Genomic DNA, 115,343 nt, shown 5'->3' on the forward strand with positions numbered 1-115,343 from the left:
ATTGTCTTTCTTCATCTTGGTATTCCAATGCTTTATTACGCTCAACAATAGGCTCGTAGGCTTCAATAAAACCATTACCCACAGCTTGCATAAACGCAAAACTTTGTTCAAATCCTGGCTCATTTAGATCATCAAAAAACAATCCACCGACACCACGAGTCTCATTACGATGGGGTAAGAAGAAATACTCATCACACCATTTTTTATATTTAGGATAAACGTCTTCACCAAATGGCAGACATAAATCATGTGCAGTTTGATGCCAACTAACAACATCTTGCTCAAACGGGTAATAAGGCGTTAAATCAAATCCACCACCAAACCACCAAACGGGATCAGCACCTTCTTTACTGGCAATAAAAAAGCGCACATTAGCATGGGTTGTTGGAATATAAGGATTATTTGGATGAATAACTAATGACACTCCCATAGCCTCAAAACTTCTACCCGCTAATTCAGGACGATGTGCTGTGGCTGACGCAGGCATTGCTGCACCCATAACATGAGAAAAGTTAACCCCTGCTTGTTCGAATACATTTCCTTGGGTTAATACCATACTGGTGCCACCACCACCCTCTTCACGCTTCCAAGACTCGGCATTGAAAGTCGACTTACCATCAAGCGCAGTTAAACGCTGACAAATTCGTTGCTGAAGTGACAATAAAAATGTTTTTACTTGTTCTACATTAGGTACAACTAAGGTATCTGAGCCTTTTTGCATAAAATTAGTTTCCATTTCTAATAACGTGTCCTGTGCGTGCATCAATAATCGTAGATGGTTGGCGTTGTTCACCTAATGATCCCAACACCAGCGCATCTATTTTGCCGTTAAAATCGGTTAAAATTTGCTTTGTTTGCATTACGGGCGCTTCTCCCGCTAGATTAGCACTGGTTGATACTAACGGTTTGTGCAGCGTGTCGCAAAGGGCGCGCACAGTAGGATGTGCTGACACCCTAACGGCAATAGAAGAGAATTCACCACACAATAATGATGAAACATTCGACTTAATGGGCATAACAAACGTAAATGGACCAGGCCATTTAGACAGCACAAACTCAAGCTGAACTGAGGTTAACTGAGACTCATCGACATAGTTAGCTAATTGCTCATAATGACTGGCAATCAAGATTAGTCCTTTTTGCCATGGCCGTTGCTTTACATCGAGTAGTTTTTGTATAGCAATCTCGTTATCGGGATCACAGCCTAATCCAAATACAGCCTCGGTTGGGTAAGCAATTACGCCACCTTTAGAAATAACGTCAACTACAGCATCGGGTTGCAATTGCAACATGATTAATCCTTAACACAAGTTAAATTATAGTGACCGTTTGTATTTACAGGCTTTTTGAGGACATTCTAAACGATAGCCTGCAGCCCCTTTGCGTTCGACTAAAATGCCAAAACCACAATCAGGACACGGCTCATTAACAGGCGGGTAATTAACAATATATTTGCATTTTGGGTACGCACTACAGGCAAAAAACGTTTTACCATAGCGGCTAGTACGCGACTCTAACTGTCCTTTTTGACAATGTGGACATGTTATCGCTTCCGCTTCATTACTGTGATCATGCTTTTCAATATGATGGCATTCCGGGTAATGAGTACAACCAATAAAAATACCAAATCGCCCTGATTTAACCGCCAATTCATGCCCACATTCAGGGCAACTTGAACCAGCAATCACTTGGGTCTCTATCGACTCGTGTTGTACTAAAGGCCGGGTATAATCACATGTAGGATAATTATTACAACCAACAAAACTGCCATGTTTGCTATGCTTTAGCGATAACTCGCAGCCACACTTTGGGCAGAGTTCATACTCTTTTTCTAAAGCATGCTCATGGGCAGTAAATAATTGTTGATCAATTTTTGACATGACTCATCTAATTGTTATGTTTGATTTGAATAGGCTTTATCTAAATTAAAACAATTTTACCCTATCGGGATCGAAAAAGGAGGCATAGCCTCCTTTTTATTTAATGCTTAGCAACACTACGAATGCAAATGGCCATCTGGCTGCTCGAAGATTAAATCTTCCATTTGTTCATAAGCGGATTCATTTCCAGGGACATTGAATAACACCATCAATACCACCCATTTTAAATCTTCCAATACCAATATAGACTCGTCTAAGTCCATCACCCTGTCGATAACCATTTCTCGGGTTTCAACACTTAAGACTTGGATTTGCTCTAGAAACAATAAGAAGCCGCGACATTGCACATCTAACTTGGCAGCCTCTTGTTTAGTATAAATACGGAAAGAATGCTGTGCATGGTTACATAAATACGGTTTATCACTTTCTTGTAAGTCCGCTAAACGTTCAAGCCATGCCAAGGCCTTAATAATATCGACCTGATGAAAACCGGCACGTGTCAGTTCCTTGGTTAATTCATCTTCATCAACCAATAACTCTATTTCGCTATGGACATAGTTCTCAAATAAATACATGAGGATATCAAACATGGCTAACTCCTCTTTAGTCTGACGTAACCACCGGGCACTACTGCAACCCACCCTTGTAACTCAAGTTCAAGCAATTCTACTAACACCAGATCTATCGGTTTTCCACTGTGCTCGACTACTGTATCAACTGTTGTAGTCTCATACCCTACACTTGTTAACAGACTAGCTAACTGCGAAGGAAATGGCAAATTACTCATTTCGCTAGCTTGTATATGGTGACGATGATGCAATTGTACAAGGTGATACTCAGATAAACACCCTAATTCTTCTATTATATCGGCAGCATCCTCCACAAGTTTTGCCCCATTTTTAATTAAATCATGGCAACCTTGATGATATCCCGCCACCGTCGACCCTGGAACAGCAAAAACTTCGCGGTTTTGCTCCATTGCTAATCGAGCCGTAATCAGTGAGCCACTTTTACGTGCCGCCTCAACAACAACAGTCCCTAAACTCAAACCACTGACTATGCGGTTACGTTTAGGGAAATGCCCCGCTACCGGACTCACTTTAGGCCAAAACTCACTAATGATGCAGCCATCTTGCTGAATATTGTCGTATAACGATTTGTGCCTTTTAGGATAGACAACATCTACCCCACAACCCAATACTGCTAATGTCACGCCATTATTAGCCACCACAGCTTTATGCGCTGCACCATCGATACCAGCTGCCATCCCACTGGTAATACTAAACCCAGAACAAGAAAGGCCACGAGCGAGACTGGCGGCCGTATCTGCGCCATGTAATGACATATTACGACTACCCACTATAGCGATTGAAGGCGGTAATAATCCGTTTACTTGCCCTTTGACAAAAAGAATTGAGGGAGGGTCATATATTTGCTGTAACATTGGAGGATATAAAGGGTCAGATAAACAGATAAGATGATGATTATCTGCTTGCTCAAGCCAGTCGAGGGCGCTATCGACTTTATCTAAATCGATTTTACACGCCCTCAAAGATTGAGAAGAAAGCGGTAAGGCATCAGGTTCAAATTGCAACCTTTGCCTTAACTCTTCAACATCCATGTGCACTAATAATTGTTTAATCCGAGCGGGTCCTAGCCCGGATACTGCAGAAACAACTAACCAGTCGACCAGATTATCAGAAATTATTCACCTTTAAAGGTCAAATTGGCTGGCGTAACCAATTTATCTTTTACTCTAACAGGACGATCACTCATCATAATCAAACCTAAACTGGTTTTATCAAAAACTTTAAAAACCATTAGATTACCGTGATAAACGTCAGGTACCTTAAATACTTTATCATCTGAAAAATGAGCGACTACTTTGTCATACGATGTACGTTCAATTGCCCGTACAGGCTGACCATCACTGCCTATTACCACTTCCTCGCCATCACGATAAATAGCAAAAACATGCCCAGGCTTAACGCCCGCATCTAATCCTTTATCAAGATAAACCACTTCCAGCTTACCTGCTTCACGGTTAGTGCTTACGGTAGCAATAACACTGGCTGGCACACCTAGCTCTGCAGCTGTAGGGGTGAAGTAGGCAGACATTAACGCGTCATCTTCAACAGGAATAACAGAATATCCCACTTCAGTTTCACGTAAATTACTCAGTATCTTCACCTTTGAAATATCGCCATCAGCCGTTACACGACCACTGGCACTCAGAATAATTTCTCGGCCAAGCAGCTCACCGGTTTGGGTGTCTAAAAATTCACGTCCATGTTCATAAATAGCGACCTTTTGACCTACTGGCATATTCGCATTGACATAAATAACATCATTAAGAATATGATGCTTAGAAGGGCTTTCACCGCTTAATACCATTGGCTGAGAATCTAACCAGCTTTGTTCAACTACACGATTTTGCACTAAATAAGGTTCAATGAGCGCTAAGTCGATTGCTGGAATTGCGCCACCTTTGGGCAGAATATGCCCTTCCACGCCCTTCTTGATATGTTGTTTTTTAACTAAACGTGGCTGACCATCTATAAAAACCAGTGTAAGACGATCGCCAGGATAAATTAAATGAGGATTAGCAATTTGTGGATTAACCCCCCACAATGTAGGCCATCGCCATGGATCTTGGAGAAAATACCCTGATATATCCCAAAGCGTGTCGCCTTTTTTAACGACATATGTGTCGGGATGTCCCGCTTTTAAAGTCAGTGTATCTGCATTTAATCCAAAGATATTCAATGTTATAAAAGCAAGTAGTAATATCCGTTTCATGGTGTTGTCCATGTTATTAAGCCCTTTAATTGAGCTTTTTACTGTTATTGAAGGTCGGTAAGGATTAAAATTATCCTATTTTCTACCGTCAGTATAGCTAACTAGCTAAAATTTGTCAGACTTGTTAAGAGTTTATATATGTCATTACTTAATGTTTTACGTTTTCCGGATGAGCGTTTACGCACTGTAGCCAAGCCTGTGAGCGACTTTGGCCCAGAATTGCAAACACAAATCGATAACATGCTTGAAACAATGTACCACGAAAAAGGTATTGGTTTAGCAGCGACTCAAGTTGATTTTCATCAGCAGTTAATTGTTATGGACCTGCAGGACGAAGTTGAACGCCCAACAATCTTCATTAACCCACAAATAGTCGCCTCAAATGGCGACTTTGCTAACGAAGAGGGTTGCCTCTCTGTTCCGGGTGTTTACGCTAAAGTAGACCGTGCCGAGCATATCACCTTAAAGGCGCTTAATCGCCATGGTGAAGAGTTTACTGTGGAAGCAGACGAGCTATTTGCGATTTGTATCCAGCATGAAATGGATCACCTACAAGGTAAGCTATTTGTGGATTACTTATCGCCACTGAAGCGCCAACGCATCAAAACCAAGCTTGAAAAAGAAGCTCGTATCGCCGCTAAAGACGCATAGGACTGAATTTGAAACCGTTAAACATTATTTTTGCTGGTACGCCAGATTTTGCTGCGCGTCATTTACAAGCACTGATCTCATCAGAGCACAATGTTTGTGCCGTTTACACTCAACCAGATAGACCGGCTGGGCGTGGCAAAAAGCTGACCTCAAGTCCAGTGAAACAATTAGCGGTTGAAAATAACATTGCCGTTTTTCAGCCACCCTCATTGCGTACTGAAGACGCCCAAGCAGAACTTGCTACCCTAAACGCCGATATTATGGTGGTAGTAGCTTATGGTCTTATTTTACCTAAGGTGGTGTTAGACATGCCGCGCTTAGGTTGTATCAATGTTCACGGTTCTATTTTGCCACGCTGGCGAGGTGCTGCACCTATTCAACGCGCATTATGGGCTGGCGATACAGAAACCGGTGTGACTATTATGCAAATGGACATTGGCTTAGATACCGGTGACATGCTACTTAAAACATCACTGCCAATTGAAGATACTGATACCTCAGCAAGCCTATATGAAAAGCTGGCTATCCAAGGACCGGATGCATTAATTGATGCCTTAGCAAAATTAAGCCAAGATATGCTGCCTGCTGAAAAACAAGATGAGTCTTTGGTCAATTACGCCGAGAAACTGTCAAAGGAAGAAGCTAAACTAGATTGGCATAAATCCGCCAAACAGTTATGGCAAGAAGTACGTGCATTTAATCCTTGGCCAGTGAGTTATTTCGAGCACCAACAAAGTAGCATTAAAGTGTGGCAAGTACGGTATGACACGACACCAAACAATGCCATGCCCGGCACTATTACTCAAGCAGATAAGCACGGTATTGTCATTGCAACAGCCGACGGCAGCTTAATTGTTGAAACAATGCAACTCCCCAATAAAAAGCCCTTGTCGGTCGCTGACATTCTTAATTCACGTGCCGATTGGTTTAGTGTTGGCACCCAATTAAATTCAGAGGCTAACTAGCATGAATGTGCGTGCATTAGCCGCCAAAGCAATTTTTGACGTACTCGAAAAGGGTATATCATTATCGGTAGCCTTACCCGATAAACAGCAATATTTAGACAGTGGTAAAGACAAAGCCTTGATGGCGGAAATTTGCTATGGGGTAATGCGCCAGTTACCTCAACTAGACAAATGCGTCAGCGACTGCCTAGAAAAACCGTTTAAAGGTAAACAGCGCATTGTTTATCAGCTGTTACTTGTTGGCTGCTATCAACTTTACTTTACCCGTATACCCGCCCACGCAGCTATTTCAGAAACAGCTGAAGCTTGCAGACAACTGAAGTTTGACGGTTTGGTTAAAGTGGTCAATGGCGTACTGCGTAATATTCAACGTAATGAAATGCCGCTCAATACAGATATCGAGACCTTGCGCTATAACACGCCAGCCTGGTTTATTAAGCGATTACAACAAGCTTACCCTGAACAATGGCAAGATATAATTGAACAGAGCCACCAGCGCCCGCCTATGTGGTTGCGCAACAATCAGCAATTACACAGTCGAGAGGCGTATATAGCCACGTTAGCACAGCATAATATTGATGCCAGCGAAGGTCCAAGCCCAAATGCTATTTTGCTCGACAGCCCAAAAGACGTAAACGCCTTGCCAGGCTTTATGGATGGCGCAGCTTCAGTACAAGATGGTGCGGCGCAATGGGCGGCAACCTTGCTAGCACCACAAAATGGCGAGCTCATATTAGATGCTTGTGCTGCCCCCGGCGGTAAAACCTGTCACATAATTGAGCAAGCTCCCCAAGCAAACGTCATAGCGGTCGATTTTGACGAAAAACGTTTGGTGCGAGTACAACAAAACCTCGACAGATTGAATTTAAAAGCGCAAGTTATTCATGGTGATGCAGCTAATATTGATCTATGGTGGCAAGGTGAAAAGTTTGACCGCATCTTACTCGATGCACCATGCTCAGCAACCGGAGTGATTCGCCGTCATCCTGATATTAAATGGTTACGTAAGAATAAAGATATTGAAGAATTAGCCATATTACAGCAGCAAATATTTGATCATTGCTGGCAGTGGTTAAAACCGGGTGGCACATTACTTTATGCAACATGTTCTATTTTGCCCGAAGAAAATAGCCAGCAGGTGACACAATTTTTAGCGCGCACACCCGATGCGCAATTAGTGCCAATTAGTCAGCAATCAAATGCACAGGATATTGGCTGGCAGATCCTTCCTGGCCAAGACAATATGGATGGTTTCTACTACGCTCGCTTAGTTAAAGCACAGTAAGGATATTTGCAAGGTTATGAAAATTATTATCTTGGGCGCTGGGCAAGTTGGCGGCACATTGGCAGAAAACTTAGTCGGTGAGAATAACGACATAACCCTCGTTGACAATGACCGAGCTAGACTAAGAATACTTCAGGACAAGTTTGATTTACGCGTAGTGGTAGGCCATGGGGCGCATCCTAGCGTATTAAAAGAAGCCGGTGCAGAAGATGCCGATATGTTAATTGCAGTCACCAACAGTGATGAATGTAATATGGCAGCCTGTCAAATTGCTTATTCACTGTTTGGTACTCCCACTAAAATTGCCCGCATCCGCTCAGAACCTTATTTAGATCTGCGCGATAAACTATTTATTAACTCTGAAGTAAAATCCGGTGATACCAAACCCCGTGGCGGTTTTATCATTGATGAACTCATCGCACCAGAACAGTTAGTCACTGCTTACATACATCGTTTAGTCCAATACCCAGGCGCACTGCAAGTACTTGAATTTGCAGAAGGTAAGCTGAGTCTAGTGGCGGTACGAGCCTACTATGGCGGCCCCTTAGTCGGTAACGCGCTTGCTACCCTGCGTGAACATATGCCCAATATTGATACCCGGGTTGCAGCTATTTTCCGTCAAGGTAAAGCTATCATGCCCCGTGGTACCACCATTATTGAAGCCGATGATGAAGTGTTTTTTGTTGCCGACAGCCGCCATATTCGTGCGGTAATGAGTGAAATGCAAAAGCTGGATAACTCATATCGCAACATTATGATTGCTGGCGGTGGTAATATTGGTTTTGGTTTAGCTAAGCGGTTACAAAAAAATCATTCTGTTAAGTTGATTGAGCATCGCCAAGAGCGAGCTGAAATGTTGTCAGAAAAGCTTGAAAACACCACGGTTTTCTGTGGTGACGCATCGGATCAAGAGCTGCTAACTGAAGAACATATCGACCAAACAGATGTATTTATTGCGGTCACCAATGATGATGAAGCCAATATTATGTCAGCCCTGCTTGCTAAGCGATTAGGTGCGAAGAAAGTCATGGTGTTAATTCAGCGCGAAGCCTATGTCGATATAGTCCAAGAAGCTAATATCGACATTGCTATTTCTCCACAACAAGCGACTATTTCAGCATTACTGACACATATCCGCCAGGGCGATATTTGTAACGTTTATTCATTACGCCGTGGTGCAGCTGAAGCGATTGAAGCCATTGCTCACGGAGACTCCAGCACATCTAAAGTCGTGGGCAAAAAAATCAGTGATATCAAACTGCCACCAGGCACTACCATTGGCGCAATTGTGCGTAATGATGAAGTGCTGATGGGCCACGACAAAACAGTTATTGAACAAGGGGATCATGTGATTCTTTTCTTAGTAAATAAGAAATTTATTGGCGATGTTGAAAAACTGTTCCAACCGAGCGCGTTTTTCTTTTAATCCAACATGATAAATATCAAGCAATTGGTGTTTGTGATTGGCATATTTTTGTCAATCTTAACCGGATTCATGCTAATCCCCATGAGCTTTGCACTCATCTATGGTGAAGAAACCATAGGTGATTTCATGCTATCGGCTATATTTACCGGCAGTGTGGCTATTTTTTGTATTCAATCTGGTCGTCTACATTATATTCGGTTAAACATTCGCGATATGTTCGTTCTGACTTGCGCCACCTGGCTAGCGGTAAGCCTTTGTGCCGCAATGCCTTTTGCGCTATACCACGGTATCACTTATACCGACGCCTTCTTTGAAACTATGTCAGGGATCACCACTACTGGCTCAACAGTATTGTCTGGCTTGGATAATATGGATCACAGCATTCTAATATGGCGCTCTTTATTACAATGGCTGGGCGGCATTGGCTTTATTGTCATGGCCGTCGCGGTATTACCTTTTTTAAACGTCGGTGGCATGCGTTTATTTAGGACTGAATCATCCGACTGGAGCGACAAAGCCACTCCCAGAACGCAATATATGGCCAAAAATCTTTTCTGGGTTTACGGTAGCCTTACATTACTGTGTGCTTTTGCCTATCACCTCGCAGGTATGGACTGGTTTGAAGCAATTAATCATGCCATGACCACCCTCTCTACCGGTGGTTATTCCACATCAGATAACTCAATGGCTCACTTCTCTAATGCGGCACATTGGGTGGGTATTGTCTTTATGTTGGCAGGAGGTCTGCCCCTATTGATGTTTGTCCAGTCAATACAGCAACGCAATATTTCAATATGGAATGATCAGCAAGTAAAGGGCTTCTTATTGTTTGTGGCTACAGTATCTTTCAGTATTGCGTTGTGGCTGTCATTGCACAAAAACTTAAGCTTTATCGATGCACTGCGTTTATCCAGTTTTAATGTTATTTCAGTGGTAACCACTACAGGTTATGGCTTAACCGACTATCAAGCATGGGGTGCGTTTGCCAGTACCGCATTTTTGTTTTTAATGTTGATCGGCAGCTGTTCGGGATCAACCTCAGGTGGCATTAAAATATTTCGTTTTCAAATTTCAATGGTTATTATGCGCCAGCAAATTAAACAGCAATTCCACCCTAAAGGCTTGTTTAAAGATACCTTCAATGGCCATAAAGTCAGTGAAGATATTGTTCGCTCATTAGTCACCTTCATTATGCTTTTTTTCATCGTTATTTTGGGATTATCGATGATTTTAGTGCTAACAGGCTTAGATATTATAACCAGCTTTACCGGTGCTATTACTGCGGTTGCCAATGTAGGTCCTGGTTTGGGACCAATTATCGGTCCTGCTGGTAACTTCTCAAGCTTATCTGATGTGGCTAAGTGGGCGTTAGCTTTTGGTATGTTATTGGGGCGCCTTGAGATTCTCACTGTCGCGGTGCTTTGTCACCCACAATTTTGGCGTTATTAATATTATTGCAGCGTAAATCGCTAAGTAAATTGGCAGTAAGCACCTAGCGCCCACAATAGCAGCCAGTTAATGCCCAATTTAGTTAATTTTTCAACGCTATTAAGTCATAGCTAACACATGCTCAGCGTAACGCTTAACATCCTCCCAATCGGTATAATCTATAATCGCTTTAGGATCCGTTGGGCCGTCAGTCATTTTCATAATAAGACGGATCATTAAACTGTCGTACCAGGGCCAAGAAGGATAATCGACCTTACCTGCGATAATCTTGACATCCTGTGGTTGCCAAGGTGAAAGCTGTAAAAATTTTTGTAGGTACTTATTGTTTTCAGGAACACGTTTTTCTGGGTTTCGAGCAACAACGTTAACGCAAAAGAAACTGTTGGGCACTTTTGCCAATTCAGCCTGATAACGTTCGACAAACTCAAATACCGACTTATGGTATGAGCCATAAAGTACACAGGCACCTAATGCGATAGCATGGTATTGGGTCCAATCAATATTATGCTTAACTTCATTAATATTGAGCACATCACACTCTCCTCCTTTGGCCAATATTTGTTGAGCGATAGCACGGCTAATTTGTGCAGTATGGCCGCCTCGAGAATAATACAACACCAAAACTTTGGACATAGTGAACCTCTATTGATAAAGAAAGAATGAGTGTGGCAAAAAAAGACTTAAGATACCGATGAAGTGATCACAAATTAGAATTAGCTCATATTATTAGCACCGATAATTGAGATCTACACACAGCACGAGTATGATTCGGATATCACTCGTATCCAAGGATCCTCCCATGCAGCAAAATATCGATATTTCATCGATGCTAGAAAACGCAGAAACAGCTGCAAAATGGCTGAAAGCGATAGCAAACCCTTATCGCTTAATGATTTTGTGCTTGTTGTTGGATAAAGAGCTCAGCGTAACTGAGTTGAATGAGACCGTGCCACTCAGTCAGTCTGCTTTATCACAACACTTAGCCGTATTACGCGCAGAAGACTTAGTTAACACTCGTAAGAGTTCGCAAGTGGTGTTTTATACTTTAAAAAACGAGCAAGTGACTGAGGTGATTTCTATTTTACATCGCCGTTATTGCGCCTAAATAATTACCTCTGTTATCGACACTTCCACTTTATTATCGATATTGTACATATAGCTTAATGCAGCAAGCTTGTTGGATTAAGCTTGTTGCACCAACTGAGCCGCAAAATCATCTACTTTATTCCAATCAGTAAACTCAAACGTGGCAGATGTGTCCGTAGGGCCCTTGGTCATCCACATAATAAAGCGGATCATAAACTTATCGACAAAACCATACTTAGGGTAGTCGATCTTACCTGCGAACACAGAAGACAACTGTGGTTGCCATTGTGATAACAGTAAAAACTTTTGCATATAAGGATTAGTTGCAGGGGTGTTTTTTTCAGGTTTTCTTGCGACTACGTTGACCGTAAAAAAGCTATTAGCTTTGCTTTCAATTGCGGCCTTGTTACTGGCAATAAAATCATATAATGCGGGACGATGTTTACCATAGCGAATGCTAGCACCGATAATAATTTGCGAGGCACTTTCGATATCTACCTGAGAGACCTGGGCGACATCCTTTAACGTAACACCATGTCCAGATTGCTCAAGTTGTTGCTTGATACGTTGGCAAATGGCAAGCGTTTGACCATCCACAGTTGAGTAAACCAGTAAGCTTTGCATTAGTTTTTCCAAAATGTCGGTGTAAATAACACCAAAAGAGTAAATACTTCTAAACGACCAAATAGCATGGCAATAACCAACACCCACTTAGCGCCATCGGTAATACTAGCGTAGTTATTGGCAACATCGCCTAGCCCTGGTCCAAGGTTATTCAAACTAGCCGCTGTCGCACTGAATGCAGTAATAGCATCCATATCCATCGCCATTAAAATCACCATACAAATAACAAACACTAATGCATAAGCCGAGAAGAAGCCCCATACCGCATCAATGATACGGTCTGGCAATGCTGCACCGCCAATACGGATAGAATACATAGCTTTAGGATGAACCAAACGCTTAAGCTCACGCGAGCCCTGCAATACCAACAGAATGAGCCGAATAACCTTCATCCCCCCGCCAGTTGAACCTGCACAACCGCCAATAAAGCTTGAAAATATCAGTAATACGGGTAAAAACAGCGGCCAGGAGTGAAAGCTTTCGGTGCCAAAGCCAGCGGTAGTTGATATCGAAACCACCTGGAAAAAAGCATAATCTAATGTCTGCTCAGCGGTGTCGTAAACCCCCGAGTAATATAAAGTGGTAAAACAAATGGCAGTTAGCACCACTTGAACGCCGATCAATACCTTAAACTCAGCATCCTTAAAGTAAATTTTAAAGTTAATTCCACGACGGGTGAAAGCGGCAAAATGCACGCTAAAGTTAACGGCGGCAATGAGTAAGAATACCGCACAGATAATATTAATCGCCGAACTATCGTAATAACCAATACTGGCATCTTTAGTGGAAAAACCACCAATGGCGATAGTGGAAAACGCATGACAAATAGCATCAAAAGCATTCATACCGGCAAAATAAAATGCCGTGGCGCAGGCGATAGTTAACATCAAATAAATGTACCATAACGCTTTGGCGGTTTCGGCAATTCTTGGGGTCATTTTACTGTCTTTAACTGGCCCGGGGATCTCGGCTTTAAATAGCTGCATGCCCCCAATACCCAGTAACGGCAAAATAGCCACGGCGAGCACGATGATACCCATGCCGCCCATCCACTGTAATAAATGGCGATAGAACAATACCGCCTTAGGTAAGTCATCTAGGCCGACAATAACTGTCGCCCCAGTGGTTGTAAGCGCGGAAAAGGATTCAAAAAAGCTGTCGGTCCAACTTAAATCAGGCACTTTGGAGAAAATAAACGGCAGTGCCCCAATGGATCCCAATACCGTCCAAAACAACACCACAATAAGAAAGCCTTCACGGGTACGTAAATCACTTTTATGTTTACGGTTGGGATACCAAAGTAAAAAACCTAAAAATAAACTGACAAAAAACGCCTGAACAAACGCAGTACCGCCACCATCTTTATAAAACACCGCCACCAAAGCAGGCGGAAGCATAGTGATAGAGAACAAGGCCATCAGCAAACCTGTGATTCTTATAATTGTTTTATATTGCATTAAAGGCTTCTGTTAGTTCGATGTTATAAAAATATGAAAAATTAACTTTGTAAGGCATTTTGGCATAAGTTCAGCCTAGCTCATACAGTAAACTTCACTTGAAGCGTCCCTTGGGTCATTGTGGCTAACTGAGTATTAAAATCAGCTAAGGCATCTTTTGCTAACTCGAATGTCATATCGACTTTGTCACTGAACGCTTTCGCTAAAATAACCCCGTCATATTGAGCCACTAAATATTCAACATCCGCTAACTGTGCATAGTTGCAGTTTAGGGTGATCGGGTAACGAATATTCTTAGTCCGTAAACTTAACTGACTAATGCCCAGCTTTATGCCTGAACTATAAGCACGCATTAAGCCGCCAACGCCAAGCTTTGTGCCACCAAAGTAACGTACAACTATTGCACCAACCTCACCCACATTGGCGCCTTGCAAGCTTGCTAACATAGGGCGTCCAGCGCTACCACCAGGTTCGCCATCGTCACTGGAACCAATATTAACCATCTCATTAGGCGCTCCGGCTATAAAGGCATAACAATAGTGACTAGCCCCTGGGTAATCGCGCTTCATGTTAGTAAGTGTTAACTTCATAACATCTTGGTCTGGGCAATGAAATAGAAAAGAGATAAAGCGACTATGCTTTATCTCCTCTTCAATCAACAAGTTGGAATCAGGTATTGAATAACTCTCAGTCAAGACCTAACTCTCTTGTCATGTTTTCATTTCGATCACTGTGCACAATCACATTATCTTCAATGCGAATACCGCCAAAAGGTCGCATTACATCAACTGTTTGCCAATTAACTAACTGCTTAGCATGGTCACTTAAATCATTGAGCAAGGTGTCAATAATATAAATACCAGGTTCAATCGTTAGCACCTGGTTGGCCGCTAAAGTTCGAGTACAGCGTAAAAAAGGATGATTTTCGGGGGCTGGTATATGAGTGCCGCGCTCATCATGGGAGTATCCGCCCATATCATGTACCTGCAAACCAAGCATATGACCTAATCCGTGGGGGAAAAATGCCCGCGTGACACCAGAATCAACCAGCGCAGTCACATCAGAATGAGCCAGTTCAAAGTCTATCAATAACTGCGCAATTCGCTCATGGGTCATAATATGCAAATCTGTATATTTCACCCCGGGTTTCATTGCATCGACAATGGCCAGTTGCTGCTGATTTAACGCCGTAATAAGTTCAGAAAAACGATTTTTCTCGAACGCATAAGTACGGGTAATATCAGCGGCATACCCATGGTAACTTGCACCAGCATCAATAAGAAACGATAAACGCTGCTTTGGCTTTACGTGGGCTAATGTCATGTAATGCAAAATAGCCGCATTTTGATTCAAGGCGATGATATTGCCGTATGGCATTTCGTTTTCGCCTTGGCTGATTTCAGCTAAGTACTGTTGCTGGATCTCAAACTCACTGCCACCATTGAAAAATGCACTTTTGGCCGCTTTATGACCTTTAACTGCAATTTTGTTTGCTCGACGTAGACACTCAAGTTCATATTGCGTTTTATCAGCTCGGTGGTAATGCAAGTAATTCATTACCGCATCAGGGTTACGGGACTTAAACTCTAATACGTCAGCAACATCTAAATGCTCACCAATATAAGCCCAATTACTCAAATCTTTCGGTAAAAACTCAGCAATTTTATCAGCTTTGGTTAGTAGCTTAATGTCAAAATGTTCAGTCCAAAATGCCTCTGGCACATCGCTAACCTTATGCCAGAAATCCACTGGACGATAAAAGACCAATACTGGCTTATCAATCCCGTTGGCAATAACCCAACAGTTTGGATTATCAAGAATAGGCAGCCATGCTTTAAAATGAGGATTCACCTTGAATGGATAATTCATATCATCTAAAAACTGACGATGGGGTTGTCCTGAATGAATAACGACGCCAGCAAAATTCTCACGACGGGTGATCTCAGCAACCCGACGATTTAACTCGGCAATATGTGAATGATATAAGCTATCCAGCTGATCCATTTTTTGATTCCTATTCAGTAGTTGGCAAACACTCACAGTTTACCACAAAGGATAAAAATCACCTTAGTAGACAAAAATTAAACGGTCGTTTAAATTGGGTGTTGTAATTTCTGTCATTTAGTCGCACACTGTTGTGTAACTGGTCAAATGATGGCCTATACTGCTGTGAAACAAGCTTGATAACTACACGATTATAAAGATGTTGAAATCGCTTTAAGCAATAAGGAAGCAAGCAATGATCTACCAAAGCCCTACCATCCAGGTTGAGTTACTTGAAGACAATATTGCCAAGCTGTGCTTTAACGCACCGGGCTCGGTAAACAAATTTGACAGAGAGACTCTAGCCTCTTTAGATGCTGCACTAGATAGCATCAAACAAAAGACTGATATCAAAGCACTAATACTTACCTCAGCTAAAAGCACATTTATTGTGGGCGCTGATATCACAGAATTCTTAGAATTATTTAAGCAAGACGATGCCACACTGCTCGCTTGGGTTGAACAAGCTAATGCGGTATTCAATAAGCTTGAAGATTTACCTTTCCCTACCGTATCAGCGATTAACGGTTTTGCTTTAGGCGGTGGATGTGAAACGATTCTAGCAACCGACTTACGAGTTGCTGATACCAATGCACTTATCGGTTTACCTGAAACCAAATTAGGCTTAATTCCTGGCTTTGGTGGTACGGTTCGCCTACCTCGCGTAATCGGTGCTGACAATGCATTAGAATGGATCACATCAGGTAAAGAACAACGCCCTGACGATGCACTTAAAGTGGGTGCTATTGATGCGGTAGTCGCACCAGAAAACCTACACACAGCAGCTATTCAAATGTTGCATGATGCATTAGCGGGCAACCTAGATTGGCAAGCTCGTCGTAAGCAAAAGCAATCACCGCTGCTACTAGGTAAGCTTGAGGCTATGATGTCGTTCACCACAGCCAAAGGCATGGTGTTCTCTATTGCCGGTAAACATTATCCAGCGCCAATGGCAGCTGTGAATGTTATCGAAAAAGCGGCGACTTTAGATCGCGCTGGTGCATTACAAGTTGAAGCTCAGGCTTTTATTAAGCTGGCTAAAACTGACGTTGCGACGGCATTAATTGGTATTTTCTTAAATGACCAATTAGTTAAAGGCAAAGCGAAAAAAGCAGGTAAATTAGCGAAAGATGTTAACCAAGCTGCGGTATTAGGTGCAGGCATTATGGGCGGTGGTATTGCTTACCAAAGCGCCAGTAAAGGCACGCCAATTGTCATGAAAGACATCGCTCAGCCAGCATTAGAGTTAGGCTTGAACGAAGCGGCTAAAATTCTAACAACACAAGTTGCACGCGGTCGCTCTACGCCAGAAAAAATGGCTAAAGTATTAAACAACATTACGCCGTCACTAGATTATGCCTCTATCAAAAATAGCGACATCGTTGTAGAAGCGGTTGTTGAACATCCAAAAGTGAAGGCCACTGTACTGGCTGAAGTTGAAGGCTATGTATCTGAAGATGCGATTATTGCTTCAAACACCTCAACTATCTCTATCAACTTGCTAGCTAAAAGCCTGAAGAAACCTGAACGTTTCTGCGGTATGCACTTCTTTAACCCTGTGCACAAAATGCCACTTGTTGAAATTATTCGTGGTGAGCACAGCTCAGAAGAAACCATTGCAACAGTGGTCGCTTACGCCAGCAAAATGGGTAAAACCCCGATTGTTGTAAATGATTGCCCAGGCTTCTTCGTTAACCGCGTATTGTTCCCATACTTTGCAGGTTTTAGCGGACTACTTGCTGATGGTGCTGACTTTGCCGCTGTCGATAAGGTCATGGAAAAACAATTCGGTTGGCCAATGGGTCCAGCTTACTTACTTGACGTAGTCGGTTTAGATACCGGTCATCACGCACAAGCAGTAATGGCTGAAGGCTTCCCTGACCGTATGGGTAAAAATGGCAAAGACGCTATCGACATTATGTTTGAAAACAAACGTCTAGGTCAGAAAAACACTAAAGGTTTCTATGCTTACTCGGTTGACCGTCGTGGTAAGCCGAAAAAAGATGTTGACCAAACTAGCTATGAATTATTAAGCGCTGAGTTCGGTGAATTAAAGGCATTCGAGTCAGATGAAATCATAGCTCGCTGTATGATCCCGATGATCATCGAAACGGTTCGCTGTTTAGAAGAAGGCATTATTGCATCACCTGCTGAAGGCGATATGGGTCTAGTATACGGTATTGGTTTCCCACCATTCCGTGGCGGTGCATTCCGTTACTTAGACACCATGGGCGTAGCAAACTTTGTTGCCCTAGCAGACAAATACGCACATCTTGGTGGCTTATATCAAGTTACCGATGCAATGCGCGCACTTGCAGCCAACAACGGTAGTTACTACCAAGCCTAATAAGTGGGAAAGGAATTAAATCATGAAACAAGCTGTTATCGTAGACTGCATTCGTACCCCAATGGGCCGTTCTAAGGCTGGGGTATTTAGAAATGTACGTGCAGAAACTCTTTCTGCAGAACTAATGAAAGCATTAATGCTTCGTAACCCGCAACTGGATCCAAATACTATTGAAGATGTTATTTGGGGTTGTGTGCAACAAACTCTAGAGCAAGGTTTTAACATTGCCCGTAACGCATCATTATTAGCTGGTATTCCTAAAACGGCTGGTGCAGTGACAGTGAACCGTTTATGTGGTTCATCAATGGATGCACTTCATCAAGCGGCTCGTGCCATTATGACTGGCCAAGGTGATACCTTCATTATTGGTGGTGTTGAACACATGGGTCATGTACCAATGAACCACGGTGTAGATTTTCACCCAGGCCTGGCTAACCGCGTAGCTAAAGCCTCTGGCATGATGGGTTTAACTGCTGAAATGCTAGGTAAGTTACATGGCATTACCCGTGAACAACAGGATGCTTTTGCTGTACGCTCTCACCAGCGTGCACATGCTGCAACGATTGAAGGTCGCTTTGCCAAAGAAATTTGGGGCATTGAAGGCCACGATGTAAACGGCGCATTAATCAAGGTTATGACCGACGAAGTTATCCGTCCTGAAACTACCCTTGAGTCACTTGCTGGTTTACGTCCAGCGTTTGACCCAGCTAACGGCACTGTAACAGCGGGCACATCATCTGCACTATCAGATGGTGCATCTGCGATGTTAGTAATGGAAGAATCTAAGGCTCGCGCATTAGGTTTACCAATTAGAGCGCGCATTCGCTCTATGGCTGTTGCGGGTTGTGATGCAGCTATTATGGGTTACGGTCCAGTTCCTGCTACTCAAAAAGCATTAGCCCGTGCTGGTCTTTCAGTTGCTGATTTAGATGTGATTGAACTTAACGAAGCGTTTGCAGCCCAGTCTTTACCTTGTGTTAAAGATCTTGGTTTACAAGATGTAGTTGATGACAAGATTAACCTTAACGGCGGCGCTATCGCCCTCGGTCATCCACTAGGTTGTTCAGGTGCACGTATTTCTACCACCCTGATTAACTTGATGGAAGATAAAGATGCAACATTAGGTTTAGCCACTATGTGTATCGGATTAGGTCAAGGTATCGCGACTGTTTTCGAACGCGTTTAAGCTATCTTTAAAGTTAATCTGAGTTTATCAATCTAACGGGTTCACCCTATCGATTGTAAATTAACTCAAAAAACCGAATTATTGAAAAATAATTCGGTTTTTTATTTTTCATCAACAGGCTAATGTTCCACGTGAAACATGTTTGAGGAAAATTTAAAAACAAATTAAAACGTTAATTCATAGCTAAATCACATTAGTTACACCTAAACTTGGCAATCTAGATTTGGCGGAGTAAAATTATGAATATTAAAAAAGCTAAGTTGAAGTGGCAATGTCAGAAGAATTAACCTCCCTAGAAATATTCGCACAGGCACAACACCAGCTTGATGCGTTAGGCTTACGCTGCCCTGAACCAGTAATGATGATCCGTAAAGCGGTACGTAAGATGGCAGACGGTGAAACAATATTAATTACTGCCGATGACCCAGCAACAACCCGAGACATTCCAAGTTTTTGTGAGTTTATGGACCACACCCTAATTGCCAGCGAAACATCAAAAACGCCCTATCAATATCTGCTAAAAAAAGGACTATGAACATGGAAGCTAAGTTAGCAGCAATAGCTTATAAAACAGCTAAGCGTGGCAAAATGAGTCAAGTATTTTGCGCCAACGTCACCTTAGAGCGAGGTGTTGAAAATGATGTTTTTGGCCGTCCAGGAAAACGTCAAGTAACCGTACTATCTCAACAGCAATGGCAAATAGCCTGTAAGCAAATAAATGCCGATTTAGACTGGCTTACCCGTAGAGCAAATCTGTTAATAACAGGGTATGAGTTCAGTGCCGCTGATGTAGGCAAGACACTCAAAATTGGTGCGGACTTACAATTGCTGATCACAGGTGAAACAGATCCCTGTAAAAAAATGGAAGCCGCTTTTGCTGGATTAGAACAAGCATTAACACCAGACTGGCGAGGCGGTGTAACCTGTAAAGTCATACAAGCAGGACTGATACAACCAGATGATCCAGTAACGATGCGCTAAACATGACAACCAAATCACTTAATCGCTACTCTATAGATAAATGAATCTTGTCATATTAAAGGTTTATTTATCGAACATAACAATACTAAAAAAACCTCCAATCTAAGACCCGGTATATATCCATAAAGTTACCCATCATCTGCTTTATGCATGTCAACTTATCACACCATTTTTACAACCAAGTTACTTTTCTGTCATTATTTGAAACAGATTTTTTGTGTCGTTTTATAGCCATTTGTGCGATAAAGGTTACCAAGCCAGATTTGATGCTAACAAGCCTGACACAAACCACTTTAGATACTGTTGGTTGGCATTAATACTCTTATAATGATAAATAAATGGATCTTGCATGTTCACACAAAAACTTACCCCTATTTATACCGCGATAGCATTATCACTTGGTATTAGCTCAACTAGTTTTGCCACAGAAGATGAAGCAGCGAAATGGCAAGTCAACGCCCCAGAAAATGCCCCATTACAAAAAGTCGACATTAATGTCACTGATGGTACATGGATGAACGTCAATGTATCACCTGACGGCAAAACGATTGTATTTGACCTACTAGGCGATATCTATCAAATGCCTATATCTGGTGGCGAAGCAACCCAACTTGCTAGTGGCATTGCATGGCAAATGCAGCCAGTTTATAGCCCTGATGGAAAATATATTGCGTTCACATCAGATGAAGATGGCGGCGACAACATATGGATAATGAATGCCGATGGCACCAATCCACATCCAGTAACCAGCGAAACATTCCGCCTATTAAACAGCCCAGCCTGGAGTCCTGACTCACAGTATCTAGTTGCTCGTAAACACTTTACGGCAAGTCGAAGCTTAGGTGCTGGCGAAGTGTGGATGTATCATGTTGCTGGAGGTGAAGGCGTTAAGCTGACAGAACGTCCAAATGATCAAAAAGATTTAGGCGAGCCTGCTTACTCACCTGACGGCCGCTATATCTATTTCAGCCAAGATGCGACCCCGGGTAAAACCTTTCATTACTCAAAGGATTCTGTAAAAGGGATTTATAAAATTAAACGCTATGACACCCAAACCGGTGACATTGAAGTATTAATTGAAGGTACCGGCGGTGCTATTCGTCCAACACCAAGCTCTGATGGTAAATCTTTAGCATACATAAAACGCGATGGTTTCCAGTCGACCTTATATTCTCTGGACTTAAAGTCTGGTGAAGAAACAAAGCTGTATGACAAGCTAGATCGTGACATGCAAGAAACCTGGGCTATTCACGGCGTTTACCCAACAATGTCTTGGACCAATGATAATAAAGATATTGTGTTCTGGGCTAACGGTAAAATCAACAAGCTAAATGTGGCTAAAAAAACGCTTAGTGATATTCCCTTTTCTATTAAAACTCAGTTAGAAGTACAACCCTCTGTTAGATTTACTCAGAACCTTGATCAAGATAATTTTGATGTAAAAATGCTGCGCATGGCACAGGTCTCACCTGATGGTGAACAAGTGGTATTTGAAGCATTGGGCAAGTTATGGATCCGCGATATAAAAGATGGAAAACAAAAACGCTTAACTCGTTTAGATAATGATGTTAACGAGCTATTCCCTCAATGGTCACGTGATGGTAAAAACATTGTATTTACCACTTGGAATGACCAAGCCCAAGGTACCGTTAGCATCGTCAGTTCGCGTGGTGGAAAAGCCAAAGTGTTAACTAATGAACCTGGTAAATATGTTGAGCCAACATTCTCTCCTAATGGAGAATATGTGGTTTATCGTAAAGCTAAGGGCGGCTATATGACAGCTCGCACTTGGTCTCAAGAACCTGGTTTATATAAAGTTGATACTAAAGGTAAGAAAAACACCAAGCTATCTGCCAGTGGTTATCAACCACAATTTGGTGCAGATAACGACCGAGTGTACTTTATGGATTACGGCAGCTCGCCGCAACTTTCATCAATTGGCATGAACGGTTTTGAAAAACGTACTCATTACACTAGCGAACATGCGACAGAGTTTCGTATAGCCCCGAATGGTGAACATCTTGCATTTGCAGAACGTTTCCGTGTTTATGTCACGCCATTTGCTAAGCATGGTGAAACAATTAACATTGGCCCTAAAGCTAACAATCTACCCGTTACTCAACTCAGTGCCCGTGCCGGCGAAAGCATAAGTTGGAACAATGACAGCAACGAGCTTTATTGGACCCTTGGCCCAGACTTATATCAAGCCAAAGTTGATACTCAGTATGAAAAATCTGACGCCAAAATTGAGCCCCAAATAACCTCTATTGGCTTTAAACAGGATGCAGATGTTCCACGTGGAACAATCGCTTTTGTTGGCGGTAAAGTCATCACCCTTGAAAATGATCAAGTGATTGAAAATGGTGTGGTGATAGTTAAAGACAATAAAATTGTTGCTGTTGGCGATGCATCAACATCCATTCCATCTGGCGCGCAAGTTATCGATATTGCCGGTAAGTCTATTATGCCTGGCCTGTTTGACGCCCATGCACATGGTGGCCAAGCAGATGATGAGATCATTCCACAACAAAACTGGCCGCTCTATTCAGGCTTATCATTAGGAGTCACCTCTATCCATGATCCTTCAAATGATACCACTGAGATTTTTGCTGCTGCAGAGCAACAAAAAGCCGGTAACATTGTTGGCCCACGTATATTTTCAACCGGTACGATTCTATATGGCGCTAACGGCCCTGGTTATACCTCACACATTGATTCGTTAGATGATGCTAAATTCCATTTAGAACGCCTTAAAAAAGTCGGTGCTTTTAGCGTAAAAAGCTATAACCAACCAAGACGTAACCAACGTCAGCAAGTAATAACGGCAGCGCGTGAATTAGAAATGATGGTAGTCCCTGAAGGTGGATCGCTACTTCAACATAACCTCACTATGATTGCTGATGGCCACACAACGGTTGAACACTCATTACCAGTTGCTGCCATTTATAGCGACATCAAACAGTTTTGGAGCCAAACTAAAGTAGCTTACACCCCAACCTTGGTAGTAGCTTACGGTGGTATTTCTGGTGAACATTACTGGTATGATAAAACCGACGTTTGGGCACATCCACGCTTAAGTATGTATGTTCCGCATGATATTTTAGATGCGCGCTCAATGCGTAGAACCACTGCACCGGATGCACATTACAATCATTTTAATGTCGCACGCGTTGCCAACGAACTAAATGAAATTGGTGTTAAGCCAAACATTGGTGCACATGGACAACGTGAAGGTCTGGCTGCTCATTGGGAAATGTGGATGTTTGCCCAAGGCGGCATGAGTAATATGGATGTATTGAAAACAGCCACCATTAACCCAGCAACCACTTTTGGTATGGATCATCAGCTTGGTACAATCAAGCCAGGTAAACTAGCCGATTTGATTGTTATTGACGGTGACCCACTGACTGACATTCGCAGCACTGATAAAGTAACTTACACTATGGTTAACGGTAAGTTATTTAATTCGGAAACAATGAATGAGTTGAATGGCGATAAGATACAACGTAAGCCGTTTTTCTTTGAAACAAAATAGTGTAGATATAATTCACAGCATTATGTTGTAACAATAAAGGGTGTTCCACGTGGAACACCCTTTTTTATTAAGCGATACTCAAACCGCTCTACATTATTGACGCTTAGACGCGGCACAAAAGCAATCTGTGGTGTGGTCGTCGACCATGCCAACGGCTTGCATAAAAGCATAACAAATTGTTGGGCCAACAAAATTAAAGCCCATCTTCTTCAGCGCCTTTGACATAGCTTCAGATACTGGCGTTTGCACAGGCACATCTTTAAGCCTTGCAGGATAATTTACCTGTGGCTTACCGTTTACAAAGCCCCATAAGAATTCAGAGAAATCATTGCCCTGCTCAACAAAAGCTAAATACGCTTTGGCATTGCGAATAATGGAATTAACCTTTAATCGATTACGCACTATACCAGGATTAAGTAACAGCTCCTCGACTTTGTCTTGATCAAAGCTGGCGATAATACTCGGTTCAAAATGAGCAAAGCAGGCTTCATAGTTAGCCTGCTTTTTAAGAATGGTTATCCAGGATAATCCCGCTTGCTGACCGTCTAAACACAGTTTAGCAAAAAGCTCTATAGGGTCATAAACAGGCCGCCCCCATACCTCATCATGATATTGTTGATACATAGGGTCTTCACTTACCCAGCCACATCGGTTAACTTGCATGTTATGGTGTCCATTAACAATTTCAGTAATACGTTAAAAAATAACCTACATCTACCTTGTTCTACAAGGTATAATCAATTCCATTTTCTATTAATAGCCTGACAGTAGTAGACATGACGACGAAACATGACGTAAAGACATTCCAGGGTTTCATCCTAACCCTACAAGAATACTGGGCGCAGCAAGGTTGCGCAATTGTTCAACCGCTAGATATGGAAGTGGGCGCTGGAACTTTCCACCCACAAACATTCTTACGTTCCTTAGGGCCAGAGCCAATGAGCAGCGCTTATGTGCAGCCATCACGCCGCCCAACTGACGGACGCTACGGTGACAACCCTAACCGCTTGCAACATTATTACCAGTTCCAAGTGGTATTGAAACCTTCTCCAGATAATATTCAAGAGTTGTACCTTGGCTCACTTGAAGCTTTAGGTATTGATACTCAAGTCCATGACATTCGTTTTGTAGAAGATAACTGGGAATCACCGACTTTAGGTGCTTGGGGTTTAGGCTGGGAAGTCTGGCTAAATGGCATGGAAGTGACTCAGTTCACCTACTTCCAGCAAGTTGGCGGTATAGAGTGTAGCCCTGTTACGGGTGAAATCACCTATGGCTTAGAACGCTTAGCCATGTATATCCAAGAAGTCGATAGTGTCTATGACTTAGTATGGACAGACGGCCCAATGGGAAGAGTCACATACGGCGATATTTTCCATCAAAATGAAGTTGAACAGTCCACTTATAACTTTGAGCACGCGAATGTTGAAGTACTATTTAGACAGTTTGATGACTGTGAAAAGGCCTGCCAACTATTATTAGGCTTAGAAAAACCATTACCTCTTCCTGCATACGAACAAGTCATGAAAGCCTCCCATGCTTTTAACTTACTTGATGCACGCCATGCTATTTCAGTGACCGAGCGCCAGCGTTATATTTTACGCGTTCGTACCATGGCTAAAGGTGTAGCAGAATCTTATTATAAAGCACGTGAAGCGTTAGGCTTCCCTATGTGTAAGTAGAGGTTATTAGATGAAATTTGAAAACTTACTCATTGAAATTGGCACTGAAGAGTTACCGCCAAAAGCACTACGCACACTTGCGGAATCATTTTTAGCTAACTTTGAAGCAGAACTCACTAAAGCTGACTTACCTTTTACCACATCTACTTGGTATGCAGCACCTCGCCGATTAGCCATTAGCATTACTCAGTTAGCGTTAGCGCAAGCGGATAAAGTTGTTGAAAAACGTGGCCCTGCTGTTAGCTCAGCATTTGATGCTGACGGTAATCCAACCAAAGCAGCCCAAGGCTGGGCTCGTGGTAACGGTATTACGGTAGAGCAAGCTGAACGTTTAGTGACAGACAAAGGTGAATGGTTAGTTCATCAAGCCAAAATAGTGGGTGTAGCCACAAGCAGCCTTATTGCTGACATGACTCAACAAGCATTAGATAAGCTGCCTATTCCAAAGCCAATGCGCTGGGGTAATAACAAAACTCAGTTTATTCGCCCGGTTCATACTGTCACCATGTTATTAGGTGCCGAGTCTATTTCAGGTGAAGTGTTAGGGATTCAATCTGCACGAACCATTCGAGGTCACCGCTTTATGGGGCAAGCCTCATTTGAGTTAGATCATGCAGATAACTACATCACTATGCTCAAAGAACAAGGTAAAGTGATTGCAGATTATCATGCCCGTAAAACCTTGATAAAAGCTGATGCAGAAAAAGCTGCTGCGGTTATTGGTGGTATAGCAGAACTTGAAGATAACTTACTTGAAGAAGTCACCTCATTAGTTGAATGGCCAGTGGTATTAACCGCCAGCTTTGAAGAAAAGTTCTTAAACGTGCCAGCTGAAGCTTTGGTTTACACCATGAAAGGCGATCAGAAGTATTTTCCTGTGTTTGATAACGCAGGCAAGTTACTGCCTAACTTCATCTTTGTCACCAACATTGAATCGAAAGATCCGCAGCAAATTATTTCAGGTAATGAAAAAGTGGTTCGCCCACGTCTTGCTGATGCTGAGTTTTTCTTCAACACAGATAAAAAGCACACCCTAGAGTCTCGTTTAGCCAGCCTAGAGACCGTGGTATTCCAAAAGCAATTAGGCACGTTAAAGCAACGCGTTGAACGTATTTCTGCAATGGCAGGTTTTATCGCTGCACAATTAAATGCCAGCGAAGCTGATGCTAGTCGTGCAGGCTTACTATCAAAAGCAGACTTGATGACCAATATGGTGATGGAGTTTACCGATACCCAAGGCACTATGGGTATGCATTACGCCCGCTTAGATGGTGAGTCTGAAGCGGTTGCTGTTGCTATTGAACAACAATATAAGCCTAAGTTTTCAGGTGATACAGTGCCAACAGATGCGGTATCTTGTGCGGTTGCCTTAGCTGAAAAATTTGACACCCTTGTGGGTATTTTCGGTATTGGCCAAGCCCCTAAGGGAGCAGCAGATCCATTTGCTCTTCGCCGTGCCGCTATTGGTATTTTACGTATTATTGTAGAAAACAATCTACCGTTAGACTTAGTGGAATTAATCGCTCAAGCGCAAACACTTCACGGTGATAGTCTTAGCAATAAAACAACCGCTGATGATGTTCTTGAATTCTTTATGGCCCGCTTCCGTAGCTGGTATCAAGATAAAGGCATTCAAGTTGATGTGATTCTTGCAGTGTTAGCACGTCGCCCAACGCGCCCTGCTGATTTTGATAGTCGTGTTAAAGCGGTATCACACTTCCGCAGTTTAGAGGCATCCACAGCCCTTGCTGCAGCTAATAAGCGAGTGTCTAATATCTTGGCCAAGGTTGAAGGCACACTGCCTGAAACCATTAACCAGAGCTTATTAGTTGAACCGGCAGAAAAAGCTTTAGCGGATAAGTTAATCCAACTGCAACCAGAATTAGCACCCCTATTTGCTAATGCTGATTATCAGCAGGCATTAACCTTGCTAGCCGATTTACGTGAAAGTGTAGACACCTTCTTTGAAGATGTCATGGTGATGGCTGATGATGAAGCACTTAAGAATAACCGCTTAGCGTTACTTAATAGCTTACGTGAGCAATTCTTACATGTTGCAGACATTTCTGTACTGCAATAACGATTAGTTTAAATGTCATTACATAAAAAAAGCGCCCTAGGCGCTTTTTTTATGTGTATTCAAATTAGAGTGATTTAAAACTGTAATAATTTTTGATGTAGTTCATCAAAAGACTCGCGGGAAATGTCGACTTGAGCCAATAACTTAATCAGTACTTCTTCTGATATTTTATTCGCTTGTACTAACATAGAACATTCGCTTATCACATTCGCTCGCCAAACCGCTTTTGCTGCACCTGACTTAGGCGGTACATTAGCATTAGCAAGTAAGGATAAATTTTCAGCAAAGGTATTTGGCAATTGCCAATATTTAGCTAATAAAGCACTTAGTGTCAGTGATTTTGAGGTCATGAGCTGACTAAACAATAATGAATTGGGCTGTTCACCGGGTTCTGCTTGATGAAAAGCATCAATCAACATTTTGAATATAGCAATCTTACCCACATCATGTAATAGGCCTAATAAAAAAGCGCTATCACGCTCACCTTCAACAAGCTCGCTAGATAAAAAAGCCACCTGCATTGAATGACGCCATATTTCAGCGCCAAAACGACGGAAATAAATTGGCTTAATATCTATCATTTCGCGGGCCAAACAAGCCGTTACAAACTGCCTTAATTGTTCACGGCCCAATTGCACTAAAGCTTGTTGTAAATTAGTCACCTCTCTATCAGAGCGTTTGAAAGTTGTCGAGTTACATAACTTTAAGACTTCAACACTTAACAAAGGATCCTGTTCTATTAATTGCAATACGTCTTTAATATCGACGTCTTGATTAGCCAGCTTATTATCTAATTCAACTATTTTACTGGGAAGTTTTAACACATTTTCAGCTATGTCTTTGGGAGAGCTTAACGCAATCTCAATTTTGCCCATCACTTGGTGCTCAAGATTATTGGCTATACCCGTACCTTGCTGTTGCACAGGAAAAAGTAAACTATAAAATAACGCTGAAACATCAATTGATGACAACTGCTCAGCTTCATTAATCTGCGACTCTACCTGTGTTGTAGTGGCTCGTTCAGCGGCTTTAGCGCGTGATGCTGCTTTTAATTTTTCAGTATTGGACACACCGGTAAACTTAGCTTGTTCTTGATTATCACGAATATTAAACAACTTCTTAAAAAATGTTCTGACCACGGCATTGATCCAAATGATAATGAATAAAAGGCTCTGACTTAACCATAGCACTCTGCAATAAAAGTCGCAGCTAAATGGCGCTGTTTTATAATTTAGCTCAACAATAAAATCTAGATGAGTTATATTTAATTTGCTGATTTCAACAAGCTCACCATAGAACTTTATGTGAGATTCATCAACACAAGTCTGTCCTTGGCCAGTCCAATTACCAATTTTACTTGACCACTACAAATCACCCTCAATGGTTAATCGTTATAAGCCGATATACTCGAATAATGAAGTTTACCATAATTAATCTAGGTGAAATCTACCTAAACTATTTGATCTAAGTACAAGTCATATCAAGCCGACACAAAAACATTATGTACAACCATAGCCGCTAGATAGTAGGGTTTTAACTGTAACGCTTGCCAGTTTAATAAAATAGCAAAGTTAGTAGGTGTTCACTCACTAACAAAAATGGAACCATTAGGTTCCATTTCTTATAACACGCTAATAATTACCCACAACCACGATTAAGCTATTCTACGCTTACCTATTAAAGCCAATAATAATAGCGATATCCAACCTAAGCTGCCGCCACTGCTGCCACCGGATGGCTCAGTTATTGGTACAGGTAATGGCACAACAGCCGCCTTGACCGTAATAGTGACGCTTGTTGAAGCGCTAGCTTGCAAACTATCGGTTGCTGTCACACTAAACACTAAGCTTGTATCATACGTTGGTGAAACAAACTGCGCAGAGGCTGTATTCGCATTAGTTAGGCTCACTGCAGTACCACCTGTTTGTTGCCATAGGTAACTAATAGCATCATTTTCAGGATCGGAAGCCACTGCGGTTAATGTCACGGTTTCCCCTGCATTCACCTCACGACTGTCGCCCACAGTAACAATAGGTGCGCGATTAAGCCTGTCATTATCAACTAAAGTCACTGTCTGGATGTAATAACCAAGTACACTTGAGTCAACACTGGTCAGTTTTATCAAAAATAGCTCATTACCTTCAACGAGAGTATCTTCCTTGGGGGTAATAATAATTTCCTTAGCTTCTGAGTCGCCATCTAACCAGACGAGTTCACCACTTAGGTTACCTTGAAGATCCTCTGTTAACGATGCGGTGCCTTCTATAAACTCATAGTTAACACGCACCTCACCTACACTACCACCAACGCGTAATACCGATACACTTAGTGGATCTGCTCCTTCATTAATAGTGCTTAGTTCGCGCTCAAAACCAAGGGTGCCTGGCTGAGGTACATCTTCGCCAATAGATAACTCATGGTAGCTTGGGCTGGTAATGCCTAAACCGCCCTGGGGATCAAACAAACGGACAAATGCCTTAAGCTCACGGTTTTGACCACTGTCAAAGGTGGTGATAACAATTTGCTTGTGCGTAAGGTCATTGGCCTCCCAACTTAACCGCCCTGTTTGAGCCTCAAAATCACGCCCTTGCTTTGCACTTGCCTCTAGGGTTTCATAACCCACATCAACAACACCTTCGCCTTGCGGACGTTGCACATTAACAGTAATCACATCTCCCGCTAGTGCAGATGATGTTGTTGAACTAAAGCTCGCATTACCCTGAATCTGGCTTTGCGTCTTATCTCGCAGAATATACAAACCACTATTGATATCGCTAGCAATCACTAAACCAGATGGCAAGTAAGGGTAAACGCCCCAAACGCCGTTAAACGCATTACTGTCTGACGCTGGAAAGGTATCAAAGTAACCTACCTCTTTAGGGTCGTCTGGCTGACTAATGTCTAAAATAGTCACGCCACGTTGATAATTGGACATGTAATATCGATTTCCACGAACATAGCCATTATGATCTATCGCCTTAGTCGGTCCAGACCATACTTTAACTAAACTAGGAGCATCTAGATTATCAACATTAAAAACCCGTAATGTAGTATCAAGTCCGGCTCTTTGTTCATCTAATTCATCGTGGACAAACACATAACGTTTATCCTCGCTCCACCAGCCTGAATGAACATATTCAGCTTTAGCATAGCTAACTTCTGACAATGACTTACTCTCTGAGGGGTTGGTAATATTCCAAAGGCGCATGCTGTTTTCATTAAAATCTAATAAAACCGTGCATATGGCCGTTTGACAGCTGGCTTGTGCTCTAGCATCGTCAACTACCATAGAACTGGCATCATGAGTGTAATCATCACGCGTGGCACCGCTATGACTAAAACTAGCACTTAAGCGACCGGGGTTTGTTAGGGAATAACTCTTAAAGGCACCACCAGCACTACTTTGACCTACAATATGAAGGTTGGGTGTTAAACCACTTAACGCGGTATTGGTAGTATAATCAAGATTACTGATATACACATTATGCGCCGCTCCTTCAGCTGAATCAGTTGCTAGTCGAGTGATAGAGGTCGGCAACTGGCTTAAATCAATAATTTGAATCTTATCTGAGCCTTCTGATGTCACGTAGGCATTGGCTTTCCAGCGAGAAGTTAAGGTGTCAAACCATTGATAAACTTTAATATCGCGCCAACTGGTATTGCTACCAGAAACAGTACCGATTTCAACCGGATTAGCAGGATCGGCCAGACTCACTACGGCGGTACCATTGGTTAATCCAATAATGGCATATTCTGTACCGGTATTAAGATCTACATGGCCCCAAATATCATTGGCAGCCGAAGGTTTGGAAGAAAAGCTACCAAGGGAAACATGGGATACTAAGTCGATGGCATCACAGTTAAAGCCACCCGCCTTACCACCTGTACACTCCTGACTTGAATGGTCTTGCTGTAACGCTTGATGCTCTTTTAACATCTCATCAAGCTGACTGCCATACTGTCCTATACCATCACTTATCACCCTAAAACCACGATCGTGTAAGCTAGATGCAAACTCTAATGGTACACCAGCCAAAACAGTATTATTAAGCTGTGGCGCCTGGGAAAGATAATGATCAAAACGATTAAATCCCCCCATAACAGGCACGATTTCACTGGTCAGTAAGAAGAGTTCATCGATATCTTGAATTTGATAATAACCATCAGCAACCAATACACGATCGCCCTTATTAGCGTGAGTCACTGCATAAGCAATTGTTTTACACGGGCGCAATGCGTTATCACATAAGCCCTTATCTTGACCCGTCTCACTGACAAATCTTGCTTTATCATGCTCTGAATGCGCCTGTGCGGAAGTATTAACAAAACAACTAAAAGACAATAAACCTACAAGTTTAAGGCCACTCTTACATAAATAAGGGAACGTCATAATGAACTCCGTTTTTGTTCCAGTAGTTAAAATCAACGAGAAATCAGTGCTTTTTGAGGGTTTATTTTGTAGGATACAGAAAAGTAACACATAAACAACAATAAGATAACATGTCATCATTTATTTATATTACTTCCCTTAGCACCCATTTTAGACGGTTAAAAAAATCCTTAGCGTTAAGCCCTGCACATCTATGGATATGGCCTTTAGTATGCTTACTTGTCGCTTGCAGTGACGGTTCTGAAGCGCAATCAGCACAAAACAAGTCATTAAGAGTTGTATTGATGTGGCATGACAAAACAGTAACGTGCAACGAGCCTCTATTAGCACAGTGGCATTTAGCACAACTCCAATTTTACTTAAGTAACTTTACCCTTAACGGTCAACCCATCACGCTCAAGACAGATGCCGATTTGGAGACATTAAGCCATCAACAGAAAAACTTATTGTTATTGGGGGGAGATTGCCAAGGTAAGGAAAATTGGACAATTGATTTTGAAAAACCATTGATACCGGGCTTAATGGGTTTTGAATTGGGTGTGCCATTTAAGCTTAATCACAGTAATCCACTTAAAGCGCTACCGCCACTTAATCAAAGTGATATGTTTTGGACATGGCAACAAGGGTATAAATTTTTACGATTGGATTTGAATAAAACTAACCAGCCAAACTCAGCAGTTACCACTAATCAGACAACGGCAAACATACCTTTAGCTAGTCTGCAAACCGGCTGGCAATTTCATTTAGGCTCTATCGGTTGCCAATCAGCAAGTGTAATGCGTGCACCTTTAAAGGCTTGCCGCTACCCCAATAGAGCAAAAGTCGAATTAGCTTATCAAGGGGAGCAAAAGCTAATATTAGACTTAGCTCCTCTATTAACGACTGTACTTAATGATGACAAACTCTCGCAACAGGCTTGTATGTCTGATCCACAAAGCCTAAGTTGCCAGCCTCTGTTTAACGCTTTAGGGATAAACAGTGCGAGTGAAGCAGCTTTAAGACTCAAACCTCTGGATAGCGATATATCTGATACCCCTAAAATGTGGCGATTTAATTAATGCAGATTAACCGACCCAGCAAACCTCAATGGCTGGCCACCATGGCACTTGCGCTGTTAATGCTGCTCGCATTGGGCTGTGGGCAAGAAAGTCACCAACAAAATGATAATCAGGCAGAATCTGCTAGCAAAGTCAGCCAATATGAATGGCCAATACCAGAAGGCTTCCCAAAGCCTGAAGTGCCTGCCGACAACCCAATGACACAGGCCAAGGTCACGTTAGGCCGTTATTTATTTTATGACACTCGCCTGTCTGCCAATCAAACGCAAAGCTGCGCCAGTTGCCATTTACAATCCAAAGCCTTTGCCGAAACACTCAAGGTTTCTATAGGCAGTACAGGGCAAGCGCACACTCGTAATGCGCCAGCCTTAGTCAATATTGCCTACAACAAAACCCTCACCTGGGCCCACGACGGTCTAACTCATATAGAGGATCAGGTTTTACTGCCCCTGTTTAGTGAGCAGCCAGTAGAAATGGGGCTCGCGGGTAAAGAAGCATTAATACTCGCACGATTTACCCAAGCGCCCTACCCAGCACTATTTGAGCAAGCTTTCGGCCAACAAGCTAACGGTGTTGACTTTATACAGATAACTCAAGCTTTAGCGAGTTTTGTAAGAAGCTTAGTATCCTTAAACTCACCCTTTGATGCTTACGCCTACAATGAGCAAGACGATGCCCTGAATGAAGCCCAACTCGCGGGAATGGCGCTATTCTTCTCAGAAAAACTTGAGTGCCATCATTGCCATGGCGGCTTTAACTTTACCCAATCCACCAGCCACGAAAAGCAACCACTAGACAGACGCCCTTTCCACAATACCGGCTTATATTACACTGAACGTACTGGGTTACTTGGCGCATCATTAGCCAGTAATAGTTTGGCTGACACGGCATTGACACCAGTACAGCAAAATAGCCAGCTAGGTTACCCTCAAAAGGATACTGGTCTAGCTCAAGTCAGTGGTAAAGCTATCGATGACGGTCGTTTTAGGGCCCCAAGCTTAAGAAATATCAGCCTAACAGCGCCTTATATGCATGACGGTAGCGTGGCGAGTTTATCTGAAGTGATAGATATTTATGCAGCTGGTGGCCGTAATATTACAGCAGGGGAACACCAAGGAGATGGACGACAAAATCCATTAAAAAGTCCATTCATTAAGGGCTTTGAAATCAGTGAAGCGGAAAAACAACAGTTACTGGCTTTTCTCGCCAGCTTAACCGATGAAAAATTCATCACCAATATCGAATTTAGCGATCCCTGGGTTGAGATTAAACCGTAAAAAATGCAAACAAAAAAGGAAAGCCTAAGCTTTCCTTTTTTATCGCTACTGTTACGCTTAAAGCTAGACGTCTAAGTTAGCCACATTTAACGCATTAGTTTCAATAAACTCACGACGAGGCTCAACATGATCACCCATCAAACAACTGAACAGTTGATCGGCAGCGACCGCATCTTCAATCATGACTCGCAACATACGACGAGACTCTGGATCCATTGTAGTTTCCCACAATTGCTCAGGGTTCATTTCACCCAATCCTTTGTAACGTTGAATATATAAGCCACGCTTTGCTTCACTAATGGTCCAATCTAACGCTTCTAAGAAGCTATCCACTTCTTTTAGACGCTCACCACGTTGCACATAGCCGCCTTCTTCAATCATACCGTCTAAAGCAGCACCTAATTTAGCAATGCGCAAATAGTCATTCGAAGTGAAGAAGTCATAGCCAAATACGTAACTAGTATCAATACCGTGCTTACGAATAATGACTTTTGGGGTATACACTTTACGCTCAGGATCTAAAATAACTTCAGATGAATAAATCACCCCACTATTTTCTAAAGCAACTAAATCAGCAATAAAGGCATCACACCATGCATTCATCACACCTTGATCAGCAAGCATTGCAGTGGTGATTTCAGGATGATAAAGCATACGATTAGTAATGTTAGTTGGAAAACGTTTTTCTAAGCGTTTGATAATCTTTTCAACTTCACGATACTGGGTCACTAAACGCTCTAATGGTTCACCGCTCATACCTAATGAACCCTGGCTTGGATAGATGTGAGTACCATCTAAAGCCTGAGTTGTTAGATATTCAGTTAACGCTAACTCATCTTTTAAATACTGTTCTTGTTTGCCTTTTTTAACTTTGTACAAAGGTGGTTGTGCAATATATACATAGCCACGTTCAATAAGCTCAGGCATTTGACGGAAGAAGAAGGTCAACAGCAAGGTACGAATGTGCGAGCCGTCGACGTCAGCATCGGTCATGATAACGATATTGTGGTAACGGGTTTTGTCTGGATCGTATTCATCACGGCCAATACCACAACCTAGAGCAGTGATAAGCGTGGCTACTTCTTGTGAAGATAACATTTTGTCAAAACGGGCTTTTTCTACGTTTAAAATTTTACCTTTCAACGGCAGAATGGCCTGATTTTTACGATTACGCCCCTGCTTAGCACTACCGCCAGCAGAGTCTCCTTCCACAATGTATATTTCAGAAAGACCAGGGTCTTTCTCTTGGCAATCAGCTAGTTTACCTGGCAAACCACCTAAATCTAATGCGCCTTTACGACGTGTCATTTCACGCGCTTTACGCGCAGCTTCACGCGCACGAGCTGCATCAACAATTTTACCGACAATCAACTTAGCATTAACTGGGTTTTCCAATAGGTAGTCATTCAACTTCTCACCCATGGTTTGTTCTACCGCGCTTTTCACTTCACTTGACACTAATTTATCTTTGGTCTGTGAGCTGAACTTTGGATCAGGCACTTTAACTGAAATAACCGCAGTTAAGCCTTCACGGGCATCATCACCTGTGGCACTAGTTTTGCCTTTTTTATTGAAGCCTTCACGCTCCATATAAGTATTCAAGTTACGCGTTAACGCACCTCTAAAACCGGCTAAGTGAGTACCACCATCACGTTGGGGGATATTATTGGTAAAACAGAAAATATTTTCTTGATAACCATCATTCCATTGCATAGCCACTTCAACGGTAATGCCGTCTTCACGCTCTTGCACAAAATGGAATACTTCTTTGTTAATAGGTGTCTTATTACGGTTTAAGTAATCGACGAACGCGCTAATACCGCCTTCGTATTTAAAGAACTCTTCTCTATTTTCACGCTCATCTACAAGGCGAATACCAACGCCCGAGTTAAGGAAAGAGAGCTCGCGAACACGTTTAGCTAAAATATCGAAATGAAATTCTACATCGGTAAACGTTTCAGAGCTTGGCCAAAAACGAATTTCAGTACCGGTTTTAACTGCATCACCAATTTCGGTAATAGGTGAGTCAGGTACACCATGAGTGTAGAACTGTTCATAAATCTTACCCGCACGACGAATAGTCAGCTGCAGTTTTTTTGATAACGCATTAACTACCGATACGCCCACACCGTGAAGGCCGCCAGAGACTTTATATGAGTTATCATCAAACTTACCGCCAGCATGCAGTATGGTCATGATCACTTCAGCGGCAGAAACCCCTTCTTCTTCATGAATAGCAACCGGAATACCACGGCCATCATCTTTGACAGACACAGATCCATCGCTATGAATCATGATAGTAATGTCACTACAGTGACCGGCTAACGCTTCATCGATAGAGTTATCGACGACTTCGAATACCATATGGTGAAGGCCCGTACCATCATCAGTATCACCAATATACATACCAGGGCGCTTACGTACTGCATCAAGGCCTTTTAGAACCTTAATACTCGAAGAATCGTAACTATTCTCTGACATATTTCTCTCTCGTTGTTATTCAATAACCGTTACTTGTCCATCTTCAACATGAAATATCCTGTCGGGGGGACTTGTTAACGAATCGACTATTGCTGCAGGCTCGATTGCGGTGACAAATATTTGTGCGCCGGTTTCGGTTAACTGTTTCAACAATAGCTGCCTATGCTGTGCATCCAACTCTGACGGTAAATCGTCGACTAAATAAATGCTGTTTTTATTCAGTTGTTGTTTGAGCAACTTTCCCTGTGCAATACGCAGTGCACAGACTAATAATTTTAATTGACCACGGGATAACGCGTCCTGCGCAGGCAAGTTGCCTACCCGTAAACGTAAATCCGCTTTATGCGGGCCGCTTGCGGTATTTCCGGTGGCTAAATCTCTAGGATATTGGTTTTCTAATAATTGCGAAAAGTCCGTTTTGCTATCCCATCCTCGGGTAAAGGAAACATTAATATTAACCTGAGGTAAAAACTCATTGATTATACCCTTTAGTAGCTCATTTAACGAGTCTACATAGTGATTTCGTATATCAGTGACCTGTTCAGCATACCGTACCAATTCCTTATCCCAAAACTGTATTTGAGAATAGGCGGCTTGATTTCTAAGAAGTTGATTTCTTTGCTTTAAAATACGTCTAGTATTAACCCAGGCTTGATAGAATTGTGGATCAGAATGAAACGCGCCCCAATCGATAAACTGTCGTCTAGCCTTTGGTCCTTCAAACAGCAGTGAGAAACTTTCTGGGGTTATCACCTGAATAGGTAATGTTTCAGCCAATACAGACAGCTTTTTTACTTTATCACCATTAATTTTAACTTCTATTTCACCGCTGCGATGGCGGCGCAAACCAATTTTTGTATGCTCTTCACCATCGGTAAGTTGGGCAAATAACACTAAATTATCGGCGTCAGTATTAATCACCCGTTGCGATAAGTGGCTACGAAAAGAACGTCCCATGCCTAAAAAGAAAATCGCTTCAAGAATACTGGTTTTACCACTGCCATTTTGGCCATAAATCAAATTTAATCCATTGCCAGTACTAAGGTTAGCAGACAAAATATTGCGGAAAGAGTTAATGGTTAAGCGGCTAAGATTCATGCAAACCTATGGGTACTGTACGCGCTGAATTAAAGACAAAACAAGGTGCATATAAGCACCTTGTTAACTATGGTTAATAGACTACCACAACCCCCTTATAGGCGCATTGGCATAACCACATACATGGAGTCTTCTTCAAGGTGATTCTCAATTAAAGCACTTGAGTTACCATCTATTAAGGTGATGCGAACTTCATCACTGGCAAGGTTATTGAGTACATCCAATAAATAGCTAACATTAAAGCCAATTTCTAAATTATCTGAATTATAGTCAACATCAATAATCTCTTCGGCTTCTTCCTGCTCAGGGTTATTAGCGGTAATTTTTAATAAGCCAGGTTCAAGCTGAATACGCACACCACGGAACTTCTCGTTAGAAAGAATCGAGGCGCGGGTTAATGCTTGTTTAAGCTGATTACGGCTGGCAATAACTATTTTATTGCCCCCTTTTGGCAGCACTCTTCGATAGTCAGGGAAACGCCCATCAACGAGTTTACTGGTAAATACTGCATTTGCCGTTACGGCACGAATGGCATTATCACCAATACTGATAGTAATATCTTGATCTTCACTATCCAGTAAGCGCGACATTTCTACCACGCCTTTACGCGGGACAATAACTTGTTTTTCTGGCAGTGTTTGTTCAACTTGTCGGTGGCTTAGCGCTAAACGATGGCCATCTGTGGCAATAGAACGCAGCATGTTGCCTTCGGTTTCAAATAGTAAACCATTAAGATAATAGCGCACATCCTGGTTAGCCATTGAAAACTGAGTAGAATCAATAATCGATTTCAACACACCTTGTTTTATACTAAATTCAATATCTGCTTGGAATGCTTCAACGTTAGGGTAATCCTCGGCCGGTAATGTGGCCAATGAAAAACGGCTACGGCCAGAACGTAGCAACCATTTATTATCTTGTTGCTCAATATGCAGTTCTGATGAGTCAGGTAATGATTTAACAATATCTAACAGCTTTTTGGCTGGAACCGTTGTGCGTCCAGTAACAACATCACCTTGAATAGCGGCTTGACCAACCAGCTCAACCTCTAAATCTGTACCGGTTAACTTAAGTGAGTTGTCACTAACTTCAACAAGTAAATTGGCAAGAATGGGTAAGTTGTGTCTACGTTCAACGGCACCACAAACCAATTGCAATGGTTTTAACAGTGCATCCCTATCAATTGAAAATTTCATTGTGTCAGTATTCCCTGAATTAAGAAGAAAGCGTTCTTATTAAGTTGGCATAGTCTTCTTTAATGTCGTGACTTTCTTCGCGCAGCTGCGCAATCTTACGACAGGCATGCAGCACGGTTGTATGGTCTCGACCACCAAATGCATCACCTATTTCAGGTAAGCTATGGTTTGTGAGTTCTTTAGATAGCGCCATCGCCACTTGTCTTGGTCTTGCCACACTGCGCGAGCGACGTTTAGACAGCATATCAGCCATTTTTATTTTGTAGTATTCTGCCACTGTTTTCTGAATATTGTCTATCGTGACTAGCTTTTCTTGTAACGCTAAGAGATCACGTAATGCTTCACGAACAAAATCAATGGTAATTGGGCGGCCAGTGAAGTTAGCATTAGCAATAACACGGTTTAATGCCCCTTCTAGCTCACGTACGTTAGAACGTAAACGTTTGGCAATAAAAAACGCCACTTCATCAGGTAGGTTTATTCCACTCTCTTGTGCTTTACGCATTAAAATCGCTACGCGGGTTTCTAACTCTGGTGGCTCAATGGCCACAGTTAACCCCCAACCAAAACGCGACTTCAAGCGATCTTCAACACCGTCAATCTCTTTAGGATAACGATCTGACGTCAAGATGATCTGATGGTTGCCTTCCAATAACGCATTGAAGGTATGGAAAAATTCTTCTTGTGAACGATCTTTGTTAGCGAAAAATTGAATATCATCAATAAACAAAGCATCAACACTGCGATAGTAACGTTTGAATTCTTCTATAGCATTATTTTGTAATGCTTTAACCATGTCCTGAACAAAACGCTCAGAATGCATGTAAACCACTTTTGCATTTGGGTTATTTTTAATGATGCCATTGCCGACAGCATGCAATAAGTGAGTTTTACCTAGACCTGTGCCGCCATATAAAAATAACGGGTTATAAGCGCCACCCGGATTTTCAGCAACTTGTAATGCAGCAGCTTTACCTAATTGGTTTGATTTACCTTCAACGAAGTTATCAAACTGATAAGTAGGGTTAATGTTACTACGATGGTTAGCATTGGCTACAGGGTCAGCTTGAGTGTTAAAGGTTGTACCAACACGCGCCTTAGTCTGGTGACCACTTGGCTTTGCATAAACAGGGGCTGACACCACTGGAGTTTGGCGAGCTGAAGGACGACTGCCAATATCAAAACGCAATTTGGGTGCATTACTGCCCATTTGCTCGGTAAAAAATTGATTAATGATATTAATGTACTTATCACGCACCCAATCTAATACGAATCTATTTGGAGCATAAAGAACTAACGTATCACCATCCATTTCAGCTTGTAACGGACGGATCCACATACTGAACTGCTGAGCCGATAATTCGTCTTGCAGCCTACCGATACATTGTTGCCAAAGTGAAACCGCCACTTATTTCTTCCCCAAAAATAGGTTAACAAAAGGAGATCTATTCTATAGTGAGATCAGGATGATCGCTATCGTTAATCTAATATTTATCCCCAAGGCGATCATTGTATGTGGATATCTTCGATCATTAAAGATCAAAGTCGATCTATTTTCTATCAAAATGATGCAAATCCCGCTTTATTAACCGATCCAGAATGATCTATAATGCGCATTCTTCGATCTGGTAATATAGTTTTAAAACCACTATATATTGTGTTGGTACACAGAGTTATCCACACAATATTGTGGTATTTAACAAATCTTAACGAAGGTTAATTGGCAGAAATTTATCATATAACCATTTTGGCTGTTGACGCTGAGAGTTAAAGTGATTACAATTCGGCCTCTTTTTTACCCTTACCTCTAATGTTGGAGATAAGGCAAATTCACTAACAAAGACGGATTGCCATCATGAGTAAACGTACTTTTCAACCTAGCAACCTGAAGCGCAAGCGTTCTCACGGCTTTCGCGCTCGTATGGCCACTGTAGGCGGCCGTAAGGTGCTTGCACGTCGTCGTGCGAAAGGTCGCGCTCGTTTGTCTGCTTAATTAAGTAGATAACTAGGTGACTAGCTATACCTTTACGCGGGAGTTACGTTTGCTAACTCCCGCGCAATTTAAATCTGTATTCTCCAATCCAATCAAAGCATCCTCTGCTGAAATAACTCTGCTCGCTGTTCCAAACCAAGAGCAACATCCCCGTTTAGGATTAACTGTTGCAAAACGTTTTGTTAAACGTGCTAATCAGCGTAATCGTATTAAACGTGTGATCAGAGATAGTTTTCGTTTACATCAACACGACATCCCCAACATAGATATCGTAGTATTGGTCAGAAATGGCGTGATGGAAATGGAAAATGCAGAACTACATAAATTAATAGAAAAGCTATGGCGCAAACTCAGTCGCCGTTACAATGGCTAGCAACCACGTTTATTCGTGGCTATCAACTTCTTATCAGCCCTATGATTGGACCGCGTTGTCGATTCAATCCAACATGTTCACATTATGCTATTGAAGCAATAAAAACACATGGAACGGCAAAAGGTAGTTGGTTTGCAATCAAACGCATATTAAAATGTCACCCTTTACATGCCGGCGGTAATGATCCCGTCCCCCCTAAAAATGACAGGTGTAATAAATAGGCTATGGAATCTCAACGCAATATATTGCTAATAGGTCTGCTGTTTGTCAGCTTTTTAATGTGGCAACAATGGCAAACAGATAAAACACCACAACCCGTCGCAATTGAATCATCAGTTGTAGCATCGACGGCAAATAATTCTCAAACATCTGATGTTCCAGATGCTGATACTTCCCTACCGGAAGTGGTTAGCGCATCTAAAGAACTGATCACTATTACTACAGACCAATTAGTATTAAAAATTGATCCAGTAGGTGGCGATATTGTTTATTCAGCATTAGTTGGACACAGACTTGAAATAGATAAAGAAGAATCTTTTGTACTGCTTGAGCAAACAAAAGACATCTACTATATCGCCCAAAGCGGCTTAATTGGCCGTAATGGTATCGATAGCAGTGCAAAAGGTCGCGCGCACTATACTAGCCAGTCACAGCAATATACTTTAGCTGATGGCCAAGATAGTTTAGAAGTGCCACTCACTTTTGTTGCTGACAACGGCGTTACTTACACGAAAGTCTTTGTACTTCACCGTGGTAAATTTAGTATTGACGTTGATTACCGCGTAAACAACACTTCAGCAGAGCCACTGCAGGTTCAAATGTATGGCCAAATTAAGCACAGCATCAAAGAAAGCGAAAGCAGCATGATGATGCCAACTTATCGCGGTGCGGCTTTCTCAACTGCAGATACTCGTTATGAGAAATACAGCTTCGATGACATGGCTGACAAAAACCTAGACAAGAAAACATTAGGTGGTTGGGCTGCAATGCTTCAACACTACTTTGTGTCTGCTTGGGTGCCACCAGCTAATGATCAAAACACCATTTTTTCGAGCGTCAGTGCGGGTGGTTTGGCTAACATAGGCTTCCGTGGCGCGATATATGATATTGCACCAGGTGCTGAGCAAACGATTTCATCACAATTCTATGTGGGTCCTAAGGATCAAGAAGCATTATCTGCCATTTCTGAGTCACTGAACTTAGTGGTCGATTACGGTTTCCTTTGGTGGTTAGCCATTCCAATTCACTGGTTATTGATGTTCTATCAATCATTTGTGGGTAACTGGGGTATGGCGATTATTTTAATCACTCTTACAGTACGTGGTTTGTTATATCCACTCACCAAAGCACAGTACACCTCTATGGCTAGAATGCGTAACCTGCAGCCTAAACTAGCGGACATGAAAGAGCGCTTTGGTGATGACCGTCAGAAGATGGGTCAAGCTATGATGGAACTCTACAAGAAAGAAAAAGTAAATCCACTTGGTGGCTGTTTACCTATCCTTCTGCAAATGCCTATCTTCATTGCACTTTACTGGGTATTACTTGAAAGTTATGAATTGCGTCATGCGCCATTCATGCTATGGATTAACGATTTATCGGTACAAGATCCTTACTATGTACTTCCGTTATTAATGGGTGTGTCTATGTGGTTAATGCAAAAGATGCAACCAATGGCACCGACTATGGACCCTATGCAAGTTAAGATGATGCAGTGGATGCCAGTTATCTTTACCGTGTTCTTCCTATGGTTCCCAGCAGGTTTAGTTCTTTACTGGTTAGTGGGTAACTTAGTGGCCATTACCCAACAAAAAATTATTTATGCCGGACTTGATAAAAAAGGCTTAAAATAAGCCCAAGCTCTGCAGTAAACTAAATAGTTTGATAATAAAAAGGCGGCTTAATTGGCCGCCTTTTCCATTAATGATTTAGCAGGAAATAACCGTGACAACAGATACTATTGTGGCACAAGCTACCGCACCCGGTCGTGGTGGTGTAGGCATTATTCGCGTATCAGGTGACTTAGCTAGCACAGTGGCCACCACCATTATTGGCCATGTGCCAAAAACTCGTTATGCCGAATATTGTGACTTTAATAGTAGCGATGGTCTGGTTATCGACCAAGGTATCGCTTTGTTCTTTAAAGGGCCTAACTCATTTACCGGTGAAGATGTTTTAGAGCTACAAGGTCATGGCGGCCAAATAGTATTAGACATGCTAATAAAGCGTGTTATGGAAATTGACGGTATTCGTATTGCCAAACCGGGTGAGTTTAGTGAACAGGCCTTTTTAAATGACAAGCTTGATTTAACCCAGGCAGAAGCCATTGCTGACCTAATTGATGCAACCAGTGAACAGGCTGCTAAAAGTGCACTGCAATCACTTCAAGGTGAGTTTTCTAAGGAGGTTCATCAGTTAGTTGAACAAGTCACCAACCTGCGTTTATATGTCGAAGCGGCGATTGATTTTCCCGATGAGGAAGTCGACTTTTTATCCGATGGCAAAATTGCCAGTGCGTTATATAAAATCATCGATAAACTAGACACTGTTCAAGCCAGTGCTAAGCAAGGGTCCATTATTCGCGAAGGCATGAAAGTGGTTATTGCAGGTCGCCCTAATGCCGGTAAATCAAGTTTACTCAATGCACTAGCTGGAAAAGAGTCAGCCATTGTTACCGAAATTGCTGGCACTACCCGTGATGTATTACGTGAGCATATTCACCTTGATGGCATGCCACTGCATATCATCGATACTGCGGGTTTACGTGATACCACAGATACCGTTGAGCAAATAGGTATTGAACGTGCCTGGGCTGAAATAGCCACCGCTGACAGAGTGTTGTTTATGGTTGATGGCACCACAACCGATGCCATTAATCCACATGATATTTGGCCAGACTTTATTGACCGCTTGCCACCAAGATTAGGTATTACCGTTATTCGTAATAAAGCGGACTTAACTGGCGAACCGTTAACAATGTCGGAAGAACAGGGTTATGACGTCTACCGTATATCTGCTAAAACGGGTTTAGGAATTGAAGATCTTAAGCAGCATCTAAAATCGTTAATGGGTTATCAAAGTAATTTAGAAGGCGGATTTATTGCCCGTCGTCGTCATTTAGAAGCCTTAGATTTAGCTGCAAGCCATTTAATGCTGGGTAAAGAACAACTTGAAGTGTATTTAGCTGGTGAATTACTCGCAGAAGAGTTACGTATGTGCCAGATGGCATTATCAGAAATAACCGGTAAATTTACCTCCGATGACTTGCTAGGCAAAATATTCGGCTCATTCTGTATTGGTAAGTAGTGTATAGGTAATAAGTGAATATGCTGTTAGCTAATAATGTCATCGTACTCGATTTTGAAACCACCGGCTTATCACCTGATAACGGTGACAGGGCGATAGAAATAGGCGCGGTAAAGATTGTTGACGGTGTCATTATTGATACCTTCCAGTCTTTAATCAACCCAGGCAGAAGAGTGAATGCCTTTATTGAACAATATACTGGGATCACTAATGCTATGTTACGTGATGCACCAAGCTGTCAGGTAGTTATGGATAAATTTGCAGACTTTATTGGTGACTTTAATCTGGTTGCTCACAATGCCAGTTTTGATAAAAAGTTTCTAGATGCTGAATTTGCTTTATGCAAGCGACGCTATTCAGGACAATTTGCGTGCTCATTATTGTTATCACGTCGCATAAGCCAACAGGCACCGAACCATAAACTAGCTACTTTAGTGGAATATCATCAACTGCCAACCGATGGATTATTCCATCGCGCATTAGCAGATGCCACAATGACAGCACATTTATGGTTGCATCAATTAACATTACTTAGTGATAAATCGCCAGGTATTGATTTAGCTTTTGATACCGTCAATAACATTACTCGAATGCCCAGAGCTCAAATTAATCGATATTTAACCCATTTATAAACGATTAAAACCATTAATTAAGGTAATTTGTCAGCCAACATATCGACTAATAAACGCACTTTGGCAGATAAATGCCTATTTTGCGGATACAAGGCCCAAATACCTTCTTTTGCCTGTTGATACTGACCCAGTAACACCGTCAGTTGGCCCAGTGCTATTGCCTCATTGACGTAATAACCGGGTAATTGCACAACTCCCATGCCCCTTATAGCCGCATCTAATAACGTCATGCCACTGCTACATTGCAAACGTCCCTGCACTTTAATGACTTTCTCTTTACCCTGCTCATCAAAGTGCCAATGGCTATTAGTGCCAATTAAACAATCATGTTGATTTAAATCGGTTAAATTTTCAGGCACACCGTATTGCTTAAGATAAGCAGGCGAAGCGCAAACATATTGGCGACGGCTACTGAGCCGTTTAGCAATTAAGCTCGAATCAGCCAAACGCCCTAATCGAATAGCCAAATCATAACTGCCATCTACCAAATCCAGCTGTTTATTGGTTAATTCACAAATAACTTCAACTTGTGGATATTGCGCCATAAAATCTACCACAATAGGCATAACAAACCGTTCACCATAAGTGACTGGTGCTGTCATTCTAATAAGCCCTTGTGGAGAATGCTGCAAACTAGAAATAGCCCGTTCAGCCTCTTCTAGCCCATCCAACACTTGACGACAATGGCGAAAATATATCGCGCCTTCTTCAGTAAGAGATACTTTACGTGTAGTACGATAGAATAATTTTATTGCGAGCCTATTCTCAAGTTGGCTCACTTGGCGACTCACCTGTGCGGTGGAAATACCTAAACGGCTAGCGGCTTGAGTAAAGCTTTCTGTTTGAGCAACAGCGACAAACTCAACCACTCCATCCCATGGCATCATTATTACATCCTCGTAAAAGTAATTTGTAAAATAAGCTTATTATCATCTTACAGAAAACAATTACAATAGTTTAATCATCTACACTGTGTAGAGCGCTTTTTTGTTAACCTAGCTAAAGTAACCTTAAACAGGAATAACCACATGTCAGCACAATTTATAAAATCTAAAGCCGCCGTTGCTTGGGGACCAGGTCAGCCATTGAAAGTGGAAGAAGTAGACGTAATGTACCCAAAAGCGGGTGAAGTGATGGTCCGCATTGTGGCATCAGGTGTTTGTCATACAGATGCCTTCACATTATCAGGAGATGATCCTGAAGGTGTATTTCCGGCTATTTTAGGACATGAAGGTGGCGGCGTAGTCCACATGGTAGGTGAAGGCGTTACCAGTGTTAAAGTGGGTGATCACGTAATTCCACTGTATACCGCTGAGTGTGGCAAGTGTAAATTTTGTACTTCAGGTAAAACCAATTTATGTAGCGCCGTTCGTGCAACTCAAGGTAAAGGTCTAATGCCTGACGGCACTACACGTTTCTTTAAAGACGGTGAACCTATTTTTCATTATATGGGCTGTTCAACATTTTCTGAATACACAGTATTACCGGAAATATCTTTAGCCAAAGTAAACCCTATAGCACCACTTGAAGAAGTATGTTTACTCGGTTGTGGTGTCACTACAGGGATAGGTGCTGTACTTAAAACAGCGAAAGTACAAAAAGGTGATACGGTTGCTATTTTTGGTCTAGGTGGTATTGGTTTATCGGCAATTATTGGCGCAACCATGGCCGGTGCAAGCAGAATTATTGGCATAGACTTAAACGAATCTAAGTTCGAGTTAGCTAAAAAGCTGGGTGCAACTGACTGCATTAATCCTAAAAACTTTGATAAACCCATTCAAGATGTGATTGTTGAAATGACTGACGGCGGCGTTGATTTCTCATTCGAATGTATTGGTAACGTCAACGTAATGCGCAGCGCATTAGAATGTTGTCATAAAGGTTGGGGTGAGTCTGTCGTGATTGGGGTAGCAGGCGCAGGCCAAGAAATATCAACCCGTCCATTCCAATTAGTTACTGGCCGAGTATGGCGTGGTAGTGCATTTGGTGGTGTAAAAGGACGCAGTGAATTACCCGGAATTGTTGAGCAATATCTCGCAGGCGAATTTAAACTAGACCAGTTTATTACCCACACAATGGGACTTGAAGGAATTAATGATGCATTTGATCTTATGCACAAAGGAGAAAGTATTCGCAGTGTAATTCACTTTAATAAGTGATTTTAATCGGCACTATCTAGCTATAATAAACAGACTAATAACACTATCTACTTTAGTGTTATTAGGTTTTCTTGCAAGTAACAGCAAAAAGGAACCAAGATGCCTATTGAACAAGTGAGCTCTACTAAAGTATTTAATGGCTGGCATAAACAGTTTAGTCATCAATCAACCAGCACACATTGTAGTATGCGTTTTGCTATTTTTTTGCCGCCACAAGCACAAACAAAAAAAGTCCCCGTACTTTATTGGTTATCAGGATTAACCTGCACCGATGAAAACTTTATGCAAAAAGCAGGTGCACTTAAACTTGCTGCAGAACTGGGTTTTGCTATTGTTTGTCCTGATACCAGCCCCCGCGGTGATGAAGTACCTGACGATAGTAAAGGAGCATATGATTTTGGCTTAGGTGCAGGCTTTTATGTTAATGCAAGTCAAGCACCATTCAATCAACACTATCAGATGTATGATTATGTCGTTGATGAGTTACCTGCCATTATTGAAGCTAACTTTCCCGTCACAAAACAACGTGCAATTAGCGGCCATTCTATGGGAGGCCATGGTGCACTGCTTATCGCCTTTAGTAATCTTGCCAGATACAGTAGCGTGTCAGCATTAAGTCCAATCTGTCATCCCATAAGTAGTCCTTGGGGCCAAAAAGCTTTCAAAGGTTATTTGGGAGAAGATGAAAGTACCTGGCTTGAATATGACAGCTGTGAGCGACTAAAAACGTTAACAGATGTAAAAGCGTATATTCCTGCGCTGGTGGATCAGGGTAGTGATGATAACTTTTTAGCTGAACAACTTAACCCACAAGCCTTAAAAGATGCCGCTAAACATATTAATTACCCGTTAACCTTACGTATGCAAGAAGGTTATGATCACAGTTATTATTTCATTTCCAGTTTTATTGAAGAACACCTTCGATTTCACGCTAAATATTTTTAACCAGTAAACCCACTTATACAAATGAAAAAGGAATGCAGATGCATTCCTTTTTTAAGTTATAAAATAAATATACCCAATTAATTTAGCTGATTAACTTTTAACTTAGCAAAGTATTTAACCGAAGCAGCCTTAACTTTAGGTGCAAGTAAAATAGCTGATGTCATTGTTGGAATAGCCATTAATGCGTACGCAGCATCAATAATATTAACAATTTCTTGAAGACTAGCAGTTGCTGCAAACAAAATGGCCAATAAATAAAAGTATTGATAATAGCGTATTTTGCTACGACCAAATAGAAATGCAAAACATTGACCACCATAAAAAGCCTGAGTAAAAATGGTACTAATACTGAAAAACACCACACATAAAATCAATAAATAAGGTCCAACACCAGGCATAGTTATACTAAATGCCTGAGCAGATAAATTAACCCCTTCAGCTTCTGTTCCCTGCCAAACCCCAGATATTAATATAATCATCGCCGTAGCAGTACACACCATTAGGGTGTCAATAGCAGGACCAAGCATAGCCACTAAGCCTTCTTTTACTGGCTCGTTAGTTTTAGCACAACCATGGGCCATCACTTCAGTTCCAATACCGGCCTCGTTAGAAAAAGCCGCTCGGCGAATACCGATTAACATAGTGCCTAAAATCCCTCCTCCAACCGAATTTAATGAGAAAGCTTCGGTGAAAATTAATGCAAAATACCCAGGTATTTCATTTAGATTAGTGGCTATAACGTAGAAAGCACAACCCATATAGATCAAAATCATCAAAGGAACCACTTTAGATGCAACCGTTGCAATTCGCTTGATCCCACCCAAAATGACGCTAGCAACAATTAACATCACTACGATCCCAAGGCCAAGATCCAACATAAAAGTCGATTCATTTGCAGGAAAATAGCCCGGCTTAACGATCAACCATTCACGAATGATCTGCACTAATTGATTAGAATTAAATAATGGAAAATTACCGACTAATCCTACAACACAAAAAAATACCGCTAAAAAGTGCCATTTTTTAGAAAGTCCTTGGGTGATAATGTACATAGGTCCGCCCTGTACATCCCCATTTTCATCTTTTCCACGGTACATAATAGCTAAGGTACAAGTAAAAAATTTAGTTGCCATCCCCACTATGGCACTGATCCACATCCAAAAAATAGCACCAGGTCCCCCCACCATAATAGCCACAGCCACACTCCCTATGTTGCCCATACCTACAGTACCGGCCATCGCACTGGATAAGGCTCCCGCATGACTAATATGGCCCTCTGCACCATCATCAGGATGTTTACCACGCAAAATACTAATTGCATGACCTATATATCTAAATGGCACAAACCGAGAGTAAATCAGGAAGAATAATCCACCTCCCACGAGTAAAATGAGCATATGTGGGCCCCAGGCAATATCGGCAAATTGCTGAGTAAGTTCAACTAAAGTCATTATTTATGTTACACAATTGTAAGAAGATTAATCTAAAACTACTGAGTCTCCCTAAAAGGTGCAATGAATAAATTGCATAAATCAGGCAAAATGAATAAATATCTCGAACATTATTTGGAGTTAACATGGCAAAAATAGCACTATTAGTAGGCACAACGTTAGGCGGCAGTGAGTATATTGCCGATGATTTAGCCGCTCAGCTCGTTGAAATAGGCCATCAAACAAGCGTTATGCTGGAGCCAAATCTAGATAATTTGAGCGAATATCCACTATGGATTTTAGTTTGTTCTACTCATGGAGCAGGCGATCTACCCGATAATATCCAGCCATTTTATCAACAATTAATGCTAAAAATGCCGGATCTGAAACAATATAAGTTTGCTTTATGCGCTATTGGCGATTCAAGTTACGATACTTTTTGTCAGGGGCCAGAATTACTGATTAGCTTATTTGAAGCCGCCGGAGCAAAAGCCATTGTGGATAAGATCCAAATTGATGTACAACGCGATCCTATCCCAGAAGAGCCCGCCTTATCATGGTTATCTAACTGGCAAGGGCTGATCATTTAGAGCTATTAACACTTTTTATGGGTGTAATAGATCAATAACCCACAATTTAGTTCCAGTTTATCCACAAAAAAATAATTTTATTTATAAGTATGTGGATAAACTATTAATTTATACGATCATAACCCTGTACTGTTCACACCCCGATCTTGATCAAGATCCCCCTTGTGGATAACTATGCGATCTATCCCCAGCTTATCTTGGGTTTGATCGCTAAATGATCACAGGATTAGGATCTTGTAAGCCTATAATATTAATAAAAAATTAGCGTTACCCACAGATTTCATCGATCCTAATAATAAACATAATAAGAAGATCTATATAAAGATCTTAAGATCTATTAGTCAAACCACATTAGATCGAACAGGTAAAAATGATCTTTCACCAAGTGCCCTTCAAATGCTAAAATGATCCGCTCAATTTGAACTCGACTAAAACTCGACAATTTTTTTAACCCATTTTTTTAAATTAGTTAACGTAGGTTGCAAATGCATTTTCATGAACGGTTTGATGTAATTGTTGTTGGTGGTGGTCATGCCGGAACTGAAGCCGCACTCGCCGCTGCAAGAATAGGATCAAAAACCCTATTACTCACGCACAATATCGATACTCTAGGACAAATGTCCTGTAACCCAGCAATCGGTGGTATCGGAAAAGGTCATTTGGTCAAAGAAATTGACGCTTTGGGCGGTTCAATGGCAATAGCAACTGACTTTGCAGGAATTCAATTTAGAACATTAAATTCCAGCAAAGGACCAGCGGTTCGAGCTACTCGGGCACAAGCTGACAGAGCTTTGTATCGTCAAAAAATTCAACACATTCTTCAAAATCAAGCTAACTTGCGAATATTCCAACAAGCTGTAGATGACGTTGTTGTTGAAAATAATAGAATTATTGGTGTTGTTACTCAAATGGGATTAGCATTTGAAGCACCAAGCGTTGTGTTAACAACAGGCACTTTTTTAAGCGGTAAAATTCACATTGGCATGCAAAACTACAGCGGTGGTAGAGCAGGTGATCCACCAGCTATCGCACTAGCTAATCGTTTACGTGAATTACCAATCCGTGTTGGCCGATTAAAAACCGGTACACCGCCACGTATTGATGCAAATACCATTGATTTTAATCAAATGACTGAACAAAAAGGCGATACACCATTGCCAGTAATGTCATTTATTGGTGATGTTAGTCAGCATCCTAGACAAGTATCTTGTTATATCACACATACCAATGAAAAGACCCACGATATCATTCGTGGTGGTTTAGACAGAAGTCCAATGTATTCAGGGGTTATCGAAGGTATTGGTCCAAGATATTGTCCATCCATTGAAGATAAAATACATCGCTTTGCAGATAAATCATCACATCAGATATTTATCGAGCCAGAAGGCCTAAGCACGAATGAAATTTATCCAAATGGTATTTCAACCAGTTTGCCATTTGATGTACAGCTTAATTTAGTTCGTTCGATTAAAGGCATGGAAAATGCTGAAATTATGCGACCAGGTTATGCTATTGAATATGATTATTTTGATCCAAGGGATCTTAAAAATTCACTAGAAACAAAAGCGATCGCTGGATTATTCTTTGCAGGGCAAATTAACGGTACAACAGGATACGAAGAAGCTGCTGCACAGGGCTTACTTGCAGGAATGAATGCTAGTTTACAGGTGCAAGGTAAAGAAAGCTGGTGTCCACGCCGTGATGAAGCTTATCTTGGTGTTTTAGTTGATGATTTATCAACTTTAGGCACCAAAGAACCGTACCGTATGTTCACCAGTCGTGCAGAGTATCGATTATTACTGCGTGAAGATAATGCTGACTTACGTTTGACTGAAAAAGGCCGTGAATTAGGATTAGTCGATGATGATCGCTGGGCTAAATTCACTGAAAAACGTGAATCGATCGAATTGGAATTGCAGCGTCTTCGTGGCCAATGGGTTCACCCAAATTCACCTTTGCTAGATGTATTAAATCCAGAGTTAAATACACCTATATCACGTGAAGCTTCTTTTGAGGACTTATTACGTCGACCAGAAATGGACTACTCTAAGTTAATGTCTTTAGAAGGATTTGGCCCTGGACTTGAAGATCCACAAGCAGCAGAACAAGTACAAATTCAAGTTAAATATTCAGGTTATATACAACGTCAGCAAGGCGAAATAGATAAAGCTATTCGTCATGAAAGTTCATTGTTGCCGTTAGATTTGGATTATCAAGAAGTACCCGGTTTATCCAATGAGGTTATTGCAAAATTAAACAACCATAAACCTGATACAGTTGGTCAAGCATCGCGTATATCTGGAATAACCCCAGCAGCAATATCCATTTTATTGGTACATTTGAAAAAACGTGGCTTATTGAGAAAAACTGCATAAATTCAACTAAACCGATTAAACTCAATCATAAGGGGAGCCATAAGGCTTCCCTTAGTGCTTTTACGGCTTCATAATACCGAAGCTCATCGATAAAACATTAAAGAGGCGTTATTTGTGCTAGCAGCTCAACTTAGTGATTATTTAGCTGAAATAAACATATCAGCGACAGAATTACAACAAAAACAACTTGTTGGCTTTGTTGAAATGCTCAACAAATGGAATAAAGCCTATAATTTAACTTCGGTTAGATTACCTGAACAAATGTTAATCCGTCATGTGATGGACAGTTTAGTGGTATCCCCTTATCTTGAGGGCCAACGATTTATTGATGTTGGAACCGGCCCAGGTTTACCTGGGATCCCACTTGCGATCTTAAATCCGGATAAAGAATTTGTCTTACTAGACAGTTTAGGTAAACGTATCCGTTTTCAAAAACAGGTTCAATTCGAGTTAAAGATTAACAATTTCAGCTCTATTGAAAGCAGAGTAGAAGCTTATCATCCCAAAGATAAATTTGATGGTGTGTTGAGCAGAGCATTTGCTTCTATTACTGACATGTTGAACTGGTGTCATCATTTACCTAAAGAAGGTGGATTATTCTACGCATTAAAAGGTCAATTGACCGAAGCTGAAATAGCCGCAATACCTGCTGAGTTTAAGCTGATTGAAACCATCGTTTTACAAGTACCAAAGCTTGATGAACAGCGACATTTATTAAAATTGGTAAAAATGTAATACTCACTAGCAGATATACGTATACCGGACATCAATAATTACAACAGGATAATATTGTGGGTAAAATCATTGCCGTAGCCAACCAAAAAGGTGGCGTAGGAAAAACAACAACTTGCGTAAATTTAGCCGCATCACTTGCCGCCACAAAGCGTAAAGTGTTGTTGATTGATTTAGATCCACAAGGTAATGCCACTATGGGCAGTGGTGTTGACAAATATGAAGTCGAAAACACCGCCTATGAATTACTGGTAGAAGAAAAACCGTTCGATGAAATGGTGATAAGAAATACCGTAGGTAAATATGATCTCATTGCTGGCAATGGAGATGTTACCGCAGCAGAGATCAAATTAATGGAATTTTACGCTCGTGAAATTCGCTTACGTAATGCACTGGCCCCGATTAAAGATCAATACGATTTTATTTTTATTGATTGTCCGCCATCACTCAATATGTTGACCGTAAATGCCATGTCAGCAGCTGATTCAGTATTAGTACCTATGCAATGTGAATATTATGCCCTTGAAGGACTCACCGCATTAATTGATACCATCACAAAATTAGGCGCTATGGTTAATCCGGCCCTAAAAATAGAAGGGATCCTTCGTACTATGTACGACCCTCGTAATCGATTATCTAACGATGTATCTGATCAACTAAAACAACATTTTGGTGAAAAAGTTTATCGTACCGTGATCCCGAGAAATATTCGTTTAGCTGAAGCACCAAGTTTTGGCGCACCTGCCATGTATTATGATAAGAGCAGTGCCGGAGCTAAAGCATATTTAGCCTTAGCAGGCGAAATTATTCGCCGTGCAGAGCAGCAAACAACCATTAAACAAGCGTAGGATGAGATAATGACGGTAAAAAAACGCGGTTTAGGTAAAGGCTTGGATGCCCTACTAAGCCATAGCAATGCGGCAAGTCGACAATCAGATATTCAGCAAAATAGTGTCAATCAACAGGATAATGAGCTGATACATCTTGATCTGGATTTATTGCAACCGGGCAAATATCAACCTCGTAAAGATATGTCACCTGAAGCGCTAGAAGAATTAGCTGAATCTATTCGCTCACAAGGGATTATTCAGCCCATTGTTGTGCGTAAAGTATCAGAATTTAAATATGAAATTATTGCCGGTGAACGTCGTTGGCGTGCAGCTCAAATCGCAAAGCTGAATAAAGTGCCATGTTTAGTTAAACAAGTGGCTGATGAAGCTGCTGTGGCGATTGCCTTAATTGAGAATATTCAGCGTGAAGACCTCAATGCAATGGAAGAAGCCATAGCATTACAGCGCCTATTGACTGAATTTGAACTCACCCATCAACAAGTGGCCGATGCCGTAGGCAAGTCACGTGCATCAGTATCTAATTTGTTGCGTTTAAACAGTCTTAATGAGCCGGTAAAGCGTTTATTAGAAAATGGCGATATAGATATGGGCCATGCCCGTGCCTTACTTGCTATTGAAGGTGATGAGCAAACTAACCTTGCCAGATTAGTCGCATCGAAAGAAATGACTGTTCGTGAAACAGAACGGTTAGTAAATAAAGCGATAAATCCTGCTAAACCTCCTGAAACTATGCCTAAAGATCATGATGTAAGCCGTTTAGAGCAACAGTTAATTGAAAGATTAGGTGCTAAAGTTGCAATTAATCATGGCAGTAAAGGAAAGGGTAAAATTGTAATAAATTATCAAAATCTTGCTGAATTAGACGGTATTTTGAGTAAAATTCACTAATTTTTAACAATAAACCACATCATCAATAAGTTTGTGATGCAGCTATCTATTTTTGTTTTTGCAGTTCTTGATGCAAATCACCTTTAAAATAGCTGTTTTACGCTTATCAAAGTTGCAAACAAAATGCGAAAAGGTATACTTTGCAGGCTTTTTGTAAGTTAAGGCTGGGTTAATAAAGTTAATTTAGACTGCAACTCGCAAAAAGCACGAATGCGGAGAGAAAAATTTGACTAATGTTTTAGCGCGTCGTGGCCGGTCTTCAGCCTATAAAATGGTGATATTTCAGGCGGCGGTTGTTGGGGCAACATCAATTTTACTTTTCGCTCTGTGGGGTGTTCAGTATGGTCTTTCTGCTTTGGCGGGAGGTCTCATTGCTGTACTGCCCAATTTTGTATTCGCAACCCTAGCCTTTTCCCATGCGGGGGCAAGTGCGTCAGGAAAAGTCGTTCAATCGTTTTTTCTGGGGGAAGCGGTAAAGTTACTGCTAACCATAGTATTGTTTGCTATTGCGTTTGGTTTGTTAGATATGGTGTTCGCACCTTTATTTGCAACCTATGCTTTAGGTCTTATAGTGCCATGGACAGTCCCTTTATACTTCAAGCAAAATTAAGTGAGATTAATCATGGCGACAACTGGTGAAGCATTAAACGCTTCCGAGTATATCCAGCATCACCTGACTAATGCGAAAATGTGTTCTGCCGATGGCGGAGTTGCTTTTAACTATGCATGTCAAGATGCCGGGTTTTGGACTTGGCACATTGACTCACTTTTGTTTTCAGTTGGCCTTGGGATCTTGTTTTTGTGGTTATTCCGCAAAGCAGGAAAAAAAGCAACCACTGGTGTTCCAGGTAAATTTCAATGTTTCGTTGAAATGTGCGTGGAAGGTGTTGATAAAATAGCAAAAGATTCATTTAATGGTCGTAATGCTGTTATTGCACCGTTAGGTCTAACTATATTCGTCTGGATTTTCCTGATGAACTTAATGGACTTAATTCCGGTTGATTTTATACCTGAAGCCGCAAACAGATTATTAGGTGTTCCTTACCTTAAAATTGTACCTACCACCGATTTAAACGTCACTTTAGGTATGTCCTTAAGTGTGTTTGTGTTGATTGTGTTTTACAGTATTAAAGTTAAGGGTATTGGCGGTTTCACTAAGGAACTAACACTACAACCTTTCAATCATTGGTTATTGATTCCAGTAAACTTAGTTTTGGAAACTGTCACCTTGATTGCGAAGCCTATTTCATTAGCGCTTCGTCTGTTTGGTAACCTGTATGCAGGTGAGTTGATCTTTATTCTGATAGCACTTATGCCTTGGTGGGCTCAGTTCGCACTTTCAGTGCCTTGGGCTATATTCCATATTTTGGTTATTGTGCTGCAGGCCTTTATTTTCATGATGCTGACGATTGTTTATCTAAGCATGGCTCATGAAGAACATTAATTTAGAAATTGATAATTAGACATTTATCGGAGATAAAATGGAAACTGTAATTGGTTTTACGGCAATCGCTGTTGCTATCATGATTGGCCTAGCTGCATTAGGTACAGCAATCGGATTCGCAATCTTAGGTGGTAAGTTCTTAGAAGCTTCTGCACGTCAACCTGAGCTAGCGCCAGCGTTACAAACTAAGATGTTCATCGTAGCGGGTCTACTTGATGCGATCTCTATGATTGCGGTTGGTGTTGCATTATTCTTCGTATTCGCGAACCCATTCTTAGCTCAACTTGGCTAATTTAGCACCCTGTAAGGAGTTGACGTTATGAGTATTAACGCTACCCTGCTAGGCCAAGCAATATCTTTTGCGCTCTTTGTGTGGTTCTGCATGAAGTTTGTATGGCCGCCGTTGATGAATGCTATCGAAGAGCGCCAGAAGAAAATTGCTGATGGTCTGGCCGATGCCGGCCGTGCTGCAAAAGATCTAGAGTTAGCTCAAGCGAAAGCCACTGAGCAACTTAAAGATGCTAAGGCAACTGCCAACGAAATTATTGAGCAAGCTAACAAGCGAAAAGCTCAAATCGTTGAAGAAGCAAAGGCTGAAGCAGATGCTGAGCGAGCTAAAATTGTCGCTCAGGGTAAAGCAGAAATTGAGAACGAACGTAATCGCGTGAAAGATGACTTGCGTAAGCAAGTAGCGGCTCTAGCCATCATTGGTGCAGAGAAGATTCTTGAGCGTTCGATTGACCCAGCAGCCCACAGCGACATAGTTAATAAACTAGTTGCTGAAATTTGATTAAGGAGTTGAGTAATGGCTGAATTAAGCACCATCGCTCGTCCTTACGCAAAGGCAGCTTTTGATTTTGCAGTTGAACATAAAGCGGTAGATAGTTGGACAGAAATGTTAACTTTCGCGTCATTGGTAAGTGTAAACGAATCAATAAAGCCACTGCTTAATGGCACTCTAGCCAGTGCTGAACTTGCTTCACTATTTATTAAAGTATGTGGAGAACAAGTCAACGAGCAAGGTCAAAACCTGATAAAGGTAATGGCTGAAAACGGTCGTTTAGCGATACTGCCTTCTGTATCGCTGATTTTTGCTGAATACCGAAATGAGTGGGCGAAAGAAGTTGAGGCCGATGTGGTTTCTGCTTTCGAGTTAAACTCTGAGCAACAGCAGCAAATTAGTGTTTCTTTAGAGAAACGTCTCGCACGCAAAGTTAAGCTGAATTGCAGTATTGATACATCGCTAATCGGCGGTGTGATTATTAAATCAGGCGACCTAGTCATTGATGGCTCGGTAAGCGGTAAGTTATCGCGTCTGTCTGATAAGCTGCAGTCGTAATTGGGAGTTTTAGCATGCAACTGAATTCCACTGAAATCAGCGATCTGATTAAACAGCGGATCGAGCAGTTCAACGTCGTTAGTGAAGCTCGCAACGAAGGTACAATCGTTGCAGTAAGTGACGGCATCATTCGCATTAACGGCCTTGCCGATGTAATGCAAGGTGAAATGATCGAACTGCCTGGTGGCTGTTTTGCAATCGCGTTGAACTTAGAACGTGATTCTGTCGGCGCTGTAGTGATGGGGCCTTATGCTAGTTTAGCAGAAGGCGATAAAGTTAGAACCACTGGTCGTATTCTTGAAGTACCAGTTGGTCGTGGTCTACTTGGTCGCGTTGTTAACACACTGGGTGAGCCTATTGACGGAAAAGGACCTGTCGACAACGATGGTTTCTCTCCTGTTGAAGTAATTGCTCCTGGTGTTATTGAACGTAAGTCAGTATCGCAACCAGTTCAAACAGGTTATAAAGCCGTTGATTCTATGATCCCTATTGGTCGTGGACAACGTGAATTGATCATTGGTGACCGTCAGACTGGTAAAACAGCGATGGCAATCGATGCAATTATCAACCAGAAAGATTCAGGCATTAAGTGTGTCTATGTTGCTGTTGGTCAGAAAGCCTCTACCATAGCCAACGTAGTACGTAAACTTGAAGAACATGGCGCATTAGCAAACACTATCGTTGTAGTTGCATCTGCTTCAGAAACAGCTGCACTGCAATTTTTGGCGCCATATTCTGGTTGTTCTATGGGTGAATACTTCCGTGACCGCGGTGAAGATTCTTTAATCGTATATGATGATTTGTCTAAGCAAGCAGTTGCTTACCGTCAGATTTCATTACTATTGAAGCGTCCACCAGGACGTGAAGCATACCCAGGTGACGTTTTCTATCTACACTCTCGTTTATTAGAGCGTGCTTCACGCGTAAACGAAAATTATGTAGAGAAATTTACTAAAGGTGCAGTAACAGGTAAAACCGGTTCTTTAACTGCGTTACCTATTATTGAAACCCAAGCTGGTGACGTATCAGCGTTCGTACCGACTAACGTAATTTCGATTACCGATGGTCAGATCTTCCTTGAAACTGACTTGTTTAACTCAGGACTTCGTCCAGCAGTTAACCCAGGTATTTCTGTTTCTCGTGTTGGTGGTGCAGCGCAGACTAAGATCATCAAGAAACTGTCTGGTGGTATTCGTACCGCACTTGCACAGTATCGTGAGCTTGCAGCGTTCTCACAGTTCGCATCTGATTTAGATGAAGCAACTCGTGCTCAACTTGAGCATGGTGAGCGTGTAACCGAATTAATGAAGCAAAAGCAATATGCACCAATGAGTGTTGCCGCCCAGTCTGTGTCTATTTTTGCAGCTGAAAAAGGCTTCCTTAAAAGTGTTGCTTTAAATGAAATCGGTCGCTTTGAAGCCGCTCTGCTTTCATACATGAACAGTCAACATGCTGACCTTATGAACACCATCAATGCTACTGGCGATTATAACGCTGATATCGAAGGTGAGTTAAAGGCAGGCATGGACAAGTTCATTGAAACCCAAACCTGGTAACAATGAACGGGGTGTCCATGGGCACCTCAGGTCCCAGATTGGAGAGTAGAGATGGCTAACGCTAAAGAGATTAAAACCAAGATCGCGAGTATCAAAAATACTCAGAAGATCACTTCCGCTATGGAGATGGTAGCCGCCAGCAAAATGCGTAAAGCGCAGGAACGCATGGCAGCAAGCCGTCCATATGCTGAAAATATGCGTAAAGTGATCGGTCACGTAGCGCAAGGTACTCTCGAATTTAAACATCCAATGTTAGAAGTTCGAGATGCTAAGCGGGTTGGTTACATTGTTGTAGCAACCGACCGTGGTCTTTGTGGTGGTTTGAATACCAACTTATTTAAAAAGGTTGTGACAGACATTAAAAAATGGAAAGAACAAGGCGCAGAAGTTGAGTTTTGCCCAATTGGTGCCCGTTCTGTTCAGTTTTTTAAAAGCTTTGGTGGTCAAATTTCCGCCCATGCATCAGGTTTAGGCGACGCGCCCAAACTTGCTGATTTGATTGGCACTGTACGTGTCATGTTAAAAGCTTACAACGAAGGCAAACTGGACCGTCTGTACATTGTGTTTAACAAGTTTGTTAATACAATGACCCAGACTCCTGTGATCGAGCAACTGCTACCTTTACCTAAATCAGATGAAGAAGTAGCTAGTTATCCTTGGGATTATATTTACGAGCCAGATCCAAAAGAAATTTTGGAAACACTGCTAACTCGTTATATAGAATCACAAGTATATCAAGGTGTTGTTGAAAATATTGCCTCTGAACAGTCTGCCCGTATGGTAGCAATGAAAGCGGCAACAGATAACGCTGGCGACATGATCGATGGTTTACAACTCGTCTATAACAAGGCCCGTCAGGCTGCTATTACGCAAGAACTGTCGGAAATTGTATCAGGCGCTGCAGCGGTTTAGGTTTAGGTAACGAAATCAAGTTTAGAGGATTAATCATGAGCACAGGTACTGTTGTCCAAGTAATTGGCGCGGTTGTGGACGTAGAGTTTCCACAAGATTCTGTACCTCGAGTATATGACGCTCTGAAGATCACAGGCGAAAGCCCATGTAATGGTTTGGTGCTGGAAGTTCAGCAACAACTAGGTGGTGGTGTTGTTCGTACCATCGCTATGGGTTCTTCTGATGGTCTGCGTCGTGGTTTAGAGGTAGCAAACTCAGGTTCACCAATTTCTGTTCCGGTAGGGGTTAAGACCCTTGGCCGTATTATGAACGTATTGGGCGAGCCTATCGATGAAGCGGGTCCAATTGGTGAAGAAGAGCGTTATGAAATTCACCGTGCAGCACCTTCATACGAAGATCAGTCAAATTCAACTGAGCTATTAGAGACGGGTATCAAGGTTATCGACCTTGTTTGTCCTTTCGCTAAAGGTGGTAAAGTCGGTCTGTTCGGTGGTGCTGGTGTTGGTAAAACAGTTAACATGATGGAACTGATTAACAACATCGCTAAAGCTCACTCGGGTCTTTCTGTATTCGCTGGTGTTGGTGAGCGTACTCGTGAGGGTAACGACTTCTACTACGAGATGGAAGATTCAGGCGTATTAGACAAAGTAGCCATGGTTTACGGTCAAATGAACGAGCCTCCAGGTAACCGTTTACGCGTAGCGTTAACAGGCCTGAGTATCGCTGAAAAGTTCCGTGACGAAGGTCGTGACGTACTGTTGTTCGTTGACAACATTTACCGTTACACCTTAGCGGGTACTGAAGTATCTGCACTTTTAGGTCGTATGCCTTCTGCAGTAGGTTATCAGCCAACACTGGCTGAAGAGATGGGTGTTCTTCAAGAACGTATCGCTTCAACCAAAACTGGCTCTATTACTTCTGTACAAGCGGTATATGTACCAGCGGATGACTTAACGGATCCGTCACCTGCAACAACCTTCGCTCACTTAGATGCGACTGTTGTATTGTCTCGTAATATTGCATCGCTAGGTATTTACCCAGCGGTTGACCCATTGGATTCGACTTCACGTCAGTTAGATCCACAGGTTGTAGGTCAAGAGCATTATGATGTTGCAAGCGGTGTACAAACTGTATTACAGCGTTATAAAGAGCTGAAAGACATTATTGCTATTTTGGGTATGGATGAGTTGTCAGATAATGACAAAACCATGGTATTCAGAGCACGTAAGATTGAACGTTTCTTGTCTCAACCTTTCTTCGTAGCAGAAGTGTTTACCGGTTCTCCTGGTAAGTACGTTTCTCTTAAAGACACTATTCGTGGCTTTAAGGGTATCTTGGATGGTGAGTTCGATCACATCCCTGAGCAAGCGTTCTACATGGTTGGCTCAATCGATGAAGCTATCGAAAAAGCGAACAAGAAGAAATAACTAGGCCGTAAAGCTTAGTTCTTTAAGGAGAGCTCAATGGCAGGCATGACAGTCAAACTTGATATTGTTAGTGCAGAGAAAAGCTTATACCACGGCGAAGTTACTTTTTTTGAAGTATCTGGTGCTGAAGGTGAATTAGGTATTATGCCTAATCATGCTCCTTTGCTAACAAAGATCAAACCTGGCATGGCGCGCATAGTCAAGCAAGATGGCAGTGAAGAAGTGTTGTATCTTTCAGGTGGTATCCTGGAAATTCAACCAACATCTATTTCTGTTCTTGCTGATGTTGGATTGCGTGCCGATGATATTGATGAGCAAGCAGCTTTAGAAGCTAAACGTCGTGCAGAAGAGAAAATTGCTAATGCCGGCGTAGACTTCAATTATGAAGCCGCAACAATTGAATTAGCTAAATCGATAGCGCAATTGAAAGTTGTTGAAACCATCAAAAGAAATATCACCAGATAAGTTGATTATTTGCTGGATAAAAGGCGACTCATTTATGAGTCGCCTTTTTTATTACTGCTGTTTTATTACTGCTGTTTTATTACTGCTGTTTTATTACTGCTGTTTTATTGAGATTGTTTATTCATCGTCGATGGCTGTGGTGAGTATTTTCCATTTTAGGCTATATTCAGCTAAAATAGCGCCAATTATACTTTTTAGTCTTTTAAAGGAATTAATCATGTCGTTAAATGTTGTGATCTTAGCTGCAGGCAAAGGAACGCGTATGCGCTCAGATCTTCCTAAAGTGTTACACCCAATCGCCCATAAAAGCATGGTTCAACATGTTATTGATACGGCAAACGCTTTAGGCTCCAAGGCTATTCAACTTGTATATGGCTATGGCGCAGACAAACTAAAGCAAACATTGGGTGAGCAACCTTTAAATTGGGTGTTACAAGCTGAACAATTAGGTACAGGGCATGCTGTAGCACAAGCCAATTCAAACATTAGTGATGACGATACAGTATTAATTCTTTACGGCGATGTACCCTTGATTCAGCAATCAACCTTAGAAAAATTATTAGCTGCCCGGGCAGATAATGGCTTAGCTATTCTGACTGTTAACCTTGTTAATCCAACTGGATATGGCCGAATTGTTCGTCACAACGATAATGTCGTCGGTATTATTGAGCAAAAAGATGCTAACGCTGAGCAATTAAAAATTACCGAAGTGAATACCGGTATTATGGCTGTACCGGGTAAGCAATTAAAAACCTGGTTAAGTCGTTTATCTAATAGTAATGCCCAAGGTGAATATTACCTGACTGATATTATAGCGATGGCACATGCCGATGGTGTGGCTATTACGACTGCTCAACCTGAATCTGCTATCGAAGTCGAAGGGGCTAATAATCGAGTGCAACTGGCTCAATTAGAGCGTGCTTACCAAGCTCGTGCGGCTGAAAAGTTAATGCTTGAAGGTGCTAACTTGCGTGATCCAGCTCGTATTGATATCCGCGGAGAGGTAACCGTTGGGATGGATGTGATGATTGATGTCAATGTGATCATTCAAGGTAAAGTCACTTTAGGTAATAATGTGACTATCGGCGCCGGGGCTATTCTCATTGATTGTGATATTGCCGATAACGCTGAAATTAAGCCTTACTCAATTATAGAAGGCGCTAAATTAGGTAAATCAGCCAGTGCCGGACCATTTGCTCGTTTACGTACCGGTGCAGAATTAAAAGAAGATGCCCACGTGGGTAACTTTGTTGAAATGAAAAAAACAGTACTCGGTAAAGGGTCTAAAGCAGGGCATTTAAGTTACTTAGGTGATGCACAAATAGGTGCCGGGGTAAATATTGGTGCGGGTACTATTACCTGTAACTACGATGGTGTTAATAAGTTTGTTACCACTATAGAAGATGGTGTATTTGTTGGCAGTGATACTCAACTTATCGCTCCAGTTACCATAGGTAAAAATGCCACCTTAGGTGCAGGCTCTACTATAGCCAAAGATGTTGGCGAGGGTGAATTAGTGATAACCCGTGTGAAACAGCGTCATATTGCTGGATGGCAACGCCCGGTAAAATTGTCGAAGTAATACTCTACATTCACTACTTCTATTGGCGATAAGTGTGATGCACTTATCGCTTTTTTGTAAGTTCCAACAAACAAAGTAAATATTCTGTAAATTTTAGCTAATAACAATCATTCTCATTTAGTATGCCTGCATTAAATCGGTATAACATCTAAATAGAGGTATGAATGTTAACTAAACTATCAGCAGTAGCAATAGCCGTTACAACGGGATTGTTGTCATATTCAGTGCACTTTGATGCTCAAGCAGAACAAGCCACATCAGTTTCTTCAGTGCAAGTTTCTCCAGATCAAGCTGCCGCATCGCATAAAAACATTGAACGTATGGAAGTCACTGGACGGACATTTAACGACTACAAAGTGGGCTCTGCATCAGGTGCTATGCGTGGCAATATTGACTTAATGGACACCCCGCAATCTGTTAATGTTATCCCCGATTTTGTTACCGATGAACAGCTTGCTACTAACTTAGCTGAAGTTTTAGTAAATGACTCAAGTGTTACAGCAGGAACAACTCGCTGGAATCGCCAAGTGTTTAGTATCCGTGGCTTTGAATTAGATTCAGGTAACGGTTACCTTATTAATGGCCACCAGCAATGGTCGCACTATGTGCAGCCTATTGAAACGCTACAGCAGGTAGAAGTATTAAAAGGCCCTTCAAGCATGTTATATGGTCAATCAGGCCCAGGTGGCTTGGTTAACATGGTGACAAAAAAGCCAACTTACGACAGCATGCTAGATCTAGGTTTTGATACCGATGAAAACGGTTCAACTCGTTTTCAATTAGATGCAGGTGGCAGTTTTAATGAAGCGCAGACCATGCGCTACCGCGCAGTATTAGTGAAGCAAGATACTGAGTATTGGCGTGAGTATTCTACCAGTGATGAAGCTCAGGAGCGCGATCGCTGGTTAGGCTATATTAATACCGAATTTGACCTCAGCGACGATCTTATGTTGTCACTTAAATATGACCATACTCAAGATAAGGCGGGTATAGATGCTGGTGGCTGGTTAGACAAGCAAGATAATGTTATTGGTAACAACGAAACTATATGGGATGCCCCTTGGGCATTTACCGACAACACGGTATCAAATCTAGGTGCAGACTTAACTTGGCATATCAACGACACATGGAAATTGAAGACGGGATATAACGAGCAGCAGTTTAATCGTCAACGTTTTGATTCTGCTCCACAGTATGTTGAAGACCCATTTACCGCTAATGGTTACAACATCAAACCATTTGACCGCTACGATGATTGGCAACATAAAACCGCTTATGCTGACTTTACTGGCGAATTTGATCTAGCAGGTATACAACATCAGTTGCTGATTGGTGCTAACTACCTGGATTACTTTTATCAACAACGCCGTGATGGCGGTAAAAAATTAGTCAATGTTATTCCTGGTCAGCCAGTTGCTGTGCCTGATTATGACTATAACAATGTTGCAGCGCGAGCAGCGAGCACTTACAAATACTACGGCTTTTATCTACAAGACTTAATGACCTTGAATGAGCAATGGAAATTACTTGCAGGCGTGCGTTATGACGAGCAAAAGAAAGACGGTCTAGGTGAAAATAGCTATGCCGTATCACCTAAGTTTGGTGCAATTTACGCTCCTGCAGATAATGGCAGTATCTATGTTAACTATTCAAAAAGCTTCAGCCCACAGGGCGCGGTAAATAATGAATCTGACGTTAACAATGGGTTAGATCTAAAGCCTGAATATGGTATCCAATATGAAGTGGGCACTAAGTGGGAGTTATTTGATGATAGCTTGCTATTAACGGCAGCTGTTTTTGATATAACATTAGAAAACATCACCATTACCGAGACATTACCTACACCAACGGGTAAGTTTACTGACATTACCACTCAAGGTGGCGAGCAAAAACATCGTGGTTTTGAAATGGGTGCCCAAGGCCAATTAAGTGAAAGTTGGTTTATGACCTCCTCTATGATGTTTTTAGATGCTAAGTATCATACTGGCGATAATCGTGAAGGTAATACGCCTATCGATGCACCTGAATGGTCTGCCAACATTTGGACTCGTTATGAAATGACCGAGAGCTTTGCCATGAATTTTGGCGCAATCTATGTCGGTGAGCGTTTTGCTGATGTTAATAACACTATCACTAAAGATGATTATATCCGTTTTGATTTAGGTGCAGCATACACTCTGGATATGATGGGCAAAGATGTTAGCTTTCGTGCGAACATAAAAAACCTGTTCGATACCGATTACATCGAAGGTGGCCAATATAATATGGTTACCATAGGTCAAGGTCGTAACTTTAACCTAGCGGTAGAAGCTAAGTTTTAATATTAGTTAACGCCCAAAGCGTAAAAAAGCAGCGATTATCGCTGCTTTTTTGTTATTTATCTTTCAACAAGTCTAGATAAAGTTTCATTTGCTGCTAAAATATCTTTCGTTTCGTAACTTAAATGAAAGAAAACCCCATTATGAATAAGCGTAATACCCAACAACGTCGACACAGCATTATCAACCTGCTTAATCAGCAAGGAGAAGTCAGTGTTGAGGAGTTGTCTTTACGTTTTGAAACATCGGAAGTCACCATTCGCAAGGATTTAGCTACTTTAGAAAAAACAGGCTTATTACTACGCCGTTATGGTGGCGCTATTGCAGTGCCCGACGAAGTCACTCAGCAGTTTAGTGCCAAAATAGCACCCAATAAACTGGCCATAGCTAAAACCGCCGCCGCGCTGATTAAAGATCACAACCGAATTATTATTGATAGTGGTAGCACTACCACAGGTATTGTGCAGCAGCTAAATAACTTGCGTGGTTTAGTGGTAATGACTAACTCATTGCAGCTGGCCAATGCGATTCACGAACTTGAAAACGAACCGACATTATTGATGACCGGTGGTACCTGGGACCCGCATTCTGAGTCTTTTCAGGGCCAGGTAGCTGAACAGGTTTTACGCTCATATAACTTCGACCAACTATTTATCGGTGCCGACGGCTTAGATTTAGAGCGGGGTACCACCACGTTTAATGAGCTAACCGGGCTGAGTAAAGTGATGGCCGAAATGTCTCGTGAAGTTATCGTCTTGCTTGAATCATCAAAAATAGGTCGCCGAATTCCAAATTTAGAACTGCCTTGGAGCGAGATCAATGTATTGGTCACCGATGACCATATCTCAGCCGAGGCATTACAAACCATTACAGACCAGGGCGTAAAAGTGTTACTTGCGTCCTATGTCGAATCAAATTAATTTTTAAATTACTCAATAGGTAAATAATCATGTGTGGAATCGTTGGCGCAGTAGCGCAAAGAGATGTAGCAGAAATTTTAGTTGAAGGTCTACGCCGTTTAGAATATCGCGGTTATGACAGTGCAGGTGTTGCGGTTATCCATAATGACGAGTTAAGCCGCACCCGTCGCTTAGGTAAAGTGCAAGAGCTATCATCAGCATTAGATGAATCCCCATTAGCGGGAGGCACTGGTATTGCGCACACCCGTTGGGCAACCCACGGTGAACCCAGTGAACGTAATGCCCACCCACATTTATCTGAAGGTGATATTGCCGTTGTACACAACGGTATTATTGAAAACCACAACAAGCTACGTGTAAAACTGAAAGAGCTAGGATATGTGTTTTCATCAGACACAGACACAGAGGTTATCTGCCATTTAGTGCACCATGAACTTAAAACGGCTAATACGTTATTATCAGCGGTACAAGCAACCGTTAAGCAGCTAGAAGGTGCATACGGTACAGTGGTTATTGACCGTCGCGACAGCGAACGCATGGTTGTGGCTCGTAGTGGCAGTCCCCTTGTTATCGGTTATGGCATAGGTGAAAACTTTGTCGCATCAGACCAGCTTGCACTACTGCCGGTAACGCGTAATTTTGCTTTCTTAGAAGAAGGTGATGTTGCAGAGGTCACGCGTCGTGAAGTGAATATTTATGACTTAAATGGCGATGCCGTTAAGCGTGAAGTTAAAGAGTCAGAAGTGACCCATGATGCAGGTGATAAAGGTGAATACCGTCACTACATGCTAAAAGAAATTTACGAGCAACCAATGGCTTTAGCGCGCACTATAGAAGGTCGCATCGCCAACAAACAAGTACTAGACAGCGCCTTTGGTGACAACGCCGCAGAGTTCTTAAAAGACATTAAACACGTACAAATTATCGCCTGTGGTACTAGTTACCATGCAGGTATGGCAGCACGTTACTGGTTAGAAGATTGGGCCGGTGTGTCATGTAATGTTGAAATTGCTTCAGAGTTTCGTTACCGCAAATCACATTTATTTCCAAACAGCTTATTAGTGACTATTTCACAGTCGGGCGAAACCGCCGACACGTTAGCAGCAATGCGCCTTGCTAAAGAAATGGGCTACAAAGCAACCTTAACTATATGTAACTCAGGTGGTTCATCGTTAGTACGTGAATCTGACATGGCTTACATGATGAAAGCCGGTGCTGAAATTGGCGTAGCCTCAACCAAAGCATTTACCGTGCAATTAGCCGGTTTATTAATGCTTACCGCTGTGATTGGTCGTTACAACGGTATGTCAGATGAGATGCAAGCTAACATCACCCAAAGTCTGTTATCAATGCCAGCTAAAGTAGAGCAAGCATTAGGTTTGGACGATGCAATTGCTCAGCTTGCAGAAGATTTTGCCGACAAGCACCATGCACTATTTTTAGGCCGTGGCGATCAGTACCCAATCGCAATGGAAGGTGCGTTAAAACTAAAAGAAATATCATACATTCATGCAGAAGCTTATGCCTCAGGCGAATTAAAACACGGCCCATTAGCACTTATTGATGCTGATATGCCGGTTATCGTGGTTGCGCCAAACAACGAACTGCTTGAAAAGCTTAAATCAAATGTTGAAGAAGTACGTGCCCGTGGCGGTTTAATGTATGTGTTTGCTGACAAAGACGCTGAGTTTGAATCAGACGACACCATGAAGGTGATTCCAGTGCCTCATTGTGATGAGTTTATGGCGCCATTAATTTACACCATTCCTTTACAGCTATTGTCATATCACGTGGCATTGATTAAAGGTACTGACGTGGATCAACCTCGTAACTTAGCAAAATCGGTTACTGTTGAATAAGTAACATTATTGCTGGTGGTAGATGTTGCACATTGTGCTAACCACCAAATAAATAAAAGCGACTAACTCTTACTCTTAGAGTCGTCGCTTTTTTATTGATAATAATAAAGTCGTGGTGCTGCCAAAAATGGTTTAAAAGATGAAAGTAACATCGCATTGTTCCATTCTGGACCGGTTAAAAGGGACTCAACAGTAATAGCCTCTTTACGTTTAATTAAAGGATTAGGCCCTGCCGTCCCCTGATGAGTCTGCGAGTATCCAAAGTATGGATAATGGTTAAGCTCACAAGCTTTAGAATAAAGGTCGATCACATTTAGCGGAGTAATTATTGGTGATATTTATTTTAAGCTGCCAGTATCACTTATTCTAACAATGACTCTCACCCATCATAATGGCTTCTAATACTAGATTTCCTGTCGATGACAAAGCCGCACCAGCAACTATTTATGCTGGTTTATTCTAGAATAGGTCAATCATTATTTCCCAATGGAGCTATATACTTAATACTTAAACCGCGTACATTAAAGGTCATGTTTTGTTTCATAAATATATATTAGTGCGGGTTGTGGGGGATATATGCAAAGTATCAACATCAGTGTATTGATCATATTAGTGTTATCAGCCTGTTCACCGCCAGCACAGCAACAAGCTATTGGCACACTAGAGCGTGATAGGGTGACATTTACCGCCACCTCGAACGAGATTATCCGCGAGTTACCTGTTATTGAAGGCAGTATCGTTGAAGCTGGGCAAGTGTTGGTGCGATTAGATGCTAAAAACCAGCAAGCTATCCTGGCTAATGCGATAGCCAAAAAGGCCAAAGCGGCTGCTTTTTTTGCTAAAGCTGACTAATGGCGAGCGGGTTGAAGATATCGCCTCAGCACAAGCTAAGGTAGCTCAGGCTAATGCGCAGTTTGTTGAGGCACAGAAAAATTATCGCCGTCAGGTAGAGTTAATCGCCCGTAAATTAGTGAGTCAATCTGATTTAGACACCGCTTTAGCCAGTCGAGATAAAGCTCTGGCATCATTAAATTCGACTAAGGAAGAGTTTAGCAAGCTTACCGCGGGATCGCGTATTGAAGACATCGAGCAAGCCAAAGCTGAATTAGCGGCTAGCCAAGCAGAAGTTGTTTTACAAACCCAGAAGTTAGATGAGTTAACCATAGTGGCCACCCGCGATGGCATACTAGATAACTTGCCATATAACTTAGGTGAGCGAGTGGCGCTAAACAGTGTTGTGGCAGTGATGTTGGCTAATAGCGTGCCCTACGCTAGGGTATATGTCCCTGCACCGTATCGTATTCATTTTATTCCTGGCTTAAAAGTGACTGTACATGTTGACGGTGTTGAACAAGCATTAGTGGGCACTGTTCGTTGGGTGTCCCATGAGGCCTCATTTACCCCTTATTACGCTTTGACTGAGAATGAACGCGCTCGATTAATGTACCTTGCTGAAGTCGATTTAGAAGACTCTGCGGCAACATTTCCTTCGGGTATCCCCACCCAGGTTGACTTGATTATTAATAATTCAACGGGAGATTAGTCATGACTGAATTCGTTATTGAAGCAGTCAACGTGGTGAAAAAGTTTGGTGATTTCACTGCTATCGAAAACGTCACCTTACGGGTCCCTAAAGGTTGTATTTACGGCTTTTTAGGCCCAAATGGTTGCGGTAAATCCACCATGATAAGAGTGCTAACGGGTTTGCTAAGCCCTACATCGGGTGACATCACCGTATTGGGCTTATCCATGCCCAAGCAAGCAGAATCATTACGCTTAAAAATTGGCTACATGACCCAAAAATTCTCCCTGTATGATGATTTAAGTGTGCAAGAAAACATGCAGTTTATGGGGCAAATATTTGGTATGGGCAGTAAGGCGTTAAGCCTACGCATTAATGAGCAGCTAATGACTTATGGGTTAGATTCTATTCGTCAACAAAGGGTCGCGGGTATGAGTGGTGGTCAGCGTCAGCGTTTATCTTTAGCGTGTGCCACTATGCATAACCCAGAGTTACTTTTTTTGGATGAACCTACTTCCGCGGTTGACCCGCAAAATAGAAGAGAGTTTTGGGAGCAGTTGTTTGAGTTATCAGCACAAGGCACCACTATTTTAGTCACCACCCATTACATGGATGAAGCTGAACGTTGCCATCGTTTGGCGGTAATGGAATCTGGTATTATTCGTGCAGACGGAGAACCTGATGCTTTAATGCGTGATATGGGCGTTAATATTGTCGAGGTTAACAGTCCGCAGTTACGTGCCTTGAAAAAAAAGCTACTGGCAACCAAAGCCGTTCGATCAGCGGCGCAGCTAGGAGTACGTTTAAGGGTGTTGATTTATCAAGACATCGCCGATCCTATTCAATGGCTTAAAACAACTTTTCCTGAACTTGCCCAAGCTGAAATGAATCTTGCTCGTCCAAGTTTAGAAGATGTGTTTGTGTGTGTTACCGGTGAGGGGCGCCAATGATGTCTTTCTATCGAATAAAAGCGGTAATGGTGAAAGAGATCCGTCAATTATCAAGGGACCGGATTACCTTTGGCATGGTAGTGATGATCCCGCTTATTCAGCTATTGTTGTTTGGTTATGCCATTAATACCGACATTCGCCAAATACCGATAGCAGTTGTCGACCAAAGCCAGAGTACTGCGGGGCGGGTGATAACTGAGTCTGTTAAAGTTACTCAAGTGGTGAACGTTGTTAGGCATTTTGCTACCGCAGAAGAGGCTGATCAAGCCATTAAACAGGGAGTTGTGCGTGCAGCGCTAATACTGCCGCAGGATTTAACTCAGCGAATGGTGCAAAATAGAGTGTTAGGTCAATGGATAGTTGATGGCTCAGACACCATGATCAGTTCAGCTATTTTAGCGCTACAGTCTATGCCGTTAACCGATTTTGATTTCGACATACGCCCTAAGACCGTTAAAACCTTTGAAGTTGTGTTGTTTTATAATCCGAGCCGACGCTCTGCGGTGAATATTGTGCCGGGTTTGTTAGGGATTATATTGACCATGACGATGATCCTGTTTACCAGCACCGCCATAGTACGTGAACGGGAACGAGGTAACTTAGAGCTACTGATTACCACTCCAATTAACCCAATGGAGCTGATGATAGCCAAAATTGTTCCTTATATATTTGTTGGCTTAATACAGGTGTTTATCATTTTGGGGTTAGGCCATTGGATATTTGATGTGCCTATCAATGGGTCAGTTGCACAGATATTATTCGGTACCCTATTGTTTATTTCAGCCAGTTTATCATTGGGGTTAATGATTTCTACCTTGGCTAAAAATCAATTACAAGCCATGCAAATGACCATCTTTATCTTATTACCTTCAATATTATTGTCTGGTTTTATGTTTCCGTATGAAGGTATGCCAGAAACGGCACAATGGATATCAGAAGCGCTTCCGGCAACTCACTTTATGCGTTTAATTCGAGGTGTTGTATTACGAGAAGCTGATTTAATCGACCTATGGCGCGATACCCTGTGGCTTGCTTGTTTTACAGTGGTCGGTTTGTTCGTTGCAGCAGCTCGATTTAAGAAAACATTAGATTAAATAACCTCTGTTATGATTTAAAATTGCTATTATTCAGCCGCTTGAATTAGCCTTCTGGCTATGATTTTGTGTGCTTACTTTAGCCATTAGCTGACGCTACTTTAGTCGTTATGCATACGTATTCAATATTCCAAGGTGTTTATTTGTTCGATTATTAGGCGATACTGATTTGGGTTAACAAATTGTTAACTCCAATAAAAATCTAATAATAAAGGCCTTAAACATGAATCCTAATCGCGCGTTAACTAAGGTAGCCATAGCAACAGGTTTATCTTTGTGTATGTCATCATCAGTATTTGCCAACCCACAACCGACTACATTTGTTCATCTTTTCGAATGGAATTGGCAAGATATTGCTCAAGAATGTGAACAATTTTTGGGGCCAAATGGTTATGCCGCGGTGCAAGTATCACCACCGAACGAACATATTCAAGGTAGCCAGTGGTGGACTCGTTATCAGCCAGTAAGCTATGTACTACAAAGTCGTGGAGGTAACCGTGGTCAGTTTATTGATATGGTTAGCCGCTGTAAGGCGGTTAATGTAGATATCTATGTTGATGCGGTGATTAATCATATGGCTAGCGGCAGTGGAACAGGCACCGCAGGCAGTGCTTATGGTAATAAAAGCTACCCAGCATATAGCCCGCAGGACTTTCATAACACATGTGCGATTAAAGATTACAACAACCGTTGGGAGGTTCAAAACTGTGAGCTTGTTGGTTTAACTGATCTTAATACCAGTGTTAATTATGTTCAAACCACGATTGCGGGTTTTTTGAATGATTTGACTAATATAGGTGTCGCAGGCTTTCGCTTTGATGCCTCTAAACACATGGCCGTTGAAGATATTCAAGGTGTGATGTCAAAGGTAAATGGCACACCTTTGGTTTTTCAAGAAGTGATTGATCAAGGTGGTGAAGCCATTAGTGCCAGTGAATATACCAGTGTGGGCTTGGTGACTGAGTTTAAATACTCAACCCAGTTAGGCAATACATTCCGTAATGGCAATTTAGCATCTTTAAAGAACTTTGGTGAAGGCTGGGGTTTTATGGCCAGCAGTTCTGCAGTTGTTTTTGTCGATAATCACGACAATCAACGTGGTCACGGCGGCGCGGGTAATGTGATCACGTTTGAAGACGGGCGCTTATATGACTTAGCCAATGTGTTTATGCTGGCTTATCCCTACGGTTACCCAAAAGTGATGTCGAGTTATGCATTCAATGGCAATACCGATGTTGGCGCGCCTGGCGTTAGGGTTCATAACAATGGCAATTTAGAATGTTTTGGCAACAACTGGAAGTGTGAGCATCGTTGGGGCTATATTGCTGGTGGGGTGAGTTTTCGAAATAACACCGCTGATAATTGGACGGCCACAAACTGGTGGGACAACGGCAACAATAAAATTGCTTTTGGTCGTGGTAGTTCAGGTTTTGTGGCTATTAATAAAGAAAACTCAAATTTAACCGCAACGTTAGCGACATCTATGGCGCCAGGGACTTATTGTAACGTGCTAAAAGGCAAAATTGCTCAAGACAAGCGATCATGCAGCGGCGAAACGATTGTTGTTAATAATAATGGCTCCATCAATGCTAATGTTGGAGCTTGGGATGCGTTTGCCATTCATCAAGGTGCTAAGCTCATTACAGGTGATGCTGTGAATAATCCTGATTGGAAGCGGACGGTTATTTTTATTCAAGCTCAAACACAAAGCGGTCAGGATATGTTTGTGCGTGGTGGCATTGATCACGCCTATGCGGCAAGTAATCTATATAAAACCTGTACCAGCAGCAATTTTGAATGTGCCATTCCAATTAGACATAACAACTTGCGTAATACCACTACAGCACCTTGGAAAGCCAACGATACTTATCTAGATTGGTATGGCCCTGAGGCTGCTCAAAGCCCTGAATCATCGGGTTCTGCATTAGATTGGACAACCAATTTATGGCCAGTAGCTTGGGGAGCTAAACAAACGGTTGCTAATAATGGCTTCGGAGAAGAGCCTTTAAACATCTGGGGACAACATTATTGGATGTTAGATGTGGATATGGATTGCAGTAAAACGGTTAATGGATACTTTGAGGTTAAAGCGTTCGTCAAAAATGGCCAGGGATGGGAAAGCAATATCAGTCAGTCCAACACACCATTCCCTTCAAGTAATCATGTCGCTCAATGCGGTAAAGTGAATCAATTTAACTTTAATAGCAATGGCGTACAAATAGGTAACTTGTAAGATCTTTGGGTAATTAAAATGGCTAAAACACCCGTTTTAGCCATTTTTATGGGTAACAAATTTTCTGGACTGAATTTACACATACTAAGTAATAAGCAGAGGATCTTTATAGTATGATGTGACGTATTCGTGAAACATCAATAAGACATACCAGCATGGCAAGCATACCTAGGCAAAATCTGACCCATCAACTTACTCATGATCTTGGTATTGCTATCGTCAGTGGGGAATATCCTATTGGAGAAGGGTTGCCTTCAGAAGCTGATTTGTGTGTTAAGTACGATGTTAGCCGCAGTTCAACGCGTGAAGCGGTAAAGATGTTGTCGGCCAAAGGCTTGATTACCTCTCGCCCAAAGCAGGGCATAAGAGTGATGCCAGAAAGCCAATGGAATATGTTTGATATTGATGTCTTACATTGGATACTAAGCAGTAAACCCTCTTTATCATTATTAAAAGAGTTTACGCAAATGCGTTTAGCATTAGAGCCAGAAGCAGCAGCATTGGCTGCCAAGAACGCAACTGCTGAGCAGATAGAGCATTTAGGTATAGCGTTACAGCGAATGAAGGATGCCGAGTTGGGGCTTGAAGACCCACTTGAGGCCGATATTTTATTTCATGCAAATATTCTATGCTCTAGTAATAATCGCTTTTTTATTCAAATGACCGGTTTTACTAGTACTGCATTAAAGGTGAGCTTGCGTTATACCAACCAGATGAAAGGGGTTAATGGGGCTAATGTGGAAGATCACGCAGCTGTTTATAATGCGATAAGAATGCGCCAGCCTGAATTAGCCAAAACAGTTATGGTTAAGATCATTGATGAGTTATTAGTGTTAATTGATTCTAGATTATAACGGTTGAACTTCCTCTACGTTTGCCACTCTGGTGTAGAAGGGAGGCTAAAATAGCCTAAAACCAATTTGATCAGGCAAGCAGTTCAAATATTGAAGCCAACATCGTAAACCCGTCTTTATATGAGTGTTGTGCTGAAACATAGGTGCGCACTCTTATATTGCTATTACTAGAGTGTCTAGCTGGGTTGTCATAGATAGGTTGCCATACTAAGTGACTAATGTTGATTAATGGATAGGCGTTAGCTCAAGTTCTTGAGCTAACTTCTTTGCTTCAATACGGTTCCAAATTTTATCGTGAAAATAAAATACCACTGTGTTCACAGCTGGTTCGATTAATGCAACTGCGCCACCAATGACAATACTGCCAGTGAGTAGGTAGGTAACCGTAAATGCGACAGAGAAATGCAGTACAGCAAATGTCATTGTTTTTTTCATGATAAGACCCCCAATTGATTTGTTTAAATGATAGTGATTATCATTTATGATTGGAAGCTAAATTTATTAGTTGGGTTAATCGATTTTTTAAATCAATAAGCCTGCTGAGACAAAGCAGGCTTATAATTCTCTTTTTAAAGATTTATCGAATCGTCAAACAATTAATAATGCCAAGGAAATTTAGAAAAGTCTTTATCGCGCTTTTCTAAAAAAGCATCGCGCCCTTCTTGGGCCTCTTCAGTACCGTAAGCTAAACGAGTTGCTTCACCGGCAAACAGTTGTTGGCCAACTAAGCCATCATCTGCCATGTTAAAACCGTATTTAAGCATACGCATTGCAGTGGGGGATTTAGCGTTAATTTCCTTCGCCCATGCTAAGGCTTCTATTTCTAGCTCAGCATGTGGAATAGCACGGTTAACCATGCCCATATCAACCGCTTCTTCTGCCGAGTAATTAAACCCCAAGAAGAAAATTTCACGGGCGCGCTTCTGGCCAATCATCTTAGCTAAATAAGCGCTGCCATAACCTGAGTCAAAACTGCCTACATCAGGGTCGGTCTGCTTGAAAATAGCATGCTCTTTAGATGCTAATGTTAAATCGCAAACCACATGTAAACTATGACCGCCGCCAACAGCCCAACCGGGCACAACCGCAATAACCACTTTAGGCATAAATCGAATTAACCGCTGCACTTCTAAAATATGCAGACGGCCCATGCGGGCGACATCGGGCTTACCTTCTTCAGCGCCTTCATATTTATAACCGTCTTTACCGCGAATACGTTGATCTCCACCTGCGCAAAAAGAATATTGACCTTTTGCTGATGGTCCATTGCCAGTGATAAGCACACAGCCGACATCTGACCATTGTCTGGCGTGGTCTAAAGCGATAAAGAGTTCATCTACAGTTTTTGGGCGGAATGAGTTAAGGCAATCTGGGCGATTGATGGCAATGCGCACTGTGCCTTGATCTTTAGCGCGGTGATAAGTGATGTCTTCGAAGTGGAAGCCACATACAGAGTCCCAAAGTGTTGGGTCAAATATATCGGAAATCGGTTGTGTCATTATAAGTTAGCCTTTTTCAATCCATTATCCAAAGGCTATGCTGTATTAATATCTAGGTCAATCTAGCGAGCATAAAAGCGTTAACTATATCTGATCGCAAATGAACCGTAGGTTATCCCGACTAAACACCGGGTGGTTTCTCGTTGAGCTTGAGCAATACTCTTCTTTAAACTCTGTAATAGAGTCGCTATCAATGAACACACCATCAAGTTCACGAATTTCTATGGTCGACAAGCGTTCATAAATTTTCTCTTTAATAATAGGAATTTTATGATCGACCCGCTGAATTGTTGTGCCTGTCATCGAAGTCACTTTTTTATCAGCAGTAGTAAACATTGTTTGCACATATTCTATAGGCTCATCAAGCTTATTCGTTTCTGTTGCAAAGTAATAAATAATGCCACCTATGATGGCTAAACCTATCCAACCTCTCATTTTTTTGTCCGAGTTAATGTTAGAAAGGTATATACTATTCCAGTTTGTTTGTAATGTTAATGTAGTAAGGTCGTAAAATGACAATAGAATCGAAACCCAAAGATTATTCGAAACAAAATCGAATTAAGATTCATCAGCCTGATGCGAACAAAGCCGACCGTTTTAATCCCAGCAATAGTATATATGTACGCGCCGTTGATGGACTTTGGACAAGAGTTCGCCGTCGTATGGGCTGGGTTACTATGTTGTTCTTTCTTATTCTCCCATGGATCCAGTGGGGCGACCGACAAGCGGTATGGTTTCACCTTGCAGAGCAGAAGTTTCATGTGTTTGGTCTGACTATCTGGCCACAGGATCTAACACTACTCGCCGCCGTCTTTATGATTGCCGCCTTTGGATTATTCTTTGTCACCACTTATCTCGGTCGAGTATGGTGTGGTTATACCTGCCCGCAGACCGTATGGACGTTTATCTTTATCTGGTTTGAAGAGAAATTTGAAGGCGCACGTAATAAGCGTATCAAGTTAGATCAAATGCCATGGAGTGTCGATAAAGTCTGGCGTAAAACCGCAAAACATAGCGCATGGATATTCGTCTCCCTCTTAACCGCAATGACCTTTGTATCTTATTTTGTGCCGACACGAGAAGTGTATATAGATGTCCTTACGTTAAATGCCGATGGCAGCATCTACTTCTGGGTGATTTTCTTTACCATAGCCACATACGGTAATGCAGGATGGATGCGTGAAATTATGTGCATCCATATGTGTCCTTATGCGCGATTCCAAGCGGCAATGTTTGATAAGAATACCTATATTGTTGGCTATGACACTAAGCGCGGTGAAACTCGCGGGCCTCGTTCTCGTAAAGATGATCCTAAGGAAAAGGGATTAGGAGATTGTATTGACTGCGATCTTTGCGTTCAGGTTTGTCCAACGGGAATCGATATCCGTAACGGCTTGCAATATGAGTGTATTAACTGCGGTGCATGTATTGATGCATGTGACAACACCATGGAACGTATGGGATATGCTAAAGGCTTAATTAGTTACACCACAGAAAACAAGCTTGATAACGTAAAAGAGACAGTGTTGCGTCCTAAGTTAGTTGGTTACGGCGTTATATTAACTGTGATGATATTGTTGTTTGTTTACGCCAGTGCAACCATAGCGCCGGTTCGAATGGATGTTATCCGTGATCGCAATGCCCTTTACCGTGAAAACAATCGAGGTGAAATAGAAAACACCTTCACGATTAAAATACTGAATAAGACCGAGGCTAAGCACGATTACCAGCTAAGCGTAGAAGGACTTAATAACGCAAGATGGATCGGACTGGACAATGTCAGTATTGCGGCAGGTGAAATTCTAACATTACCTATTAGTGTAGCAATTGACCCGGTAGAGCTAAAACGTAGCGTTACCAACATCAATATCGTTGTACGAACTGAAATAGATGGTGAATCCGTCATTACAACCCAAGAAACACGATTCTTCGGTGAGTAAAAAACAGTAAAAATAGTTATAAAGCATATGAAAAAGGGACTAATAGTCCCTTTTTTGTGCGTTTCGTCCAAAAAATGCCCCATCAATGCTATTTTAATAAAAAACTTATTAAAAGCCCTTGCACTGCCTCAGAATCTCCCTATAATGCGCATCCACTGACACGGCACAGCGCGAAAGCAAAGTAGCGAGTTAGATTGATTTGAAAGGGTAAAAACTTCGGTTTCATCATCAAATCAACAGCGAAAAGAAAGTTTGAAAAAACACTTGACGCTGACAACAGGGTCTGTAGAATACGCAGCCCAAGCCAACGACCTAGCGTCCAACGGCGATGTTTGAAAAATCAACATCAACGCTCTTTAACAACTTAAACAAGAAATCTGTGTGGACATTCACAGGTATTGAGTTATTCGAAATTGCTTCTTCTTAGGAAGAGCAATCAAAAAATTTAAACTCAATGCAACGATGAATGTTCATGGCAATATGTACAAAAAGACTTTGTTAACTTCGGTTGATAAAGCAATCAGAATTCATTGAGCCGAAACCTTCGGGTTTCAAAAAACTTTAATTGAAGAGTTTGATCATGGCTCAGATTGAACGCTGGCGGCAGGCCTAACACATGCAAGTCGAGCGGCAGCGGGAAGATAGCTTGCTATCTTTGCCGGCGAGCGGCGGACGGGTGAGTAATGCCTAGGGATCTGCCCAGTCGAGGGGGATAACAGTTGGAAACGACTGCTAATACCGCATACGCCCTACGGGGGAAAGGAGGGGACCTTCGGGCCTTTCGCGATTGGATGAACCTAGGTGGGATTAGCTAGTTGGTGAGGTAATGGCTCACCAAGGCGACGATCCCTAGCTGTTCTGAGAGGATGATCAGCCACACTGGGACTGAGACACGGCCCAGACTCCTACGGGAGGCAGCAGTGGGGAATATTGCACAATGGGCGAAAGCCTGATGCAGCCATGCCGCGTGTGTGAAGAAGGCCTTCGGGTTGTAAAGCACTTTCAGTAGGGAGGAAAGGCAGTAGTTTAATAAACTATTGCTGTGACGTTACCTACAGAAGAAGGACCGGCTAACTCCGTGCCAGCAGCCGCGGTAATACGGAGGGTCCGAGCGTTAATCGGAATTACTGGGCGTAAAGCGTGCGCAGGCGGTTTTTTAAGCCAGATGTGAAAGCCCTGGGCTCAACCTAGGAATTGCATTTGGAACTGGGGAACTAGAGTCTTGTAGAGGGAGGTAGAATTTCAGGTGTAGCGGTGAAATGCGTAGATATCTGAAGGAATACCGGTGGCGAAGGCGGCCTCCTGGACAAAGACTGACGCTCATGCACGAAAGCGTGGGGAGCAAACAGGATTAGATACCCTGGTAGTCCACGCCGTAAACGATGTCTACTCGGAGTTTGGTGACTTAGTCACTGGGCTCCCAAGCTAACGCATTAAGTAGACCGCCTGGGGAGTACGGCCGCAAGGTTAAAACTCAAATGAATTGACGGGGGCCCGCACAAGCGGTGGAGCATGTGGTTTAATTCGATGCAACGCGAAGAACCTTACCTACTCTTGACATCCAGAGAATTCGCTAGAGATAGCTTAGTGCCTTCGGGAACTCTGAGACAGGTGCTGCATGGCTGTCGTCAGCTCGTGTTGTGAAATGTTGGGTTAAGTCCCGCAACGAGCGCAACCCCTATCCTTATTTGCCAGCGAGTTATGTCGGGAACTTTAGGGAGACTGCCGGTGATAAACCGGAGGAAGGTGGGGACGACGTCAAGTCATCATGGCCCTTACGAGTAGGGCTACACACGTGCTACAATGGCGTATACAGAGGGTTGCAAAGCCGCGAGGTGGAGCTAATCTCACAAAGTACGTCGTAGTCCGGATTGGAGTCTGCAACTCGACTCCATGAAGTCGGAATCGCTAGTAATCGTGAATCAGAATGTCACGGTGAATACGTTCCCGGGCCTTGTACACACCGCCCGTCACACCATGGGAGTGGGCTGCAAAAGAAGTGGGTAGTTTAACCTTCGGGAGAACGCTCACCACTTTGTGGTTCATGACTGGGGTGAAGTCGTAACAAGGTAGCCCTAGGGGAACCTGGGGCTGGATCACCTCCTTACCTATACGACTAACTCAATACCTAAAGTGCAGAGATGCATGTGAGTGTTCACACAGATTACTTGTTAACTTCTTCGGAAGTAGAGTGAAACACACCGCTTGCCGGTTAAGTGTTGTTCTTTAACAATTTGGAAAGCTGATAGTACTAACTAAAGGCGCATGAATGATGATTCGTTGTCGTTTGTGTGATTACGTTAGTGCGAAAATAATATTGATGCGAAAGCATCAGTATCTTGAGTTCTCAAAACACTGTTTAAGTGTCTTGAATATTCTAAAAACTAAGGCGAGTCACACTTCCTGGTCGGGAGTGAGACAAGTAAAAACCAGCTAGTTGCGATACAGTCTAATTAGTTCATTCTCTTGTTTACAAGGGTTGTGAAACTCATTTGGGTTGTATGGTTAAGTGACTAAGCGTATACGGTGGATGCCTTGGCAGTCAGAGGCGATGAAGGACGTAATAACTTGCGAAAAGCGTTGGCGAGCTAGTAATAAGCATTTGAGCTAACGATATCCGAATGGGGAAACCCGGCCACATAAGTGGTCATCATACAGTGAATACATAGCTGTATGAGGCGAACCTGGGGAACTGAAACATCTAAGTACCCAGAGGAAAAGAAATCAACCGAGATTCCCCTAGTAGCGGCGAGCGAACGGGGATTAGCCCTTAAGTCTATGGGGTGTTAGTGGAATGAGTTGGAAAGCTCAGCGGCACAGGGTGATAGCCCCGTACATGAAAACTAACCATAGATGAAAACGAGTAAGGCGGGACACGTGACATCCTGTTTGAATATGGGGGGACCATCCTCCAAGGCTAAATACTCCTGACTGACCGATAGTGAACCAGTACCGTGAGGGAAAGGCGAAAAGAACCCCTGTGAGGGGAGTGAAATAGAACCTGAAACCGTATACGTACAAGCAGTGGGAGCGGTTCTTGAGACCGTGACTGCGTACCTTTTGTATAATGGGTCAGCGACTTACGTTTTGTAGCGAGGTTAAGCGAATAGCGGAGCCGTAGGGAAACCGAGTGTTAACTGCGCGTTTAGTTGCAAGGCGTAGACCCGAAACCGAGTGATCTAGCCATGGGCAGGTTGAAGGTTGAGTAACATCAACTGGAGGACCGAACCGACTTATGTTGAAAAATGAGCGGATGACTTGTGGCTGGGGGTGAAAGGCCAATCAAACTCGGAGATATCTGGTTCTCCTCGAAAGCTATTTAGGTAGCGCCTCGAGCGAATACCATTGGGGGTAGAGCACTGTTAAGGCTAGGGGGTCATCCCGACTTACCAACCCTTTGCAAACTCCGAATACCAATGAGTACTACTCGGGAGACAGACAGCGGGTGCTAACGTCCGTTGTCAAAAGGGAAACAACCCAGACCGTCAGCTAAGGTCCCAAAGTGTATGTTAAGTGGGAAACGATGTGGGAAGGCTTAGACAGCTAGGATGTTGGCTTAGAAGCAGCCATCATTTAAAGAAAGCGTAATAGCTCACTAGTCGAGTCGGCCTGCGCGGAAGATTTAACGGGGCTAAACATACCACCGAAGCTACGGGTTTGCAGTTTACTGCAAGCGGTAGAGGAGCGTTCTGTAAGCGGTTGAAGGTGAAGGGGTAACCCACACTGGACGTATCAGAAGTGCGAATGCTGACATGAGTAACGATAAAGGGAGTGAAAAACTCCCTCGCCGAAAGACCAAGGGTTCCTGTCCAACGTTAATCGGGGCAGGGTGAGTCGACCCCTAAGGTGAGGCCGAAAGGCGTAATCGATGGAAAACAGATTAATATTTCTGTACCTCTGCTAACTGCGATGGAGAGACGGAGAAGGCTAGGCTAGCGCGGCGTTGGTAGTCCGCGTTTAAGGTAGTAGGCGGTGTTCTTAGGCAAATCCGGGAACACGTACTTAAATGTACACGTTGAGAGCTGATGACGAGTCACTAAGGTGATGAAGTAGTTGATGCCATGCTTCCAGGAAAATCTTCTAAGCTTCAGGTTAGTAGGGATCGTACCCCAAACCGACACAGGTGGTCGGGTAGAGAATACCAAGGCGCTTGAGAGAACTCGGCTGAAGGAACTAGGCAAAATGGTACCGTAACTTCGGGAGAAGGTACGCTGCTGTTGGTGATGGGACTTGCTCCCTAAGCTGACGGCAGTCGCAGATACCAGGTGGCTGCAACTGTTTATCAAAAACACAGCACTGTGCAAAATCGCAAGATGACGTATACGGTGTGACGCCTGCCCGGTGCCGGAAGGTTAATTGATTGGGTTATCGCAAGAGAAGCTCATGATCGAAGCCCCGGTAAACGGCGGCCGTAACTATAACGGTCCTAAGGTAGCGAAATTCCTTGTCGGGTAAGTTCCGACCTGCACGAATGGCGTAATGATGGCCACGCTGTCTCCAGCCGAGACTCAGTGAAGTTGAAATTGCGGTGAAGATGCCGTATACCCGCGGCTAGACGGAAAGACCCCGTGAACCTTTACTATAGCTTGGCACTGAACATTGAACCTACATGTGTAGGATAGGTGGGAGACTTTGAAGCTTCGTCGCTAGATGGAGTGGAGTCAATCTTGAAATACCACCCTTGTAGTTTTGATGTTCTAACTCTGGCCCCTTATCGGGGTTGAGGACAGTGCCTGGTGGGTAGTTTGACTGGGGCGGTCTCCTCCCAAAGAGTAACGGAGGAGCACGAAGGTTGGCTAAGTACGGTCGGACATCGTACGGTTAGTGCAATGGCATAAGCCAGCTTAACTGCGAGACATACACGTCGAGCAGGTACGAAAGTAGGTCATAGTGATCCGGTGGTTCTGAATGGAAGGGCCATCGCTCAACGGATAAAAGGTACTCCGGGGATAACAGGCTGATACCGCCCAAGAGTTCATATCGACGGCGGTGTTTGGCACCTCGATGTCGGCTCATCACATCCTGGGGCTGAAGTCGGTCCCAAGGGTATGGCTGTTCGCCATTTAAAGTGGTACGCGAGCTGGGTTCAGAACGTCGTGAGACAGTTCGGTCCCTATCTGCCGTGGGCGTTGGATGATTGAGGGGAGCTGCTCCTAGTACGAGAGGACCGGAGTGGACGAACCGCTGGTGTTCGGGTTGTCATGCCAATGGCATTGCCCGGTAGCTACGTTCGGAATCGATAACCGCTGAAAGCATCTAAGCGGGAAGCGAGCCCCAAGATGAGTCATCCCTAGAGCTTTAAGCTCTCTAAAGGGCCGTAGGAGACTACTACGTTGATAGGCAAGGTGTGTAAGCGTTGTGAGGCGTTGAGCTAACTTGTACTAATGACCCGTGAGGCTTAACCATACAACCCAGATGGGTTTTACTGATACGACTTAGTATTAGAATGGGACGCTTAAATAGTGTAACGAGACTCAAACTCAGATAAAGCAATCAGCTTTCCGAATTATTATTTAATGCTAGTTAAATAGCGTTAGATAACCAAATTTGTCTGGAAACCATAGAGCTGTGGCACCACCTGATCCCATTCCGAACTCAGAAGTGAAACACAGTATCGCCGATGGTAGTGTGGGGTCTCCCCATGTGAGAGTAGGTCATTTCCAGGCGCCTAATTTCTCTTTTAAGTAAGAGAAGTCTACTGATAGTGACATATCAGCGACTTAAAAAGAATTTAGCATCGTGCGTAAGCAATTTGCTAAAGGAGCGGTAGTTCAGTTGGTTAGAATACCGGCCTGTCACGCCGGGGGTCGCGGGTTCGAGTCCCGTCCGCTCCGCCAACTTAAGACGAAGGCCTTTGCAGCAATGCAAAGGCCTTTTTTCGTGTGTGTAATTCATAAGCTAGTGTGGTAATTTTGTTGGCTATAAAGGTATTCGGTATTTTTTGATAGTATTACTTTTGAGATGTTCATCGACTTTGTTATCAATCCATGTAGTTTATAACACCAGTCTTTTTTTAAATGTATTGATTGGTGATCTATAACTGTTAGTGTTTCTTTTAAAGAGATATCAGATATATAATTGGTTACTTTATTATACGAGATTAGAATGGATTGTCGGTTAGGTTGTGGGGCATGTTGTATTTCGCCGTCGATTACGAGCGCTATCCCAGGGATGCCTGAGGGGAAACCCGCAGGTGTCCGTTGTGTTCAATTAAGTGATAAAAACCTATGTATGATCTTTGGTCAACCACAGAGGCCTATTGTGTGTAGTGGTTTTTCTGCGAGTATAGATGTTTGTGGCTCTTCAAATGAGCAAGCTTTATGGTTGATCAATGATTTAGAGCGTTCAACATGTTAAAGTCGTTTTTTCTTTTATCGAGTATCGTTTATCAATGCAATTAACTCGCTATACAGATTATGGTATCCGCATTTTGATGTACCTTGCAGTACAACCAGAGCGAGAAGCTTTGTTCCGTATTGCAGAGGTAACTAACGTTTTTGATTTATCATCAAATCATGTTGCTAAAATTATCCATCAGCTTGGAAAGTTAGGTTACTTAAAAACTATTCGGGGTAAAAGTGGTGGGTTTAAATTAGCTATTGCTATTAATGAGATTCAAATAGGCTTGTTGGTTAGACAACTAGAGCCCTCATTAGTAGCTGTAAATTGTGAAAAACCATTTTGTCGTTTTACTCCCGTATGTAATTTAAAAGGGGTATTAGGAAAAGCGGTTGCTGCTTATTTGGCGGTATTGGATCAATATTCTTTAGCGGATATAGTAAATAATAAATCTGAGTTAATCGCTACCTTACCTGATTTATCTATCTCAGTGTTTGATATGAGCTAGTTGAATAAACTTTAGCGATATCGGTCGCAAGTAAATCTGAAGTGTGTACTAAGTCGATACCATTTTCTTTTAATCTAGGGAGGTTGGCCTTTAGGTAGGCAATAGTTTCAGGATACGGGTGTGCGATAGCAACCAGTGTACCTTGCTGTTTGGCTTGATAAATAATTTGTTTGAACTGCTTTTCAAGTGCGTGTTGGCGTAAGTCATTATCTAAAAATACTTGCCGTTGCAATAATGGCACTCCAACTGCTTTTGCCTTATCACTCGCCTTGCTGTATTTGGTTGTCATACTGTCAACAAAGTAAGCTTGCTTGCTTTTTAAACTTTCCATCACCCATAACATTGGTTTGTCTAATTGAGTCAGTAAGCTACCCATATGATTATTCGCCCCGCGGGCAAAAGGGATATTTCCAAAGGCAGATGTTATTTCGTGTTTAACTTGTTGCTCGTTCATGTCATTAGTTAATCCACCAGGGCCTAATGCATTGCCGCTCAAGGCCTGCATTGGTAAATGTAGCATTATCTCATGACCCTTATTATGGCCTTCTAATGCTAGTCTTTGTCCTAAAGGTGTATGGGGTAAGACTGATAAGGTAATATTTTGAGGTAGAGACAAAACAGCCTCATCTGTTTGACGATATCCAATATCGTCAATGATGATAGCTAGGTTTGCTGCATTTAATGATGAAAAACAGGCAAATTGTAATATTATTATTAATAAAAAGCGCACAGTTATTATTATTTTCTTTTTGATTTTATTTAGTTTTCTCTGCTATCTATCCAGGCGATAGCTGAGTCGATTTGCTTATCGTAATCATTATCTAACATTTTTTCTGTACCGATTATAGGCATATTCATCTCATCTGTAACAGCAGTAATTGATATTTCTATATCTGGGGTAATGCCTATGGTGTTTATATTATTTCCATCAGGGGTACTGTAATTAGCAATAGTCAGTTTGATGGCATTACTTTGGCCAAGTATGGGGATAAGGCTTTGGACTGTTCCTTTACCAAAACTGGTTTCTCCTAATAGGGTTGCGCGATGATTTTCTTGCAGCGCCGCTGCTAAAACCTCAGAAGCCGATGCTGAACCTTTATTAATCAACACGACCATGGGGATCTTAGCAAAAATAGTATCTGAAGAGGCATAGTAGTCTTCATTTGCATCAAAAATACGTCCTGTAGTGGTCACTATTCGACCATGATCAAGAAATAAATCTGCAATACTAATTGCCTGGTCTAGTAGCCCGCCTGGGTTATTGCGTAAATCTAAAATTATTCCTCTTAGAGGTATATGCTGCCATTTTATTGCTTGTTTACTTATCGCATCGGTTGCATCTTCCTGGAAGCTTGTCAGATGCAAATAACCAATGTCACCATCAATAATTTTACTGTTTATAGAATTGATGTGGATAAAGTCTGGTTGTAAGGTGATTTGAATCGGCGTTTTAGTCGCAATGGGTTGAAGGCTTAATGAGATAGGCTGGTTATTATTACTATATTGTCTGATTTCGGTTAGCACCATTTGCAGGTTTGTGGCATCAACAAGCGTATCATTAAGCTTGATAATCTTATCGCCCGCTTTAATACCCGCACGTTCAGCCGGTGAATTTTTAAAGGGAGTTATGATGGTAATTTTGTCCTGGTCAGTTGCGACTTCAAACCCAAAGCCAAAATACTCACCTTTGTTAGAGTCGTTTATCGCCTGAAAATCTTCATGAGTTAGGAATCCAGAGTAGGGGTCAAGTTCTGTAAATATCCCTTTTATTGCGGCATCAATAAGTTGCTGACGATCTATTTTATCTACGTAGTAAGTTTCAACAGTATCAATAACATCGATTAAAAGTGGGTAGTCAAAGTCATAATAGGCAGGCTTGGAGTTTGCGTGCTCTAAACTTGAAATGCTGATCGAAAGTGCCACGCACACGCCAAGTATAAAGCAACTAATATAACGGATGATTTGATGCATAACAGCCCCGATAACTATGGGCAGTTTGCGTTATCCTAGCGACAGTATCTTGCTGGATCGACCGCTTGCCCTTTATGTCTTATCTCAAAGTATAGGCTAGGTTCGGTCTGTCCACCTGAACGACCGACTAAAGCAATCGATTCGCCATCATTCACACTGTCTCCAGCCTCCTTAAATAGGGTTTGAGCATGGCCGTATAGACTCATATAGCCTTTACCGTGGTCAAGTACCATCACCATACCAAAACCTCGTAACCAATCGGCATATATCACTTTACCCGCGGCAACAGCTTTAATGTTTTGCCCTTCTGGTGCGGTTAATACAGCACCTTTCCATTTTATTTGACCAGAACGGTTGCTGCCAAAACGTTCACTCATGCGACCTTTTGTTGGCCAGCTTAGTTTACCTTTTCTATTCTCAAGCCCATCCATTAATGGGTTGGCTTTTGCCGTAACAACAGCTTGTTCGACAATACGCTTTAAGCTGGCTTCTTCAATTTGTAATTGTTCTAGCTGAGCACCTTTGTTGGATAGGGTGCGCTGAATTTGAGTTAGGGTTTGCTGGCGTTGATTTTGTTCATTACTTAATTGTTTAGCTTGTTGTTTCTGGTCAATCATCACTGTGTTCAGTTGCTGCTGCTTTTTGACTTGTTTGTTTTGAACTTCAACTAATTGCTCACTAGTGGTTTTTAGTTTGCTTATCGCTTTGATACGCGCATTGTTTAAATATTGATAGTAAGCCAGCATGCGTTCAATCGTTGCTGGGTTTTGCTGATTGAGCATCATCTTGCTGTAATCATGGTTTCCAGCTAAATAAGCGCTAGATAGCTGCTTTGATAACGTTTTTTGTTGGCCAACTTTTTGTGCCGTTAAGCTTTTTTGTTGTTTTTCTAGATCAATTAATTGGCTGCTGATGTTTTTTAATGAGGTTTGAGTTTCATTTACCCTGCTTGCCGCGCGTGCAATGGCTTGCTCATCTTTTTTAAGTAATGTGATGAGTTTTTCCCGTTGTTTTGATGTGTTTTTTAAATCATTTTGCTGCGCATTGATTTGTGTCTGAATAGACTTTAACTCAGACTGACGTTTGCTGAGGTCGGCGCCGGTAGCGGCATAGGATAGTATTATAAAGCCAGCGAAAATGCTGGCTTTAACAAAGAAACGAATTATCACAGGTAATTAATTACTCTTTTAAGTCAATGATACAGCGGCCGGTCATTTCGGTTGGCACACTTTGCCCCATTAACGTCAACATCGTTGGTGCGATGTCACATAAGCGGCCGTTAGGTTTGATAGTAGCATCACGACCGACATAGATGAAAGGAACTAATTCACTTGTGTGCGCAGTATGGGCTTGACCAGTAGCTGGATCGGTCATTTGCTCTGCGTTACCGTGATCAGCGGTGATAATACATTCACCCCCTACTTTGGCTAATGCTTCTACTACTCGACCAATACACGCGTCAACTGCTTCACACGCTTTTACTGCAGCATCAAACTTGCCAGTATGACCCACCATATCGCCATTAGGATAGTTACACATGATCACGTCGTATTTGTTTGATTCAATCGCGCCTACCAGCTTGTCGGTGAGCTCAGTTGAGTTCATTTCTGGTTGTAAATCATAGGTAGCCACTTTAGGTGACTCAATTAAAATACGGTCTTCTCCGTCAAATGGTGCTTCTTTACCACCATTGAAAAAGAAGGTTACATGGGCATACTTTTCTGTTTCAGAAATACGTAGCTGAGTTTTACCTTGTTTTTGCAGTGTTTCACCAAGTGTATTAACAAGGTTATCTGATTCAAACGCCACAGGTGCTTTAATATCATCTGCGTATTGGGTCAGCATGACGAAGTTAATTTTTGGGGTTTTATGACGAACAAAGCCATCAAAATCTGGATTAACAAAGCTGCGGCTAATTTGACGTGCACGATCTGCGCGGAAATTCATGAAAATTAATGCATCGTTGTCATTCAGCGTCGCAGCTTGGCCTGTTGCATCAACAATAGCCGATGCGGCAACAAATTCATCATTTTCATCACGATCGTAAGCGGCTTCAAGTGCATCGACTGAGTTCGTATAGTCAAACTTACCTTTGCCTTCGGTGATCAGTTCATAAGCTTGCGAGACTCGATCCCAACGATTATCACGATCTAATGCGAAGTAGCGTCCAATTAAAGATGCAATACGGCCAGAGCCTATTTCAGTAAAGAGTGCATTGAAGTGCTCAATACTGCTTTTGGCGCTTCTTGGTGGAGTATCTCGACCATCTAAGAAGGCATGCAAGTAAACGGCTTTAGCACCACGGGAAACCGCCATGCGGCACATTGCTTCTATGTGTTGCTCATGGCTATGAACGCCGCCGGGTGATAACAGCCCCATAATATGAACCGCACCGTCTGCTGCTATCGCTTTATCTACCGCATCAACCAGAGTTTGGTTCTGTTCAAACTCATTATCTTCAATGGCTTTACTGATCCGCGTTAGTTCTTGATAAACAATGCGACCAGAACCAATATTGATATGGCCAACTTCAGAGTTACCCATTTGGCCATCAGGTAAACCTACATCAAGACCTGAGCCTGAAATTAAGCTGTTAGCATAGGTGGCTGTTAACTTATCCAAGACCGGAGTGTTAGCGTGAAATATCGCATTATCTTGCGGATTTTCACGATAGCCCCAGCCATCAAGAATAAGCAGTGCCAGCGGACGTTTAGTTGTCGTCATGGAAGTACCCTTATTTAAAGTGTTAAAGATGAAGTTAAAAATGAAATTGGATAAATATTACTACTTATTAGCTGTTGGCAACAGGCTTAGGTTCTCGATTGCCCTAACAGGTGATTAAATTTCATTTATATGTGAGTGTTTACGCAATTAACACTTTTTGACCTTGTTTGAGGTACGTAATTCTGTGTGAAAAATTGTCTGAAAGGTAATTAACATATCCACCAAGATTGAATCTTACCTAACCACTTTGATGTCACTCTGAGCCCTGTATCTTAAGCTTGTTTGGGTATATACTCTTGGCCAAATTAATCTTAGCTCGATACGTTATAGGCAGTGACCATGCAAGAATATATTGAATTTTTAAGAGCAAACCCAATGTTGTCTTTGGCTTGGGCTGGCTTATTTTTTGCTTTAATTGTGACGACATTCAAATCAAGTACATCAAAAGTAAAGACCGTTAACAATCATGAACTCACGCTAATGATGAACAAGCAAGACGCTAAAGTTGTCGATGTGCGTGGCAAAGAAGAGTTTAAAAAAGGCCATATCGTTGATTCTATTAACGTGCCATTGTCTGAAATTAAAAATAATCAGGCCACAAGTCTTGAAAAGTTTAAAACCAGCCCCATTATATTAGTATGTAACGCTGGCATGACATCTTCTCAAGCGGCTCAACTTCTTGTTAAACAAGGCTTTGAAAACGTACATAACCTTAAAGGTGGTATGGGTGATTGGCAATCAGCAAATATGCCAGTTGTCAAAAGCAAGAGATAGTCACTAGGTTCATCATATTGCAGTAAAAACATAGTGTTGAGTAAAAATCGACACTATTGGTTTTTGATCTTACTGGCAACGATGCTTAATCGCATTTCGCTGTTTGGTCGACTTTAGGGGCAAGGCGAGGTTACCCTCATTTATTAGCCCAACACCATATTCGCTCCACAGAAAAGCGAAAAATAACATTATATAGGTAGGATATCATGGCTGAAGAAATAGCAAACAACGAAGCAATTGCACCACAGTTTAACATTCAGCGTGTTTATACAAAGGATTTGTCTTTTGAAACACCAAACAGCCCAGCTGTTTTCCAAAAAGAGTGGAACCCAGAAGTTAAGTTAGACTTAGACACGCGCAGTACTAAGTTATCTGACGATACTTATGAAGTGGTACTTTCTTTAACTGTTACCGCTAAAAATGGCGACGAAACAGCTTTCTTATGTGAAGTTCAGCAAGCGGGTATTTTCTCTATCGTTGGCTTAACAGAGCCACAATTAGCACATTCTTTAGGCGCTTATTGCCCTAACGTATTGTTCCCATATGCTCGTGAAACTGTTTCTGGTTTAGTTGCTCGTGGTACTTTCCCACAACTTAACTTAGCGCCTGTGAACTTTGATGCACTATTTGCTCAATATGTTCAACAGCGTCAAGCGGCTGCTGCAGAAGCGCCAGCTGAAGCTAACGCGTAAGTGATGAGCAGCACTGCCGAAATAACGGTATTAGGGGCGGGGTCTTATGGCACCGCCCTTGCTATTTCTTTAGCAAGCAATGGCCATAAAACCTTATTATGGGGACACGATCCCAAGCGCATGCAGGCATTGGCCGATTCGCGCAGCAATGAAGCTTACCTACCCGGAATAACATTCCCTGACTGTTTGCACATTGAACTTGATTTAGCTAAAGCCTTAGCTGCTAGTAAAAATGTGTTAGTGGTTGTGCCAAGTCATGTTTTTGGTGATGTATTAAAGCAAGCCAAACCCTTGTTGCGCAGTGATGCTCGTATTGTGTGGGCGACCAAAGGTTTAGAGCCTGAAACAGGCCGCTTATTACAAGATGTAGCACGTGAACAATTGGGTGAGCAATATCCCCTAGCGGTATTGTCTGGCCCTACATTTGCTAAAGAATTAGCCGCAGGTTTACCAACAGCAATATCGGTAGCGGGTACTTGTCCGCAGTTCACCCATGACTTAGTTGAGCTTTTACATAGCCCTAAACGTTTACGTGTATATGCCAATGATGATTTCACTGGTATTCAGCTTGGTGGAGCGGTAAAAAATGTTATCGCTATTGGTGCTGGTATGTCTGACGGTATTGGCTTTGGTGCAAATGCACGTACCGCACTCATCACTCGTGGTTTAGTTGAACTAAGCCGTTTAGGTGAAGCTATCGGCGCCGATGCATCAACCTTCATGGGGATGGCGGGTTTAGGTGATTTGGTATTAACCTGTACCGATAATCAGTCGCGTAATCGTCGTTTTGGTTTGGCTTTAGGTCAAGGCAAAGACGTGATCACCGCCCAAGAAGAAATCGGTCAAGTAGTCGAAGGTTACCGAAACACTAAAGAAGTGTTTACCTTAGCCAAACGCCTAGGGGTAGAAATGCCGATCACCGAGCAAATTTACCAAGTGTTATACCAAGGTAAAGCACCGGTTGAAGCAGCAAAAGAGTTACTCAGTCGAGACAAAAAATCTGAAACACTGAAAAAATAGTGCAACAGAGCGGCTAAGTTAACCGTGAGTAGATACCAAAAAGGATGCTAAAATAGCATCCTTTTTTGCATTTAATATTTATCAATTAAATACAAAACAACCCATTTAAAGTGTGGAGTAAAACGTGAAACATCATGACGTAATTATTATCGGCGCCGGCGCGGCAGGATTAATGTGTGCTGCAACTGCGGGTTATCGTGGTCGTGATGTCCTCGTGCTAGACAACGCCAAACAAGCTGGCCGTAAAATACTTATCAGTGGTGGTGGACGATGTAACTTCACTAATCAAAAGGTTGAACCAAATCAGTTTCTTTGTGGTAACCCTCACTTTGTCAAATCGGCATTAGCTCGCTATCGTTCAAGCGATTTTATTGAGCTGGTTGAACGTCATGGTATTGAATACCAAGAGCGTGATCACGGGCAGTTATTCTGTAATGACTCAGCCAAAGAAATAGTCACCATGCTGATGACCGAGTGCGAATGGGCAGGGGCAAAGGTTCAGCTGCGAACTGAAATGCTATCTGTTACTAAAACAGATACAGGATTTAATTTAACTACCTCAAATGGTGATTTTAGTTGCGAGTCGTTAGTTATCGCAACAGGCGGCTTATCAATGCCTAAACTTGGCGCGACACCATATGGCTATAAAATTGCAGAACAGTTTGGTTTAAAGGTACTGCCTACCAGTGCTGGCTTAGTTCCATTTACGTGGCATGCCGAACAAAAAGTGCGCTTTGAGCCGTTATCGGGTATTGCTGTGCCGACAACCATTACCGCTCAAGATGGCACTCAATTTAGTGAGGCCTTACTGTTTACTCATCGTGGTCTATCAGGCCCAGCAGTGCTACAAATTTCAAATTACTGGCAACCAGGTGAGGCAATTTCTATCAATTTATTACCGGGTGAGAATGCGCTAGATAAAATCGAATTCGCACTGAAACATCATCCGAAACAAAGCCTGCGAAATACCCTTAGCCAATGGCTACCGAAGCGATTAGTTGAAGCCTTATTTGAAGAAGCGCAATTGGATAAAGCATTAAATCAACTGGGCCATGGCGAGCGTGAAACGTTGGCTAGTGAGTTAAATGACTGGTCTATTGTCATGAATGGTACAGAAGGCTATCGCACTGCAGAGGTTACCTTGGGTGGTGTTGATACTAATGAGTTGTCATCAAAAACCATGCAAGCCAATAAGGTACCAGGTTTGTATTTCATTGGTGAGGTAATGGATGTAAGTGGTTGGTTAGGAGGGTTTAATTTTCAATGGGCATGGTCATCTGGCGTTGCGGCGGGGTTAGCTGTTTAAAGAGTTTTTTATGAGTTCTTTTGTCAAAATACAGAGGAACTCTGCTTTATAACTTTAGGTCGTTTTTCCTTTAATCAATCGTTTTTTTATTCATACTTTTTCTAATGCCTCTTCGTCATCTTGTTGTAACCACCTCGATTTTTCGTCGATATCCCCAATAATTTATTGGAATGCTCCTTTCCCCATAATTAATGTGAAACTCTTACCGAATTGTCGGTAATTATTGCCAATAACTGAGTTTGTTAATGATATTGAAATAAAGGATTTAAATTTATTTTCTTTACTTATTAGGCTCTTAGTTGGTTTTTTTAAGGTTGGCATGAAGTTGGCTTGGTATAAAGTAGTTAAATGATACACAAACAGTTGTTCATTAATACTAGTTTGTTTTTGTGCGTTATTGATCGTCCCATACTCAAGGAGGTTTCTTATGTTAGGTTGGACATTGATGTTTTTAGTTATTGCTATCATTGCAGGGGTGTTAGGTTTTGGTGGTATTGCTGGTACGGCAGCCGGTATTGCGAAAATAATCTTCTTTATTTTTATTGTGTTACTTGTTATCTCTTTAGTAGCAAGTGCAATACGAGGTAAAGCACCTAGGGCATAACATGATACAAGTGACGCCTTATATTTAATACATAAACTACAAATGGAATGGCCTCATGGTCAAGGAGATCAATATGAATTTACTAAAAAAATTAAGCATGATAATTTTATTAGGATTAACAACAGTAGGCATGATGGCGTGCTCTGATAACAAAGCTGAAAATGCGGGTGAAAAAGTTGATGAGATGATGACAGACGCCGGTAATGCAGTTGAAGACGCGTGTGAAGACGTAAAGGAAGGTCTTAAAGCAGAAGACCCTAACTGTTAAAGATACTAGGCAGCGCACAATAATGCGCTGATTTCTGTTGTTTTTAAAATAGGACGCTTATATGTTAACCAAGATAAATATTAAGTATTACTACACAGGCGGGGCTTTATTAGCTGCGCTTTTGTGTGTGTTATTTAATTCACCATGGGCTAAATTTTTTATTGGTTGGTTAGCACTCTCTTTGGGTTTAGTGAGTTTTGCTTATTGGTTTAATGCTGGTGGTGTTTTTCGTAAAAAACAAAATGGTTCAATTCCTTGGTATATCAGCTGGGGATTCGTCCCTTTTCTATTGGGGTGTCAGGTTTATAATGCCTGGGCAAGAAAACACGATAAAGTACCCGCAATTCAAAAAATTGAAGATCAACTCTATTTAGCATGCCGTCTATTTCCTTCTGATATTGAATACCTTAAAACCCAAGGGGTTGATGCCATTCTCGATGTGACGGCTGAATTTGATGCATTAGATGGCACATTATTGGCTGAAGATATTGATTATTTAAATGTGCCTGTTTTAGATCATAGTGTCCCCTCGGAAGCACAACTTAATCAGGCGATAAATTGGCTAAATAATCAGGTTCGTAACGGTAAAAAGGTTGTAGTACATTGTGCGCTAGGCCGTGGACGGTCAGTACTCGTGCTAGCTTCTTATCTTGCTTGTCGCGATAGCAAAAGTAATTTAGAGGATGTGTTGCATTCTATTAATGAAATTCGCCATACCGCTCGTTTGAATAAATGGCAATTTACAAAAGTATCCCAAATGTACCAACAAAATCGAATTAAAATTAATAAAACACTCTATTTAATTGCTAATCCTGTGTCGGGTGGTGGCAAGTGGCAAGATGATGCTGAATATATTCAACAAACCTTATCGAGCTATTATCGAGTAAAGCTGCTTGAGACGACAGAAGATAAAGATGCTGCAGTACAAGCCCGTGAAGCCGTTAAGTGCGGGGCAGATATAGTTGTAGCCTGTGGGGGGGACGGTACGGTTAATGAAGTTGCTTCGATATTGGTAAACACCACAATGACATTAGGTATTATTCCGATGGGGACGACAAATGCCTTGGCTCATACCTTATTTGGTGTCGGCAGTAAGGTGATCCCTGTTGCTCAAGCCGTGGATATTTTGATTCAAGGCCATTATCAACCTATTGATACCGCAATATGTAATGAACGGATAATGCTATTGCTAGTGGGTATTGGTTTTGAACATAAGATGATTGAAACTGCTAATCGAGATAAAAAAAATGAGTCGGGTCAGTTTGCTTATTTGAGTGGCCTATGGGATGCCATTGATGAAAATCAGCCATTATCTTTGTCTATGCAATTAGATGATGGTAAAACACATACCATTGATACTACCAGTATAGTGATTGCCAATTCAGCACCTTTCAGCAGTTTACTCGCACAGGGTAATGGCGAGCCTAATATCATTGATGGACTATTAGATATTACTTGGATTGAGCCGACAGAGTCATCACAAGAGCAGCTACTGAGTTTGGTCGATTTATTATTTACTGGGATTACGCGTCTGTGGAACCAAACTAATAACAAGCTTGAGTCTGATGCAATACATCATGCCCAAGCTAAAAAAATATACTTAACAGCTCAACAAAAAATACATTATGTGATTGATGGAGAGCTTTTTGAATCTAATGATGTCACGGTAGAGGTTGTGCCGAAATCATTGAAGGTTTTTGTGCCTAAAACCAGCCCGATTTTGAGGCGTTAATCGGCACTGCCTTTATCTTCATACTTACTGAGTTTGTTATACAAGGTTTTAACGCTTATACCCAGTTGTTCGGCGGTATCATTTTTGTTACCGTCAGCTTGCTCTAGCGCTTGATAAATAGCGACCTTTTCTATTTCATCTAAACGCATACCAGCGGGTACTATAATCTTATCTGTGGTATTTTCTGGCTTAGATTCGGTTTCAAGTATGTTGAAATGACTTCTGTCAATCGTATCGTCAGCGAGAATATAAGCTCTTTCAATGGCATGCTTTAACTCACGCACATTACCTGCCCAACGCTGTTGTTGAATAAAACTGACAGCTTCTGGCGTAAAGATTTTATTGAGTTTTTCAGCGACATTTCTATAGGCTAAAAAATGTTTTGCCAACCCGAAAATATCATCACCTCTATCACGAAGTGGTGGAACGCGAATAGGAAAATGAGCTAGTCTGAAGTATAAATCCTCACGAAAAAGACCATGCTCAATAGCGCTAGCAGGATCACGATTAGTTGCAGCGATAATGCGTACATTGGCCTTTTTTACACTGGCACTGCCAATGGGGCGATATTCGCTATTCTCTAATACCCTTAATAATTTCACTTGATGATCAATGGGCATTTCAGTAATTTCATCTAGAAATAACGTCCCGCCTTCAGCTTGATCAAATACCCCACGATGATCACGGTGTGCACCGGTAAAAGCCCCTTTAGTGTGACCAAATAGCTCGCTGTCGACTAATTCCGGACTGAGTGCACCACAGTTAATTGCAATAAAAGGTTCGTTTGATCTGTTACTTGCAAGATGAATAGTGTTAGCGACTAATTCTTTACCTGCACCACTCTCGCCAACAATTAATACATTGCTTTCTGTCACCGCGACTTTGCGAACAGTGCGATACAGCTTATGCATAGCACGGGATGAGCCAACGAGTAATCCATATTGATCTAACTCACTGGATAATACCTGCTGGCGTTTAGATGATTCTAGTAATAAGTCTTGAGCGAAATCACTTAGGGTGTCATCAATGAGTTCCATATCGTATGGCTGTCTAAAATGGTAGCCAGCACCTTCTGACATTAATTTATCAAGGTTAGGGTTGGGTTTCCCTTCACTTAAAAAGATAAATTCAATGTCAGACATTAAGGCGTTACCTGTAAGGCTGGCATAATCAGCTTGGCTTAATTGAGATACTTCAATAATTGCCACATCTGCGTTACTCGCCTCAAGTTGTGTTGGCCAAGGGAGCTCAGTAATACTCGCTATTTTATTGAAATGCCTACAACTAGCTACTTGTAAGAGCCGTGTAGCTGTTTGAGGATGAAGCAAGTGGTAAAACAAGATAGGACCGGCCATGCCAGTGTTACTCCTTTTTGGTGCTCATTTAACTAATGGCAACTTTGTAAATTTGACAATAACAATCGGTAACTTTTTCTTAACATGTTGTTTGTGTCGAGAAGGTTTTGCAAATAATAACTTATTAATCAATTTTTTAATGGTTTTTCAGTGTTGTGTACGAATTATGCATGACTCAATCATAAGGTGAGCCATATTAGTTTATCCATTATGACTACAAATATTACAGGATAGCTATTAGTTATTTAATGGTAGGAGAAATGACATTGCAATATTCACAGATTAACTATTTATCAAGCAAGCAAATCGATTTAGGGGTTATTCGCGATGCAATTGATTTGTGTCAAGCGGGGCAGTTGTTTTACTCGCAAACGATTGCCGATATGGATGACTATAATTTCAAGCGTATTTTTATGGATATGGCTGCAACTAGAAGATCTATGTTGCAACATTTGGTGCCCTTATTTCAGCGAATAAAGCAAGGTGAAGTGGCATCTTATGATGTTCAACCAATTAGCTCATCGTCTTTTATTACAGGATATGCACATGCAAGTGATGCAATAAAGCAAGATAAACTATGGACAGCAGTAGGGTGGCTTTTAGATGTAGAACAACAGGCTTTAAATCAACTTAAGTCGGCTGCTCGGCAGGTAACAAATAAAGAGGTTGCTCAGCAATTAGCGGAAGGCTGTGCATGGCTTCAAATGGAGTGCGATAGTATGAAAAGTCTCTATGTGGGCCGTAAAAATGCTGCTAATTGAATGATTGCATCGCCATTTGAATATTAGATATCACTCAAGTGAAAAAGTTACCTGTTATCGGTAAAAATGTCCAAAAATGATTAGGCCTACACACATGTTAAATAATAAAAACCTTTTAAAACATGAGTTTAATTTGTTGGCATGATTTGCGCAGTACTTATATCAAGATAAACAATGGAGAATATCTTTATGAATAAGACAACATTATCTTTGGTAGTAAGTACGATGCTTGGTGCAATGGCTTTTTCTGCAAATGCAGCACAAGATTGGAAGGATGACGCTAAAGACGCATGGGTTGACGGTAAAGTTGAAACCACATTATTGCTCAACACCAATCTTAACTCGTTTGATATCAATACCGATGTACACGCCGGTAAGGTTATTCTAACGGGTAAAGTCGATAGTAGTATTGATAAATCATTAGCGGGTGAGCTGGTTAAAAGCTTAGATGGCGTTGAAAGCGTTGATAATCAATTGACTGTTATGATGCAGCAAGATGATAGTAAAGGCAGTGATTTAGGTGATGACCTAACCGATGCTAAGATAGCAATGATTGTTAAAACACGATTATTGTTTTCTGATGATGTAGCGGGTTCTAATATTAATGTTGATGTTAAATCTGGTGTTGTAACACTAGAAGGAACAGTAACAAGTGATGCAGAACGTGACTTGGTTGTTGCTATTGCTAAAAATGCTGACGATGTAGATAAGGTGGTTGATGAACTCAGTATTACGGATTCATAGACTATACCAACATCAAGGTGACATTAGATCGAAAAGGCCAGCCTGCGTGCTGGCTTCTTATTAAGTGTAATATAACCAAATGACACTGATATGAAAAATCGTTTAATCAACGGTTTCTGAGGTAAATCTACAACTTTCAGTATGTTGATTAAATTTATCTAAAAAATCGGGATATTGTTTCAAAAAGGTTTTACCAAAATAAACACCTAGTGATCTATCTAGATTGGGCACCACAGCAAAATTACTTACTGGAATGTTGACTCGTTTGGCTGCCGCTTCAAAAAACAAGTTGTTTTCTAAGATCGCACCTATGCGATTTTTTTCAAGTAAGTATATCAACTCATCCAAAGTACTTGCTTGGTGGATAACGTTATAATTGTGTTCTTTTAGCCAGAATGTGGCGTTGGAATGTCTGCGAGCACCAAATTGTGCGTTTGATTTAATCGCGTCTTGATTTAAGGGGATAGCGGTATTTTTGAGTAAGTAAAAGTTCCATTGCTGTGCAATAAAAGTATTTGATAATACCGCAAAACCATCTCTTTCATTGTTGTGAGAGGCTGAAAAAAAACCATCGTACTTGCCTTGTTTCACTTCTAACTGTGCACGCCCCCACGGGAGAAATATTACCTTATAAGGTTGTTGAAGTTTATCCATTACACAGTCTAAGGCTTTTATCGCATAACCATCATTTTTCTGACTAACTTCTATTTGGTAAGGCGCCCACTCCTGGGTGGTAATGGTGATAACTTTGTCAACCACAGCTGCTGCGGCTAATTGGCTTGAAAGTAATAGCAACAATCCAATCAATATTAGGCTTAAGTGAGCCGTTAACATTTTTGATTTTGCATTAAAGCACTTATTTATCAGCCGATTCATTAATTGCCACCCTTTTGTATCACTATTCTTTGCACTTAAGATTAACTTAGACTCGTTGTAAGTCAAAAATATATCAGTGGTAGTTTGTTAATGAGTGGGTGAAGCTTGGCTGAGATAACCTTTCAAGTTGATTTTTATAAACTAATTAGTTAGATGAGTATAACTCTCATAAAAAGTGTTCAATAACTCACAGTTTTATCTATTAGGCACGGCGCTTTATGCAATAGCTTGATTTTGGTCACTAACGGTATTTTCTGCTGTGTTATACCTGCAACAGCTATTTAATATGGTAGGTACTGATAATGTTTTATATACATATGCTGTTGTTACTAATTGTCATTTTTGTTGGTATACGCTATGGCGGAATCGCCTTTGGCTTACTGGGTGGGCTAGGTGTTTCGGTACTGGCTTTTGTATTTGGTATAGCACCGGGTACGCCGCCTGTCAGCGTAATGCTGATTATTTTGGCTGTAGTCGCGGCTTCAGCAACATTAGAGGCCACTGGTGGTTTAAAACTGTTGGTCAAGTTTGCCGAAAAACTATTACGTAAACACCCTGAACACATCGTTTTTTTAGGCCCACTGTGTACCTATTCGTTAACTGTACTTGTTGGTACTGGTCATTCGGTTTATCCACTTCTGCCCGTTATTTATGATGTTTCATACAAGAAAGGTATCCGACCTGAACGACCATTAGCAATGGCCACAGTCGCCTCACAAATGGGCATTACAGCAAGCCCAATAGCCGCCGCAGCGGCAGTGGTATTGGCAACTGCGGTAGATAATCAGCTTGATATTGGCTTAATTGATGTATTGATGGTGACTATTCCTGCGACCTTAATCGGTTTGCTGGTGGCGTGTACTTGGAGCTTAAAGCGGGGTAAAGATTTAGATAAAGATCAAGAGTTTCAGGCACGTTTAAAAGATGATGAGTTTCGTGAGTCATTAATCGATCCTAGTGCTGATAAAGTGCAAACCCCAGCCGCAGAGGCAACAGCAAAGAAAGGTTTAATAGTATTTTTACTGGGTATTTTTGCTGTGATCATGGTGGCTATGTTTAGCAAACAAGTATTACCCAGCGGTGTCAGTATGTCGGTAGCGATTCAGTTTATGATGTTGTCTGTCGGTGCGGTTATCTTATTGGCTACCAATGTATCGCCTAAAAAAGTGGTCACCAGTAATGTATTTACCGCAGGTATGACCGCGGTCATCATTATTTTTGGTATTGCATGGATGAGCGACACCATTATAGAACACCATAAAACCTATTTGGTTAGCGCAGTAAGCGATATTGTCAGTGTGTATCCATGGACATTTGCTATTGCGATGTTTGTGTCATCCATCTTCTTAAAAAGCCAGGCTGCGGTTTTAACTATTATGCTGCCATTAGGTTTTTCATTGGGGATCCCGGCGCCAGTATTAATCGGCGTGCTACCCGCGTGTTATGCTTACTTCTTTTTCCCATTCTACCCAAGTGATTTAGCCGCGATAAGCTTTGACAGAACAGGCACAACTCATATTGGTAAGTATGTACTTAATCACAGCTTTATTATTCCCGGCTTTATTGGCGTGATCACGGCAACCTTGGTTGGTTACTTCCTGTCAATGGCGATAAATTAATCACAATTTATCATCAAGATAATTGATGTGAATGAGTGGCAGCCCCTAGGTTGCCATTTTTACTTGCTAGAGGAGGAAAGTTTTATTTTGAGATTTTTTTAACTGGTGTAAATTATCCTGTTTATTACTTGAACAGTATAATGATAAGTTAATCTTTTTAAACAAAGTTTAGCGTGATTAACAGATATATTTAGGCTTAGAGGTCTATTAAATTGAGAAAGAAATTACTGCTTATTAGCTTGTCGGTATTACTGAGTGCTTGTGCTACTCAGGTGCCAGTGACAGTGGTTAAGCCTCCACCAAAGCCTGTGACTGTAAAGGCTGAGCCAAAATTACCTAAGTGGAGTGAGCCTAATTTATTAGCTTACCATCAGGATTGGGCGGGAACGCCTTATCGATTAGGTGGTATGAGTAAACAAGGTGTTGATTGCTCTGGTTTTGTGTACTTAGCTTATCTTGACATAGTGGGTGAAAAGTTACCTCGCTCTGTCAATGCGCAACGTGTATTAGGTAAAGAAGTCCCACGTGAAGCCTTAGAAGTGGGCGATTTAGTATTTTTTAAAACCGGTAAAAGCGCCCGTCATGTGGGCATTTACATGGGAGATGCCAGGTTTTTACATGCATCAACCAAAAAAGGGGTTAAGATTTCCAGTTTAAATAACGTGTATTGGAAACCGAAATTTTGGTTTGCTAAACGTTTAAAAAGTACTACGTTTGAGCAAAATATGTCTTTAGCCAGGCTGGTCGAACATGTTCAACAGCAAGACCATTTATAATTTGGCAGCAGTTTAACTGCTGGTGCCGTTTATTTGCTTCAACCCTAGGCCTGCTCTGAAGTATTGCTTGGGTTGTTTTCACCGCTTAGCATCGATATATTCATGTTATAAATAGCTGTTTAGGCTAAAACCACGACGTAAACGGACCCGTTATGCCAGACTCCAAGCATTGGACCTTAAAAAGTATTGCCAAAGAATTAGGTGTGTCGAATGCGACGGTATCTAATGCGTTTAATCGTCCAGATCAGTTGTCGGAAAAACGCCGCACAGACATTCTCGCTGCCTGCAACGAGCTAGGATATTTTGGACCTAATAAAGCCGCGCAATCTTTAAGGCGTGGTAAATTTGATACGGTCGCATTGGTGTTGTCGGACAGTATTGAATACATGGTGTCAGATCCTGTGGCCAGTAAGTTTATGAAAGGTGTTGCGGCCGTTTTCGAGCAACATAAAATTAATTTACTGTTGTTTTCTGGTAGCTCTGACAATGTGAATGGCGTCAATGATTTTGTCGATGGCTTTATTTGTTATGGTCGCCCCCGTAACCGTTTATTGGCTGAGCAATTGAAAAAAATCCGTAAAAAAGTGGTAACGGTCGACTTTAATATTCACCGTAGTGCTTCGGTGAGTATCGATAATAAAGCCGGAGCCTATGAAGTGGCTAAGTTGGCGATTCAATCTGAGCAAGATCAGGTCGCAATTCTTGGATTACGCTTGCTTGATACCCATTTAACCTGCCGCGTGTATGATATTCATTCTATGGAAATTGACACGTCTGTAGCGCATCAGCGTTTGCAAGGTTATTTGGATGCCATTGGTGATACAGGGGTTAAGCTTGGTGATGACCGCATTTGGAATATCCCTGAAAGTAATGCCGACTTTGCAACCATAGCTGCCAAAGAAGCGCTTAATTGTGTACCGCGTCCGAATGTATTTTTGTGCATGAGTGATTTAATTGCTTTGAGTTTAATGCGCGAGGCAATCCAACAAGGTTTACGTATCCCACAAGATGTTCGAGTGGTGGGTTTTGATGGTATTGACGAAGGTACTCGGGCGATCCCGCCGCTGACGACTGTGTTCCAGTATTCAGAACAAAAAGGCCGTAAAGCCGCTGAAATGTTTATTGCTGATGCCCATCATGCTGAAGTGTTAGGTTATGAATTGTCACGTGGTGGCAGTTGTTGATGTAATATTGATGACCGGACGATTTCGATACAAATATGTTGATACAAATAAGGCGCCTAATAGGCGCCTTATTTACGTTTGAGCTTAAATTACCCGTCAGATCATTTGCTATGTTTGGCCAATAAATCGGCCAGCACAATGTGGGTCGATTGTTGCGCTGCAACTATGTTGATATGGGTTTCTTTAGTGGCAAAGTTCACGCTTAACTTGGCTGAACTGTCGCCATGCACCCAAGAAAGAGTTAACTGATTAGCCTGATTTGTCATGGTGAACTCACCATTAAAGGCATCGACATTATTGCGAAGAGTGATCAGCTCACATAGCGTTTTAACAACCGGTTTTTGCATCGCAGTTTGAATGTCGCTTACCTGTAGATAAGGGCGGTTAATGTCACGACCTACCTGAGTTTGATTCAGCAATTCCATGGCATTAGGCACAGCCAATAAACCTGTGTAATACACCTGCGGAATACCTGGAGCAAAAAATTGCACGCTTCGAGCGATTAAATAATCAATGTCATTTTGGCCAAGCGCATCGTAGTAGGTGCAATTAACTTGATATAGATCGACATTGCTGGCTGCCGCGCCCGTTGCTTGTAAGCTTTCACCTTTGCTATTGCTGTGGATGCGGTTAACTAGGTTATCAATTTCTGCAGCGGTTAATAAACCTGCTTTATTGCCGACAGGGCCTGCGTCGATAATACCAATACCGTCATGCGTGTCTAATACTGTGACACAGTTGCGTGGTGCAATGGATAGCCAACGGCTTAATGCACTGACATCTTGGCTAAATAGGCTGTGAAGGATCAATGGCGGTAGCGCAAAGTCGTACACCATGTCTACCCGCTTAGCGATATCGAGTTGGGTCATGTAGTGCGAGTGAATTTCGGCAAGGGTCGTCATGCCTAGGCTGTTGGCTTTTTTGGCTAACTCATCGACAAATTCAAATGACTCTTCAATCATAAAGCAGCTCGTGCCCGGCTTTTTAATCGCATAGCCAGCAGCGTCAAGACGAATAAGATCGACTTTGCTTTCATGAAAACGCGTTAGCACCTTGTTTAAATGCGCCTGACCTGCAGCGGTATGCACATTAATATCAATTTGGTTTGAGGTAAAAGTCGTCCAAAACTCGGCTTCTGTCCCGTCGGCAAGTTTATAGGTAGTGAAGCAACTCCCTGGACGTGGACGATAAATTTTAGCTTGGTTTTCTGCGCTCAACCCGTCTGGAAATACGCTCTCTTTAGTTAAAAATAAATCCCAGTAAACAGAACTTTTACCGTTGGCAAGTACGTCTTGAAACTCGGTAGACTCCGCTGACATGTGGTTAACGATTAAGTCGGCCATGATGTCGTATTGCTGGCCAATCTGCTTTACGTCATTCCAATCACCAAGACGTTCATCTACTTTTGCATGGTCTATAGGGTCAAAGCCAGCATCGCTGCCGTCAATTGGATAGTAAAAAGGTAACAGATGTACGCCACCAAAGAGATTATGAAGTTCTGTGTCGAGAACCTGTTTGAGTCCTTTTAAGTCTGAGTGCGCTATACGATCTACGTAAGTGATCAGCTGAACATTATTTTTCATTTTGGTGACTCTTAAAGTAAGTATTTAAAAAAACTTAATCGATTAAGTTGTATATTTAACCAATATGAAACATTATTCAAGGGCTTTGTTTAAATATTGAATTCGTTTTCTGTGGGAGAAGACGAATGTGTCGCCATAAATAGACAGTGTGACCACAAAGAAAACATATAACAATAAGGTGAGAAGTATGGTTAACCATATGAAAGAGCTAGATAATTGCGGTAACTCTAGGATAAGAATACTAACGTATTTAATGTTTTTTATGTTTGCCATGACCTCTGATGCAGTGGGAGTGATTATTCCTGAGTTGATTAACACATTTGACTTATCGATGTCACAAGCGAGCGCATTTCATTACATGCCAATGCTTTTTATTGCATTAAGTGGGCTGTTTTTAGGCTTTCTGGCAGATAAGTTAGGCCGGAAAGTAACGATTTTAATTGGCTTACTGTTGTTTGCGCTGGCCAGTTTTATGTTCGCTTTAGGTGAGTCATTTTATTATTTTCTATGTTTGTTGGCACTAGTGGGTATTGCTATTGGGGTATTCAAAACTGGCGCGCTAGGGTTAATTGGTGATATTTCAACTAACTCAAAACAACATTCAAGTACCATGAATACCGTTGAAGGCTTTTTTGGTGTGGGTGCTATGGTTGGTCCGGCGATTGTCAGTTATTTATTGATAACAGGCGTGTCGTGGAAGTATCTGTATTTTGGTGCTGGGGCGTTTTGTTTAATATTATGTTGGTTAGCTTATAAGGCTGAATACCCGCAACTTAAGCGCTCATCTACTCAAAATATTAATCTCGCCAGTACGTTTAGCATGATGAAAAACCCTTATGCATTAGGCTACTCTTTAGCGATTGGGCTTTATGTTGCTACTGAAGTGGCTATTTATGTTTGGATGCCGACGTTATTACTCAACTATGAAGGCGAGTTGGCATTAATCGCAACGTATGCGTTAACTATCTTTTTCACATTGCGGGCATTGGGACGTTTTCTGGGGGGGTGGATCCTCAATCAATTCAGTTGGCAACAGGTGATGTTTTGGTTCAGTCTGGCAATTAGCTTATGTTATTTAGGCGCTATGGTGTATGGCATTTCGGCTGCGGTTATTTTATTGCCTTTATCAGGTTTGTTTATGTCTATGATGTATCCGACATTAAATTCTAAAGGGATCAGCTGTTTCCCGGTTGATCAACATGGTTCGGTTGCTGGGGTCATTTTATTCTTTACTGCACTTTCTGCTGCATTAGGTCCCTTGTTAATGGGACTGGTAGGCGACATATTTGGTCATGTTAAATACGGGTTTTATTTAGCCACCGGCTTTGCATTTATGTTGTGCATTTTGGCAGCATACAATCTGTTTCGTGACCCCTCAGGGCATTTGTTAACCGCTGACGCTAAATAATCAACAACTACTATTATAAATATTTAATCTATTAAACATCTACTTAGATGTTTTTTAATCCAGTTAACGATAATTGAACATAAATTGTACTTGCAATTTACTATTTAGTTGCTAACTTGTAACTTAATCGATTAAGTAAAAGGTTTAAGTTTAGCGCCTTGATTAGCTATTGAGATAGTTTGGGGCTTAGTTCGATTGATGAATATATTACTGATGTTGTTATGGGGAGATAAGACAACATCAATACACTCTATGTGGGGACATAAAAATGATAAAAAGCACATCTAAAAAATTTGTATTGAGTACGCTAGCTGTGATGGTCAGTTCAAGCTTGTGGGCTGCTGACACTGACACTGTGGAAACTAAAAAAGACGCCATTGGTCTTGAGCGCATTGTGGTAACGGGTGTCGCACGTGGTACACGTGTAATGGACTCGAGCGTGTCAGTGAGCAGTGTGTCACCAGAAGATTTAGCAATTAGCTCACCTCGTTCATCAGCCGAAGCGTTCCGTATTATTCCGGGCATGAAGGTTGAATCGACCGGTGGTGAAGGTAACGCCAACATTGCAGTACGTGGTTTACCCGTTGCCTCTGGTGGAGCTAAATTCTTGCAAATTCAAGAAGATGGTTTACCTATTTTACAGTTTGGTGATATTGCATTTGGTAATGCGGATATTTTCTTACGTATTGATTCTACAACACAAACTATTGAATCAATCCGTGGTGGTTCAGCCTCAACAGCTGCCAGTAACGCACCAGGCGGTATTATTAACGTCATTAGTAAAACGGGCACCAGTGATGCTGGCAGTATTTCGTCTACTGTGGGTCTTGATTACGATACTTTGCGTACTGATTTTGAATATGGCGCAAGCATTAATGACTCAATGCGTTTTCATATTGGTGGCTTTGTGCGTACCGGTGATGGTCCGCGTGATCCTGGTTACACCGCGAACAAGGGTGGCCAAATTAAAGCTAACTTAACCAAAGAATTTGATTCTGGTTATGTGCGTTTGTATGTAAAGCACTTAAATGATAAGAGCATTGGTTATTTGCCGATGCCAATGTATTCAGATGGCAGTTCAATACCTGGATTTGATGCCCAATCTGATACGGTTCATTCGGCTAACATGTTATCAACCCTGCGCTTAGATGCTGACGGCAATATCAGCCGTGGTGATATGCGTGATGGTATGAATCCGATTGTGAATTCAGTTGGACTAGAAGCTTCATTTGATTTAGGCGATGACTGGTTAGTTGAAAACCGTTTCCGCATCTCGGATGTTAGCGGTAATTTTATGTCGTTAATGCCTGCCGAAGTGGCTAACAGCTCGAGTATTGCTGACAGTATTGGTGGCAGCGGATCATCACTGATTTATGCTAATGGTGCCAAAGCGGGTCAAGCATTTGATAGTGATTTAGCTATGCGCGTACATAGTTTTGATGTGACCATGAATGACTTTGGTTCTATCGTCAATGACATGAAATTAACCAAGACGTTTGATGACTCTAATGTCACTTTTGGTTTTTATACGGCCACGCAAAATATCAATATGACTTGGATGTGGAACTCTTATTTGATGGAAGTGCAAGGCGATAATGCGGCACTTTTAGATGTGGTCGGTGCCGATGGCACTGAGTACTCAGATAATGGTTTATACGCTTATGGTGTGCCTTACTGGGGCAATTGTTGTCAACGTAACTATGATTCAGACTACACTATTAAAGCACCGTATATTGCTGCGTCATCTAAGTTCGGCGATTTATCATTAGACGGTAGCGTGCGCTATGACTCTGGCGATGCCAGTGGTTACTATGCGGGTAATGTGCAATCACAAGTGGATATGAACCGTGATGGGGTGATTTCACAGCCTGAGCTAAGTGTGTCGTCAATTGATAATGCTAACCCACAGTTAGTGAATTATGACTGGGGTTACCTGTCATATTCATTAGGTGCTAACTATCAAGTATCTGAAGATTTAGCCGCATTTGGTCGTATCAGTCATGGTGGCCGTGCCAATGCTGACCGTTTATTGTTTGGTAAAGTGAATGCTGATGGTTCAGTTTCTGACGAAGACTCTGTGGATGAAGTAGACCAGTACGAAGTGGGTGTGAAGTATCGTTACGATAGCATGTCGCTATTTGCCACGGCGTTTTACTCTGAAACAGAAGAGCAAAACTTTGAAGCCACTAGCCAAATATTCTTTGACCGTAAATATGAAGCCAAAGGGATTGAGTTAGAAGGTGCTTATTATGTTGGTGATTTCGATTTTCGCGGTAACGTAACTTGGACCGATGCTGAAATTGTTAAAGATGCCCTTAATCCAAGTGTAATTGGCAACACACCTCGTCGCCAAGCTGATTTTATTTACTCGCTAATGGGCCGTTATAACTTTGATAAAGGCTCTGTTGGGGTCAATTTGATTGGTACCACTGAGTCTTATGCTCAAGATAATAATGACCTAAGTTTTGATGGTTATACTCAAGTCAATGCGTTTGCATCTTACCAGTTAACCAATGCGTTATCAGTCGCGCTTAACGTCAATAACTTGTTTGATACTGTGGGTATTACCGAAGCTGAAGAAGGTTCGGTACCCGATAACAATATCATTCGTGCCAGAACCATTAACGGTCGTACAACCAGCGCCACGGTTAAGTACGAGTTTTAATCGTTTATTGTCATAACCTTAGTTGTAATAGTATTAGTTGTATTAGTTGTATTAGTTGTATTAGTTGTATTAGTTGTATTAGTTGTATTAGTTGTATTAGTTGTATTAGTTTTTAGAAATCCCTGTTAACAAGCCCATGCAAATGGGCTTTTTTTTGGACGTTTTATATGAGTACATTATTGAGTTTTGGTGAAGTATTAATTGATTTACTTCCGGTGGGCCATTCTGGTTTGGTTCACGAGCCTATCCCTGGCGGCGCGCCTGCCAATGTCGCTGTGGGTTACGCTAAATTAGGTGGTAAGAGTCTTTTTGCTGGTGGCATTAGTGCTGACGATCATGGCCAGTTGTTAACAAATACACTGGTAGAACAAGGTGTTGATGTTAGTTGTTTAGCATTAATACCAGATGCTGCTACTGCCACAGTGTTAGTTAGTTTGGATGCGCAGGGGGAGCGGTCGTTTAGCTTTAATCGGCAGAACACTGCTGACATGCTATACCGTGAAGCTGATTTTGATGCTATCGACTGGTCAAAAATTGATATTTTTCATCTTTGTTCTAATACCTTTACTGAAAAGGCTATTTTCAATGCCAGTCTTTATGGTGCTAAAAAAGCGCATAAGGAACAAGCATTAGTCAGTTTTGATGTTAATTTACGCTTGTCATTATGGCAAGACACTCGGTTGTTATCAGCCCGTGTGGAGCAATGCTTTCGTTATACTCACGTGCTTAAAATGAGTAAAGAGGAAGCATTGTATTTGGCTCAGGAGCGTGGGGCATCATTTGACGAATATTTAGCATTCTGTATTGAACAAGGGGTGAGGTTAATTTTGGTCACCAATGGCCCAGAGTCCATTTTATGCCACAGCGCTGAATTTTCCTTTGAGTTGCCGGTGCCTAAAATTGTCGCCACAGATACTACAGCCGCCGGAGATAGTTTTGTTGCGGGGTTCTTATATGAACTTGGCAGTGATGAAGGATATTTAGCGCCAGAGCTTTTAGTGCAAAAATTGCTTAATCGAGTGAAGGTTCAAACGGCTGCTGAGTTTGCGATTAAGTGTGGTGCGATAACGTGTGGGAAAAAAGGCGCATTTCCTGCGTTGCCCGTTTGGTCACAAGTGCAATAATGGATCAAGTGGGTGTAGAGTAGCGTTATTAGTCATAAAAAGAGGTCACCCTAAGGTGACCTCTTTTTGGTTATCATTGAATCAATAACGTGGTTAATCTTGGGTTATGCTTGATTCAGCTAATTCGGTTTTATTTTTGCCACGTTTTGTGAGGGCATAATAAAACAGTGGCGTTAAGATAAGGCCAAAAATAGTTACCCCAATCATGCCAGAGAATACCGCAACACCCATAGCTTGACGCATTTCTGAACCTGGTCCGCTTGAAAACACCATAGGTACCACGCCCATAATGAAGGCTATCGAGGTCATTAAAATAGGCCTTAAACGTAAACGGCCCGCTTCAAGTATGGCTTCTAATGCTTCCATGCCCTCATCTTGTAACTCTTTGGCAAACTCAACAATGAGGATGGCATTTTTGGTTGCTAGCCCTACCAGAACAATTAGCCCAATCTGGGTAAAAATATTGTTATCTCCACCGTAGATAAGCACCCCTGTTAATGCCGACAACAGCGTCATGGGAATAATGAGAATGATGGCTAAAGGTAAGCTTAAACTTTCATATTGCGCCGCTAATACCATAAACACTAATAAGATAATTAATGGATAAATATACGCGCCAGCATTACCTGCGAGGATCTGTTGGTAGGTGATCTCAGTCCACTCGTAGGTCATGCCATTAGGTAAGGTTTCCGCTAAAATCTTTTCAATGGCAGCTTGTGCCTCACCGCTACTAAACCCTGGTGCAGCACCGCCATTTAATTCTGCAGTGGTGAAACCGTTATAATGCATAACACGGTCAGGGCCAGATGAATTGGTGACATTAATAAACGATCCAATAGGCACCATTTCACCCTGGTTATTACGTACTTTAAGTTGGGCGATTTGTTCAGGTGTTTGTCTAAACTGCTCATCTGCCTGTACGTTAACTTGATAAGTACGGCCAAATTGGTTGAAGTCGTTGGCGTAAACCGACCCCATGTATCCCTGCAGGGTGGAGAACAATTCGTCTAACGATACTGATTGCTGTTTGGCTTTGGTGCGATCAATATTCACTTCAAGTTGTGGCACATTGACTTGATAACTCGAGAATATTCCCGCTAGCTCAGGCGTTGCCCATGCTTTTTGCATCACTTGCATGGTCACTTTATATAACTCTTCATAACCGTAGTTTGCTCGGTCTTGAATTTGTAATCTAAAGCCACCTATGGTGCCTAAGCCTTGTACTGGCGGTGGCGGAAAAATCGCAATAAATGCCCCGTCAATGGCTGCAAATTTTTGATTTAACGCCGCTGCAATAGCGCCTGCTGATAATGATGGATCGCTGCGGTCATCAAAGCTATCTAATGGGGTAAATACAATCGCGCTGTTAGTACTGTTGGTAAAGCCGTTAATGCTTAAACCTGGAAAGGCGACAGCATGGGCGACACCTGGTTGTGCTAAGGCAATACGCGACATTTCTTTTACCACGGCTTCAGTGCGATCTAACGATGCGGCGTCAGGCAGCTGAGCAAAAGCAATAAGATACTGTTTATCCTGGCCTGGTACATATCCGGTAGGGGTATTAGCAAACTGTAAGCCAGTTAAGCCCACTAAACCAATATATAGAATGCCAACAACAGCACCGAAGCGGATGATTTTTTTAACTAACCAACCGTAACCATTAGACATACGGGCAAACAGGCGATTAAACGGATTGAATAACCAGCCGCCTAATAGCTTATCCATGCCGCGGGTAAGTGCGTCTTTTTTCTCGTGATGCCCTTTTAGCAGTAATGCCGATAGTGCAGGGCTAAGGGTTAACGAGTTAATCGCTGAGATAAAGGTTGAGATAGTAATGGTTAGTGCAAACTGCTTATAAAACTGGCCGGTTAAACCTGACATAAAGGCGGTTGGAATAAATACCGCCGCCAGTACCAATGTGGTAGCAACAATGGGACCGGTCACTTCTTTCATTGCCTTTTGGGTTGCAGCAACGGGCGATAAGCCATCAGAAATATTTCGTTCAACGTTTTCAACCACCACAATCGCATCATCGACCACAATCCCAATCGCCAGCACTAAGCCAAACAATGATAAGGCATTCAGCGAGAAGCCCATTAGGTGCATAAAGGCAAAAGTACCCACAAGCGATACCGGAACCGCCACTAATGGAATAATGGATGCGCGCCAGGTTTGTAAAAATAGCACAACAACAAGTACTACCAGCAACAAGGCTTCAAGTAATGTTTGTACCACGGCTTTAATTGAACCGCGCACGAATACAGTAGGGTCGTAGACGATGTCATATGCTAAGCCGTCTGGGAATGACTTAGACAGTTCTGCCATTTTAAGGCGAACATCATCAGATATTTGAATCGCATTAGATCCAGAAGCTTGAAAAACAGGCAATGCCGCAGCGTCTTGATTGTCTAGCATTGAACGCAATGCATAAGTCGATGCGCCTAATTCAACCCGAGCCACATCTTTTAAGCGGGTGATTTGACCTTGTTCGCCTACCTTAACAATGATTTGTTCAAACTCTTCAACGTTGGCTAAACGGCCCTTAACATTGATAAGTAGCTGGAAATCGCTATCGCCACTGGGCTGCGCGCCTAAACTGCCGGCAGCTGCTTGTTGGTTTTGCTCACGTATAGCGGCCACGACATCATTCGGTGATAAACCAATCGCTGCAACTTTATTAGGGTCTAGCCAGACACGCATGCTGTAGTCGCCCGCGCCAAATACCCGCACAGCGCCTACGCCTTCAATACGCGCGAGCTCATCTTTTACTTTTAACACTGCATAGTTAGACAGATACAACATGTCATAACGATTATCAGGTGAGGTTAAATGCACCACCATAGTTAAGTCAGGTGATGACTTTTCGGTGACAATACCTAACCTTTGCACTGTTTGCGGTAAACGTGGTTTAGCTCGCTCAACTCGGCTTTGCACTTGAGACTGGGCTAAATCAACGTCGCTACCAATGGCAAAGGTAACTGTTAATGTCATACGGCCATCAGATGTGGCTTGAGATGACATGTATAGCATGTTCTCAACACCGTTGATTTCTTGCTCTAGTGGGGAGGCGACTGTTTCAGCGATAACTTTTGGGTTAGCACCGGGATAGCTTGCAGTCACCACTACCGTTGGTGGAACCACTTCAGGGTATTCGGTGATCGGCAATTGCCAAACAGCAAGTGCGCCCGAAATAAAAAATAGCAACGATAAAACCGCGGCAAAAATCGGTCTTTTAATAAAAAATTGCGATAACATTTTGTGGTTCCTTAGCCTTGATTAGCGTCATCAGCAACACGTGCTGTGAGTGGCTGAGTATCAAAGAGTAGCTGTGCTTGATGTAGTGCTTCAATTTGGCTGCTATCGGCCATTTCTGTCAATTTTGGCGTGATAGTGACGTTGGGACGCACTTTTTGCAGGCTATTCACCACAATGATGTCTTCTGGCTGTAAACCCGCGGTCACAATACGTAAGCCATGAATTTTTTCACCTAAAGTGATACCACGATATTCAAGGGTGTTTTGCGCGTTGACCACTAGCACAAACTTGTTATTTAAATCAGTAAAAATCGCTTTGTCGTCGATTAAAATACCTTGATATGACGCACTGCCAGCAATACTGATACGGGCAAATAGGCCGGGCAGTAAACGATTGTCTGGATTGGCAAATGAGGCGCGTACACGAATGGTACCGGTTTGCTGATTAACAGCGTTATCTACGAAGTCGATAACGCCTTGATAAGTAAATTCGGTTTGATTGGCTAATGCCATTAGTACAGTATTGTTACCAGAGCGCGGATCTTGACGCTGGTTTTGAGCCGATAGCGAAGAGTATTTAAGGTAGGTTTGCTCGTCGATATCAAAATAGGCATACATGTTTGAGGTCGATACTAAACTTGTTAACTGAGTTTGCCCCGCAGTAACATAGTTACCCGCAGTTTCATTGGCGTAAGATACCCGGCCAGCAATGGGTGCTGTGACTTGGGTGTATTCCACATTGAGTGTAGCGCGTGTTAGTGCCGCTTTTACCGATGCCACCGCAGCCGCAGTTTGGTGTAAGTTACTGCGACGAGTATCAATTAATTCTTCAGATACGGCTTGCTGGTTAAACAATTTGTTAGCGCGTTCAAAATCATTTTTAGCCAGTTCA

Annotated in this window: 97 protein-coding genes, 1 tRNA gene and 3 rRNA genes (2 of these 101 only partly in view); 69 read left to right on the plus strand and 32 right to left on the minus strand. The window is 42.0% G+C overall.

The window, feature by feature from the left end:
* From hemF to ACRWP9_RS02090, 6 genes are all read right to left on the minus strand, one after another.
* Positions 1–721, minus strand: the 5' portion of a protein-coding gene (gene hemF, locus ACRWP9_RS02065; RefSeq protein ID WP_434928900.1) for an oxygen-dependent coproporphyrinogen oxidase. The gene continues 221 nt to the left of window position 1, outside the view; only the first 721 of its 942 coding nucleotides appear in the window; the start codon lies at positions 719–721; the stop codon falls past the left edge of the window.
* 4 nt (positions 722–725) lie between these two features.
* Positions 726–1,292 carry an L-threonylcarbamoyladenylate synthase gene (locus ACRWP9_RS02070; protein ID WP_434927645.1) on the minus strand — a complete coding sequence of 189 codons (567 nt, stop codon included), beginning with the start codon at positions 1,290–1,292 and terminating at the stop codon, positions 726–728.
* Positions 1,293–1,316: 24 nt separating this feature from the next.
* Positions 1,317–1,880 carry a DNA topoisomerase family protein gene (locus ACRWP9_RS02075; protein WP_434927646.1) on the minus strand — a complete coding sequence of 188 codons (564 nt, stop codon included), beginning with the start codon at positions 1,878–1,880 and terminating at the stop codon, positions 1,317–1,319.
* 116 nt (positions 1,881–1,996) lie between these two features.
* Complete coding sequence (locus tag ACRWP9_RS02080) at positions 1,997–2,470, minus strand: DUF494 family protein (RefSeq protein ID WP_434927647.1); 474 nt, start codon at positions 2,468–2,470, stop codon at positions 1,997–1,999.
* A 2-nt stretch (positions 2,471–2,472) separates the two neighbouring features.
* A complete protein-coding gene (gene dprA, locus ACRWP9_RS02085) occupies positions 2,473–3,501 on the minus strand; it encodes a DNA-processing protein DprA (RefSeq protein ID WP_434928902.1) in 1,029 nt (342 codons plus the stop codon).
* A gap of 83 nt (positions 3,502–3,584) precedes the next feature.
* The gene (locus ACRWP9_RS02090; RefSeq protein ID WP_434927648.1) at positions 3,585–4,691 is read right to left on the minus strand and encodes a LysM peptidoglycan-binding domain-containing protein; all 1,107 of its coding nucleotides are present in this window, start codon (positions 4,689–4,691) and stop codon (positions 3,585–3,587) included.
* A gap of 126 nt (positions 4,692–4,817) precedes the next feature.
* On the opposite strand from ACRWP9_RS02090, the gene def reads away from it, so the two are divergent.
* The 5 genes from def to ACRWP9_RS02115 are packed head-to-tail and all read left to right on the plus strand — an operon-like array spanning position 4,818 to position 10,455.
* Positions 4,818–5,330: a peptide deformylase gene (def, locus tag ACRWP9_RS02095; protein WP_434927649.1), complete on the plus strand. Its 513-nt coding sequence runs from the start codon at positions 4,818–4,820 to the stop codon at positions 5,328–5,330.
* An 8-nt stretch (positions 5,331–5,338) separates the two neighbouring features.
* Entirely contained in the window at positions 5,339–6,295 is a 957-nt protein-coding gene (gene fmt, locus ACRWP9_RS02100; protein ID WP_434927650.1) for a methionyl-tRNA formyltransferase, read from the plus strand.
* Between the two features lies 1 nt (position 6,296).
* A complete protein-coding gene (gene rsmB / locus ACRWP9_RS02105) occupies positions 6,297–7,580 on the plus strand; it encodes a 16S rRNA (cytosine(967)-C(5))-methyltransferase RsmB (RefSeq protein WP_434927651.1) in 1,284 nt (427 codons plus the stop codon).
* Positions 7,581–7,596: 16 nt separating this feature from the next.
* Positions 7,597–9,006, plus strand: a complete 1,410-nt coding sequence (gene trkA / locus ACRWP9_RS02110; RefSeq protein WP_434927652.1) for a Trk system potassium transporter TrkA — start codon at positions 7,597–7,599, stop codon at positions 9,004–9,006.
* A gap of 6 nt (positions 9,007–9,012) precedes the next feature.
* Complete coding sequence (locus ACRWP9_RS02115; protein ID WP_434927653.1) at positions 9,013–10,455, plus strand: TrkH family potassium uptake protein; 1,443 nt, start codon at positions 9,013–9,015, stop codon at positions 10,453–10,455.
* A gap of 99 nt (positions 10,456–10,554) precedes the next feature.
* On the opposite strand, the gene hemG (ACRWP9_RS02120) is transcribed toward ACRWP9_RS02115, so the two are convergent.
* Positions 10,555–11,088, minus strand: a complete 534-nt coding sequence (gene hemG, locus ACRWP9_RS02120) for a menaquinone-dependent protoporphyrinogen IX dehydrogenase (RefSeq protein WP_434927654.1) — start codon at positions 11,086–11,088, stop codon at positions 10,555–10,557.
* A gap of 166 nt (positions 11,089–11,254) precedes the next feature.
* Between hemG (ACRWP9_RS02120) and ACRWP9_RS02125 the strand changes: the two genes are divergently transcribed.
* Positions 11,255–11,560: an ArsR/SmtB family transcription factor gene (locus ACRWP9_RS02125; RefSeq protein ID WP_434927655.1), complete on the plus strand. Its 306-nt coding sequence runs from the start codon at positions 11,255–11,257 to the stop codon at positions 11,558–11,560.
* A 77-nt stretch (positions 11,561–11,637) separates the two neighbouring features.
* On the opposite strand, the gene hemG (ACRWP9_RS02130) is transcribed toward ACRWP9_RS02125, so the two are convergent.
* The 4 genes from hemG (ACRWP9_RS02130) to pepQ all read right to left on the minus strand — a co-directional run bounded on the left by hemG (ACRWP9_RS02130) (position 11,638) and on the right by pepQ (position 15,626).
* A complete protein-coding gene (gene hemG, locus ACRWP9_RS02130; RefSeq protein ID WP_434927656.1) occupies positions 11,638–12,165 on the minus strand; it encodes a menaquinone-dependent protoporphyrinogen IX dehydrogenase in 528 nt (175 codons plus the stop codon).
* Complete coding sequence (locus tag ACRWP9_RS02135) at positions 12,165–13,622, minus strand: TrkH family potassium uptake protein (RefSeq protein ID WP_434927657.1); 1,458 nt, start codon at positions 13,620–13,622, stop codon at positions 12,165–12,167. Before ACRWP9_RS02135 ends, hemG (ACRWP9_RS02130) begins: the two co-directional genes overlap by 1 nt.
* Before the next feature lie 80 nt (positions 13,623–13,702).
* On the minus strand, positions 13,703–14,317 hold the full coding sequence (locus ACRWP9_RS02140) for a YigZ family protein (protein ID WP_434927658.1): 615 nt from the start codon (positions 14,315–14,317) through the stop codon (positions 13,703–13,705).
* Positions 14,310–15,626 (minus strand): Xaa-Pro dipeptidase, encoded by a 1,317-nt coding sequence (pepQ, locus tag ACRWP9_RS02145; protein ID WP_434927659.1) that lies wholly within the window; start codon positions 15,624–15,626, stop codon positions 14,310–14,312. Before pepQ ends, ACRWP9_RS02140 begins: the two co-directional genes overlap by 8 nt.
* Positions 15,627–15,861: 235 nt before the next feature.
* On the opposite strand from pepQ, the gene fadB reads away from it, so the two are divergent.
* From fadB to ACRWP9_RS02170, 5 genes are all read left to right on the plus strand, one after another.
* Entirely contained in the window at positions 15,862–18,012 is a 2,151-nt protein-coding gene (gene fadB, locus ACRWP9_RS02150) for a fatty acid oxidation complex subunit alpha FadB (protein WP_434927660.1), read from the plus strand.
* A 22-nt stretch (positions 18,013–18,034) separates the two neighbouring features.
* Positions 18,035–19,198, plus strand: a complete 1,164-nt coding sequence (gene fadA, locus ACRWP9_RS02155; protein WP_434927661.1) for an acetyl-CoA C-acyltransferase FadA — start codon at positions 18,035–18,037, stop codon at positions 19,196–19,198.
* Between the two features lie 271 nt (positions 19,199–19,469).
* A complete protein-coding gene (gene tusA / locus ACRWP9_RS02160; RefSeq protein ID WP_434927662.1) occupies positions 19,470–19,733 on the plus strand; it encodes a sulfurtransferase TusA in 264 nt (87 codons plus the stop codon).
* Positions 19,734–19,735: 2 nt separating this feature from the next.
* Positions 19,736–20,179 carry an MOSC domain-containing protein gene (locus ACRWP9_RS02165; RefSeq protein WP_434927663.1) on the plus strand — a complete coding sequence of 148 codons (444 nt, stop codon included), beginning with the start codon at positions 19,736–19,738 and terminating at the stop codon, positions 20,177–20,179.
* Between the two features lie 349 nt (positions 20,180–20,528).
* Positions 20,529–23,714, plus strand: a complete 3,186-nt coding sequence (locus tag ACRWP9_RS02170; RefSeq protein ID WP_434927664.1) for an amidohydrolase family protein — start codon at positions 20,529–20,531, stop codon at positions 23,712–23,714.
* Between the two features lie 93 nt (positions 23,715–23,807).
* Here the strand turns inward: ACRWP9_RS02170 and ACRWP9_RS02175 are convergent, their stop codons facing one another.
* Entirely contained in the window at positions 23,808–24,377 is a 570-nt protein-coding gene (locus tag ACRWP9_RS02175) for a DNA-3-methyladenine glycosylase I (RefSeq protein WP_434927665.1), read from the minus strand.
* A gap of 113 nt (positions 24,378–24,490) precedes the next feature.
* Between ACRWP9_RS02175 and glyQ the strand changes: the two genes are divergently transcribed.
* Both glyQ and glyS read left to right on the plus strand, forming a co-directional pair.
* Positions 24,491–25,396, plus strand: coding sequence for a glycine--tRNA ligase subunit alpha (gene glyQ / locus ACRWP9_RS02180; RefSeq protein WP_235087217.1), 906 nt, complete (start codon positions 24,491–24,493; stop codon positions 25,394–25,396).
* Positions 25,397–25,406: 10 nt separating this feature from the next.
* Positions 25,407–27,476 carry a glycine--tRNA ligase subunit beta gene (gene glyS, locus ACRWP9_RS02185; RefSeq protein WP_434927666.1) on the plus strand — a complete coding sequence of 690 codons (2,070 nt, stop codon included), beginning with the start codon at positions 25,407–25,409 and terminating at the stop codon, positions 27,474–27,476.
* A gap of 74 nt (positions 27,477–27,550) precedes the next feature.
* Here the strand turns inward: glyS and ACRWP9_RS02190 are convergent, their stop codons facing one another.
* Together ACRWP9_RS02190 and ACRWP9_RS02195 are read right to left on the minus strand one after the other, a co-directional pair.
* Positions 27,551–28,615 (minus strand): HDOD domain-containing protein, encoded by a 1,065-nt coding sequence (locus ACRWP9_RS02190; protein ID WP_434927667.1) that lies wholly within the window; start codon positions 28,613–28,615, stop codon positions 27,551–27,553.
* 515 nt (positions 28,616–29,130) lie between these two features.
* The gene (locus tag ACRWP9_RS02195; protein WP_434927668.1) at positions 29,131–31,866 is read right to left on the minus strand and encodes a choice-of-anchor B family protein; all 2,736 of its coding nucleotides are present in this window, start codon (positions 31,864–31,866) and stop codon (positions 29,131–29,133) included.
* Between the two features lie 110 nt (positions 31,867–31,976).
* Between ACRWP9_RS02195 and ACRWP9_RS02200 the strand changes: the two genes are divergently transcribed.
* Positions 31,977–32,924 carry an MbnP family copper-binding protein gene (locus tag ACRWP9_RS02200; protein ID WP_434927669.1) on the plus strand — a complete coding sequence of 316 codons (948 nt, stop codon included), beginning with the start codon at positions 31,977–31,979 and terminating at the stop codon, positions 32,922–32,924.
* Positions 32,924–34,201 (plus strand): MbnH family di-heme enzyme, encoded by a 1,278-nt coding sequence (locus tag ACRWP9_RS02205; protein ID WP_434927670.1) that lies wholly within the window; start codon positions 32,924–32,926, stop codon positions 34,199–34,201. The genes ACRWP9_RS02200 and ACRWP9_RS02205 overlap by 1 nt, the downstream gene beginning before the upstream one ends.
* Before the next feature lie 63 nt (positions 34,202–34,264).
* On the opposite strand, the gene gyrB is transcribed toward ACRWP9_RS02205, so the two are convergent.
* The 4 genes from gyrB to dnaA all read right to left on the minus strand — a co-directional run bounded on the left by gyrB (position 34,265) and on the right by dnaA (position 40,384).
* Entirely contained in the window at positions 34,265–36,682 is a 2,418-nt protein-coding gene (gene gyrB / locus ACRWP9_RS02210; protein ID WP_434927671.1) for a DNA topoisomerase (ATP-hydrolyzing) subunit B, read from the minus strand.
* Between the two features lie 15 nt (positions 36,683–36,697).
* Positions 36,698–37,780 (minus strand): DNA replication/repair protein RecF, encoded by a 1,083-nt coding sequence (gene recF / locus ACRWP9_RS02215; protein WP_434927672.1) that lies wholly within the window; start codon positions 37,778–37,780, stop codon positions 36,698–36,700.
* 95 nt (positions 37,781–37,875) lie between these two features.
* Complete coding sequence (gene dnaN / locus ACRWP9_RS02220; protein ID WP_226412260.1) at positions 37,876–38,976, minus strand: DNA polymerase III subunit beta; 1,101 nt, start codon at positions 38,974–38,976, stop codon at positions 37,876–37,878.
* Between the two features lie 19 nt (positions 38,977–38,995).
* Positions 38,996–40,384 (minus strand): chromosomal replication initiator protein DnaA, encoded by a 1,389-nt coding sequence (gene dnaA, locus ACRWP9_RS02225; RefSeq protein WP_226412258.1) that lies wholly within the window; start codon positions 40,382–40,384, stop codon positions 38,996–38,998.
* 447 nt (positions 40,385–40,831) lie between these two features.
* Here dnaA and rpmH point away from each other — a divergent pair, with 447 nt between their 5' ends.
* The 6 genes from rpmH (at position 40,832) to ACRWP9_RS02255 (ending at position 45,280) form a co-directional block, all read left to right on the plus strand.
* Positions 40,832–40,969, plus strand: a complete 138-nt coding sequence (rpmH, locus tag ACRWP9_RS02230; protein ID WP_006083827.1) for a 50S ribosomal protein L34 — start codon at positions 40,832–40,834, stop codon at positions 40,967–40,969.
* Between the two features lie 16 nt (positions 40,970–40,985).
* Positions 40,986–41,342 (plus strand): ribonuclease P protein component, encoded by a 357-nt coding sequence (rnpA, locus tag ACRWP9_RS02235; RefSeq protein ID WP_434927673.1) that lies wholly within the window; start codon positions 40,986–40,988, stop codon positions 41,340–41,342.
* Positions 41,309–41,563, plus strand: coding sequence for a membrane protein insertion efficiency factor YidD (yidD, locus tag ACRWP9_RS02240; RefSeq protein ID WP_434927674.1), 255 nt, complete (start codon positions 41,309–41,311; stop codon positions 41,561–41,563). The genes rnpA and yidD overlap by 34 nt, the downstream gene beginning before the upstream one ends.
* A gap of 3 nt (positions 41,564–41,566) precedes the next feature.
* The gene (gene yidC, locus ACRWP9_RS02245) at positions 41,567–43,195 is read left to right on the plus strand and encodes a membrane protein insertase YidC (protein ID WP_434927675.1); all 1,629 of its coding nucleotides are present in this window, start codon (positions 41,567–41,569) and stop codon (positions 43,193–43,195) included.
* A gap of 91 nt (positions 43,196–43,286) precedes the next feature.
* Positions 43,287–44,648 (plus strand): tRNA uridine-5-carboxymethylaminomethyl(34) synthesis GTPase MnmE, encoded by a 1,362-nt coding sequence (gene mnmE / locus ACRWP9_RS02250; RefSeq protein WP_434927676.1) that lies wholly within the window; start codon positions 43,287–43,289, stop codon positions 44,646–44,648.
* A 20-nt stretch (positions 44,649–44,668) separates the two neighbouring features.
* Entirely contained in the window at positions 44,669–45,280 is a 612-nt protein-coding gene (locus ACRWP9_RS02255) for a 3'-5' exonuclease (RefSeq protein WP_434928904.1), read from the plus strand.
* Between the two features lie 17 nt (positions 45,281–45,297).
* Here ACRWP9_RS02255 and ACRWP9_RS02260 read toward each other — a convergent pair whose 3' ends face one another.
* The gene (locus tag ACRWP9_RS02260) at positions 45,298–46,167 is read right to left on the minus strand and encodes a LysR substrate-binding domain-containing protein (RefSeq protein ID WP_434927677.1); all 870 of its coding nucleotides are present in this window, start codon (positions 46,165–46,167) and stop codon (positions 45,298–45,300) included.
* 141 nt (positions 46,168–46,308) lie between these two features.
* On the opposite strand from ACRWP9_RS02260, the gene ACRWP9_RS02265 reads away from it, so the two are divergent.
* Positions 46,309–47,439: an S-(hydroxymethyl)glutathione dehydrogenase/class III alcohol dehydrogenase gene (locus tag ACRWP9_RS02265; RefSeq protein ID WP_226412246.1), complete on the plus strand. Its 1,131-nt coding sequence runs from the start codon at positions 46,309–46,311 to the stop codon at positions 47,437–47,439.
* A gap of 99 nt (positions 47,440–47,538) precedes the next feature.
* Positions 47,539–48,384, plus strand: coding sequence for an S-formylglutathione hydrolase (gene fghA / locus ACRWP9_RS02270; protein WP_434927678.1), 846 nt, complete (start codon positions 47,539–47,541; stop codon positions 48,382–48,384).
* 77 nt (positions 48,385–48,461) lie between these two features.
* Here fghA and ACRWP9_RS02275 read toward each other — a convergent pair whose 3' ends face one another.
* Positions 48,462–49,835 carry an alanine/glycine:cation symporter family protein gene (locus ACRWP9_RS02275; protein WP_434927679.1) on the minus strand — a complete coding sequence of 458 codons (1,374 nt, stop codon included), beginning with the start codon at positions 49,833–49,835 and terminating at the stop codon, positions 48,462–48,464.
* A 125-nt stretch (positions 49,836–49,960) separates the two neighbouring features.
* Here ACRWP9_RS02275 and mioC point away from each other — a divergent pair, with 125 nt between their 5' ends.
* The 24 genes from mioC to ACRWP9_RS02395 all read left to right on the plus strand — a co-directional run bounded on the left by mioC (position 49,961) and on the right by ACRWP9_RS02395 (position 75,725).
* Positions 49,961–50,404, plus strand: coding sequence for an FMN-binding protein MioC (mioC, locus tag ACRWP9_RS02280; RefSeq protein ID WP_434927680.1), 444 nt, complete (start codon positions 49,961–49,963; stop codon positions 50,402–50,404).
* Between the two features lie 485 nt (positions 50,405–50,889).
* Positions 50,890–52,779 (plus strand): tRNA uridine-5-carboxymethylaminomethyl(34) synthesis enzyme MnmG, encoded by a 1,890-nt coding sequence (gene mnmG, locus ACRWP9_RS02285; RefSeq protein WP_434927681.1) that lies wholly within the window; start codon positions 50,890–50,892, stop codon positions 52,777–52,779.
* Positions 52,780–52,893: 114 nt separating this feature from the next.
* Positions 52,894–53,514 (plus strand): 16S rRNA (guanine(527)-N(7))-methyltransferase RsmG, encoded by a 621-nt coding sequence (gene rsmG / locus ACRWP9_RS02290; RefSeq protein WP_434927682.1) that lies wholly within the window; start codon positions 52,894–52,896, stop codon positions 53,512–53,514.
* A 56-nt stretch (positions 53,515–53,570) separates the two neighbouring features.
* Positions 53,571–54,359 carry a ParA family protein gene (locus tag ACRWP9_RS02295; protein WP_226412236.1) on the plus strand — a complete coding sequence of 263 codons (789 nt, stop codon included), beginning with the start codon at positions 53,571–53,573 and terminating at the stop codon, positions 54,357–54,359.
* A 9-nt stretch (positions 54,360–54,368) separates the two neighbouring features.
* Positions 54,369–55,250 (plus strand): ParB/RepB/Spo0J family partition protein, encoded by an 882-nt coding sequence (locus ACRWP9_RS02300; RefSeq protein WP_434927683.1) that lies wholly within the window; start codon positions 54,369–54,371, stop codon positions 55,248–55,250.
* Between the two features lie 226 nt (positions 55,251–55,476).
* The gene (locus tag ACRWP9_RS02305; protein WP_434927684.1) at positions 55,477–55,860 is read left to right on the plus strand and encodes an ATP synthase subunit I; all 384 of its coding nucleotides are present in this window, start codon (positions 55,477–55,479) and stop codon (positions 55,858–55,860) included.
* A gap of 12 nt (positions 55,861–55,872) precedes the next feature.
* Positions 55,873–56,694, plus strand: a complete 822-nt coding sequence (gene atpB / locus ACRWP9_RS02310) for a F0F1 ATP synthase subunit A (protein WP_434927685.1) — start codon at positions 55,873–55,875, stop codon at positions 56,692–56,694.
* 37 nt (positions 56,695–56,731) lie between these two features.
* Entirely contained in the window at positions 56,732–56,986 is a 255-nt protein-coding gene (gene atpE, locus ACRWP9_RS02315; protein ID WP_188843213.1) for a F0F1 ATP synthase subunit C, read from the plus strand.
* Positions 56,987–57,013: 27 nt separating this feature from the next.
* Positions 57,014–57,484: a F0F1 ATP synthase subunit B gene (gene atpF / locus ACRWP9_RS02320; protein WP_188843211.1), complete on the plus strand. Its 471-nt coding sequence runs from the start codon at positions 57,014–57,016 to the stop codon at positions 57,482–57,484.
* Between the two features lie 15 nt (positions 57,485–57,499).
* A complete protein-coding gene (gene atpH / locus ACRWP9_RS02325) occupies positions 57,500–58,033 on the plus strand; it encodes a F0F1 ATP synthase subunit delta (protein WP_434927686.1) in 534 nt (177 codons plus the stop codon).
* A 14-nt stretch (positions 58,034–58,047) separates the two neighbouring features.
* Positions 58,048–59,589 carry a F0F1 ATP synthase subunit alpha gene (gene atpA, locus ACRWP9_RS02330; RefSeq protein WP_434927687.1) on the plus strand — a complete coding sequence of 514 codons (1,542 nt, stop codon included), beginning with the start codon at positions 58,048–58,050 and terminating at the stop codon, positions 59,587–59,589.
* A gap of 51 nt (positions 59,590–59,640) precedes the next feature.
* Positions 59,641–60,501: a F0F1 ATP synthase subunit gamma gene (atpG, locus tag ACRWP9_RS02335; RefSeq protein WP_226412220.1), complete on the plus strand. Its 861-nt coding sequence runs from the start codon at positions 59,641–59,643 to the stop codon at positions 60,499–60,501.
* Positions 60,502–60,536: 35 nt separating this feature from the next.
* Positions 60,537–61,928, plus strand: coding sequence for a F0F1 ATP synthase subunit beta (gene atpD / locus ACRWP9_RS02340; RefSeq protein WP_434927688.1), 1,392 nt, complete (start codon positions 60,537–60,539; stop codon positions 61,926–61,928).
* Positions 61,929–61,964: 36 nt separating this feature from the next.
* A complete protein-coding gene (locus ACRWP9_RS02345) occupies positions 61,965–62,393 on the plus strand; it encodes a F0F1 ATP synthase subunit epsilon (protein WP_226412216.1) in 429 nt (142 codons plus the stop codon).
* Between the two features lie 217 nt (positions 62,394–62,610).
* A complete protein-coding gene (glmU, locus tag ACRWP9_RS02350; RefSeq protein ID WP_434927689.1) occupies positions 62,611–63,975 on the plus strand; it encodes a bifunctional UDP-N-acetylglucosamine diphosphorylase/glucosamine-1-phosphate N-acetyltransferase GlmU in 1,365 nt (454 codons plus the stop codon).
* A gap of 164 nt (positions 63,976–64,139) precedes the next feature.
* Entirely contained in the window at positions 64,140–66,296 is a 2,157-nt protein-coding gene (locus ACRWP9_RS02355; protein WP_434927690.1) for a TonB-dependent receptor, read from the plus strand.
* Positions 66,297–66,436: 140 nt separating this feature from the next.
* A complete protein-coding gene (locus tag ACRWP9_RS02360) occupies positions 66,437–67,213 on the plus strand; it encodes a DeoR/GlpR family DNA-binding transcription regulator (RefSeq protein WP_434927691.1) in 777 nt (258 codons plus the stop codon).
* Between the two features lie 29 nt (positions 67,214–67,242).
* Positions 67,243–69,072, plus strand: a complete 1,830-nt coding sequence (gene glmS / locus ACRWP9_RS02365; RefSeq protein ID WP_226412208.1) for a glutamine--fructose-6-phosphate transaminase (isomerizing) — start codon at positions 67,243–67,245, stop codon at positions 69,070–69,072.
* Between the two features lie 576 nt (positions 69,073–69,648).
* The gene (locus tag ACRWP9_RS02370; protein ID WP_434927692.1) at positions 69,649–69,924 is read left to right on the plus strand and encodes a hypothetical protein; all 276 of its coding nucleotides are present in this window, start codon (positions 69,649–69,651) and stop codon (positions 69,922–69,924) included.
* Positions 69,908–70,615, plus strand: a complete 708-nt coding sequence (locus tag ACRWP9_RS02375; RefSeq protein ID WP_434927693.1) for an HlyD family efflux transporter periplasmic adaptor subunit — start codon at positions 69,908–69,910, stop codon at positions 70,613–70,615. Before ACRWP9_RS02370 ends, ACRWP9_RS02375 begins: the two co-directional genes overlap by 17 nt.
* Positions 70,616–70,617: 2 nt before the next feature.
* The gene (locus tag ACRWP9_RS02380) at positions 70,618–71,544 is read left to right on the plus strand and encodes an ABC transporter ATP-binding protein (protein ID WP_434927694.1); all 927 of its coding nucleotides are present in this window, start codon (positions 70,618–70,620) and stop codon (positions 71,542–71,544) included.
* Complete coding sequence (locus tag ACRWP9_RS02385; protein ID WP_434927695.1) at positions 71,541–72,638, plus strand: ABC transporter permease; 1,098 nt, start codon at positions 71,541–71,543, stop codon at positions 72,636–72,638. The genes ACRWP9_RS02380 and ACRWP9_RS02385 overlap by 4 nt, the downstream gene beginning before the upstream one ends.
* A 223-nt stretch (positions 72,639–72,861) precedes the next feature.
* Positions 72,862–74,871 carry an alpha-amylase gene (locus ACRWP9_RS02390; protein ID WP_434927696.1) on the plus strand — a complete coding sequence of 670 codons (2,010 nt, stop codon included), beginning with the start codon at positions 72,862–72,864 and terminating at the stop codon, positions 74,869–74,871.
* A 155-nt stretch (positions 74,872–75,026) separates the two neighbouring features.
* The gene (locus tag ACRWP9_RS02395; RefSeq protein WP_434927697.1) at positions 75,027–75,725 is read left to right on the plus strand and encodes a FadR/GntR family transcriptional regulator; all 699 of its coding nucleotides are present in this window, start codon (positions 75,027–75,029) and stop codon (positions 75,723–75,725) included.
* A 225-nt stretch (positions 75,726–75,950) separates the two neighbouring features.
* Here ACRWP9_RS02395 and ACRWP9_RS02400 read toward each other — a convergent pair whose 3' ends face one another.
* The 3 genes from ACRWP9_RS02400 to ACRWP9_RS02410 all read right to left on the minus strand — a co-directional run bounded on the left by ACRWP9_RS02400 (position 75,951) and on the right by ACRWP9_RS02410 (position 77,659).
* On the minus strand, positions 75,951–76,160 hold the full coding sequence (locus ACRWP9_RS02400) for a DUF2061 domain-containing protein (protein ID WP_434927698.1): 210 nt from the start codon (positions 76,158–76,160) through the stop codon (positions 75,951–75,953).
* 161 nt (positions 76,161–76,321) lie between these two features.
* Positions 76,322–77,224 (minus strand): 1,4-dihydroxy-2-naphthoyl-CoA synthase, encoded by a 903-nt coding sequence (locus ACRWP9_RS02405; RefSeq protein ID WP_434927699.1) that lies wholly within the window; start codon positions 77,222–77,224, stop codon positions 76,322–76,324.
* Between the two features lie 84 nt (positions 77,225–77,308).
* On the minus strand, positions 77,309–77,659 hold the full coding sequence (locus ACRWP9_RS02410; protein WP_434927700.1) for a hypothetical protein: 351 nt from the start codon (positions 77,657–77,659) through the stop codon (positions 77,309–77,311).
* Between the two features lie 77 nt (positions 77,660–77,736).
* Between ACRWP9_RS02410 and ccoG the strand changes: the two genes are divergently transcribed.
* The 7 genes from ccoG to ACRWP9_RS02445 all read left to right on the plus strand — a co-directional run bounded on the left by ccoG (position 77,737) and on the right by ACRWP9_RS02445 (position 86,011).
* A complete protein-coding gene (gene ccoG / locus ACRWP9_RS02415; RefSeq protein WP_434927701.1) occupies positions 77,737–79,164 on the plus strand; it encodes a cytochrome c oxidase accessory protein CcoG in 1,428 nt (475 codons plus the stop codon).
* A 562-nt stretch (positions 79,165–79,726) separates the two neighbouring features.
* Positions 79,727–81,271 (plus strand): 16S ribosomal RNA (locus ACRWP9_RS02420).
* 396 nt (positions 81,272–81,667) lie between these two features.
* Positions 81,668–84,570 (plus strand): 23S ribosomal RNA (locus tag ACRWP9_RS02425).
* Positions 84,571–84,714: 144 nt separating this feature from the next.
* Positions 84,715–84,830 (plus strand): 5S ribosomal RNA (rrf, locus tag ACRWP9_RS02430).
* The 16S, 23S and 5S rRNA genes sit together here with 1 tRNA gene alongside, the layout of an rRNA operon.
* Before the next feature lie 94 nt (positions 84,831–84,924).
* Positions 84,925–85,001 (plus strand) — tRNA-Asp (locus ACRWP9_RS02435).
* Positions 85,002–85,269: 268 nt separating this feature from the next.
* Positions 85,270–85,521, plus strand: a complete 252-nt coding sequence (locus ACRWP9_RS02440) for a YkgJ family cysteine cluster protein (RefSeq protein WP_434927702.1) — start codon at positions 85,270–85,272, stop codon at positions 85,519–85,521.
* A gap of 34 nt (positions 85,522–85,555) precedes the next feature.
* A complete protein-coding gene (locus tag ACRWP9_RS02445) occupies positions 85,556–86,011 on the plus strand; it encodes an Rrf2 family transcriptional regulator (RefSeq protein ID WP_434927703.1) in 456 nt (151 codons plus the stop codon).
* Here ACRWP9_RS02445 and ACRWP9_RS02450 read toward each other — a convergent pair.
* Genes ACRWP9_RS02450 through gpmM form a run of 4 tightly spaced genes read right to left on the minus strand, consistent with a single transcriptional unit; the run spans position 85,986 to position 90,706 of the window.
* On the minus strand, positions 85,986–86,741 hold the full coding sequence (locus ACRWP9_RS02450) for a divergent polysaccharide deacetylase family protein (RefSeq protein ID WP_434927704.1): 756 nt from the start codon (positions 86,739–86,741) through the stop codon (positions 85,986–85,988). The two genes, ACRWP9_RS02445 and ACRWP9_RS02450, sit on opposite strands and share 26 nt — an antisense overlap.
* A gap of 29 nt (positions 86,742–86,770) precedes the next feature.
* Positions 86,771–87,982: a S41 family peptidase gene (locus tag ACRWP9_RS02455; RefSeq protein ID WP_434927705.1), complete on the minus strand. Its 1,212-nt coding sequence runs from the start codon at positions 87,980–87,982 to the stop codon at positions 86,771–86,773.
* Between the two features lie 35 nt (positions 87,983–88,017).
* Positions 88,018–89,151, minus strand: a complete 1,134-nt coding sequence (locus tag ACRWP9_RS02460) for a murein hydrolase activator EnvC family protein (protein WP_434927706.1) — start codon at positions 89,149–89,151, stop codon at positions 88,018–88,020.
* Positions 89,152–89,161: 10 nt separating this feature from the next.
* Positions 89,162–90,706, minus strand: a complete 1,545-nt coding sequence (gpmM, locus tag ACRWP9_RS02465; RefSeq protein WP_434927707.1) for a 2,3-bisphosphoglycerate-independent phosphoglycerate mutase — start codon at positions 90,704–90,706, stop codon at positions 89,162–89,164.
* Between the two features lie 339 nt (positions 90,707–91,045).
* On the opposite strand from gpmM, the gene ACRWP9_RS02470 reads away from it, so the two are divergent.
* From ACRWP9_RS02470 to ACRWP9_RS02500, 7 genes are all read left to right on the plus strand, one after another.
* Positions 91,046–91,480, plus strand: a complete 435-nt coding sequence (locus tag ACRWP9_RS02470) for a rhodanese-like domain-containing protein (protein WP_434927708.1) — start codon at positions 91,046–91,048, stop codon at positions 91,478–91,480.
* Positions 91,481–91,686: 206 nt separating this feature from the next.
* On the plus strand, positions 91,687–92,172 hold the full coding sequence (secB, locus tag ACRWP9_RS02475) for a protein-export chaperone SecB (RefSeq protein ID WP_226412160.1): 486 nt from the start codon (positions 91,687–91,689) through the stop codon (positions 92,170–92,172).
* Between the two features lie 3 nt (positions 92,173–92,175).
* Complete coding sequence (gene gpsA / locus ACRWP9_RS02480; RefSeq protein ID WP_434927709.1) at positions 92,176–93,192, plus strand: NAD(P)H-dependent glycerol-3-phosphate dehydrogenase; 1,017 nt, start codon at positions 92,176–92,178, stop codon at positions 93,190–93,192.
* 124 nt (positions 93,193–93,316) lie between these two features.
* Positions 93,317–94,498 carry an NAD(P)/FAD-dependent oxidoreductase gene (locus ACRWP9_RS02485; protein WP_434927710.1) on the plus strand — a complete coding sequence of 394 codons (1,182 nt, stop codon included), beginning with the start codon at positions 93,317–93,319 and terminating at the stop codon, positions 94,496–94,498.
* 427 nt (positions 94,499–94,925) lie between these two features.
* Complete coding sequence (locus ACRWP9_RS02490; protein WP_434927711.1) at positions 94,926–95,102, plus strand: DUF1328 domain-containing protein; 177 nt, start codon at positions 94,926–94,928, stop codon at positions 95,100–95,102.
* 73 nt (positions 95,103–95,175) lie between these two features.
* Positions 95,176–95,370, plus strand: a complete 195-nt coding sequence (locus ACRWP9_RS02495) for a hypothetical protein (RefSeq protein ID WP_434927712.1) — start codon at positions 95,176–95,178, stop codon at positions 95,368–95,370.
* A 61-nt stretch (positions 95,371–95,431) separates the two neighbouring features.
* Positions 95,432–97,102: a diacylglycerol kinase family protein gene (locus ACRWP9_RS02500; protein WP_434927713.1), complete on the plus strand. Its 1,671-nt coding sequence runs from the start codon at positions 95,432–95,434 to the stop codon at positions 97,100–97,102.
* Here ACRWP9_RS02500 and ACRWP9_RS02505 read toward each other — a convergent pair.
* A complete protein-coding gene (locus ACRWP9_RS02505; protein WP_434927714.1) occupies positions 97,099–98,457 on the minus strand; it encodes a sigma-54 interaction domain-containing protein in 1,359 nt (452 codons plus the stop codon). The genes ACRWP9_RS02500 and ACRWP9_RS02505 overlap by 4 nt on opposite strands.
* A gap of 260 nt (positions 98,458–98,717) precedes the next feature.
* Here ACRWP9_RS02505 and ACRWP9_RS02510 point away from each other — a divergent pair, with 260 nt between their 5' ends.
* Together ACRWP9_RS02510 and ACRWP9_RS02515 are read left to right on the plus strand one after the other, a co-directional pair.
* Entirely contained in the window at positions 98,718–99,218 is a 501-nt protein-coding gene (locus ACRWP9_RS02510) for a hypothetical protein (RefSeq protein ID WP_434927715.1), read from the plus strand.
* A gap of 189 nt (positions 99,219–99,407) precedes the next feature.
* On the plus strand, positions 99,408–99,962 hold the full coding sequence (locus ACRWP9_RS02515) for a BON domain-containing protein (RefSeq protein WP_434927716.1): 555 nt from the start codon (positions 99,408–99,410) through the stop codon (positions 99,960–99,962).
* Between the two features lie 102 nt (positions 99,963–100,064).
* Here ACRWP9_RS02515 and ACRWP9_RS02520 read toward each other — a convergent pair whose 3' ends face one another.
* Positions 100,065–100,838, minus strand: a complete 774-nt coding sequence (locus ACRWP9_RS02520) for a substrate-binding periplasmic protein (RefSeq protein ID WP_434927717.1) — start codon at positions 100,836–100,838, stop codon at positions 100,065–100,067.
* Between the two features lie 302 nt (positions 100,839–101,140).
* Between ACRWP9_RS02520 and ACRWP9_RS02525 the strand changes: the two genes are divergently transcribed.
* The 3 genes from ACRWP9_RS02525 (at position 101,141) to ACRWP9_RS02535 (ending at position 104,417) form a co-directional block, all read left to right on the plus strand.
* Positions 101,141–102,457: an anaerobic C4-dicarboxylate transporter gene (locus tag ACRWP9_RS02525; protein ID WP_434927718.1), complete on the plus strand. Its 1,317-nt coding sequence runs from the start codon at positions 101,141–101,143 to the stop codon at positions 102,455–102,457.
* Between the two features lie 212 nt (positions 102,458–102,669).
* Positions 102,670–103,233: a C40 family peptidase gene (locus ACRWP9_RS02530; protein ID WP_434927719.1), complete on the plus strand. Its 564-nt coding sequence runs from the start codon at positions 102,670–102,672 to the stop codon at positions 103,231–103,233.
* Between the two features lie 152 nt (positions 103,234–103,385).
* Positions 103,386–104,417 (plus strand): LacI family DNA-binding transcriptional regulator, encoded by a 1,032-nt coding sequence (locus ACRWP9_RS02535; RefSeq protein ID WP_124016643.1) that lies wholly within the window; start codon positions 103,386–103,388, stop codon positions 104,415–104,417.
* A gap of 101 nt (positions 104,418–104,518) precedes the next feature.
* On the opposite strand, the gene gtfA is transcribed toward ACRWP9_RS02535, so the two are convergent.
* The gene (gene gtfA, locus ACRWP9_RS02540; protein ID WP_434927720.1) at positions 104,519–106,000 is read right to left on the minus strand and encodes a sucrose phosphorylase; all 1,482 of its coding nucleotides are present in this window, start codon (positions 105,998–106,000) and stop codon (positions 104,519–104,521) included.
* 187 nt (positions 106,001–106,187) lie between these two features.
* Between gtfA and ACRWP9_RS02545 the strand changes: the two genes are divergently transcribed.
* From ACRWP9_RS02545 to ACRWP9_RS02555, 3 genes are all read left to right on the plus strand, one after another.
* Positions 106,188–107,408 (plus strand): MFS transporter, encoded by a 1,221-nt coding sequence (locus tag ACRWP9_RS02545; protein ID WP_434927721.1) that lies wholly within the window; start codon positions 106,188–106,190, stop codon positions 107,406–107,408.
* Positions 107,409–107,676: 268 nt separating this feature from the next.
* Positions 107,677–110,073 (plus strand): TonB-dependent receptor domain-containing protein, encoded by a 2,397-nt coding sequence (locus ACRWP9_RS02550; RefSeq protein ID WP_273059531.1) that lies wholly within the window; start codon positions 107,677–107,679, stop codon positions 110,071–110,073.
* A 167-nt stretch (positions 110,074–110,240) separates the two neighbouring features.
* Positions 110,241–111,197 carry a carbohydrate kinase family protein gene (locus ACRWP9_RS02555; RefSeq protein WP_434927722.1) on the plus strand — a complete coding sequence of 319 codons (957 nt, stop codon included), beginning with the start codon at positions 110,241–110,243 and terminating at the stop codon, positions 111,195–111,197.
* 93 nt (positions 111,198–111,290) lie between these two features.
* Here the strand turns inward: ACRWP9_RS02555 and ACRWP9_RS02560 are convergent, their stop codons facing one another.
* A complete protein-coding gene (locus ACRWP9_RS02560) occupies positions 111,291–114,452 on the minus strand; it encodes an efflux RND transporter permease subunit (RefSeq protein WP_434927723.1) in 3,162 nt (1,053 codons plus the stop codon).
* Positions 114,453–114,463: 11 nt separating this feature from the next.
* Positions 114,464–115,343 carry the 3' portion of an efflux RND transporter periplasmic adaptor subunit gene (locus tag ACRWP9_RS02565; RefSeq protein WP_434927724.1) on the minus strand. 356 nt of this gene lie beyond the right edge of the window, so 880 of the gene's 1,236 nt are visible here — the last part of the coding sequence; the start codon falls outside the window, past its right edge; its stop codon occupies positions 114,464–114,466.

Origin of the sequence: Shewanella sp. HL-SH2 (genome assembly GCF_051164935.1) — a bacterium.
GTDB classification, from domain to species: domain Bacteria; phylum Pseudomonadota; class Gammaproteobacteria; order Enterobacterales; family Shewanellaceae; genus Shewanella; species Shewanella glacialimarina.

Excerpts from the sequence above, each read along its gene's own strand:
- ACRWP9_RS02175 (WP_434927665.1), bottom strand. The coding sequence starts at position 24,377 with ATGCAAGTTAACCGATGTGGCTGGGTAAGTGAAGACCCTATGTATCAA.
- glyS (WP_434927666.1), top strand. The coding sequence starts at position 25,407 with ATGAAATTTGAAAACTTACTCATTGAAATTGGCACTGAAGAGTTACCG.
- atpA (WP_434927687.1), top strand. The coding sequence starts at position 58,048 with ATGCAACTGAATTCCACTGAAATCAGCGATCTGATTAAACAGCGGATC.
- ACRWP9_RS02135 (WP_434927657.1), bottom strand. The coding sequence starts at position 13,622 with ATGCAATATAAAACAATTATAAGAATCACAGGTTTGCTGATGGCCTTG.
- yidC (WP_434927675.1), top strand. The coding sequence starts at position 41,567 with ATGGAATCTCAACGCAATATATTGCTAATAGGTCTGCTGTTTGTCAGC.
- ACRWP9_RS02360 (WP_434927691.1), top strand. The coding sequence starts at position 66,437 with ATGAATAAGCGTAATACCCAACAACGTCGACACAGCATTATCAACCTG.
- ACRWP9_RS02125 (WP_434927655.1), top strand. The coding sequence starts at position 11,255 with ATGCAGCAAAATATCGATATTTCATCGATGCTAGAAAACGCAGAAACA.
- rpmH (WP_006083827.1), top strand. The coding sequence starts at position 40,832 with ATGAGTAAACGTACTTTTCAACCTAGCAACCTGAAGCGCAAGCGTTCT.
- ACRWP9_RS02545 (WP_434927721.1), top strand. The coding sequence starts at position 106,188 with ATGGTTAACCATATGAAAGAGCTAGATAATTGCGGTAACTCTAGGATA.
- ACRWP9_RS02385 (WP_434927695.1), top strand. The coding sequence starts at position 71,541 with ATGATGTCTTTCTATCGAATAAAAGCGGTAATGGTGAAAGAGATCCGT.
- ACRWP9_RS02265 (WP_226412246.1), top strand. The coding sequence starts at position 46,309 with ATGTCAGCACAATTTATAAAATCTAAAGCCGCCGTTGCTTGGGGACCA.
- pepQ (WP_434927659.1), bottom strand. The coding sequence starts at position 15,626 with ATGGATCAGCTGGATAGCTTATATCATTCACATATTGCCGAGTTAAAT.
- def (WP_434927649.1), top strand. The coding sequence starts at position 4,818 with ATGTCATTACTTAATGTTTTACGTTTTCCGGATGAGCGTTTACGCACT.
- ACRWP9_RS02380 (WP_434927694.1), top strand. The coding sequence starts at position 70,618 with ATGACTGAATTCGTTATTGAAGCAGTCAACGTGGTGAAAAAGTTTGGT.
- ccoG (WP_434927701.1), top strand. The coding sequence starts at position 77,737 with ATGACAATAGAATCGAAACCCAAAGATTATTCGAAACAAAATCGAATT.
- fadB (WP_434927660.1), top strand. The coding sequence starts at position 15,862 with ATGATCTACCAAAGCCCTACCATCCAGGTTGAGTTACTTGAAGACAAT.
- ACRWP9_RS02355 (WP_434927690.1), top strand. The coding sequence starts at position 64,140 with ATGTTAACTAAACTATCAGCAGTAGCAATAGCCGTTACAACGGGATTG.
- ACRWP9_RS02500 (WP_434927713.1), top strand. The coding sequence starts at position 95,432 with ATGTTAACCAAGATAAATATTAAGTATTACTACACAGGCGGGGCTTTA.
- atpB (WP_434927685.1), top strand. The coding sequence starts at position 55,873 with ATGGCGACAACTGGTGAAGCATTAAACGCTTCCGAGTATATCCAGCAT.
- ACRWP9_RS02505 (WP_434927714.1), bottom strand. The coding sequence starts at position 98,457 with ATGGCCGGTCCTATCTTGTTTTACCACTTGCTTCATCCTCAAACAGCT.
- hemG (WP_434927654.1), bottom strand. The coding sequence starts at position 11,088 with ATGTCCAAAGTTTTGGTGTTGTATTATTCTCGAGGCGGCCATACTGCA.
- fadA (WP_434927661.1), top strand. The coding sequence starts at position 18,035 with ATGAAACAAGCTGTTATCGTAGACTGCATTCGTACCCCAATGGGCCGT.
- ACRWP9_RS02205 (WP_434927670.1), top strand. The coding sequence starts at position 32,924 with ATGCAGATTAACCGACCCAGCAAACCTCAATGGCTGGCCACCATGGCA.
- dprA (WP_434928902.1), bottom strand. The coding sequence starts at position 3,501 with ATGGATGTTGAAGAGTTAAGGCAAAGGTTGCAATTTGAACCTGATGCC.
- atpE (WP_188843213.1), top strand. The coding sequence starts at position 56,732 with ATGGAAACTGTAATTGGTTTTACGGCAATCGCTGTTGCTATCATGATT.
- ACRWP9_RS02515 (WP_434927716.1), top strand. The coding sequence starts at position 99,408 with ATGAATAAGACAACATTATCTTTGGTAGTAAGTACGATGCTTGGTGCA.
- ACRWP9_RS02080 (WP_434927647.1), bottom strand. The coding sequence starts at position 2,470 with ATGTTTGATATCCTCATGTATTTATTTGAGAACTATGTCCATAGCGAA.
- ACRWP9_RS02390 (WP_434927696.1), top strand. The coding sequence starts at position 72,862 with ATGAATCCTAATCGCGCGTTAACTAAGGTAGCCATAGCAACAGGTTTA.
- ACRWP9_RS02395 (WP_434927697.1), top strand. The coding sequence starts at position 75,027 with ATGGCAAGCATACCTAGGCAAAATCTGACCCATCAACTTACTCATGAT.
- trkA (WP_434927652.1), top strand. The coding sequence starts at position 7,597 with ATGAAAATTATTATCTTGGGCGCTGGGCAAGTTGGCGGCACATTGGCA.
- ACRWP9_RS02440 (WP_434927702.1), top strand. The coding sequence starts at position 85,270 with ATGGATTGTCGGTTAGGTTGTGGGGCATGTTGTATTTCGCCGTCGATT.
- glyQ (WP_235087217.1), top strand. The coding sequence starts at position 24,491 with ATGACGACGAAACATGACGTAAAGACATTCCAGGGTTTCATCCTAACC.
- ACRWP9_RS02255 (WP_434928904.1), top strand. The coding sequence starts at position 44,669 with ATGCTGTTAGCTAATAATGTCATCGTACTCGATTTTGAAACCACCGGC.
- ACRWP9_RS02525 (WP_434927718.1), top strand. The coding sequence starts at position 101,141 with ATGTTTTATATACATATGCTGTTGTTACTAATTGTCATTTTTGTTGGT.
- ACRWP9_RS02115 (WP_434927653.1), top strand. The coding sequence starts at position 9,013 with ATGATAAATATCAAGCAATTGGTGTTTGTGATTGGCATATTTTTGTCA.
- mioC (WP_434927680.1), top strand. The coding sequence starts at position 49,961 with ATGGCAAAAATAGCACTATTAGTAGGCACAACGTTAGGCGGCAGTGAG.
- ACRWP9_RS02370 (WP_434927692.1), top strand. The coding sequence starts at position 69,649 with ATGCAAAGTATCAACATCAGTGTATTGATCATATTAGTGTTATCAGCC.
- ACRWP9_RS02195 (WP_434927668.1), bottom strand. The coding sequence starts at position 31,866 with ATGACGTTCCCTTATTTATGTAAGAGTGGCCTTAAACTTGTAGGTTTA.
- secB (WP_226412160.1), top strand. The coding sequence starts at position 91,687 with ATGGCTGAAGAAATAGCAAACAACGAAGCAATTGCACCACAGTTTAAC.
- ACRWP9_RS02300 (WP_434927683.1), top strand. The coding sequence starts at position 54,369 with ATGACGGTAAAAAAACGCGGTTTAGGTAAAGGCTTGGATGCCCTACTA.
- ACRWP9_RS02445 (WP_434927703.1), top strand. The coding sequence starts at position 85,556 with ATGCAATTAACTCGCTATACAGATTATGGTATCCGCATTTTGATGTAC.
- ACRWP9_RS02495 (WP_434927712.1), top strand. The coding sequence starts at position 95,176 with ATGAATTTACTAAAAAAATTAAGCATGATAATTTTATTAGGATTAACA.
- recF (WP_434927672.1), bottom strand. The coding sequence starts at position 37,780 with ATGAATCTTAGCCGCTTAACCATTAACTCTTTCCGCAATATTTTGTCT.
- glmU (WP_434927689.1), top strand. The coding sequence starts at position 62,611 with ATGTCGTTAAATGTTGTGATCTTAGCTGCAGGCAAAGGAACGCGTATG.
- ACRWP9_RS02555 (WP_434927722.1), top strand. The coding sequence starts at position 110,241 with ATGAGTACATTATTGAGTTTTGGTGAAGTATTAATTGATTTACTTCCG.
- ACRWP9_RS02345 (WP_226412216.1), top strand. The coding sequence starts at position 61,965 with ATGGCAGGCATGACAGTCAAACTTGATATTGTTAGTGCAGAGAAAAGC.
- ACRWP9_RS02400 (WP_434927698.1), bottom strand. The coding sequence starts at position 76,160 with ATGAAAAAAACAATGACATTTGCTGTACTGCATTTCTCTGTCGCATTT.
- fghA (WP_434927678.1), top strand. The coding sequence starts at position 47,539 with ATGCCTATTGAACAAGTGAGCTCTACTAAAGTATTTAATGGCTGGCAT.
- glmS (WP_226412208.1), top strand. The coding sequence starts at position 67,243 with ATGTGTGGAATCGTTGGCGCAGTAGCGCAAAGAGATGTAGCAGAAATT.
- ACRWP9_RS02075 (WP_434927646.1), bottom strand. The coding sequence starts at position 1,880 with ATGTCAAAAATTGATCAACAATTATTTACTGCCCATGAGCATGCTTTA.
- gtfA (WP_434927720.1), bottom strand. The coding sequence starts at position 106,000 with ATGAAAAATAATGTTCAGCTGATCACTTACGTAGATCGTATAGCGCAC.
- ACRWP9_RS02560 (WP_434927723.1), bottom strand. The coding sequence starts at position 114,452 with ATGTTATCGCAATTTTTTATTAAAAGACCGATTTTTGCCGCGGTTTTA.
- ACRWP9_RS02260 (WP_434927677.1), bottom strand. The coding sequence starts at position 46,167 with ATGATGCCATGGGATGGAGTGGTTGAGTTTGTCGCTGTTGCTCAAACA.
- tusA (WP_434927662.1), top strand. The coding sequence starts at position 19,470 with ATGTCAGAAGAATTAACCTCCCTAGAAATATTCGCACAGGCACAACAC.
- ACRWP9_RS02200 (WP_434927669.1), top strand. The coding sequence starts at position 31,977 with ATGTCATCATTTATTTATATTACTTCCCTTAGCACCCATTTTAGACGG.
- ACRWP9_RS02455 (WP_434927705.1), bottom strand. The coding sequence starts at position 87,982 with ATGCATCAAATCATCCGTTATATTAGTTGCTTTATACTTGGCGTGTGC.
- gyrB (WP_434927671.1), bottom strand. The coding sequence starts at position 36,682 with ATGTCAGAGAATAGTTACGATTCTTCGAGTATTAAGGTTCTAAAAGGC.
- ACRWP9_RS02090 (WP_434927648.1), bottom strand. The coding sequence starts at position 4,691 with ATGGACAACACCATGAAACGGATATTACTACTTGCTTTTATAACATTG.
- atpF (WP_188843211.1), top strand. The coding sequence starts at position 57,014 with ATGAGTATTAACGCTACCCTGCTAGGCCAAGCAATATCTTTTGCGCTC.
- gpmM (WP_434927707.1), bottom strand. The coding sequence starts at position 90,706 with ATGACGACAACTAAACGTCCGCTGGCACTGCTTATTCTTGATGGCTGG.
- atpG (WP_226412220.1), top strand. The coding sequence starts at position 59,641 with ATGGCTAACGCTAAAGAGATTAAAACCAAGATCGCGAGTATCAAAAAT.
- atpH (WP_434927686.1), top strand. The coding sequence starts at position 57,500 with ATGGCTGAATTAAGCACCATCGCTCGTCCTTACGCAAAGGCAGCTTTT.
- ACRWP9_RS02275 (WP_434927679.1), bottom strand. The coding sequence starts at position 49,835 with ATGACTTTAGTTGAACTTACTCAGCAATTTGCCGATATTGCCTGGGGC.
- gpsA (WP_434927709.1), top strand. The coding sequence starts at position 92,176 with ATGAGCAGCACTGCCGAAATAACGGTATTAGGGGCGGGGTCTTATGGC.
- ACRWP9_RS02070 (WP_434927645.1), bottom strand. The coding sequence starts at position 1,292 with ATGTTGCAATTGCAACCCGATGCTGTAGTTGACGTTATTTCTAAAGGT.
- ACRWP9_RS02410 (WP_434927700.1), bottom strand. The coding sequence starts at position 77,659 with ATGAGAGGTTGGATAGGTTTAGCCATCATAGGTGGCATTATTTATTAC.
- ACRWP9_RS02535 (WP_124016643.1), top strand. The coding sequence starts at position 103,386 with ATGCCAGACTCCAAGCATTGGACCTTAAAAAGTATTGCCAAAGAATTA.
- dnaN (WP_226412260.1), bottom strand. The coding sequence starts at position 38,976 with ATGAAATTTTCAATTGATAGGGATGCACTGTTAAAACCATTGCAATTG.
- ACRWP9_RS02520 (WP_434927717.1), bottom strand. The coding sequence starts at position 100,838 with ATGAATCGGCTGATAAATAAGTGCTTTAATGCAAAATCAAAAATGTTA.
- ACRWP9_RS02490 (WP_434927711.1), top strand. The coding sequence starts at position 94,926 with ATGTTAGGTTGGACATTGATGTTTTTAGTTATTGCTATCATTGCAGGG.
- mnmG (WP_434927681.1), top strand. The coding sequence starts at position 50,890 with ATGCATTTTCATGAACGGTTTGATGTAATTGTTGTTGGTGGTGGTCAT.
- ACRWP9_RS02510 (WP_434927715.1), top strand. The coding sequence starts at position 98,718 with ATGACATTGCAATATTCACAGATTAACTATTTATCAAGCAAGCAAATC.
- hemG (WP_434927656.1), bottom strand. The coding sequence starts at position 12,165 with ATGCAAAGCTTACTGGTTTACTCAACTGTGGATGGTCAAACGCTTGCC.
- ACRWP9_RS02470 (WP_434927708.1), top strand. The coding sequence starts at position 91,046 with ATGCAAGAATATATTGAATTTTTAAGAGCAAACCCAATGTTGTCTTTG.
- atpD (WP_434927688.1), top strand. The coding sequence starts at position 60,537 with ATGAGCACAGGTACTGTTGTCCAAGTAATTGGCGCGGTTGTGGACGTA.
- rsmB (WP_434927651.1), top strand. The coding sequence starts at position 6,297 with ATGAATGTGCGTGCATTAGCCGCCAAAGCAATTTTTGACGTACTCGAA.
- ACRWP9_RS02165 (WP_434927663.1), top strand. The coding sequence starts at position 19,736 with ATGGAAGCTAAGTTAGCAGCAATAGCTTATAAAACAGCTAAGCGTGGC.
- ACRWP9_RS02170 (WP_434927664.1), top strand. The coding sequence starts at position 20,529 with ATGTTCACACAAAAACTTACCCCTATTTATACCGCGATAGCATTATCA.
- ACRWP9_RS02550 (WP_273059531.1), top strand. The coding sequence starts at position 107,677 with ATGATAAAAAGCACATCTAAAAAATTTGTATTGAGTACGCTAGCTGTG.
- yidD (WP_434927674.1), top strand. The coding sequence starts at position 41,309 with ATGGCGCAAACTCAGTCGCCGTTACAATGGCTAGCAACCACGTTTATT.
- ACRWP9_RS02405 (WP_434927699.1), bottom strand. The coding sequence starts at position 77,224 with ATGACACAACCGATTTCCGATATATTTGACCCAACACTTTGGGACTCT.